98 protein-coding genes, 4 tRNA genes, 1 rRNA gene and 2 pseudogenes (1 of these 105 running past the window's edge) are annotated in these 115343 nt (G+C 64.8%); 49 read left to right on the top strand and 56 right to left on the bottom strand.

Annotated features, from left to right (window positions below):
- The 3 genes from ACFMO3_RS08165 to ACFMO3_RS08175 all read right to left on the bottom strand — a co-directional run.
- On the bottom strand, positions 1 to 546 hold a 546-nt coding region (locus ACFMO3_RS08165), incomplete at its 3' end, for a c-type cytochrome (protein ID WP_376789925.1).
- 166 nt (positions 547 to 712) lie between these two features.
- A complete protein-coding gene (locus ACFMO3_RS08170; protein WP_376789926.1) occupies positions 713 to 3082 on the bottom strand; it encodes a glycosyltransferase family 4 protein in 2370 nt (789 codons plus the stop codon).
- 207 nt (positions 3083 to 3289) lie between these two features.
- Positions 3290 to 4228, bottom strand: coding sequence for a glycosidase (locus ACFMO3_RS08175; RefSeq protein ID WP_376789927.1), 939 nt, complete (start codon positions 4226 to 4228; stop codon positions 3290 to 3292).
- Positions 4229 to 4652: 424 nt separating this feature from the next.
- Between ACFMO3_RS08175 and ACFMO3_RS08180 the strand changes: the two genes are divergently transcribed.
- The 7 genes from ACFMO3_RS08180 to ACFMO3_RS08210 all read left to right on the top strand — a co-directional run bounded on the left by ACFMO3_RS08180 (position 4653) and on the right by ACFMO3_RS08210 (position 11919).
- The gene (locus ACFMO3_RS08180; protein WP_376790105.1) at positions 4653 to 5606 is read left to right on the top strand and encodes a GDP-mannose 4,6-dehydratase; all 954 of its coding nucleotides are present in this window, start codon (positions 4653 to 4655) and stop codon (positions 5604 to 5606) included.
- Positions 5607 to 5652: 46 nt separating this feature from the next.
- On the top strand, positions 5653 to 6639 hold the full coding sequence (gene gmd / locus ACFMO3_RS08185) for a GDP-mannose 4,6-dehydratase (protein WP_376790106.1): 987 nt from the start codon (positions 5653 to 5655) through the stop codon (positions 6637 to 6639).
- Between the two features lies 1 nt (position 6640).
- Entirely contained in the window at positions 6641 to 8065 is a 1425-nt protein-coding gene (locus ACFMO3_RS08190; RefSeq protein WP_376789928.1) for a phosphoglucomutase/phosphomannomutase family protein, read from the top strand.
- 48 nt (positions 8066 to 8113) lie between these two features.
- Positions 8114 to 8893 carry a TatD family hydrolase gene (locus ACFMO3_RS08195; RefSeq protein ID WP_376789929.1) on the top strand — a complete coding sequence of 260 codons (780 nt, stop codon included), beginning with the start codon at positions 8114 to 8116 and terminating at the stop codon, positions 8891 to 8893.
- 165 nt (positions 8894 to 9058) lie between these two features.
- Positions 9059 to 10048, top strand: a complete 990-nt coding sequence (locus tag ACFMO3_RS08200; RefSeq protein WP_376789930.1) for a polyprenyl synthetase family protein — start codon at positions 9059 to 9061, stop codon at positions 10046 to 10048.
- A gap of 81 nt (positions 10049 to 10129) precedes the next feature.
- The gene (locus ACFMO3_RS08205; protein ID WP_376789931.1) at positions 10130 to 11041 is read left to right on the top strand and encodes a glycosyltransferase family 2 protein; all 912 of its coding nucleotides are present in this window, start codon (positions 10130 to 10132) and stop codon (positions 11039 to 11041) included.
- A gap of 92 nt (positions 11042 to 11133) precedes the next feature.
- On the top strand, positions 11134 to 11919 hold the full coding sequence (locus ACFMO3_RS08210; protein ID WP_376789932.1) for a TIGR01458 family HAD-type hydrolase: 786 nt from the start codon (positions 11134 to 11136) through the stop codon (positions 11917 to 11919).
- Positions 11920 to 12588: 669 nt separating this feature from the next.
- Here the strand turns inward: ACFMO3_RS08210 and ACFMO3_RS08215 are convergent.
- The 5 genes from ACFMO3_RS08215 to ACFMO3_RS08235 form a co-directional block, all read right to left on the bottom strand.
- The gene (locus tag ACFMO3_RS08215) at positions 12589 to 14379 is read right to left on the bottom strand and encodes an amylo-alpha-1,6-glucosidase (protein WP_376789933.1); all 1791 of its coding nucleotides are present in this window, start codon (positions 14377 to 14379) and stop codon (positions 12589 to 12591) included.
- 115 nt (positions 14380 to 14494) lie between these two features.
- Entirely contained in the window at positions 14495 to 15511 is a 1017-nt protein-coding gene (locus tag ACFMO3_RS08220) for a type II secretion system F family protein (protein WP_376789934.1), read from the bottom strand.
- Positions 15508 to 16749, bottom strand: a complete 1242-nt coding sequence (locus ACFMO3_RS08225; RefSeq protein WP_376789935.1) for a pilus assembly protein TadG-related protein — start codon at positions 16747 to 16749, stop codon at positions 15508 to 15510. Before ACFMO3_RS08225 ends, ACFMO3_RS08220 begins: the two co-directional genes overlap by 4 nt.
- A 97-nt stretch (positions 16750 to 16846) precedes the next feature.
- Positions 16847 to 17590: a nicotinate-nicotinamide nucleotide adenylyltransferase gene (locus tag ACFMO3_RS08230; RefSeq protein ID WP_376789936.1), complete on the bottom strand. Its 744-nt coding sequence runs from the start codon at positions 17588 to 17590 to the stop codon at positions 16847 to 16849.
- A 72-nt stretch (positions 17591 to 17662) separates the two neighbouring features.
- A complete protein-coding gene (locus ACFMO3_RS08235; protein ID WP_376789937.1) occupies positions 17663 to 19369 on the bottom strand; it encodes an NAD(P)H-hydrate dehydratase in 1707 nt (568 codons plus the stop codon).
- 228 nt (positions 19370 to 19597) lie between these two features.
- On the opposite strand from ACFMO3_RS08235, the gene ACFMO3_RS08240 reads away from it, so the two are divergent.
- On the top strand, positions 19598 to 19978 hold the full coding sequence (locus ACFMO3_RS08240) for an ASCH domain-containing protein (protein ID WP_376789938.1): 381 nt from the start codon (positions 19598 to 19600) through the stop codon (positions 19976 to 19978).
- 46 nt (positions 19979 to 20024) lie between these two features.
- Here ACFMO3_RS08240 and ACFMO3_RS08245 read toward each other — a convergent pair whose 3' ends face one another.
- The 7 genes from ACFMO3_RS08245 to rsmA all read right to left on the bottom strand — a co-directional run bounded on the left by ACFMO3_RS08245 (position 20025) and on the right by rsmA (position 27623).
- Positions 20025 to 21944: a GNAT family N-acetyltransferase gene (locus ACFMO3_RS08245; RefSeq protein WP_376789939.1), complete on the bottom strand. Its 1920-nt coding sequence runs from the start codon at positions 21942 to 21944 to the stop codon at positions 20025 to 20027.
- 91 nt (positions 21945 to 22035) lie between these two features.
- Complete coding sequence (gene sfsA / locus ACFMO3_RS08250) at positions 22036 to 22722, bottom strand: DNA/RNA nuclease SfsA (RefSeq protein ID WP_376789940.1); 687 nt, start codon at positions 22720 to 22722, stop codon at positions 22036 to 22038.
- A gap of 25 nt (positions 22723 to 22747) precedes the next feature.
- Entirely contained in the window at positions 22748 to 23824 is a 1077-nt protein-coding gene (gene queA / locus ACFMO3_RS08255; protein WP_376789941.1) for a tRNA preQ1(34) S-adenosylmethionine ribosyltransferase-isomerase QueA, read from the bottom strand.
- On the bottom strand, positions 23787 to 24407 hold the full coding sequence (locus ACFMO3_RS08260) for a DUF3109 family protein (RefSeq protein ID WP_376789942.1): 621 nt from the start codon (positions 24405 to 24407) through the stop codon (positions 23787 to 23789). Before ACFMO3_RS08260 ends, queA begins: the two co-directional genes overlap by 38 nt.
- 136 nt (positions 24408 to 24543) lie before the next feature.
- Positions 24544 to 25647, bottom strand: a complete 1104-nt coding sequence (locus tag ACFMO3_RS08265; RefSeq protein ID WP_376789943.1) for an aminopeptidase — start codon at positions 25645 to 25647, stop codon at positions 24544 to 24546.
- A 246-nt stretch (positions 25648 to 25893) separates the two neighbouring features.
- Positions 25894 to 26652 (bottom strand): class I SAM-dependent methyltransferase, encoded by a 759-nt coding sequence (locus ACFMO3_RS08270; RefSeq protein ID WP_376789944.1) that lies wholly within the window; start codon positions 26650 to 26652, stop codon positions 25894 to 25896.
- A 35-nt stretch (positions 26653 to 26687) separates the two neighbouring features.
- The gene (gene rsmA / locus ACFMO3_RS08275; RefSeq protein WP_376789945.1) at positions 26688 to 27623 is read right to left on the bottom strand and encodes a 16S rRNA (adenine(1518)-N(6)/adenine(1519)-N(6))-dimethyltransferase RsmA; all 936 of its coding nucleotides are present in this window, start codon (positions 27621 to 27623) and stop codon (positions 26688 to 26690) included.
- Positions 27624 to 28214: 591 nt separating this feature from the next.
- Here rsmA and ACFMO3_RS08280 point away from each other — a divergent pair.
- The 3 genes from ACFMO3_RS08280 to ACFMO3_RS08290 all read left to right on the top strand — a co-directional run bounded on the left by ACFMO3_RS08280 (position 28215) and on the right by ACFMO3_RS08290 (position 32324).
- Positions 28215 to 28288, top strand: a tRNA-Ile gene (locus ACFMO3_RS08280).
- An 8-nt stretch (positions 28289 to 28296) separates the two neighbouring features.
- Positions 28297 to 28372, top strand: a tRNA-Ala gene (locus tag ACFMO3_RS08285).
- A 228-nt stretch (positions 28373 to 28600) separates the two neighbouring features.
- A 23S ribosomal RNA gene (locus ACFMO3_RS08290) occupies positions 28601 to 32324 on the top strand.
- Positions 32325 to 32436: 112 nt separating this feature from the next.
- Here the strand turns inward: ACFMO3_RS08290 and ACFMO3_RS08295 are convergent.
- Complete coding sequence (locus ACFMO3_RS08295) at positions 32437 to 33183, bottom strand: ABC transporter permease (RefSeq protein ID WP_376789946.1); 747 nt, start codon at positions 33181 to 33183, stop codon at positions 32437 to 32439.
- A 45-nt stretch (positions 33184 to 33228) separates the two neighbouring features.
- Between ACFMO3_RS08295 and ACFMO3_RS08300 the strand changes: the two genes are divergently transcribed.
- Positions 33229 to 33387 carry a hypothetical protein gene (locus ACFMO3_RS08300; protein ID WP_376789947.1) on the top strand — a complete coding sequence of 53 codons (159 nt, stop codon included), beginning with the start codon at positions 33229 to 33231 and terminating at the stop codon, positions 33385 to 33387.
- A gap of 98 nt (positions 33388 to 33485) precedes the next feature.
- On the top strand, positions 33486 to 34112 hold the full coding sequence (locus ACFMO3_RS08305; RefSeq protein ID WP_376789948.1) for a hypothetical protein: 627 nt from the start codon (positions 33486 to 33488) through the stop codon (positions 34110 to 34112).
- On the opposite strand, the gene ACFMO3_RS08310 is transcribed toward ACFMO3_RS08305, so the two are convergent.
- Positions 34058 to 35209: a glycosyltransferase gene (locus ACFMO3_RS08310; protein ID WP_376789949.1), complete on the bottom strand. Its 1152-nt coding sequence runs from the start codon at positions 35207 to 35209 to the stop codon at positions 34058 to 34060. The genes ACFMO3_RS08305 and ACFMO3_RS08310 overlap by 55 nt on opposite strands.
- A gap of 56 nt (positions 35210 to 35265) precedes the next feature.
- Positions 35266 to 36975 carry a helicase-associated domain-containing protein gene (locus ACFMO3_RS08315; protein WP_376789950.1) on the bottom strand — a complete coding sequence of 570 codons (1710 nt, stop codon included), beginning with the start codon at positions 36973 to 36975 and terminating at the stop codon, positions 35266 to 35268.
- Between the two features lie 200 nt (positions 36976 to 37175).
- On the opposite strand from ACFMO3_RS08315, the gene ACFMO3_RS08320 reads away from it, so the two are divergent.
- Entirely contained in the window at positions 37176 to 37862 is a 687-nt protein-coding gene (locus ACFMO3_RS08320) for a DedA family protein (protein WP_376789951.1), read from the top strand.
- Between the two features lie 326 nt (positions 37863 to 38188).
- On the opposite strand, the gene ACFMO3_RS08325 is transcribed toward ACFMO3_RS08320, so the two are convergent.
- The 6 genes from ACFMO3_RS08325 to ACFMO3_RS08350 form a co-directional block, all read right to left on the bottom strand.
- A complete protein-coding gene (locus tag ACFMO3_RS08325; RefSeq protein ID WP_376789952.1) occupies positions 38189 to 38635 on the bottom strand; it encodes a Zn-ribbon domain-containing OB-fold protein in 447 nt (148 codons plus the stop codon).
- 68 nt (positions 38636 to 38703) lie between these two features.
- Positions 38704 to 39861 (bottom strand): thiolase domain-containing protein, encoded by a 1158-nt coding sequence (locus tag ACFMO3_RS08330; RefSeq protein ID WP_376789953.1) that lies wholly within the window; start codon positions 39859 to 39861, stop codon positions 38704 to 38706.
- A 9-nt stretch (positions 39862 to 39870) separates the two neighbouring features.
- Entirely contained in the window at positions 39871 to 40950 is a 1080-nt protein-coding gene (locus ACFMO3_RS08335) for a hydroxymethylglutaryl-CoA synthase (RefSeq protein ID WP_376789954.1), read from the bottom strand.
- 171 nt (positions 40951 to 41121) lie between these two features.
- Positions 41122 to 41823, bottom strand: a complete 702-nt coding sequence (locus ACFMO3_RS08340; protein WP_376789955.1) for a type II toxin-antitoxin system HicB family antitoxin — start codon at positions 41821 to 41823, stop codon at positions 41122 to 41124.
- Positions 41820 to 43139, bottom strand: coding sequence for a hydroxymethylglutaryl-CoA reductase, degradative (locus ACFMO3_RS08345; RefSeq protein ID WP_376789956.1), 1320 nt, complete (start codon positions 43137 to 43139; stop codon positions 41820 to 41822). Before ACFMO3_RS08345 ends, ACFMO3_RS08340 begins: the two co-directional genes overlap by 4 nt.
- Positions 43140 to 43372: 233 nt before the next feature.
- Positions 43373 to 45067, bottom strand: a complete 1695-nt coding sequence (locus ACFMO3_RS08350; protein ID WP_376790107.1) for a hypothetical protein — start codon at positions 45065 to 45067, stop codon at positions 43373 to 43375.
- 221 nt (positions 45068 to 45288) lie between these two features.
- Between ACFMO3_RS08350 and ACFMO3_RS08355 the strand changes: the two genes are divergently transcribed.
- The gene (locus ACFMO3_RS08355) at positions 45289 to 46530 is read left to right on the top strand and encodes a glycosyltransferase family 4 protein (RefSeq protein ID WP_376789957.1); all 1242 of its coding nucleotides are present in this window, start codon (positions 45289 to 45291) and stop codon (positions 46528 to 46530) included.
- A 26-nt stretch (positions 46531 to 46556) separates the two neighbouring features.
- On the opposite strand, the gene ACFMO3_RS08360 is transcribed toward ACFMO3_RS08355, so the two are convergent.
- The 7 genes from ACFMO3_RS08360 to ACFMO3_RS08390 all read right to left on the bottom strand — a co-directional run bounded on the left by ACFMO3_RS08360 (position 46557) and on the right by ACFMO3_RS08390 (position 53385).
- Positions 46557 to 47336, bottom strand: coding sequence for a 3-hydroxyacyl-CoA dehydrogenase family protein (locus tag ACFMO3_RS08360; RefSeq protein WP_376789958.1), 780 nt, complete (start codon positions 47334 to 47336; stop codon positions 46557 to 46559).
- Positions 47337 to 47378: 42 nt separating this feature from the next.
- Positions 47379 to 48224: a 3-hydroxyacyl-CoA dehydrogenase NAD-binding domain-containing protein gene (locus ACFMO3_RS08365; RefSeq protein WP_376789959.1), complete on the bottom strand. Its 846-nt coding sequence runs from the start codon at positions 48222 to 48224 to the stop codon at positions 47379 to 47381.
- A 45-nt stretch (positions 48225 to 48269) separates the two neighbouring features.
- Positions 48270 to 49055, bottom strand: coding sequence for an enoyl-CoA hydratase-related protein (locus ACFMO3_RS08370; protein ID WP_376789960.1), 786 nt, complete (start codon positions 49053 to 49055; stop codon positions 48270 to 48272).
- A 124-nt stretch (positions 49056 to 49179) separates the two neighbouring features.
- Positions 49180 to 51864, bottom strand: a complete 2685-nt coding sequence (locus tag ACFMO3_RS08375) for a glycoside hydrolase family 3 N-terminal domain-containing protein (RefSeq protein WP_376789961.1) — start codon at positions 51862 to 51864, stop codon at positions 49180 to 49182.
- Between the two features lie 86 nt (positions 51865 to 51950).
- Positions 51951 to 52718 (bottom strand): CoA-binding protein, encoded by a 768-nt coding sequence (locus ACFMO3_RS08380; protein ID WP_376789962.1) that lies wholly within the window; start codon positions 52716 to 52718, stop codon positions 51951 to 51953.
- A gap of 69 nt (positions 52719 to 52787) precedes the next feature.
- Positions 52788 to 52861: transfer RNA gene (locus ACFMO3_RS08385), tRNA-Arg, on the bottom strand.
- A 95-nt stretch (positions 52862 to 52956) separates the two neighbouring features.
- Positions 52957 to 53385 (bottom strand): DUF4870 domain-containing protein, encoded by a 429-nt coding sequence (locus tag ACFMO3_RS08390; protein WP_376789963.1) that lies wholly within the window; start codon positions 53383 to 53385, stop codon positions 52957 to 52959.
- A 357-nt stretch (positions 53386 to 53742) separates the two neighbouring features.
- On the opposite strand from ACFMO3_RS08390, the gene recJ reads away from it, so the two are divergent.
- The 5 genes from recJ (at position 53743) to alaS (ending at position 61742) form a co-directional block, all read left to right on the top strand.
- The gene (gene recJ, locus ACFMO3_RS08395) at positions 53743 to 55410 is read left to right on the top strand and encodes a single-stranded-DNA-specific exonuclease RecJ (RefSeq protein WP_376789964.1); all 1668 of its coding nucleotides are present in this window, start codon (positions 53743 to 53745) and stop codon (positions 55408 to 55410) included.
- Entirely contained in the window at positions 55407 to 56393 is a 987-nt protein-coding gene (locus ACFMO3_RS08400) for a lysylphosphatidylglycerol synthase transmembrane domain-containing protein (RefSeq protein ID WP_376789965.1), read from the top strand. The genes recJ and ACFMO3_RS08400 overlap by 4 nt, the downstream gene beginning before the upstream one ends.
- A 198-nt stretch (positions 56394 to 56591) precedes the next feature.
- Complete coding sequence (locus ACFMO3_RS08405; RefSeq protein ID WP_376789966.1) at positions 56592 to 57668, top strand: ABC transporter permease; 1077 nt, start codon at positions 56592 to 56594, stop codon at positions 57666 to 57668.
- 60 nt (positions 57669 to 57728) lie between these two features.
- Positions 57729 to 58670, top strand: coding sequence for an ABC transporter permease (locus tag ACFMO3_RS08410; protein WP_376789967.1), 942 nt, complete (start codon positions 57729 to 57731; stop codon positions 58668 to 58670).
- A 315-nt stretch (positions 58671 to 58985) separates the two neighbouring features.
- Positions 58986 to 61742: an alanine--tRNA ligase gene (gene alaS / locus ACFMO3_RS08415; RefSeq protein WP_376789968.1), complete on the top strand. Its 2757-nt coding sequence runs from the start codon at positions 58986 to 58988 to the stop codon at positions 61740 to 61742.
- A gap of 67 nt (positions 61743 to 61809) precedes the next feature.
- On the opposite strand, the gene ACFMO3_RS08420 is transcribed toward alaS, so the two are convergent.
- The 5 genes from ACFMO3_RS08420 to ACFMO3_RS08440 form a co-directional block, all read right to left on the bottom strand.
- Positions 61810 to 62001, bottom strand: coding sequence for a hypothetical protein (locus ACFMO3_RS08420; RefSeq protein WP_376789969.1), 192 nt, complete (start codon positions 61999 to 62001; stop codon positions 61810 to 61812).
- Between the two features lie 13 nt (positions 62002 to 62014).
- Positions 62015 to 62842, bottom strand: coding sequence for a hypothetical protein (locus tag ACFMO3_RS08425; RefSeq protein WP_376789970.1), 828 nt, complete (start codon positions 62840 to 62842; stop codon positions 62015 to 62017).
- 85 nt (positions 62843 to 62927) lie between these two features.
- On the bottom strand, positions 62928 to 63857 hold the full coding sequence (locus tag ACFMO3_RS08430) for a CAP domain-containing protein (protein WP_376789971.1): 930 nt from the start codon (positions 63855 to 63857) through the stop codon (positions 62928 to 62930).
- Positions 63858 to 64248: 391 nt separating this feature from the next.
- Positions 64249 to 64340: transfer RNA gene (locus tag ACFMO3_RS08435), tRNA-Ser, on the bottom strand.
- A 52-nt stretch (positions 64341 to 64392) separates the two neighbouring features.
- Positions 64393 to 65784: a tetratricopeptide repeat protein gene (locus ACFMO3_RS08440; RefSeq protein ID WP_376789972.1), complete on the bottom strand. Its 1392-nt coding sequence runs from the start codon at positions 65782 to 65784 to the stop codon at positions 64393 to 64395.
- A gap of 94 nt (positions 65785 to 65878) precedes the next feature.
- On the opposite strand from ACFMO3_RS08440, the gene ACFMO3_RS08445 reads away from it, so the two are divergent.
- The 6 genes from ACFMO3_RS08445 to ACFMO3_RS08470 all read left to right on the top strand — a co-directional run bounded on the left by ACFMO3_RS08445 (position 65879) and on the right by ACFMO3_RS08470 (position 72381).
- Positions 65879 to 67303 carry an NAD(P)/FAD-dependent oxidoreductase gene (locus tag ACFMO3_RS08445; RefSeq protein WP_376789973.1) on the top strand — a complete coding sequence of 475 codons (1425 nt, stop codon included), beginning with the start codon at positions 65879 to 65881 and terminating at the stop codon, positions 67301 to 67303.
- Positions 67293 to 69017 (top strand): cyclic nucleotide-binding domain-containing protein, encoded by a 1725-nt coding sequence (locus tag ACFMO3_RS08450; protein ID WP_376789974.1) that lies wholly within the window; start codon positions 67293 to 67295, stop codon positions 69015 to 69017. The genes ACFMO3_RS08445 and ACFMO3_RS08450 overlap by 11 nt, the downstream gene beginning before the upstream one ends.
- Positions 69018 to 69159: 142 nt before the next feature.
- Positions 69160 to 69999, top strand: coding sequence for a hypothetical protein (locus ACFMO3_RS08455; RefSeq protein ID WP_376789975.1), 840 nt, complete (start codon positions 69160 to 69162; stop codon positions 69997 to 69999).
- Positions 70000 to 70192: 193 nt separating this feature from the next.
- Positions 70193 to 70891: an MSMEG_4193 family putative phosphomutase gene (locus tag ACFMO3_RS08460; protein WP_376789976.1), complete on the top strand. Its 699-nt coding sequence runs from the start codon at positions 70193 to 70195 to the stop codon at positions 70889 to 70891.
- A gap of 60 nt (positions 70892 to 70951) precedes the next feature.
- The gene (locus ACFMO3_RS08465) at positions 70952 to 71479 is read left to right on the top strand and encodes a DUF3090 domain-containing protein (RefSeq protein ID WP_376789977.1); all 528 of its coding nucleotides are present in this window, start codon (positions 70952 to 70954) and stop codon (positions 71477 to 71479) included.
- A 110-nt stretch (positions 71480 to 71589) separates the two neighbouring features.
- Positions 71590 to 72381, top strand: coding sequence for an SCO1664 family protein (locus tag ACFMO3_RS08470; RefSeq protein ID WP_376789978.1), 792 nt, complete (start codon positions 71590 to 71592; stop codon positions 72379 to 72381).
- A gap of 198 nt (positions 72382 to 72579) precedes the next feature.
- Here ACFMO3_RS08470 and ACFMO3_RS08475 read toward each other — a convergent pair whose 3' ends face one another.
- The 6 genes from ACFMO3_RS08475 to proC form a co-directional block, all read right to left on the bottom strand.
- Positions 72580 to 73641, bottom strand: coding sequence for a molybdopterin-dependent oxidoreductase (locus tag ACFMO3_RS08475; protein WP_376789979.1), 1062 nt, complete (start codon positions 73639 to 73641; stop codon positions 72580 to 72582).
- A 36-nt stretch (positions 73642 to 73677) separates the two neighbouring features.
- The gene (locus ACFMO3_RS08480; protein WP_376790108.1) at positions 73678 to 73908 is read right to left on the bottom strand and encodes a DoxX family protein; all 231 of its coding nucleotides are present in this window, start codon (positions 73906 to 73908) and stop codon (positions 73678 to 73680) included.
- Positions 73909 to 73981: 73 nt separating this feature from the next.
- Positions 73982 to 75781, bottom strand: coding sequence for a thioredoxin domain-containing protein (locus ACFMO3_RS08485; RefSeq protein WP_376789980.1), 1800 nt, complete (start codon positions 75779 to 75781; stop codon positions 73982 to 73984).
- Positions 75782 to 76091: 310 nt separating this feature from the next.
- Positions 76092 to 77099 (bottom strand): carbohydrate kinase family protein, encoded by a 1008-nt coding sequence (locus ACFMO3_RS08490; protein WP_376789981.1) that lies wholly within the window; start codon positions 77097 to 77099, stop codon positions 76092 to 76094.
- 32 nt (positions 77100 to 77131) lie between these two features.
- Positions 77132 to 77641 carry a TIGR00725 family protein gene (locus ACFMO3_RS08495; RefSeq protein WP_376789982.1) on the bottom strand — a complete coding sequence of 170 codons (510 nt, stop codon included), beginning with the start codon at positions 77639 to 77641 and terminating at the stop codon, positions 77132 to 77134.
- Positions 77616 to 78470, bottom strand: a complete 855-nt coding sequence (gene proC / locus ACFMO3_RS08500; protein WP_376789983.1) for a pyrroline-5-carboxylate reductase — start codon at positions 78468 to 78470, stop codon at positions 77616 to 77618. Before proC ends, ACFMO3_RS08495 begins: the two co-directional genes overlap by 26 nt.
- A 197-nt stretch (positions 78471 to 78667) precedes the next feature.
- On the opposite strand from proC, the pseudogene rpmH reads away from it, so the two are divergent.
- The 13 genes and pseudogenes from rpmH to ACFMO3_RS08565 form a co-directional block, all read left to right on the top strand.
- Positions 78668 to 78799 (top strand): annotated as a pseudogene (rpmH, locus tag ACFMO3_RS08505) (50S ribosomal protein L34); the annotation flags it as partial.
- Between the two features lie 86 nt (positions 78800 to 78885).
- Positions 78886 to 79227 (top strand): ribonuclease P protein component, encoded by a 342-nt coding sequence (rnpA, locus tag ACFMO3_RS08510; RefSeq protein ID WP_376789984.1) that lies wholly within the window; start codon positions 78886 to 78888, stop codon positions 79225 to 79227.
- A gap of 54 nt (positions 79228 to 79281) precedes the next feature.
- Positions 79282 to 79527 (top strand): membrane protein insertion efficiency factor YidD, encoded by a 246-nt coding sequence (yidD, locus tag ACFMO3_RS08515; RefSeq protein WP_376789985.1) that lies wholly within the window; start codon positions 79282 to 79284, stop codon positions 79525 to 79527.
- 126 nt (positions 79528 to 79653) lie between these two features.
- A complete protein-coding gene (locus tag ACFMO3_RS08520) occupies positions 79654 to 80766 on the top strand; it encodes a PQQ-binding-like beta-propeller repeat protein (RefSeq protein WP_376789986.1) in 1113 nt (370 codons plus the stop codon).
- A gap of 66 nt (positions 80767 to 80832) precedes the next feature.
- Positions 80833 to 81714: a YidC/Oxa1 family membrane protein insertase gene (locus ACFMO3_RS08525; protein WP_376789987.1), complete on the top strand. Its 882-nt coding sequence runs from the start codon at positions 80833 to 80835 to the stop codon at positions 81712 to 81714.
- A 155-nt stretch (positions 81715 to 81869) separates the two neighbouring features.
- Positions 81870 to 82571, top strand: a complete 702-nt coding sequence (gene jag / locus ACFMO3_RS08530) for an RNA-binding cell elongation regulator Jag/EloR (RefSeq protein WP_376789988.1) — start codon at positions 81870 to 81872, stop codon at positions 82569 to 82571.
- A gap of 89 nt (positions 82572 to 82660) precedes the next feature.
- On the top strand, positions 82661 to 83494 hold the full coding sequence (locus ACFMO3_RS08535) for a PfkB family carbohydrate kinase (protein WP_376789989.1): 834 nt from the start codon (positions 82661 to 82663) through the stop codon (positions 83492 to 83494).
- 90 nt (positions 83495 to 83584) lie between these two features.
- A complete protein-coding gene (locus tag ACFMO3_RS08540) occupies positions 83585 to 84385 on the top strand; it encodes a ParA family protein (protein WP_376789990.1) in 801 nt (266 codons plus the stop codon).
- Positions 84375 to 85226, top strand: a complete 852-nt coding sequence (locus tag ACFMO3_RS08545; RefSeq protein ID WP_376789991.1) for a ParB/RepB/Spo0J family partition protein — start codon at positions 84375 to 84377, stop codon at positions 85224 to 85226. Before ACFMO3_RS08540 ends, ACFMO3_RS08545 begins: the two co-directional genes overlap by 11 nt.
- Positions 85227 to 85276: 50 nt before the next feature.
- Positions 85277 to 86473, top strand: a complete 1197-nt coding sequence (locus ACFMO3_RS08550) for a M24 family metallopeptidase (RefSeq protein ID WP_376789992.1) — start codon at positions 85277 to 85279, stop codon at positions 86471 to 86473.
- Entirely contained in the window at positions 86470 to 87051 is a 582-nt protein-coding gene (locus ACFMO3_RS08555) for a sigma-70 family RNA polymerase sigma factor (RefSeq protein WP_376789993.1), read from the top strand. Before ACFMO3_RS08550 ends, ACFMO3_RS08555 begins: the two co-directional genes overlap by 4 nt.
- Positions 87052 to 87165: 114 nt before the next feature.
- Entirely contained in the window at positions 87166 to 87846 is a 681-nt protein-coding gene (locus ACFMO3_RS08560; protein ID WP_376789994.1) for an anti-sigma factor domain-containing protein, read from the top strand.
- Between the two features lie 91 nt (positions 87847 to 87937).
- Complete coding sequence (locus ACFMO3_RS08565) at positions 87938 to 89512, top strand: amidohydrolase (RefSeq protein ID WP_376789995.1); 1575 nt, start codon at positions 87938 to 87940, stop codon at positions 89510 to 89512.
- Between the two features lie 227 nt (positions 89513 to 89739).
- On the opposite strand, the gene ACFMO3_RS08570 is transcribed toward ACFMO3_RS08565, so the two are convergent.
- Positions 89740 to 90906, bottom strand: coding sequence for an MFS transporter (locus tag ACFMO3_RS08570; protein ID WP_376789996.1), 1167 nt, complete (start codon positions 90904 to 90906; stop codon positions 89740 to 89742).
- 466 nt (positions 90907 to 91372) lie between these two features.
- On the opposite strand from ACFMO3_RS08570, the gene ACFMO3_RS08575 reads away from it, so the two are divergent.
- From ACFMO3_RS08575 to ACFMO3_RS08595, 5 genes are all read left to right on the top strand, one after another.
- Positions 91373 to 92641 (top strand): Glu/Leu/Phe/Val dehydrogenase, encoded by a 1269-nt coding sequence (locus ACFMO3_RS08575; RefSeq protein ID WP_376789997.1) that lies wholly within the window; start codon positions 91373 to 91375, stop codon positions 92639 to 92641.
- Between the two features lie 166 nt (positions 92642 to 92807).
- Positions 92808 to 94154, top strand: a complete 1347-nt coding sequence (locus ACFMO3_RS08580) for a Glu/Leu/Phe/Val dehydrogenase (protein WP_376789998.1) — start codon at positions 92808 to 92810, stop codon at positions 94152 to 94154.
- 340 nt (positions 94155 to 94494) lie between these two features.
- Positions 94495 to 94917: a DUF123 domain-containing protein gene (locus tag ACFMO3_RS08585; RefSeq protein ID WP_376789999.1), complete on the top strand. Its 423-nt coding sequence runs from the start codon at positions 94495 to 94497 to the stop codon at positions 94915 to 94917.
- Positions 94918 to 95122: 205 nt separating this feature from the next.
- Positions 95123 to 96247, top strand: a complete 1125-nt coding sequence (locus tag ACFMO3_RS08590; RefSeq protein ID WP_376790000.1) for a hypothetical protein — start codon at positions 95123 to 95125, stop codon at positions 96245 to 96247.
- Between the two features lie 80 nt (positions 96248 to 96327).
- On the top strand, positions 96328 to 97374 hold the full coding sequence (locus tag ACFMO3_RS08595; protein ID WP_376790001.1) for a homoserine dehydrogenase: 1047 nt from the start codon (positions 96328 to 96330) through the stop codon (positions 97372 to 97374).
- A gap of 46 nt (positions 97375 to 97420) precedes the next feature.
- On the opposite strand, the gene ACFMO3_RS08600 is transcribed toward ACFMO3_RS08595, so the two are convergent.
- From ACFMO3_RS08600 to ACFMO3_RS08660, 13 genes are all read right to left on the bottom strand, one after another.
- Positions 97421 to 97564 (bottom strand): Uma2 family endonuclease, encoded by a 144-nt coding sequence (locus ACFMO3_RS08600; RefSeq protein WP_376790002.1) that lies wholly within the window; start codon positions 97562 to 97564, stop codon positions 97421 to 97423.
- 226 nt (positions 97565 to 97790) lie between these two features.
- Positions 97791 to 99281 (bottom strand): hypothetical protein, encoded by a 1491-nt coding sequence (locus ACFMO3_RS08605; RefSeq protein WP_376790003.1) that lies wholly within the window; start codon positions 99279 to 99281, stop codon positions 97791 to 97793.
- Positions 99282 to 99559: 278 nt separating this feature from the next.
- A complete protein-coding gene (locus ACFMO3_RS08610; protein ID WP_376790004.1) occupies positions 99560 to 100759 on the bottom strand; it encodes a glycosyltransferase 87 family protein in 1200 nt (399 codons plus the stop codon).
- A complete protein-coding gene (locus ACFMO3_RS08615; RefSeq protein ID WP_376790005.1) occupies positions 100759 to 101955 on the bottom strand; it encodes a glycosyltransferase family 87 protein in 1197 nt (398 codons plus the stop codon). The genes ACFMO3_RS08610 and ACFMO3_RS08615 overlap by 1 nt, the downstream gene beginning before the upstream one ends.
- On the bottom strand, positions 101952 to 103172 hold the full coding sequence (locus tag ACFMO3_RS08620; protein WP_376790006.1) for a glycosyltransferase family 87 protein: 1221 nt from the start codon (positions 103170 to 103172) through the stop codon (positions 101952 to 101954). Before ACFMO3_RS08620 ends, ACFMO3_RS08615 begins: the two co-directional genes overlap by 4 nt.
- Before the next feature lie 466 nt (positions 103173 to 103638).
- The gene (locus ACFMO3_RS08625) at positions 103639 to 104895 is read right to left on the bottom strand and encodes a glycosyltransferase family 87 protein (RefSeq protein WP_376790007.1); all 1257 of its coding nucleotides are present in this window, start codon (positions 104893 to 104895) and stop codon (positions 103639 to 103641) included.
- Positions 104892 to 106136, bottom strand: coding sequence for a glycosyltransferase 87 family protein (locus ACFMO3_RS08630; protein WP_376790008.1), 1245 nt, complete (start codon positions 106134 to 106136; stop codon positions 104892 to 104894). Before ACFMO3_RS08630 ends, ACFMO3_RS08625 begins: the two co-directional genes overlap by 4 nt.
- Before the next feature lie 116 nt (positions 106137 to 106252).
- On the bottom strand, positions 106253 to 107488 hold the full coding sequence (locus ACFMO3_RS08635; RefSeq protein ID WP_376790009.1) for a glycosyltransferase family 87 protein: 1236 nt from the start codon (positions 107486 to 107488) through the stop codon (positions 106253 to 106255).
- Complete coding sequence (locus tag ACFMO3_RS08640; protein ID WP_376790010.1) at positions 107476 to 108615, bottom strand: mannosyltransferase family protein; 1140 nt, start codon at positions 108613 to 108615, stop codon at positions 107476 to 107478. Before ACFMO3_RS08640 ends, ACFMO3_RS08635 begins: the two co-directional genes overlap by 13 nt.
- 38 nt (positions 108616 to 108653) lie before the next feature.
- On the bottom strand, positions 108654 to 109670 hold the full coding sequence (locus tag ACFMO3_RS08645; protein WP_376790011.1) for a DUF362 domain-containing protein: 1017 nt from the start codon (positions 109668 to 109670) through the stop codon (positions 108654 to 108656).
- On the bottom strand, positions 109652 to 110533 hold the full coding sequence (locus tag ACFMO3_RS08650; RefSeq protein ID WP_376790012.1) for a prenyltransferase/squalene oxidase repeat-containing protein: 882 nt from the start codon (positions 110531 to 110533) through the stop codon (positions 109652 to 109654). Before ACFMO3_RS08650 ends, ACFMO3_RS08645 begins: the two co-directional genes overlap by 19 nt.
- Positions 110534 to 110791: 258 nt before the next feature.
- Complete coding sequence (locus ACFMO3_RS08655; RefSeq protein WP_376790013.1) at positions 110792 to 110965, bottom strand: Flp family type IVb pilin; 174 nt, start codon at positions 110963 to 110965, stop codon at positions 110792 to 110794.
- 151 nt (positions 110966 to 111116) lie between these two features.
- Positions 111117 to 111290 carry a Flp family type IVb pilin gene (locus ACFMO3_RS08660; RefSeq protein WP_376790014.1) on the bottom strand — a complete coding sequence of 58 codons (174 nt, stop codon included), beginning with the start codon at positions 111288 to 111290 and terminating at the stop codon, positions 111117 to 111119.
- A gap of 382 nt (positions 111291 to 111672) precedes the next feature.
- On the opposite strand from ACFMO3_RS08660, the pseudogene udk reads away from it, so the two are divergent.
- From udk to ACFMO3_RS08685, 5 genes and pseudogenes are all read left to right on the top strand, one after another.
- Positions 111673 to 112310, top strand: a pseudogene (gene udk, locus ACFMO3_RS08665) (uridine kinase).
- Positions 112307 to 113506, top strand: a complete 1200-nt coding sequence (locus ACFMO3_RS08670; protein ID WP_376790015.1) for a glycosyltransferase family 4 protein — start codon at positions 112307 to 112309, stop codon at positions 113504 to 113506. Before udk ends, ACFMO3_RS08670 begins: the two are co-directional and overlap by 4 nt.
- Positions 113503 to 114327, top strand: coding sequence for an undecaprenyl-diphosphate phosphatase (locus ACFMO3_RS08675; RefSeq protein WP_376790016.1), 825 nt, complete (start codon positions 113503 to 113505; stop codon positions 114325 to 114327). Before ACFMO3_RS08670 ends, ACFMO3_RS08675 begins: the two co-directional genes overlap by 4 nt.
- A 179-nt stretch (positions 114328 to 114506) precedes the next feature.
- A complete protein-coding gene (locus tag ACFMO3_RS08680) occupies positions 114507 to 114884 on the top strand; it encodes a roadblock/LC7 domain-containing protein (protein ID WP_322800542.1) in 378 nt (125 codons plus the stop codon).
- A 101-nt stretch (positions 114885 to 114985) separates the two neighbouring features.
- Positions 114986 to 115343: the 5' portion of a V4R domain-containing protein gene (locus ACFMO3_RS08685; RefSeq protein WP_376790017.1), read on the top strand. The gene runs 272 nt beyond the window's last position; the window shows 358 of its 630 coding nt (coding positions 1–358); it begins with the start codon at positions 114986 to 114988; its stop codon lies off the right edge, out of view.

Raw genomic sequence — 115343 nt, forward strand, 5'->3', positions numbered from 1 at the left:
ATCCGTCGCCGGCCGTCCCCTCTTGATGAACTCCAGCAGCTGAGCGTCGGTCTGCTGCCGCACGAAGGCACTTGTGGTCAGATCCTTCCCCAGGCCGGGCAATCCTTTGGCGTCCGGCCCGTGGCACGAGGCGCACGTGCCTAAGAACAGCTGCTTGCCATTCTCCGGGTTCCCCTGAAGTGCAGCCACCGCCGGCGGGGAGGCCGGAGTCGATGATGCCGTGCTTCCCCCGGAGGCTGTTCCCGGCGAAGCGGTCTGAGGTTGAGGCATGGGATAGAAGATGACCGCCAGGACAACCAGCAGGGCCAGGCCGCTGATCACGAACGGCCAAGGGCCGATCCGCTCAGCAGAGACCGCGGGGACAGCAGCCGCCTCGGTCGCCGGCGCGGGCGCTTTCGCCGTCGCCGCCGGGGCTTGCCCGTAGGCCGCCTGGACCTCTCGGGTCAGCCAGGCCATGAGAATCGCCAGGAGGCCTCCCAGGATCAGTGTGGCCAGAAGAACGCCGACGGTCAGAAGGGCGATCTGCACGGGTGAAAGCGTGGGCATGAACATTCACCTCTGGAAGAGAATCGGCGTCGAGCATTCAGCTCTTCACGCTGGAAGCGCCATGCTGCTCCCCTGGGTGGGGACAGACGGGTTGGACGCTTTCAGCCCCAGCCATCCCACCAGCGATTCATTGAGGTTTGGCATCCGGATGAAACCTGATCGAATTCTATGGGAGGGAAGAGGAAACGTCAACCGGGCTCCTGGCGTTTTTTGGGGAACAAGATCCAGATTCCGCCTCATGAAAGAGCGCAAGAGGATCGCGAGCGGTGCGCTCGGGCCGGGTCCGCTCCTGGGCAGAGGGAAGCAGCCGATGGGCCAGCTGGAGCGTGAACAGCCAGGCCAAGGTGGATTCCGCCCCCTGGTGGGTGCTGGGGCCGAGCGGCTCCAGGCCATCCCGGCATCCGCCGGTCTTTGGATCCGCCAGGGCACATCCCCGGTCGTTCCACCCGAGGAACCAGCCAACGCACCGCTCCAGAACTTCCAGCCAGCGGGCATCCCGAGTGGCCTCCCAGGCCCGCGCGGCCGCCTCCGCCATGGCGGCTCCCTCCAGAGGCTGCTGGGCGAACCGGGCCCTGGATCCGCCTCGGGGGAACCATCCCCGGTTTCCGATCCAGGAGAAATGCCCACTCTGAGGATCGGTCTGGATTTCCACCAGCCATTGCAGGGCGTCCAGGCCCCATGCGACCCATCGGGGCTCACCCAGGCGATGCCCGGCGGCGATGAGGGCCGCCGGCAGAATTCCGTTATCGTAAGTGACCACCTCATCGCACCATCGCCAGCCGGGCCGGGCGTGAACCTGGAAGCGATCCGCCAGACGCTGGGCCAGTTCTTTTACTTCCTCCTGCAATCGGAGATCGCCCGGAAACCGCTCGAAACCGGCCAGGCCCCCCAGAATGGCATACGCCCAGGGCCGCGGATGCTGAAACGCCTGACTGGCCGGCCAGGCCTCCCGGAACAACGCGGCAGCGATGGCCTGGATCTCCTCCGGCCCGAAGGCCATGGCCTCCCCCAGTGCCCAGAGGGCGCGGCCATGGGCATCCTCCGATCCGGCTTCCTCGAGCCATCGCCGGTCATAGCCCATGAAGTTGCGGAACCGCCCGCGCTCGGGATTCCAGGCATGGATCAGAAACGCCATATAGGTCTTCATCAATGGAAGGAGGGAAGGATCCCGGCTTCGGGCCCATTCCCGCACCATCACCAGCAGCCCGCGGGCGTTGTCATCGGTGCAGTATCCAAACTGTCGGTGCGGGATCGTCCCCCAGGCATGCTGGAGAAGTCCGGTCTCATCGGTGAGCTGGCGCAGGTGCTCCAGGCGCACCGCCGGCAACTTCGATGGACGAAGGGGAAGCCAGGCCGGGCGATGAACGGCCTGAGGGTGTTCCAGGATCTTCCGGAACAGATCCAGATAGCGGCGGCCGATGATCGGCCAGGCCATCTCCCGTCCCCGCTCATAGGCGGCCCGGCGCAACTGCTCCCGCTCCTCCGGATGGGAGAGGAGGTGGTCCAGCGCGCGGGCCATGGCCTCCGGATCCTGGAAAGGAACCAGGAGGCCCCGTCCATCTCCGAGGATCTCTTGGGCATACCACGAGGGTGTGGAGATGATGGCCTTCCCGCAAGCGAGGGCATAGGTGAGGGTGCCGGAGACGATCTGCTCCCGCGCCAGATAGGGCGCGACATAGATGTCTGCCGCCATCAGGAATGTCAGCAGCTCCTCTCGATCCAGATAGCGATCCACGAAATGGATGTGATCCTGGAGTCCGGCCTGCGCGATGGCCTCCTCCAGGGATCGGCGGTAGGACTCGCCGAACCGGCGGCGGACCTCCGGATGGGTGGCTCCCACGATCAGATACAGGAGATCGGGATGCCGGGGGACAAGCGCCTTCATCGCCTCGATCACGGTCTCGATCCCCTTATTCGGGCTGAGCAACCCGAAGGTCATCAGCACCTGCCGCCCCTCCAGCCCCATGCGCGCCTTGTAAGGGGCGGGGTCCTCGAACGGCATGGCGGGGGCCCCATGGTCGATCCGAAGGATTCGCTCCGCAGGCACCCCATAACGTTCTATCAGAAATTGACGCGCTCGCTCCGACATTACCACTACACGATCTGCCCGTCGGGCGAGAGCGATTAAGATCCGCCGCTGGTTCTCAGACGGCTCATAGAGGACAGTATGCATGGTGACCACGAGGGGTTTGCGCAAAGCGTTCACCAGATCCAGCACGTATTCACCATCTGTCCCCCCAAAGATCCCATACTCATGCTGCAGGCAGACCAGATCCACAGAGGTCTGGTTCAGGTAATCCGCCGCGGCCCGGTAGTCTTGCGGGATCCCATCTCGGATCTCGAAGGTTACCTCAGGGCCGTAGGCGTAGCGCTGAGGCGGATTGGTGAGGGCTACAATATGGACGATCCCAGAGCCGTCCAGCGGCTCGCCCTGGGCTTCTGCGATCGCTTTTGCCAGATCGTGCGTGAACGTGGCGATCCCACACCGTCGGGGCACATAAGTCCCCACCAGGGCGACCCGGATGCGATCCTTCATGATCTCTCACCTCCGTTTTCTGGGATGGGAGAGACAGATCGCCTCAGGATCGGACCCGAAGAGGGGCGGGATGACACGGTTGGGCTGGATTTCAGGAAGGCCGGGCGACCTGCTTCCAAAAGCCCCGGAGAAGATCCATCGCGTAACGGCAGGCATCTGCCTTTACGGGTGGCTTCCACGCTTGCCGAGAGGAGGCCCCTTCCACCCCTATACGGGGGCATAGCGTAAATAATCCAGCAGCGCGCGCAGATCAGCCGTCGCCATGGCGACGCAGGTGTCCGCCGCCCCGTAATACATCAACAGCTCCCCGGAGTGGGGATCCACCACCGCGCCGCATGGAAAGGTCACGTTGGGTACGTCGCCGATCCGTTCGTAAGGGGCGCGGGGGCCAAACACCCACTCGGCGCTGCGCCGGATCACCTTCCGGGGATCCTCCAGATCCAGCAGGGCCATGCCGACGCGGTAAATCCGCCCCGATGCCGTCTGGCGCACGCCGTGATAAAGGAGCAACCAGCCCTCGGGCGTCTCAATCGGCTGAGGCCCCAGGCCCACCCGATCGGAATCCCACCAGCCCCCGGGGCGGGCTTCGATGATCACCGTGTGGTCGCCCCAGTGGCGCAGATCCGGAGAAAAGGAAATCCAGATGTTGGGGCGAGCTCCTGGCGCCGTGGGCATCGGGCGATGGATCATCGCCCATCGGCCCTTGAACCGGCGGGGGAACAGGCTGGCGTCCTTATCCTCCGGAGGGAGGATCGGGCCCAGCCGATGGAAGACTTTGAAGTCCGCGGTCGTCGCCAGGGCGACCAGTGGCCCGCCCCGGGAGTAAGCGACGTAGGTCACCGCATACAGGCCTTCTTCTTCCAGAAAGACGATCCGCGGGTCTTCGATCCCCCAGAATTCCTCGGGATGATGCAGGGGGTCTGGGAGCAGGGTGGGTTCGGAGTCCACCCGCCAGCCGCTTCGCCCATCGGGGCTACGGGCGGCCGTGAGATGAGAAAGGCCCTGGAAATCCTCCACGCGAACCAGGAGGAGAACCTCGCCGTTGAAACGGATGGCCCCTGGATTGAACACGGCGTTCGCTGGATACGGCCAGTCGGCCGCTGTCAGGATGGGATTTCCCGGATACCGATGAAAGAGCTCGGGCATGGGAGCTCGACTCCTGATCCAAAAGGATCGATCCTTGAAGAGGAGTACGCCGTCGCTTCCCCCGCAAGATCTGGAGATCGAGCGGGTTGCCTTCGGTTTGTCTCAGTGTCTTCCGACGATAGCCCTCCCCTTCCTCCATGGCAATGGCCTCGCGGGACGGGAAGGGGAAAGAGCCTCCATGCCGCAGAATCCTTCCTTGTTCATAAAATATCCGCTATCTATCAGAAGAAGATTAGAGGATCGGATCTCCGCCGCAAGGCCTGGCGAATGGACCGATCGTCGCTTCCTAAATGGAAATCCGACCCGATGCGAGGCGCTCATTCTGCTCCCCGCTCGGGAGGCGGAGTTCGTGCCGAGACCTCACAGTATAATTCAGGGCGGCACGCCGGATTTGATCCCGGAAAAGGAGCCATCGCCTTTGCGGGTGCTCATTACCGGTGTCAGCGGCTTCGTCGGCCGTCATCTCGTCTCCATCTTGGCTCAGGAAACCGACTGGGAGCTCTGGGGATGGGCCCGGCGGTCGTGGGCCGGGATTCCGAACCGTCTTCAGCTGGCCCGGGTAGACCTCCGGGATCCGGAGGCGGTGCGCCAGGGGCTTGCCCTTGTGCGACCGGAAGGCATCATCCATCTGGCTGCCCAGTCCGATGTGGCGGAATCCTGGAAGGATCCTTGGGGAACCTTCGAGACCAACGTGCGGGGCACCCTGAATCTGCTGGAGGGAATTCGGACGCTGGGATTGCAGCCCCGCGTTCTGATTGTGACTTCGAACGAGGTCTACGGCTTAATCCGCCCGGAGGAGGTGCCGGTTCGAGAGGATCATCCCTTCCGCCCAGCCAATCCATATGGGATCAGCAAGGCGGCCCAGGACTGGCTGGCCGCCCTCTACGCCACGGCTTACGCCATGCCGATCATCCGGGCCCGTCCCTTTAATCATATCGGTCCTGGTCAAGATCCCCGTTTTGTGGTCCCGTCTTTCGCCCGTCAGATCGCCTGGATCGAGGCGGGATTACAGGATCCGGTGTTGTGGGTGGGGAATCTAGAAGCCCGACGGGATTTCACCGATGTCCGGGATGTGGCGCGCGCGTATCGCCTGCTGCTGGAGCGGGGAGAGCCCGGCGAGGTCTATAACATTGGGTCCGGTCGACCCCGTTCGATCCGGGAGGTGCTGGAGCTCCTCCTCGCTATGGCGCGGGTGAATGTCCGGGTGGAGGTGGATCCCCAGCGCATCCGCCCGGTGGAGATCCCTATCAGCGCGGCCGACACCGCCCGGATCCGGGAGCGCCTGGGATGGGAGCCCCGCATCCCCCTGGAGCAATCCCTGCGGGATGTGCTGGAGGAATGGCGGGCCCGTGCGGAGCAACAGCGAGCGGGGAGGTAGAGCGCCCCATCTCTCAAAAACCCAGAGGAGGTGCGAGGGGATGGCAATGGAGAAGAAGCGGGCTCTGATTACCGGTATCACCGGCCAGGATGGCTCTTACCTGGCGGAGTTCCTCCTGGAGAAAGGCTATGAAGTGATCGGGATGGTCCGACGCACCAGCACCATCAACTTCGAACGGATCCGCCATATCCAGGATCGCGTCCTCCTGGTGCAGGGGGATCTGCTGGATCAGTCCTCCCTCATCGATATCCTGCGGGAATACCGGCCCCACGAAGTCTACAATCTGGCTGCTCAATCCTTCGTTCCCACTTCCTTCAAGCAGCCGGTCCTCACCGGGGAATTCACGGCCCTCGGCGTCACCCGCCTGCTGGAGGCCATTCGCCTGGTGGATCCCACCATCCGCTTCTACCAGGCCTCGAGCAGCGAGATGTTCGGGAAAGTCAAGGAGGTTCCCCAGAATGAGAACACCCCCTTCCATCCCCGCAGCCCGTATGGTGTGGCGAAGGTGTATGCCCACTGGATTACGGTGAATTACCGGGAGAGCTATGGGATGTTTGCGGTCTCGGGGATCTGCTTCAACCACGAGAGCCCACGTCGGGGGTTGGAGTTCGTCACCCGCAAGATCACCCACACGGCGGCGAAGATCAAACTGGGCCTGGCCCATGAGCTCCGCCTGGGCAACCTGGAGGCTCGCCGGGACTGGGGTTACGCGCCGGATTACGTGCGGGCGATGTGGCTGATGCTGCAGCAGGACGAGCCGGAGGACTACGTGATCGCCACAGGGGAAACCCACTCGGTGCGGGAGTTCGTGGAGCTGGCGTTCGACTATCTGGGGCTGGACTGGAAGAAATACGTGGTGGTGGATCCCGCCCTCTACCGCCCCGCCGATGTAGATCTCCTGGTCGGCGATGCCACCAAGGCGCGGACCAAACTGGGGTGGGCGCCCTCGGTAACCTTCGAGCAGCTGGTGAAAATCATGGTGGACGCTGATCTGGAGCTAGTGAAGCAGGAATATGGGATCCGGGAGGGCTGAGATGACGGTCATCCGCTTCGGCACCGACGGATGGCGCGGCCGCATCGCCGACGATTACACGTTTGCGAACGTCCGGCGATGCGCGCAGGGCTTCGCCCGGTGGTTGCTGGATACCGGCCAGGCGGAGGAGGGGGTGGTGATCGGCTACGATCACCGGTTCGCCTCTGAGCACTTCGCGGCGACCTGCGCCGAGGTCCTGGCTGGCAACGGCATCCGGGTCTATCTGTGCGAGCGGGCCGTGCCGACGCCGGTGATCAGCTACGGCGTGGTCGCTCGCGGCGCGGCTGGAGCCATCAACATCACCGCCAGCCACAATCCCCCCACGGATAACGGCTTCAAGGTCCGCAACCGTTTCGGGGGCGCCGTGGATCCTCAAGGCCTCCTGGAGATCGAAGCCCGCATCCCCCCGGATGAGAGCGGAGTGAAATGGATGCCGCTGGCGGAGGCGCGGGCGCAAGGGCTGGTGGAGATCTTCGACCCAACCACCCCCTACATCGAGCACCTCCAGACCCTGGTGGATCTGGAGGCCCTCCGACAGGCGGATCTCACCATCGTGGTGGATCCCATGTGGGGGAGCGGGGCAGGCTGGCTGCGGCGGCTGCTTTCCCCTGGGCGCATCCGTATCGTGGAGATCCACGGCGAGCGCAACCCGATCTTCCCCCGCATGAAGCGTCCGGAGCCCATTCCCCCCAACCTGGAGGACCTGCAGGAGCAGGTGCGGGCCTTGAAGGCCGACGCCGGGATCGCGACGGATGGCGATGCCGATCGGGTGGGTCTGGTGGATGAGCAAGGGGAATTTGTGGATCAGCTGCGCGTCTACGGCCTGCTGGCCCTTTACCTCCTGGAGGTCCGGGGACAGCGGGGACCGATGGTCAAAACGCTCTCCACCACCTCCATGCTTGAGAAACTGGGGGAGCGATATGGGGTCCCGGTTTATGAGACGGGCGTCGGCTTCAAGTATGTGGCCCCGAAGATGATGGAGACCGATGCCCTCATCGGGGGTGAGGAGAGCGGGGGTTTTGCCTTCCGGGGGCATCTGCCGGAGCGGGATGGCATCCTGGCGGGCCTGTACCTGCTGGACTTCATGGTTCGGACGGGGAAACGGCCCTCTGAGCTCATCGAGTGGCTCTTCCGCTTGGTCGGCCCCCATTATTATTCGCGCATCGATGTGGAATTCCCACCGGAGCGCCGGGGGGAAACCCAGGCCCGGCTGGATCAGGCGCAACCGGAGCGGCTGGCCGGGCTCCGGGTCGTCCGGATCGACCGCCGCGATGGCTACAAGTTCTACCTGGAGGATGGGGGCTGGCTGCTGATCCGGTTCTCGGGCACGGAGCCCCTGTTGCGGATCTATACAGAGACCACCGCGCCGGAGCGGGTGCCGCAGCTGCTCGCGGCGGGCCGCGCCCTAGCCGGTCTCGAGGGGTAGAAATTCCTAAGCTGCCTGGGCCTGACAAGATCGGAACTCATGGCCGCGATGACGCTGATAGATACCCATTGTCACTTGGACGATCCCGCCTTCGATGAGGACCGGGAGGAGGCGCTGGCCCGGGCGCGGGAGGCCGGGGTGGAGGCCTTGGTGATCCCCTCGGTGACCCTGGAGCGAATCCCGGCCGCGCTGCAGTTAGCAGAGCGTTATCCCGGGATCTATGTGGCGGTGGGGATTCACCCCCATGCGGCCTCGACCTTCTCGCCGGCGGCGCTAACGCAGCTGCGGGAATGGGCCCGGCATCCTCGGGTTGTAGCGATCGGGGAGATCGGCCTGGATTTCTATCGGGACTTTTCCCCCCGGGAGGCACAGCGCGAAGCTTTCCGGGCGCAGCTGGATCTGGCCGGCGAGCTGGGACTGCCCGTGATCATCCATCAGCGGGAGGCTCAGGATGCCGTGATGGAGGAGCTGGAGCAATGGGTGGCTGCCCGTCCAGGCGCTCGGGGGATCCTGCACGCGTTCTCCGGGGACGCGGCGATGGCCCGGGCAGCCGCCGCTTGGGGATTGGCCCTGGGCATCGGAGGACCCATCACCTATCCTCGCGCGGAGGCGCTTCGGGAGGCTGTGCAGGCCGTGGGAGTCTCTCCGCTAGTCCTGGAGACCGATTCCCCCTATCTGCCCCCTCAGCCCTATCGAGGGCGTCGGAATGAGCCGGCCTATCTCCGGCTGATCGCCGAGGCCCTGGCGCGCGTCCTAGACCTTTCTCCCGAATATATCGCCGGGCAAACCACTGGAAACGCTCGGCGGATCTTCCGGTTCGAGGGTTGAAGGAGGCGCTGAGGGATCTCCCGCACTCCATCATCCGAAGATGGACGATGGGATTTTGTGGAAAGATTCCCTCTCCTGTGACAGAACCGAGAGGCTGCTTTAAAATGTGAGGTGGGCACAGCGCCCCCCTTTCCGGCTCGTATCCTGAACCCAGGTAAACCGGGAATGCCTCTCACGGTGCAATATGGACCCTCACTGCGAAGGATTCAGGAATGGCTCCGCGAGGATCTGGAGCGGGTGGAAGCCCGGATGCGGGAGATCCCGCTGACCTTCGAGCCCCTCAGGACCGCGGTGGATCATCTGCTCACGGCGGGAGGGAAACGGATCCGCCCCCTGCTGGTCCTCCTGACCGGCCGGCTTTACCGGCCTGCGGATGAAGCGATGGTCAGCCTCGCCGCTGCCGTTGAGATGCTGCACACCGCCACGCTCATCCACGATGATCTGATCGACGGCTCTCTTCTTCGAAGAGGGATCCCGACCCTCAACGCCCTTTGGACCCCGGCAGCGACCGTGCTCACGGGGGATTATCTCTTCGCCTATGCCGCCTCTCTGGCCGCGCGCACAGGAAACGTCCGGGTCATGGCGATCTTCGCCCGCACGCTGATGACGATCTGCGAGGGCGAATTGCATCAGCAGTTCGGCGACCGCGAGGTGATGCGGAACCGGCAGGATTACCTGCGACGGATCTACGCGAAGACTGCGGCTATGTTCGAGCTGGCCACCGAGGCCGCGGCGGTGCTGGCGCAGGCGCCAGAGCCGGAAGTCGAGGCCCTGCGGCAATACGGGGTGGATCTGGGCATGGCCTTTCAGATCATGGACGATGTCCTGGACTTCACGGGGGAGGTGCAGACCCTGGGCAAGCCGATCGGCAATGATCTGCGTCAGGGGCTGGTGACCCTCCCCGTGTTGCTTTACCTGGAGGAGCACCCGGAGGATTCGCTGATCCTTCAAATCCTGCAGGGAAACTCTGGGGATGATGGGATGATCGAAGAGGCCGTGCAGCGGATCCGGGATTCAGAGGCCATCGCGCGTGCGGTGGCGGAGGCTGAAGCGTTTGTGCGTCGAAGCCGGGCCCATCTTCAAGGCCTGCCGGACGGCCCCGCGTGGCATGCGCTGTGGTCCCTCGGAGATCATATCCTGCGCCGGGATCGCTGAGTCGTTCCCCCTGGGGACGGCATGCACTCCGCGCGTTGCTCTCCCCTCGATCAGCCAAGCGTTTCTCAGATGGATGTCTCCGTGATCATCGTGAGCTGGAACGTCTGGGGGTGGCTGGCCCCCTGTCTGGACTCGGTGCGGGGGGCCCTGGGCGCGCTGAAGGGGGAGATCATTGTGGTGGACAATGCCTCCACCGATGGGACACCGGAGCGGGTGCGGAAGGCCTTTCCAGAAGTTCGTCTCCTGGTCAATTCGGTCAATCGGGGCTTCCCCGCGGCGAACAACCAGGGGATGGCTGTTGCCCGGGGCCGTTATTTTTTCCTGTTGAACCCGGACACCCGGGTTCTGGATCGGGCCATCGAATCCCTGGTGGCCTTCGCCGAAAAGCACCCGGAGGCCGGCGTGGTCGGCCCGCAGCTGCTGAACCCCGATGGGACTGTTCAATCCTCCCGCCGCCGGTTTCCCACGTTCTGGACGGCCCTCTTTGAAAGCACCTGGTGGCAGCCTTACGCGCCCCGCAGGATCCTGCAGCACTATTACGTGCTGGACCGCTCGGACGAAGAGATCCAGGAGGTCGACTGGGTGACGGGAGCCGCCATGCTGGTTCGGCGGGAGGCGGTCGAGCGGGTCGGGCCGATGGATGAGGGATTCTTTATGTATGCGGAGGAATTGGACTGGTGCCGGCGGATGCGGGCGGCGGGCTGGCGGGTGCTTTATTATCCCCGGGCGAAGGTGATCCACTATGGGGGGCGGAGCAGCGATCAGGTGCCCGCAGTGCAGCATCTGGCCTTCCAGCGAAGCAAAGTCCGTTATTTTCGGAAGCATCATGGCCTGATGACCGCCGCCGCTCTGCGGGCGTTTCTGATCGGACAATACCTGTGGCAGATACTGGTGGAAGGATTGAAGGCGGCCCTGGGGCACAAACGGGCGATGCGCTGGAAGCGGGTTCGGATCTATGCGCAGGTTGTGCGAGGCCTACTGGTGGATCAATGAAAAAGCAAGACGACCGGCTTAGGCCTATAGGCCCCTCCCCAGAGGGGAAGGGAGGATTGTCGTTGTTGTCTCCAGAAAGGGGTGAACAGACCATGTCCTCTTCCCATCTGGAGATCCGGGCGGTCCTTCTCGATCTGGATGGCACCCTTTACACGGCGGAGGGACCGATCCCGGGCGCAGTGGAAGCCGTCCGGGCCCTCCGGACCCGTGGGATGACGGTCCGCTTTGTCACCAACACCACGACCCGCAGCCGCCGTGCCCTGGCCGAGCGGTTGACCCTCATGGGCTTCCCCGCTCTCCCGGAGGAGATCTACAGCCCTCCATGGGCTGCTGGTCGCTTCCTGAAGGCCCAGGGCGCCCGGGCTTTCCTGCTGATCCCCGAGGGTGCCCGGGAGGACTTCGCAGGCGTCCAGGAGGATGAGCAACGGCCCGATTATGTGGTGGTGGGCGACCTGGGGGATGCGTGGACCTTTGATAAGCTGAACCGGGCGTTCCGGTTGATCCTGGAGGAGGGCGCGGCGCTCATCGGGCTGGGGCGGACCCGCTATTATCGGGCGGCGGATGGGCTCCGGCTGGATGTGGGGCCCTTCATTGCCGCCCTCGAGGAGGCGACCGGCCAGAAGGCTCTGATCCTCGGGAAGCCGGATCCCGCCTTCTTCCGGTTGATCCTCGAGGATCTCCATGGGCCGCCGGAGCAGGCCGCAATGGTGGGAGACGACATCGAGATCGATGTCGGCGGGGCGCAATCGGTGGGGATGTGGGGCGTCCTGGTGCGGACCGGCAAATTCCGACCGGCAGATCTGGAGGGATCGGTCCGACCGGATGCCATCCTAAGCTCCGTGGCGGAGCTCCCCGCGTGGCTGACGGGAACAAGGTGAGGGGGGCCGCCTCGACAGTCCCCATCCCGGTTTCCTCCGTTCAGGTTACTTTCCCTTGCCCTTCCCCTGGCCAGGCGGCGTCTCCGACTTCCCACCGCCCTTCTTCGGCGGCATCGCCGGCCCAGCCTCCCCGTTCTCACAGTGTGGGACGCCCATCTTCCCCTCTATGGAAAGCCGCCCGGACCTCCGACCAGCCGATGAGGGGTCCGGCCATCCGGCGACGATGCCGGGACGCCCGTGCCGTGGCGGCCGAACCAGGCAGTCGCCTCATGGCTCATAGCCGCCATCTCCGCCGGCAGCGTCGCGCGTTGGCCTCCTTCAGCACCGCTGCGATGTATTGATGAGCCAGGATGTAGTACGCATCGCCCCGCGGCGCCGTCCAGAGAGCCTCTATCCAGGTCTTCCCACTGGAGAATCGGATTCGGTCAGGGTGGCGATGTGGTGGAGCTCTGTCATCCCGTCACAGGTGCTCTCATTGGTGATGGTTTTGTGGAAGGAGAGCGAGCCGGAATCGGAGAACGCCCACGGTCCGATCTCGCTGGGCGTGCAGGCGAAGCCAGCAGGAGGGAGGTGTTCTTCTCGGGCGACTATGCGGTGTGGGGAGGGTGAGAGGAAAGGGGCATGGCTGCCGGGCTGGGGCCACCGAAGGCGGCCCCAGCCCCCGGGATCTTATTGTTCTTCGCGGCTGGCCTCGATGGCCAGATCGATGAACACGGCGGAGGTCCACCCGAAGATCGGAGCCGCCCGGGGCGGACGGGCTCCGGTTTCGGGATGATAATACTCGTAAAGATCCGGATGGCCCATGGCCAGCTCCAGCGTTCGACGGCGTAGCTCCCGGGCTAGGTCGGCGTATCCGCATCGGAACAGCCCCTCGATGAACAGGCGGTTGATGTTCAGCCAGGTGGGGCCGCGCCACATCTGCTCCGGGTCGTAATGGGGATCGTCCATGGCCACCGTGGGGATGGGATAGCGCGGCCAGAAGGCGCGGGGATCTGTCAGATGGGCGATCAGGCGCTCTGTCATCGCGGGGGGGAGCCGGCCGGTGAGCAGTGGGTAAAGGCTCAGCGGGGTCTTGATGCGGACCGGGGTTTCTCCCCGCAGGGGCCAGAACAGCCCGGCTTCTTCATCCCACATGGCCTCTATCATCCGGCGGGTCAGCGCCTCTGCCTCCGCCTGCCATCGCGCCGCGTCTTCCCGCTCCCCGATCACCTCTGCAATGCGGGCCAGATGCTCCATCTGGATCACCAGATATGTGTTCAGATCCGGGGACTCCACTGGCACCCCTCCGTCCCACACTGGGGAGTCATCCCATCCCGAGGAATATGGATGGTTATACTGACACAGGCCGTCCCGATCGTCATCGTTCCGCTCAAACCACCAGTTGTTCCATCGCACCAGCGGTTCGTAGATCTCGTCCAGGAAATCCCGATCTCCGCCCATCTCGTAGATTTTCCAGGCGGCCCAGGCCGTAATGGGAGGCTTGGTGACATCCGCGTCTACCGGGATAGGGAGATGAGTCACCCGCCCTTCGTCGTGAACCGCATCAGGCACCATCCCATCTTCTCGCTGGTGATCCAGAACGAGGCGGATCTGGTCTTCCGCCAGCTTCAGGTCCACGTAGCGATAGGCCAGGGCGTGGAAGCATGCATCCCACTGCCAAACGCCCACATAATGGATCTTGCTGGGGGTCATCCCCTCCCGCGTCATGTAGTAGCGCGGGGAGATCAATCCGGCCCGCATCACCCACCAGGCGTAGTAATACTGGGGCGCCAGATCTTCTCGGACGGACGGGGCGGCGGCGAACCAGTCATGCCAGCGAGCCTCCGCCTCCAGAAAGACGGGGAGGGCCGGGCGGATGGACCGGTTGAATCCGAGGCGTGGGGTGATGTTGAGCAGGACCGCGGCATCGGGGGTCGGTTCGATGAGGAAGGTCACCCGGAACAGCCCGGGGCCGGCCGATTCGATCTGGTTGAGCCGCAGGCGGGCGTTGGTGGTGTAAGCCAGGTTGCGCACACCCCGCAGGACCCCTCCCCGGCGGTCGGCCCGCGCGGTCTCCGCCTGGGCGATCAACTGGATCCCGATGGCCTCGGCGGGCAGGGCGAGGTAAAGGGCCTCCGGATCGTTGAAGGTCATCCCGATGATGCCACGGGGAGTGTGAAAGAACACGGCATGGGGATAGGAAACGAAGGAGGCAGGAAGCGGCTCGCCGTCCGGGCCGAGGAACACCATGCGCTCCACGATCGGCCGGCGGTGGCGATAGTCCCCGAACTTCTCCTGTTGTTTCTCCCAGCGCTCCGCTAGCTTGATGAACAATCCCGGCACCCCGGGGCGCAGGTCCTCGACGAACACCATCATGCGCGAGGACCGCTCGCTGAACGGCACGTGGTGGAGGTCCAGCCGGCCCTTCAGCAGGCGGCAGAACGGACTCCTCGGTTCCTCCCATCCGATGGGAAAGGCCATAGAGGATCTCGCTCCGGGTCTGGATTCCCAGGACCTCAGGCCCTGTCTGTCCTCCCCCGGATTATAGAAGGCCGGAGATGGCGGTCAACTTTTCCCCGCCGGGGCATCGCCGGACTCACAGGCTCACCCGCATCATCCGTCGGACCATCAGGAGGCCCAGGAGCACCATGAGGAGGATCAGGCCGAGCATGGCATAACCCGGAAGGCCGCTGGTGAAGAAGCGCATCATATAGCGTCGGTTGAGCGGGAAGAGGACCAGCCACAGGAACAGGGGAAGCACCGTTAGGATCTGGGCGCTGAGCCGATAGGAGGCTGTCATCACCCGGATCTCGTTCTGCAGGTGGACCCGCTCCTGGATCCGGGAGGCCACCCTTTCCACGAACTCCGAAAGGTTTCCCCCCACCTGCTGGTGGATCTGGATCGCTGTGATGGCCAGAGAGAGGTCCTCGCTGGGCACTCGTGCCCGCATGTGCTCCAGCGCCTCGGCGAGGGAGAAGCCCAGCCGGACCTCGATCAGGACCCGCCGGAACTCGTCGGCGATGGGGGAGGGGAGCCTCACGGCGACCTCCTCGATCGCTCGAACCATGCTTCCGCCTGCCCGCAGGACGCCGGCAATCAGAAAGAGGGCGTCGGCCAGCTGAACCTCTAAACGGCGACGGCGGACATCGCGGCGGTGATGGAGGAGCAGAAAAGGAAGCGCGCCCCCCGCTAGTGCCCCCAGCAGGACAAAGCCGGGAAGGCGGTAGATCTGAAGCCCGGCCCAGGCGCCCAGCGCTGCCAGCCCCATCGTCAACCCCATCCACTCCAGGGGATGCCAGGGGAGATCGGCCTCGGCCAGCCGGCGACGAAGCCCGCGCGTGATCCTGCGCTCCAGGTCCCGGAGCCCCGCCAGTCGTTCCCGGAGCCACCTTTGGACACCCTGCAAGCGTTCCTCGATCGGGTCTGGCCCGGTCTCCAGTCCCCATGCCTGCGAGGCGAAGGCGAGGAATGTTTCCTCCGGGTTTCCCTCAAGAGCCGGTGAAATCCGGCCGGGCGTCTCCTCCGGCTCTTCCTCCGGATCGAGCAGGATCCAGGCCAGCAGGAGGCCGATCAGGCTGAACCCGATCCCCACAATTAGCATGACGCTCATCATCGCAGGAGCTCCACCTGTGCGGTGCCCGCCGGGCATACGGTGGGATCAAAAGTGAGTTGAAGAAATCCACCCCTCCCATCCAGCGCCTTCCCGTAAACTGCGCCGCGATCGGACCGTGCCTGGATGGTTGCGGAAAGCCTCACCGGCCCCTCGCGGGCCAGGATCAAGCCGCTCCACTGGAAATCGCCGGTGGTGATGGTGATCGCCTGGCCGGCGACCAGCAAGGGGGCGCCTCGCTGAGGGTCGTTCAGAGCGGGGTGGAGGACATATGGATTATTGGAATCATCCAGGATCAGCGATCGGGTGGCCGCCAGGGTAACCGTTGCCCAGATTTGGCCTCCTCCCTGGCTGCGAAGCAGGCGCGCGTCCCCCTCCAGGTAATACAGGCCGTCCTGCAGGCGGACCCGCTGGGCGGTAATGCACTGACCAGGAACGGGGCGCACGGCTCCTCCTGGATGCGCATCGAGCTGGATCGGCTGGGTCGGATCCTGGGGCCGGATACAGTAGCGATCTCCTCCATAGGCGTTCCACAGGGAGCCGCCGGGGGCGAAGTCTTCCGGGGCATAGAGGGGAGGCAGGGGCTGGAAGGGAACCTGCACCTGCCCGTTCCGACATTGAACGGCGGGCCCGATGTTCGCCGTCGTTCCATACTCGCATGCCCCACTGATGACGCCTGCCCCCTGGAGGGTGAGGCTTGTCCCAGCGTGGACGCTGCCGTTGATGTTCAGGAGGAACTGGGCGCGCAGATCGTTTTCTGCGAAGAGGGCATGAGCGCAGGCGGGAGCGGATCGATAGAGGGCCATCGCCATCGCGCGGACCTCCATCGGATCGAAGCCGAAGACGCCAGCGAAGAAGGCGTCGAACCGGTTGATCACGGTGACCTGAACGCCCCGGGCTGCAGGCGGGATACTCCCCAAGCCCACTGGTCCCAGGACCTGGCCGTTCTCGTCCACATAGAAAGCCTCGAAGGCATTGGGGGCGCCGTCCACGTTGAAAACGCCATGGGCGTCAATCGCCTCCCGCAGGGCGATCAGGAGATCCATCTCACTCCCGCCCTGACGCCGGATCTCCCACAGCCGTCGCGCGCCGGCGAGGGCCGCGGCGTCGGCGGCGTTCTGGGCTCGCCGCCGCTGCCCGTAGGCGTTGCCCCCATCGATGGCCAGCGCCAGCAGCGCCAGGAGCGCCGCGAACGCCAGCGCGATCAGCACCAGGGCCTGTCCCCTATCTTTCAATTTCATCTTGCTCCTTGAGGCTGAATGGTCAGAATGTTCGGTCCTATCGATCCTATCCCGCCCAGTGGCTCGCCCCGATAGGACAAAGGTCCAGGGATTCGGATTATTCGGTGAAGCGCTCCAGCCCCGGTTGCTTGCCTGGCCCGGTCAGCCAGGGGAGGATCTCGGGGGGGACCAGGGTGTCCACTGGCTCTCCCCGCGCCAGCCGCTGGCGGACCTCAGAGGAGGAAAGGGTCGCGAAAGCCGGGTCGAGGGTCAGGAAAGCGATCCGGGCTCGATATGGAGCCCGTGATGGCGCCCGCAGAAAGGCTTCCAGGGAGGGACGATCCCAGGGCGGGCGGGGGGCGACCAGCAGGTGAGCGGTCTGGAAGAACGGCTCCAGGGCGGATTCCATCGGGATGTCCGGGTAATAGCGAGGATCGAACAGGCGGACCATCGTGTCGCCGCCCATGACAAAGAAGAGCTCTGGCCCTTCTCCCACGTCCTCCCGCAGGGCCCGTGCTTTCTCGAAGAACCGGGCGCGGTTGCAGAGGGCCACACTCCATCCTGGGCGCTCTCGGGCGATCGCCTGTAACATCGCCAGGCGCTCCGGTAACGGGAACCCGGAGAGGGGCTTTTCGACATGGGTGATGGCGAGCAGGAGCACGTTTTCTTCCAGCCGGAAAGCTTCCCGGGCGGCCTCCAGCAGGGCGAGATGGGCTCGCGTAGGCGGATTGAACGATGCGGATAAAATCCCCATGCGCCGCGCCCCGGGACCCGCGCGATGGACCCAGCGCCATTGGGGCGGAGCCTGGGGGTCCAAGCCCTCCAGCTCCGGCGTTCGAGGGTGAGCCCTATCCTTTTGCACGAGGGAGCGCCTCCCCATCGGCTCAGAGAACCGGTTCGGGCGACCCAGTGGCCGCCCGAAAAGCCCTCTTCATCAAAAGGAACGCGATTCCGCTCCGCCCAGCGCGCGGAGGGCGCTGGGGAGCCGGGGGATCAGATCCCCGGCGGTCACGCCGGCCGCCCCGATCTCCTGGCGCGCCCGTTCCCCCGCGAGGCCGTGGAGATAGGCGCCCAGCGCGGCGGCCTCAAATGGCGCCATTCCTTGGGCCCGTAATCCCGCGATGGCCCCTGCCAGCACATCCCCTGTTCCCGCGGTGGCCATAGCGGGATTCGCAAAGGGCATCACCAGCGCCCGCCCATCGGGGGCGGCCACCACGGTGAACGCCCCTTTGAGCACCACCACGTGGCCCCAGGTCTGGGCGAACTGTCGCGCGATTCCCAGGCGGTCCTGCTCGATGGCTGCTTTCTCCAGCCCGGTCAGCCGGGCCATCTCGCCGGGATGGGGGGTGAGGATCGCTGGGCCGGGCAGGCGGGCCGCCCAGTCTTTCGCCTGGGCGAGGGCGTTCAATCCATCCGCGTCCACGATCAGCGGGGGCCAGGCGGAGGAAGGCGCCGCCGGCTTTATCGTTTCCTCTTCGTCAATGTGAAAACCGATGCGCCCTCGCCGGACGGCCCGCTCCAATCCGAACATCCCGTGCACGAAGGCAATGGCCTCTTTCTCCTGGGTCAGCCCTGGGCCCAGGACCATCGCGGCGTAGCCTTCAACTGCTCGGGCCAGGACCTCCACGGCGTCGGGGATCAGGACCCCCAGCTCATCTGGCAGCAGGATGTAGGTGATCTCGATGGTTTTCGCCGCCAGGACGGGATAAATCGCGCGGGGGATGGCCAGAGTCACCCACCCCGCGCCGACCCGCGCCGCCGCCTGAGCGGCCAGCCAGGGCGCGCCGGGGTAGAGGGTGGAGCCGGCGACCACCGCCACTTTCCCGAACGTGTTTTTATGGGCGTCCGAGGGGCGGGGTGGACACCACGCCCGGGCTGTGGCCGCGTCCATCACTTCGAAAGCGCCTTCCGGCACCCACTTCGCCTCGATCCCGATATCGGCCACCACCAGCTCGCCGACGGCATGGGCGGCCGGGAACCGGAAATGCCCGACCTTCGGATGAGCGAACGTCACCGTGAGATCCGCATGGAACGCATGGGGATCGAGCTCCCCTGTGTCATAGTTCATCCCGGTCGGCCCGTCCACCGCCACCAGCCATGGCTCCGGCGGCGTCCGCGGAGGCCATGCGTCCGGAATGAGGGGGGAACCCGGGGCGAAGAACGAAGCCGGCCACGGCCGTCGTTCGCTCACTTCCGCCCGCACGATCTGCAGCATGCGAAGGAGATCCCCTTCCAGGGGCCGCGTGGTCCCTGTCCCTAGCAGGGCGTCTATGATCACCGTGGCGCTTCGGACCCAGAGGCGCAGCACCCGCCATGTCCGGTCGTCCGCTGCCTGGGCGATAAAGCAGCCCGCTGCCTTCGCCGCCTGGAAGACCGGATCGGTTTCCTCACGGGGCTTCAGTAGATAGCAGGCCACCTCCGCCCCAGCCTCCTTTAGGAAGCGGGCAGCGGTCAGGCCATCGCCGCCGTTGTTTCCAGGGCCTACCAGCACCAGGATGCGTCGGCCCTGAACGGACATCCGTCGCATGATCTCAGAGGCCACGGCACGGCCGGCCCGCTCCATCATCCGCGCATAGGTGTGGCCGGCCGCATCCGCGGCCGCTTCGGCCTGACGCATTTGAGCCACCGTCAGCACGTGCATCGCTCCAGCTCCTAAACGGTCAAATGCTTTCCCCGTTATCTCCGGGAGGAATCCCCCTGAGGATTTTCGGGCGCCCGCGGCGATCCCCTTGCCCTGGGAGGGGCTTTCCCTCCTCCCTTCGATCCAGGGGGCTATCCGAAGGGCGATGCATGGCCTCCCAGATCCGAATCATTTCTTATATCGTAAAATATACCCGAAACCTGCGGGAAGGGATGGGAGGGGATCGAGATGCGCCCGGAGCTGGGCTTGATCGTGCAGGAGCCCTATGCGACCTACATCGTCTCCGGCGAGAAGACCTGGGAGATCCGTCGGTATCCTACCCATATCCGGGGGCGCATTGGGATCGTCAGCCATCGGGGATGGATCGGGACCGCCGTGCTCACCGAGGTTCGGGGCCCCGTTTCGGTGGAAGCGCTCCGGCGGAAGTTCGCCCAGCACCGGGCGGATCCGGAGTTTCTAGAGACCTATGCGCAAGGCCGGCCTCTTTACATCTGGGTGCTCACGGATCCGCAGCGTTTCCCGGAGCCGATCCCGATTCACCGCCCCCGCGGGCCAGTGGTCTGGATCCGGCTGGAGGAAGCGCTGGCGGAGAGAACGCGGAAGCGGTAGGGGAAGCGCGGAGGGCCGTTTCCTTGGACCGCGGGCGGATCGCCGTTCATTTCCCCTGGGCGGATACCCGGAACAGACCGTAACCGGTGATCAGGATGAGATCGGGCGCCAGGCCCTGGATGACCTCCGGGCGATGGGTGGCGGCGATGAGGGTGATGCCGTGCTGGCGGCAGAGGGCGGCGACCTTGCGGGCCACTCGCAACGCCATCTGGGGATCCAGGTGGGCGGCGAACTCATCGATCAGCAGGAGATTCGGCCGCCGGGCCAAGAGATAGGCGATGCGAACGCGCTCCTTCTGCCCGGTGGAGAGCTCGGAGAAGCGCGCGCGATAAAGCACCGCGTCGGCGATCCCGGCGACGTTCAGGACCTCGATTGCCAGCACTTCATCCTCGGTGAGGCGGTAAAGTGCCTCCAGGATCGTCTCCTCGTTGAACTCGGGCTCGACCTCGCCCGGCAGATAGGCCGCGGCCTGCACGTTCTCCGGCATCTCGATGCGGCCGAACGGCACCCGATACAGCGGATCCCGCCGCCCGGTCGCGGCGCCGTAAAGCAGGCGCAACAGCGTGGTTTTCCCCGCCCCGGAAGCGCCGATCAGCGCCACGATCTGCCGTGGGTGGATGGTTAGCGAGACGTCCTTCAAGACGATCTTTTGAATAGTCCGCTCATGGACCCCGAAGGCCTCGAGGATCGCCTGGAGCGGGGGGGCCATCCTGCTCAGGCTCAACGTGTTTTCGTAACGGTAGGTGACATGGTGCAGGCGGATAGGCCCTGCCAGCGGCTCGACGGATCGGAAAGCCGGGCGATATAGCTTCCCCTGATGGACGCGCGCGACCGGATCGGTTTCATAAAATCGTTCCAGGTAAGGGATCGCCTCCTCCGCCAGCGGATACACCAGCACCGGACGGCCGGAGGCGGTATCCCCGAGGTAGCGGAATCCAGCCCGTTCCATGAACGGGTTGTAGCGGGCCATCTGGGCGATGGTCTCCAGAACGACCTTGGGCCGACGCATCTCCGGGATGCGTCGCTCCCGGATCCAGGCGATGGCTGCTCGCAAGGCCAGTTGCCCCAGGCCCTCTGCCCGGTAATCCGGATGGACCACCACGCGGGCCAGGCGGGCCCCCCGGGTGTTACAGGTTCGCAGGGCGATCTCCTGGGATTCCCACCACAGGTCAAAAGGGGAAAGATCCGGCCGCTCCCGTTTCAGCTCTTCCTCCAGCCGCTCCGGCCAGAACGAGGGTTCGAACCAATCGGCTGGGAAAACTGCCTGCCGCAAGTTGGGTTGAATCGTGCCATCCGGAAGGCGGCGGTGCATCATCGGAATCGGCGGGTCGATCCGCACATACCCGATATAGAGCGGCTCGTAGGGGGCGCGATCCTCCAGGAGCAGCACCAGGAAACGGGAGGCGCGGGTGGCGTCTTTTAGATCGCCGAAACGCATGGGGCGGCGGCAGCGCGGGCAGAGCGGCCGGGCGTTGGCTTCCGCCCATGTCCGATCCTCCGGGCACCACCAGCGGGCTAGGATCTCCGCCTCGGAAGCGTAGTGATGCTGCTCCAGATCGACGATCGCCTCGAAATCGGATTCCAGCCCGGCCTCCCGGGCGAGCACGGTGTAGCGATAAAGGGGTGTCGGAGCGAGCGGGGAGGAGCGCTCCAGGGTAAACCGTTCCTGGTAGAAGGGCCAGACCCGCACAGCTTCTCCCTCCACGATGCGCCATAGCATGTAGGCATCAAATGAGAGCGCCCGCGGATCTGCCCGCTCCCCCAGGGCTACCCGGACCTCCTCGCCGGGTTGAAACCACTGGGCCACCGTCCCGGTCATCGGCAGGCGAAGCCGTCCGGCCTCCCCCTCAACTTCCAGCATCCCGAACCAGCGATACCGGAAGCGATCCATCCAGACATGGAGGACCCGATAAGGCTTCGCTTCTTTCCACGGATCGGCAGGCACGGATGCGCGCGGATCGGTCACGGGGATCTTCCTCCAGGATGGAAGAATGGGCCTGGGTGTCCCATCTCAAGCCACCGGGTGGCATGGGAAAGACGGAATCGTTGCCCGGTGGCTACAGAATCACTGGGATGGGATCGGTCAGGCGGATCTCCTCCAGGGAAACGGCGCAACGATAAGCCAGGACTTGAACACCGTGGGCCGCAGCCGCTCGCAGGATCCGCCCGAAATCCGGATCCGCGGGATCGTGCGGCCGAAATGCCTGCGCGTCCGGCCGCTGCACGACGAAGAGCACAAAGGCTGGAACGCCGTTCGCCCGCGCCCCCATCAGCGCGGACACATGCCGGCGCCCTCGCACCGTTGGCGCGTCCGGAAACAGGCCGACGCCGTCTTCCACTAAGGTCACGCTTTTGACTTCCAGATAGGCGATGCCGCCGGGGCCCAAGAGACGGAAATCCACCCGGACCTCCCCCAAGGGAACCTCCGCCTCCAGGGCGGTGTAGGACCCAAAGGGTGGAAGCTCCCCCCGCTCCCAGGCCTCTCGGAACAGGCGATTGGGCACCCGGGCATCTGCGGACACCAGCGTCCCATCCGGCAGGCCCACCACCTGGAGGTCATAACCGGTTCGTCGCTGGCCTTTCCGTCGAGCCACCCATATGGGATAGCCGGGGACCAAGAGTTCGTGGAGGCGCCCGGAATTCGGGAGATGGGCCTCCACCCGTCGCCGCCCCAGGCGGACTTCCACCGCAAATCGGTTCAAACGACGCAGGAAAACCCCCGGAATCAGCGGCGGCCAGCGCATAGTGCCAGGTTTTGCCGGGCGGGGATCAGAGGATCAACATGGCGTCCCCGAACGAATAGAAGCGATAGCCTTCCGCGATCGCCACCCGATAGGCCTCCCGCATCCGTTCATAGCCCATGAAGGCGGCTACCAGCAGCAGCAGCGTGGAACGCGGCAGGTGGAAGTTGGTGATCATGGCATCCACCGCCCGGAATTCAAAGCCGGGGTAGATGAAAAGATCCGTTTCCCCCTCGAAAGGTCCCACCATCTGCCACGGACAAACCGCCTCCGGGGAACATCCCAGCCCGTAGCGGGCGGCGGTCTCCAGAACGCGCACCACGGTGGTGCCCACCGCGATGATCCGACCCCCTTCCAGCCGCGTCCGGTTGATGAGCGCGGCGGTGTCCGCCGACAGGGAGCACCATTCCCGGTGCAGCTTGTGTTCCCGCACATCGGAAGCCTCAATCGGGCGGAAGGTGTCCAGGCTGATGTGGAGCGTGACGAAGGCAAAGCGGACACCGTGATCTCGCAAGCGGGCAAGGAGCTCCGGGGTGAAATGCAGCCCCGCCGTGGGCGCAGCGACCGAGCCGGGAACCCGGGCGTAGACGGTCTGATAGCGCTCGGGATCATGGAGCGGCCGCCGGATGTAGGGGGGGAGAGGGATCACCCCCAGCCGCTCCAGCCATCCCTCCGGCGGAGCGGAAAAGCGGAGCAGGCGGAGCGGCCCCTCGCCCTCGGCCTCCACTTCCGCATAGAGATCCATAGGCGAAGAGCCGGAGAGCAGCTGGAGGCGCGTTCCGGGGCGGATATGGCGTCCCCGCACCATCGCCCACCATCGCTCCGGATCCACTCGTCGTACCAGCAGCAGTTCCACCCGTCCCCCGGTCGGCTTGGCCGCGAATAGACGAGCCGGGATCACTCGCGTGTCGTTGAACACCAGCAGATCCCCGGGGCCCAGGTAGTCGATGATCTCCCGGAAGATCCGGTGCTCGATTTTCCCCGTCGCCCGGTGCACCACCATCAACCGCGCGGCGTCCCGCGGCTCCACCGGGGACTGGGCGATCCGCTCCGGAGGCAGTTCGTAATCATAGGCTTCCAGGCTCAGGAGATCCTTCAGTTCCATAGCGGATCCGATACAGCTCCAGGAGGGTCTGAAAGCCCTCTTCCCCCAGCGCCCATTTCACTTCCTGGTCGAAGACCATAAACAGAGGCCGCGCCTCATCCGCAGGCTGCTGGCAGGAGGCTTCCGCATAAAGCTCGTTCTCGTCGTCCAGGATCAGCTGGCCTTCCCATAGCGTGAGCGGATAGAGGGCGCAGTGAAAGGGCTTCAGGGCCCAGGGATGCAGTCCGGCCTCCATGGCAGCCGCCTGCAGGCCACAACGTCCATCGTCCAGCAGGAAAACACAGGACTGGCCGGCCGGATGAATTGGGTTCTCGATGACCGTGGTGCCCACCCAGTAACCCGCCGGCGGCGTGTCATCCCACTCCGGCTCGCCATCGAACCATCGGGTCTCGTCATGCCGATCCGGCGGCAACACCTTTCGGATCAGCTCCGCATGGCGGAGAATCTCATCGCGTTGCTCCACCCGCACCCATACACCGTAGGCGCAACAGCGGCCCCGGCAGTAAGCAGGGCCACATCGCTGGACTGGCCGTGGTTCCAGCAAACGGGGATCCACCCGAATCCCACGGATCTCGATCTCCATGGATCCCCTCCGATCGACGAAGCGTTGCCGAACAGGGGATTCAGGGAAGACAAAGGCTTACCGACGAATTCCTGGCATGGCGGCCCTGCCCTCGCGCGGGAAGGCCGGAGGGCTCTCCGCGCCGGAGCCCCCAGGGCTATCGGACGAGGAACTGTCCATCCCGGTAGAGCACCTCCCCGTCGACCACGATCTCCCCCTCCTTCAGGTCGCAGATCATATCCCAGTGGATCGCGGATGGATTGGTCCCGCCGGTCTCGGGATAGGCAGCTCCCAGGGCCAGGTGGAAAGTCCCTCCCAGCTTCTCATCGAAGAGAATGTTGCGGGTGAACCGGCGGATGGCGAAGTTCGTGCCGATGCCCAGCTCGCCCAGCCGCCGGGCGCCCTCATCGGTCTCCAGCATCCGATGCAGAAACGCCTCGTTCTTCTTCGCCGTGGCTTTCACCACCTTCCCGCCTTCAAAGACCAGCTCCACCCCATCGACCTCCCGGCCGCCGTAAAGGGCGGGGTAGGTGAAGCGTACCCAGCCCTCGGTGACGCTCTCCTCCGGTCCGGTGAAGATTTCCCCATCCGGGAAGTTGTGGCGACCGTCGGCGCTGATGAAAACCCGGCCCTCGATTCCCAACACCAGATCCGCGTGCGGGCCGCGGATATGGATCCGCCGGCGCCCTTTCAACCATTCCACCAGTCGCTCCTGAAAAGCCGCCTGCTCCCGCCAGCGGGCCACCGGGTCTTCGTCGTTCAACCATCCCGCCTCATACACGAATTCCTCGAACTCCTGGAGGCCCATCTCGGCCTCCTGGGCATACGCCTCGGTGGGATACAGAGTCACAACCCAACGCAATTCCCCACGGGCGGCCCGCTCCAGATATGTGCGCGTGAGGTCCCGCCGCGCCGCGGAGACCTTGGCCTGCTTGGCGGGATCCACATTGCTCAGAGAGCGGGTGTTGGTTTCACTGAGCACGTTGATCAGCACGTCGAAGGTCTCAATGACGAGGCGGTCGATCGGTGAAACGAACGTGAGTTGGGGTTCCTCCGCCACCCGGTAGAAGATCTCCGTTGCCCCGGGCAGGGAGACCAGCAGCTGGGGATGCCCGCCCTTCTCGAGCACCCGGCGGTAGATGGTGAGCAGGAGGGGAGCAGCGGCCGGGGTGCCCCGGATGGCCACCTGATCTCCGGGCTTCACCTCTGTCGCATAGTCCACCAGCACCTGAGCCCACTTCTCCAGACGGGGATCGCTCATTGCGCACCTCGAGGGCGGAAATTTGGCCGACGGAGCTGGGCTCACCAGGCCAGTGCTGCCTGGCCCCATCCTGGCGGCCCAACTTCCCGAATGGTTTGTCAGAGGAATTATAGCGCGGGGGAGGGGATGGAATGGGAAGATCGCCCTCCACTCAAGACCGGTGGGAAACCGGATGGGCAGGATGCTTCCCGTGCCTTTCTGTCCGCTCCGGGCCTGGGAAGAGTGGATCCGGTATCCGGGTGGGACTCACAGAACCCGGCGAGCAACGACCAGCATCTGAGGGCTATCCTCCTGATAGGGGGCCAGATCGTAGGTGCCGAACATCTCCTCCAAGGCGAAGCCACAGCTTTCCAGTAACAGTCGGAGCTCCCCCGGCCACAGGAAGCGCATCCGGCTCGGGAAAGCCCAGCGGCGCCATGTTCCATCCGCTCGGTGTTCCTCCATGAGAATGAGGAGTTCCAGGCGCTGGGTGGCGGCATCCACCCGCCGCGCCTCCAGCCAGACCAGAACGGTTCCGGTCTCCGCATCCTCGTGCCAGCTGCGCGCGTAAAGCTGACCGTTCTCCCCCAGCAGGGCGGCGTCGGGATTCAGACAATCCAGCAAGAGGAGCCCTCCTGGTTCCAGCGCGCGATGCAGATGTCGGAGAACCGCTTGTTGGGCCTCCAGGGAATCGAAATGGAGAAACGTGTTCAGAGGGATGAAAGCCATTGAGTAAGGTCCCGGTGGGATCTCCCGGGTCGCGTCCCCTTGGATCCAGAGGATGCGATCGGCCACCCCCACGCGTTCCGCACGAGCCCGGGCCCGGGCCAGCATCGCGGCCGAGGCGTCCAGGCCGACCACCCGGAACCCCGCCGCCGCCAGAGGGATGGTTAACCGGCCGGTGCCGCATCCCACCTCCAGCAGCGGCGATCCGGCGCGCTCCGCATAGCCCTGATAAAAGGGCAGATCCTCCAGGAAATCCCCAAAGAAGCGATCGTAGAATTCCGCAAACGCCTCGTAGTTCATGGCCCGCCCCCCAGGCATCCTTCCCCGCTATGCTGTTATGCGTTACCGATATCCACCTGGTGGTTTTCAGGGGCTGAGAGCGGCAAGGTGATGCCCCTATCGGTCGGTGGCGGAGCTCTGAGCGTGTGAAGCGCTGCGCTGAGCCTCGCCCATTCCTCCAGCGATAGGGTCTCCGCTCGTCGAGCGGGATCGATCCCCGCTTCCGCCAGTGCCCTCCGGACGAGATCGTTGGGGATCCCCAGGCTGTGGCTCAGGGCGTTGTGCAGCTGCTTGCGCCGTTGGCTGAACCCCGCCCGCACCACCTCGAAGAACCAGTCGGGATCCCCCAGATCCACGGCGGGCTGCTCATAGGGCTCGATGACCACCACCGCGGAATCGACCTCCGGCCGGGGCCAGAAGGCGCCCGCTTTAATCTCATCCACTACCTGAGGACGACCGTAGGCCTGCACGCTCACCGCCAGCAGGCTCATCGCCCCCGGCTTGGCCGTGATTCGCCGGGCCACTTCCAGCTGAACCGTGAGGACGATCCGGCGGGGCTTGAGGGGAGCCTCCATGAGATGGCGGAGGATGGGCGAAGTGATGAAGTAGGGGATGTTGCCGATCGCGCGATACGGATGGCCCTGAACCAGGGCGGCGGGATCGAGCCTCAGGATATCCCCGCGAATGATCGTGACATGGGGGAAAGGGGCCAGAACCTCGCGAAGCAACGGCATGAACTGTTCATCGATCTCCACTGCCACCACATGGTCGGCCCGCAGGGCCAGGTGGCGGGTGAGGGTGCCCGGGCCCGCCCCGATCTCCAGTGCCCATTCCCCGGGCTCCAACCCGGCCGCCTCCGCGATCCGGGCCAGGACCCGCTCATCGATCAGGAAATGCTGCCCCAACCCCTTGCGAGGCCGGATGCCGCGGGCTTTCAGGTATTGAGGCCAGGGAATGGGAGGCAGCCCCGGAAGGCGCGACCGATCGCTCAACGGCAACCCTGTCCTTATTCCAGATTCCAGGCGATTGGCGGAAACGGCGCAGCGGGCATCCCCTGGAGGGCTTGTGAGCGGGCCCAGGTCAGCCGCGCGCGCCTTATCTGAATCTACGCCCGGATCCGCCCGGATCACAAATCCACGCCGGGGATTCAACGCCGCCCTTCGGGATGGACAGTGGGAAGCCGCTTATGCCCGGTGCACGCTGTCGTCCCAGAGCGAGGGGGGCGGGCCTGGGGAGCTGGCCTGCCAGGGATGGAGGCGAGCGCCGGCCTCATGCTTCTCCTGCTGGAGCGCGAAGACCGAGAACGGGATCCAACGTGCGGAGCTGGGAGGCGCCCTGACAGGGACAAGCGGCAGGAGGCTGGAATTCTCCATCGAGCTTCGCATGCGATCCGCTGGATCCGATGAGATCGAGGAGATCCACGCGTTCACACTTCACCATTGAGCCTGCCCGGTCCGAAACGGCATGCACCGGGCTTCATGAAAGGCGGATCCTGCAAGGCATGGCAGCCAGCCTGAGGCCCGAGCGGGCATCTTGACAGAGACAGCTCCCGGTGTATAAAATCATAGAGGCCGTGGGGATGTGGGCCTGTAGCTCAGGCGGTCAGAGCACTCCCCTGATAAGGGAGGGGTCCCTGGTTCGAGTCCAGGCAGGCCCACCTGAGGTGGGGATGTAGCTCAGATGGGAGAGCGCCTCCTTTGCACGGAGGAGGTCACGGGTTCGAGTCCCGTCATCTCCACCATTCCTTGACAGAGGGGAAGGGCTCCGTTATAATGAAAAGCCCGCGGGATGGAGGCTGACGCCCGAAGCCGGGCGGGGAGTCCGGAGGCGGGGGCCAGCGGCCATCCGCTGGCGGGCCGGAGCGCCAAGAAGGGCTCGTCAAGGGGACGGGGGTGCACCTTAACAACCGAACAGAGCGTGGAAGAGACAAGCGACGCGGGCAGCTCGGGAAACGGGTTCTCCGCGTCACGTGTAAGCGAGTAAGGGCATGCGGTGGATGCCTTGGCGCCAGGGGCCGATGAAGGGCGCGGCACACTGCGAAAAGCCTCGGGGAGCCGTGTGCGGGCGTTATGACCCGGGGGTGCCCGAATGGGGAAACCCGCCTGGGGAGAACCCCAGGCATCCGTGGCTGAATCCATAGGCCGCGGAGGGGCACGGGGGGAACTGAAACATCTTAGTACCCCCAGGAAAAGAAATCAACCGAGATTCCCCTAGTAGTGGCGAGCGAACGGGGAAGAGCCTAAACCCACAGGGTGTTCAAGCCCGAGGGCGTTGCCCTGTGGGGGTCGTGGGACCCATCCGGGGGCGGCCTCGGACGCCTCAGGGAGTGATCAAGCCTTGGCCTAGCCGAAGCGGTCTGGAAAGGCCCGCCATAGAGGGTGATAGCCCCGTAGGCGAAAGGTCGAAGGCCTCCCGGGGATGGGATCCCGAGTACCACGGCCCACGGGGAAGGTCGTGGGAAGCAGGGGGGACCACCCTCCAAGGCTAAATACCCCTGGCGACCGATAGCGCACCAGTACCGTGAGGGAAAGGTGAAAAGAACCCCGGTGAGGGGAGTGAAATAGAACCTGAAACCGCATGCCTACAAGCGGTCCGAGGGCTATGGCCCCTTCGGGGGCAATGCCTGAGGGCGTGCCTTTTGGAGAATGAGCCGGCGAGTTACTCTCGGTGGCGAAGGCTAAGGGGGTCACACCCGGAGCCGGAGCGAAAGCGAGTCCGAACAGGGCGTCCCGTCGCCGGGAGTAGACGCGAAACCGGGTGAGCTACCCATGGCCAGGGTGAAGCGGGGCTAATCCCCCGTGGAGGCCCGAACCCATCACCAGTGCAAAGGTGTGGGATGAGCTGTGGGTAGGGGTGATATGCCAATCGAACCCGGAGATAGCTCGTTCTCCCCGAAATAGCTTTAGGGCTAGCCTCACGCGGTCCGTGGCGGAGGTAGAGCACTGGTAGGGCTAGGGGCGTTATGCTGCCGAACCCTGTCAAACTCCGAATGCCGTCACGTGCAGCGTGGGAGTCGGACCGTGGGGGATAACCTCCATGGTCGAGAGGGGAACAACCCAGACCGCCTGCTAAGGCCCCCAAGTCCGGGCTTAGTGGGAAAGGATGTGGGGCTGCTATGACAGCCAGGAGGTTGGCTTAGAAGCAGCCATCCTTTAAAGAGTGCGTAACAGCTCACTGGTCGAGCGGCCCTGCGCCGAAAATGTAGCGGGGCTCAAGCCCGGCGCCGAAGCAGCGGGTTTCCGTGCCGATGAGGCGCGGGAGCGGTAGGGGAGCGTTCCGCACGCGTGGAAGCGCGACCGTGAGGACGCGTGGAGCGTGCGGAAGTGAGAATGCCGGCACGAGTAGCGGAAGACGCGTGAGAACCGCGTCCGCCGAAGGCCTAAGGTTTCCGACGCAAGGTCGATCCGCGTCGGGTTAGGCGGGACCTAAGGCGAGGCCGAAAGGCGTAGCCGATGGACAGCCGGTTAATATTCCGGCCCCACCCGGGTGGAGCGAAGGGGGGACGCAGGAGGGTAGGCCAGCCGGCCGCTGGCTGTGCCGGTGCCAAGTCCTTAGGGCGATGAGGGCGGTAGGCAAATCCGCCGCCGGAGCCTGAGGGATGATGGCGAGCCGGGGAAACCCGGCGGAAGTGGTCGAGCCCACACTGCCGAGAAAAGCCTCTAAGCGTGGAAGCCCGGGTGCCCGTACCGCAAACCGACACCGGTAGGCTGGCGTAAGCGCGCCAAGGCGGACGGGAGAACCCTCCTCAGGGAACTCGGCAAACTGACCCCGTAACTTCGGGAGAAGGGGTGCCTCGCGTAGGGTGAGGCCTTCGGGCCAAGCCCGAGGAGGCCGCAGTGAACAGGCCCTGGCGACTGGTTACCTAAACCACAGGTCTCTGCTAACCCGTAAGGGGATGTATAGGGGCCGACGCCTGCCCAGTGCCGGAAGGTTAAGGGGAGGGGTGACCCGGCTTCGGCCGGTGTAGCCCTGAACTGAAGCCCCGGTGAACGGCGGCCGTAACTATAACGGTCCTAAGGTATCGCCAGAAAGGCGCTGCCTGCCTGTCGGGTAACCGACAGGGCAATACCCGGCTGTATGCGGGAAAGCCCTGAGAGCCCTCCCTACGTCTCCGGCGAAAGGCCGGCGTCAAAATGGTGGGGGATTGGGCAACCCGCAGGAAACCCCCGGGCTCAACCCCGGCGGGGATCCTCAGAGACCATACGCCGGGCATCCGGCGGGGAGGCCATCCGTGGAGCTGTCTCCAGACTGGGTGGTGGGGTTTGTGGACGGCAGAGGCTGCTTCCACATCTCTATCACCCGTTATCCCGCGGCGACGATGGGCTATCGGGTGCTGCCGGAGTTTGTGATCGTCCAGCACCGCCGAGATATCCAGGTGCTCTATGCCTTAAAGCGGTTCTTCCGGTGCGGTGTGGTCCGACCTGCCTCTGAAGACCGCTGGGCCTACCGGATCCAACGGCTGGAGTGCCTAGAGCGCCTCTGCGAGTTCTTCCTGCAGCATCCCCTGAAGACCCATAAGAACGTGGAGATGCGCCGGTTCCGGCAGATCCTCCTCTTGATGAGGGAGGGACAACACCAGACGCGAGAGGGGTTGTTGGAAATCATCCGGATCGCCTCGCGCATGAGCTCCGCCGATCGCGCCGCGCTGGAGCGGATCCGCCAAGAACTCCTGGCCGGATGAAGAGATGGTCCACCCCGTGGTGAAAGCCGCGGAACACGGTGAGCGAAATTCCTTGTCGGGTAAGTTCCGACCCGCACGAAAGGCGTAACGACCGGGGCGCTGTCCCGAGGAGGGTCCCGGCGAAACTGCGAACTGCGTGAAGACGCGCAGTGCCCGCAGCGGGACAAAAAGACCCCGTGGAGCTTTACTGGAGCCTGGTATTGGGTTAGGGTTTGGCCTGTGTAGGATAGGTGGGAGGCTGAGAAGCCCGGGCGCCAGCTCGGGTGGAGCCGCCGGTGAAATACCACCCTGGCCAAATCTTGGCCCTAACGTCGGCCCGTGAACCCGGGCGGCGGACAGTGCCTGGTTGCCAGTTTTGCTGGGGCGGCAGCCTCCTAAAAGGTAACGGAGGCGCCCAAAGGTCCCCTCAGGCGGAATGGAAACCCGCCGTTGAGTGCAAGGGCATAAGGGGGCTTGACTGCGAGGCTGACAAGCCGAGCAGGGGCGAAAGCCGGGCCTAGTGACCCCACGGTTCCGTGTGGAAGGGCCGTGGATCAACGGATAAAAGCTACCCCGGGGATAACAGGCTGGTGAGGCCCAAGAGTTCACATCGACGGCCTCGCTCGGCACCTCGATGTCGGCTCATCGCATCCTGGGGCTGGACAAGGTCCCAAGGGTCGGGCTGTTCGCCCGTTAAAGCGGTACGTGAGCTGGGTTCAGACCGTCGTGAGACAGGTCGGTCTCTATCCGCTGTGGGCGTTGGGGGCTTGAGGGGTGCTGCCCCTAGTACGAGAGGACCGGGGTGGACGGACCTCTGGTGTGCCGGTTGTCGCGCCAGCGGCATCGCCGGGTAGCCAATGTCCGGACGGGATAACCGCTGAAAGCATCTAAGCGGGAAGCCCACCCCAAGATCAGGCCCCCCACCGGCTTGGACCGGGTAAGGCCGCCGGGAGACTACCGGTTTGATAGGCCGCAGGTGGAAGCCCGGTAACGGGTGAAGCTGAGCGGTACTAACGGCCGAGGGCTTACACGTGGCGCGGAGAACTCGTCGCCCGAGCCCACGCTCTGTTCGGTTGGAAAAGTAGCGGGGGTGGGTCTCCATGGAGACCCACCCCCGCTTTCTTTATCCCCCAAATAAAGAAGGATCACGTCGCGAACATCCAGCGGCACCAGCGCCGCTCCAGCGTATCCACGATGAGATAAAGCGCGAGGCCCAGAGCGCTCATCAGGACGATCCCCGCATACATCGCCGGATAGTTAAAGAAAGTGCTGGCTTGAAGGTAGATATAATAGCCCAGGCCGTATCGCGTGGCCAGCAGCTCGCTCAGATACAGCACTGCAACCGCCGTACCAATGCTCTGCCGCACAGCGGTCAGGATGGCAGGCAGGGAGGCAGGGATATAAACGAACCGGAAGAGGGCTCGCCGCCCCGCCCCCAGGCTCCGCACCGACAGCAGCAGCTCCGGTCGCAGGCTCGCCGCCGCATCCCGCACCAGCACTAAGATCTGAAAGAACAAAATCAGGAAGATGAGCAGGATCTTGGCCAGATCCCCCACGCCGAAAAACAAGATCAGGATGGGCACCAGCACCACTTTGGGGATCGGATAGAGAATATAGAGAAAAGGGGAAATCAGCCGGTGGAGACGTGGGCTGAGGCCCAGGACCAACCCCAGGGGAGCCGCGGTGGCAATGGAGAGGACAAGGCTCACCATCACCCGTCCAGCGCTGGCTAGAAGATGCAGAACCAGGTCTCCCTGGAGCTCCTGCACCAGCGCGGCTCCGACCACGAGCGGTGTGGGGAGTATCGGGCGTCGGACGAGTTCCGCAAGCAGATGCCAGAGGAGAAGCAAAATCCCGATAGCGAATAGCACCTCGCTGCTGCGTCGCGACATGGCCCCTGTCCCCTTGCATGACTTCAATGGAGGAGGTCTTGCGAAATGCCACGCCGTCCATCCGGGTATCGGTGGCAGCAGACGGTGTTTATTATTTTAGCTATCCTGGCGGTGCTCAGCTTGATCCTGACCAGCATTCTCACGATGGTGCCACCGCCTCCGCCCACACCAACACCCATGGGTCTCTTCCTGCCTGGACCATGAATCCGGGACGGGCTGCACCAGTCCCAGGAACATCCGGAAAACCTGGGTGGGGTCGCCCCCAGCTATGGCCCTCCTAAAACCTATGGAGGAGACCGAGGATGGGAATCCCGTTCCAATCGCCTCGCGCCATGGGGTCTGGAAAGTCGCTGGCCTGGCTGGCCTGGGGGGGGATGCTGGTCGGATACTGGGCGCCCTGGATCGATGGCCACAGCGCAGGGTTGACCTTCTCCGGCTTCGATTTGGTTCCCTTCCTGGTCTTTTTCCAGCGCGCGGGTTATGGACCGCTTTTGCGGGAGCGCCTGTGGATCCCCTTGTGGGGCCTTGCCCTGGCGTTGGCCCTCCTGGCGCTGGAGCAAGCGGGGAGATCCTTTCGCCCCGGGAGATATCTATTGTGGATCCTTGCCGGATTATGGCCCCTTGCCACATGGCCCCCTTATCCAGATCTTCTGAACCCCCTCTCGATCGAGGGACGGGGTGGATTCCTGGGCGGGATGTTGACCATGCTGCTGATCGGATCCCTGCCTCTCTGGCCCATACCATGGCGACGGCGGCTGGCACTGGCCTTGCCTTGGGCGATGCTGGGCGGGGTGGGACCCGAGCTGGTTCAAGTGTGGAACCTCTGGATTCGCCATCTGGGGCTGGTTCCATCGATCGGATGGGGACTTCCCCTTTACGGATGGGGGCTGGCGCTCTGGGAGGCAGCCTGGTGGCGAACCTCCTCGTAGATCTCCAGCACGCGTTGCGCCATTTTCTCGAGGGTGAATTCCCGACGCACACGCTCCTGGCCCTGACGCCCCCGCTCCCGGGCTGCTTCCGGGTGGTCCAGGATTTCCTGAATCGCCTCCGCCAGCGCTTCAGGATCCCGGGGGGGGACGATCCATCCCGTTCCTCCAACAACCCACGTCGTCCCGGTTCCGATCTCGGTGGTGACGACCGGAAGGCCCGCGGCCATCGCTTCCAGCAACACGGTCCCGAACGCCTCTGCCCGGGCGCTGGCGGGCAAGACGAAGAGATCCGCCGCGTGGTAAATCAGCGGCAGCTTCGGATCCGGCACTTCACCAAGGAAATGGACTCGATCGCTCACTCGAAGATCCCGGGCCAGTGTCCGCCAGGCGCGCTCCATCGGGCCGGTTCCCACGATGGTGGCATGGAGATCCGGCAGGCGGGTGAGCGCCTGGAGGAGAGTATCCAGCCCCTTGTAGTATCGAAGGCGTCCCACGAAGAGCGCATGGGGGCGATGTGGAGCGGAGCACCAGGAGGACCGGAGAGCCCGGGGAGCTTCGGGGGGCACCGTCAGGAAGCGGGCCACATCGATCCCCAGGGGGACCACGCGGCATTTGTCCCGGAAGGCCTGTAGGTGAGGCGAGGTTTCCAGGTAAACCGGGCTGGTCACCAGGATCTGTGCGACCCGTCCCAAGACCCGATAGAGCCATGGACGATAAAGCCGGCCGCTCAGGCGCTGGCGCACGATGTCGCTATGGTAAGTCAGGACGGCGGGCCTGTTCCCTCCGTTCATGAGGTAGGCGATCTCCGCGGGAGGATAGGGATGATGAAGGTGGATTACATCCGATTGAGGAAGGAAGCGGCGGGCATAGAGGAAGAAAGCCAGGCTCAAGGGCGTGGAGGCCACGGTGAACCAGCGGGAGGCCTTCAGAACCCGCACCGATCCGTCCATGAGCTCGATCGTTTTGCGGGTCGGCGAGGTCACCAGGACGATCACTTCGAGCCCCATGCGGGCCTGGGCCTCGGCCAGGGCGCGGATATGGTTCTCGATCCCCCCGAGGATCGGGAAGTAGTCTTTGTATAAATGGATCACCCGCATGGAGGCTTTGTTTCCTCTGTGTGGGATTCTTGAGGCGATGGGTCTTTCCATTCAGGTCAGGTTTGTGAGCCTGTCTCAGGGAACAGCCGTTCATGTTCGGTTCCGAGAGATTCCTCGGGCACCACGCCGAGCTGCAGGAGCGCAGCGCGCACCTGGGCCCAGCCGGATGGATGGATGATGGCGGCCATGGGGGAGAGCACGTCCCGCACGTATCGGCGGGCCTCAGTGGCCAGCAACTGACGTAACAGCTCGGGATCGCTCACACGCAGCACCAACACCTGCTCCACTGTGGCCTCGGTTCCCCGGCTGGCCCAGCGGGTCAGGGCGCGGCTGAGGGCTTCCGGCATGGTCAGATCATAGCGCCGGAAGAAATCCAGGATCCGCTCCGGGCCGATGTTCTGCCCCCGTGCCCGGGTCAGGGAGCGGGCAGTGATGCGGTAGCGATAGACCTCGCCCGAAGCGATCCAGTCGGCGATCCGGGCGATCTGAAAGCGTTCATATCGGCGGGCAGCTCCGATCTCGATGGTGCCATCCTCCAGCAGGACGAAACGCGTATCTCCATCCGGAGGTGGATCTCCCTTCGCCAGGTAAGCAGCCCCGAAGGGCGAAAGCCGGATCCGATCCGGCTCCCCCAGATCCACCACTCCCAGCCAATGAAGAGGGCCGGTCAGCAGATAGCGCAGAAGAGCTCCTTCCACCCGATCCCAGTTTTCAAATCCATGCAGGTAATCTCCCGTTTCTGCATCCCGGATATACCAGGTAGAGAACTCCGCCTCCGTCCGCTGGAAGGTTGGGTTCTTCGCTTTGATCTCGCGGATGAGATCGGGGATCGCATACCAGCATCCTGGATCTAATCGGGTTAGGAGCTGCAGCAGGGTCTGGCGAGGCAGCCGGGGATCGTTCTGCCAGGAGCCCGTGGGCTCGGGCCGCAAGGTAGGCACGTGAAAGAGATCATTCCACTGCCCATTGTCCCGCCATGCCTCGAGGAGAGCACGCAATTGCTCCATCAGCGGGGCCTGGAGCCAGCGCGTGGTGACTTCGGGATCCAAGCGCAGGAAGTCCCGTCGGACCTGAATCATCCGGAGCGTTCCGGCCAGATGCCAGAGCAGCGACCAGCGTTCCCGGTGAGGCCAGCGCAGCTGCCGACGCAGGGTCGGAAATCGCGCCCATAGCTCTTCCGGGGTCATGACCGCCGGAGGCGCTTCGTTATGTATAAAGCTGAGCAGCGTGCAGAAATCGTCCGCCGGCGTCGTCCCCGCCCGCCGGATCCGGACCGGGGCAGGGGCGGTAGGGAGCGTCTCCGGTATCTGGGGGCGGGGCGCCTCCACCATAGGGGGCAAGCCCAGCAACAGCTCATCCGGAATGAAAACCACCTCCTCAAATCCGGCTGGCTGCTCCACGAATCCCAGGAAAATCCATCCCCGAAACCAGAGGGCCTCCGCTGGACCGGTCGGTCGTTCCCAGAGGTGTTCGCCCTCCAGACGAGCCGCGCCTACCCGGCGGATCTCCCCAAAGCGACGCTGAAATGTGGCCGCAGGCATCACCCCTCCGGCCATCACCAGGGTCCGGAGGGCCTCTTGCTCCTCTGACCCCAACCGAGCCCAATGCGCGCTCTGGCGTTCCGGATCCATCATCCATGGCAATAACCGAGCGATCAGCGCCTCGCGAGAGAGATGCTGGGGATCCACATCCCAGAAGCGCGCGATCACCCGTAGATGCGCAAGATCCAGTTCGCTCAAGCTCTGCCGAAGCGAGCGGACAGGCATATGAGAACCTCCTCCATTGTTAATATAACGCAGCCTGTCGCGCCAGACCGGGATAGTTTCCTTGCTCTTGAGCCTATGGGGGATCCATTAGAATAGGAGTCGCCATCGCCGAGCTGAAATCCGGTGACAGGATGCCCCCTACCCATCCGTTTGGGAGGTGAGGGGACATCTTCAGCAACCGTTTCCTTGAAGGGGGGATCATGGAAACTCTGGAGCATCAGCTGGTGCTGTTCCTTCAGGATCTGTTCCAGTGGATGGGATGGGGAGGTGTGATCCTCATTATGGCGCTCGAGAGCGCCAACATTCCGATTCCCAGCGAGGTCACCATGCCCCTGGCCGGCTGGATGCTGGTTCAGGCCCGCGGGGGGACGCTTCTTCAGGCGGCTCTAGAGGGCGGATTCTACGGAGGGCTGGGTTGCACGCTAGGCTCCTTGCTTTCCTACGGACTGGGCTATTACGGCGGCAGACCTTTCCTCTTCCGGTATGGACGTTACCTCCTGATCAGTCCCCGTGACCTAAAAGCCGCGGATCAGTGGTTCGCCCGCTGGGGGCTGTGGGCCACCTTTCTCTCCCGCCTGCTGCCGATTGTGCGCACGTTCATTTCGTTCCCGTCAGGGGTTACGCGCATCCCATTTTTCCCTTTCCTTTCGTTGAGCTTTATCGGCTCCTTCATCTGGTGCGCAGGTCTGGCGGTGGGCGGTTATCTGTTCGGCCAGCACTGGGAGGAGCTGCGTCGGATCATGCGTCCTTTCGATATCCCGATCGCCCTCGCCCTGCTAAGTGGGTTCGCTTATTATCTCTACCGACATATCCGCCACGCCCGGGAAGGATATGAGGCGTTTCTCCCATCCATGGGGGAAGCCGATCCCCCAGAAAAGAGCTCATAGCCAGCAGAGGCCCCCCAACGCATCGCTGCCCCCTTTCTTGCTGGAAAGGGTCCTGCCCGGCCCCCATCTTAAATTTGATCCTTTCGCCCGCTGCAAGGAAGGCCAAGCGGATCCTGATCGCTGATGGCCAGCCGTTGCTGGGGCATCCGAGGAGATCCTCTCCGGGGACGACTCTGGCGGTGGGCCTGCAGAGAGCTGTGGCCTCGAGGAAAACTCCCGTCCTCTCGAAGCTTTTCGGCCCGGAGCAGGAATATTCCCCGGGGCGGTGCGGATGGCCAGAGACGACCGACACCGCCCCAGGGGGCCTCTGGGAGAATCCGTGCCCTTTATTCTGCTCCCGCTGTCACGGTGGCCGTGGGCGAAGGGATCGTCACCATACGGCGGAGGATGGGCCGGAATTTATAGCCATACGCGATCACCCCGTGCTCACCCTGACGGTGCAGGACACGGGTCACCATCTCCACAGGCATCCCGATGTAGACTTCCTCCGGTTCCACATCGGTGAGCATTGCCGAGACCAGCGGGCCTTCCTCCAGTTTGATCAACGCCACGATGTAAGGGGCTTGCTCTTCATAGCCCGCCGGCGGCTCGTAGACCACCGTGTAGGAATAGACTTCCCCGCGGCCTGAGAAGGGATACGGCGCGCGCGCGGGCCGCTGGCACTCCGGGCAGACATCCCGAGGCGGGAACAGGCGAGCGCCGCACCCCTCACAGATTTCCCCTTCCAAGCGATATCGCTGGGATCGTCCACGCCATGCGCGTGCAGGATGCATAGCCACCTCCTTCCGGCAAATGTGACACGATGGATGGGGAGGGCCACTGCCGGTCTCCCATCCTCCTGTTAATCCATGGCCTCCAGAATATGGGTGATCACCGTGGCCCCCGTCCCTCCGATGTTCTGGGTCATCCCCAGGCGGGCGTGCGGGACCTGGTTGGGCCCGGCCTGGCCCTGCAACTGCATGACGGCTTCCACCACCTGATAGATCCCGGTGGCCCCGACCGGGTGCCCCCGGGCCTTCAATCCGCCCATCGTCGCGATGGGAAGCCGGCCATCCCGGAAGATCGCCCCCTCCAGGGCCATGGCCACCCCGCGCCCTCGGGGCGCAAAACCGCAAGCCTCCAGGGAGAGGGCCGCCATGATCGTGAAGGCATCGTGCAGCTCGAAGAAATCAATGTCCTCCGGGCGAACCCCAGCCTGCTGGAAAGCCCGGTAGGCCGAGAGGGCGGCCGCCTCCAGCCAGAGGGGATCCCGACGATCGTGCAGGGCCACCGTGTCCGTTGCCACAGCGGATGCCCGGATGCGGACCGGGCGCTCCTGGAATGCCCGGGCCTGATCCGCCGGGCACAAGATCACCGCCGCTGCCCCATCGCAGACCGGTGAGGCGTCCAGTAGGGTGATCGGGTCGGCGATCATGCGGGCAGAAGCGAACGCTTCCGCCGTGATGGGAAACCGCAACATCGCATAGGGGTTGTGGACAGCATTGTGGTGCGCGTTGATGGAGAAGGGCGCGAAATCCTCTCGCCGGTATCCGTATTCATGCATATAGCGGCGCATCAACAGGGCGTTGAGGGCAGTGAAGGTCATCCCGTGCACGGCTTCATATTCTGCATCGGCTGCCGTCGCCAGGGCGGCGGTGATCGTTTCCCCGGAGGCGTCCGTCATTTTCTCCACCCCCACCACGGCCACGAAGTCCGCCAGACCGCCCGCGACCATGGCGTAGCCGATTCGCAACGCGGCGGCGCCGGAGGCGCATGCTGCCTCGACTTTGACCGCCTCCACGCCGTGCATCCCGGCGAAATCGGCCACCAGCGCCCCCAGATGCTCCTGGGCTTCCACCTGCCCCGAGAGCATATTCCCGATGTATAGAGCGTCCAGCCGCTCCACCCCGGCATCCTGCATGGCGGCTTCTAACGCCTCCAGTGCCAGCTCTCGCAGCCCTTTATTCCAATGCTCCCCCACCGGGGTCTGGCCGATGCCGATAATGGCGACCTCGCGCATCGCGCCTCCTTACGCCTCGGTGTCCATCACGATCTTTCGGCGATAACGAGCATAGGTGGCGTAATCGATCACCACGCGGCGAGCGATGTAATCCCGGGTTCGAGGTGCTCGATCCCGCCGCTCCAGGATGGCTTCCGTCACCACCAGGGAGAAGGCGTCGGATCCGGCGCCGGAGCCGAAGGACACGGCCAGGATCCGATCGCCCGGCCGAGCCTCGTCCAGGATAGCAGTCAGCCCGATCAGACAAGAGCCTGCATAGGTATTGCCGATCTCATCCACCAGGAGCCCGATCTGGATCTGCTCCGGCCGGAACCCCAGCATCTTCGCGGCCTTCTGCGGGAACTTCACGTTCGGCTGGTGAAACACCGCATACGTGTAATCCTCCGGCCGGGCTCCCAGCGCTTCCATCAGCTGTCGAGTGGCTTCTACAATATGGTGGAAATAAGCGGGCTCCCCCGTGAAACGACCGCCGTGCTCCGGATACCGGGCGTGGGCCCGGCGCCAGAAATCCGGCGTATCGGTAACATAGGAGAGCGATCCCTCCAGGATCGCTAGGCTTTCCTCCGCTGGGCCGATGATGAAAGCAGCCCCGCCAGCTCCCGCTGTGTATTCCAGGGCATCGCCCGGCCGGCCCTGGGCCGTGTCAGTCCCAATAGCCATCGCGTAATCGGCCATCCCCGAGCCCACAAAGCCGATGGCGGCCTGCATGGCCTCGGTGCCGGCTTTGCATGCGAATTCCCAATCTCCGGCCTGGACGTAGGGGGTGGCTCCAAGGGCCTCAGCGACGAGAGTACCGCTGGGTTTGACCGCGTAGGGATGGGATTCGCTGCCCACCCAGACTGCCCGCAGGCGATGCGCCGCAATCCCTGCCCGGGCCAGGGCGTTCCGGGCTGCCTCAATGGACATTGTCACCACATCCTCATCGGGTCCCGGCACAGCCTTCTCCCGCACTGGTGGGGGCTCTGCCCCGCCGGTCCACAAGCGGGAGATCTCAATGCCCGGCAGGCGGTAGCGAGGGACGTAAGCCCCATAGCCCACGATGCCAACGGAACGGAATGACTTCAGGATCCGATGACCGTTCTCATACATTCGAACCCTCCGATGATTCATCAAGATATCTGTATCGGGCTTGCGCCGTTGAGCGGGAATCTGGTAGGCCAGGTGGCTTCTTCCTGCTCTTCCTCCCTCACTTCAGAGGCCCCGGAGGGCCGCTCGCGAATGGGCGCCTTCCAGGCGGGCCTGGGGTCTGCCATGCCAGGCTTACGACCACCCCATCGCCCGACGCAGTTGGTGAAGATGAAGCACGTGGTCCCGCTCATGCCATGCGGCCCGACGCAACACTTTGCGTGGAGACCAGAACTCTCCATCCACGCCCACGACGATCGATTGCCCGATCCAATCTTGAAGGGCCTGTTCCAGGGCGTAGCGAACCTGTTCCAGATGCGCCCAGATCTCCGCGGGTGGAGCTTTGAGATCCCGACCCAGTCGACTGAGATACCCGTTCTCCTCGTAAGCCACGTGGCGCAGCACCCCGCGCATAGACCACCGCTGGCCTGGCAGCACCGCGTCCAGAACCGGGTCCGGCAGGCCCTCCACCGCCGCCTGGAGATCCGCCCGAGAGGCGGCGAGGACCTGAAGGCCGAACTCCACCTCTTCCTCCGTCAGGGGCCGCCAGTCGTCCAGAAACCACGCATTCACCTCTCGGGAGCCGCCTCGCTCGAAGCGTTCGTTGATCGTGTAGACCTCGAAGATCTCCACCACCCGGAAATCCTCTGGAACCCCAGGCCCCGCGGCGGGGATCCCATGAGCGCCCAGCCAGGCGAAATAATCCCGAATCGCCTCCGGGATCCGTTCCAGAACCTCCCGCTCGGTGTGGGCAAAGACAAAGCATCCCGGATAGTCCAGAATCCAGGCGATGTGTCCTCCTTCTGCACCGCGTTCCAGTCCCACCCGGTAGGTCATCCATGCTCCCTCCATTGAGGCTCTCCGGTTGTGGATCCCCGAAGCTCTTGCAGGAGCTCCCGGGCGCGGGCCAGTCGGATGTTGCGCTCCGTGACGAGCTGTTGAGCGATCCGATCGATCTCCTCGCCAGCGGCCCCCGCGGCCATGGCGATCTGACGGGCGTGCAATTCCATGTGCCCGCGCTGAATCCCCTCGGTGGCCAGGGCCCGCAGGGCGGCCAGGTTCTGGGCCAGGCCCACGGCGGCCATGATCTCTGCCAGCTCCCGCGCGGACGAAACGCCCAGGATTTTAAGGGCCACTCGGGCCAGGGGATGGGCCTGGGTGGCTCCCCCTACGATCCCCACCGCCAGAGGCAGCTCAATCCGTCCATGCAGAGCCCCCCCTTCATCCCGCCACCATTGGGTGAGCGGCCGATACGGGCCATTCCGTGCGGCATAGGCGTGGGCACCCGCCTCAATCGCCCGCCAGTCGTTGCCGGTGGCCAGGGCCACCGCATCGATGCCGTTCATGATCCCCTTGTTATGAGTGGCCGCCCGATAGGGGTCCACTTCGGCCAGCGCCTGCGCTTCCAGAATTCCCTGGATGACGAGATCCCCCGGGAAGTCCGGTGTCTCCAGGGCTTCCGAAGGGATCCGAACTTCCGCCCAGGCCCGCCGACGGTCCGCTAAATTCGAAAGGATCCGCAGAACCACCCGCCCTCCTGTGATCCGGGCGATCAGAGGGGCCACCGCCTCGCAGACGGTGTTCACCGCGTTGGCCCCCATCGCGTCTCGGACATCATAGAATATGTAAACAACGAGCATCGGCCCGACAGGGGTGTCTGGGAACGAAACGACCTCCAGCCCCCGAAACCCCCCACCCCGGGCGACGATCGAGGGCGTAGCCGCCTCGGCCGCTGTTCGGATCGCCTCGACCTGTTCCTCGATCACCCGGGCTGCTGTGGAAAGATCCGGGAGGTTCACGATCTGGATTTGCCCGCGCATAATGGGCTCCTCGCTGCCGGCGAGGAATCCCCCACCGACCCGAGCCAGGCGGGCGGCGTGGGAGAGCGCTGCCACCACCGACGGCTCCTCAATCACCATCGGGATCAGGACCTCCCGGCCGTTGATTAGGAAATTCACCGCCACCGCAAAGGGCAGTGCGAACCGGCCGATCACATTTTCCACCAGGTGGTCCGCCTGTTCTAATGTTAGACCGCCGTTGAGCAACAAAGCCTGCTCCTCGGGGGTCAGACCGGCCTGTTCGGCGACCCATCGGGCACGCGCTTCCAGCGGCAATCGATAGAAGCCCGGGTAACGAGAAGTGCGGCGGGACATTGCATAAAGAAAGATTATGGGGGATGGGCTGTCAAAATCTATCAACCAGCTATCCCTGGTTACAACATTGAGCATATGGGGTGGCGCCGCCTTCTTCACTGCCTTCGAAGGGCCGATCTCGGAGATCCGGTGGGCGGCTCCTCCCGAGCCGTAGGAGGAATCCAAAAAGAGCTAACGAATCGCTAACAAAGTTGGGAAGGCCTTAGAGGTCCCGTTGTGATCGGGTGAGATCCTTAAGGTCCCTCTACCAGGAAGAGAGGGAGCCCGCCCACGGCGGCTTCCCCTTGCTTTTGCCGGGCCGGATTACAAAGGGTGGGCGTGTTGTAATGGGTAGCAGGTGGTAAGGAGAAGGTATAAATGCCGTTCGTGGGACGCACCTCGGTGGCCATTCCCGTGCGGACGTCATACAGGATCCCCTGGGGCGCGATGGCGGTCACCGTGATCGTCGCCGGGACATTCAGGCGGGTCCAGGCCAGCAGCACCCGTGCCCCGTCCGGCCGCCGGAAGGCGAACCACTCCACCTGCCCGGTGCATGCGTTCCAGTCGGTCTGGCCATGGGTGGTGCGCAGACGCCAGAGAGGCATCGCCCCACGCAGATGGGTAGTCACCAGCCGATAGGCGGCCGCCGCCGGGCGCGCTCCCGCATCCGAGGGATAGCAGGGGGCCGGATCCGGGTTCCGGTAAAGGCCGAAGGCGTCATGAGCATCCGGACCGTTCCCGCAATCATCGTGAAGCATGAAGTGGAAGATCAACCGGGCCCCCAGCCAGATGGCGTAAGCTGCGCTCTGCACCACATAGGCAGCCTGCTCTTCACGGGTCCCCCGGTAGCCGCTGTTCGGATCCCATGTCGGCCCGGGGTAATCATCCCACACCGGCAGGCCGCTCTCGTTCACCCAGAGCTCCTTTGTGAGCCCAAAGGATTGCAGGGTTCCTTTCGCCTGATTCAGGTAACGGAACGTCTGCCAGGCGTAGCTGTAGCTGTGGATAGGGAGGACATCGAAATACCAGCCGAAGGCATCCCGCAGATCGGGGGCGGGATCGTTTTGGAGCGTGCTCAGAACTTCCTGCAACCACCCGGGTTTCTCGAAGATGGCCAGCCCGCCGAACAGGATGCGGGCCTGAGGATCCGCCTGGCGCGCGGCGATGGCAGCGACCTTCAGCAGGCGGGCGTAATCCGCCGCGCTCCCGCTCCAGAAGAACGAAAGATCGGGTTCGTTCCAGATCTCCCAGGCGCGGACCCCGCGTCCGATTGGCCATCCGGGCACCTCGCGGCTGGCTGCTCCGCCCGGTCGGTAGCGGGCGACCGCCTGATCGACGAAGACGGCCCATCGGTTCGCCGGGTTGATGGTTTTGCCCGGGCCGGGGCGATCGGTCCCATCGGTGAAGATGGGCGCGTAGAGGCCGACCGGGGGATTTGCCGCGGCGATGCGGATCGGCGCATTCGGGGTGATCTCCCCAGACGGCTGGCGGAGGATCGATCCGCCGATAGGTGGTTGGGCGGAGAAGCCTCCGGCCGCGTAGAAGCCCGGGGTGCCCATCAGGATCAGGGAGACCTCAAAGCCCTGGGCGAGGGCGTCCCGAAGGGTCCGATCCACACTGGCCCATTGATAGACTCCAGGGGACGTCTCCACTCCGCTCCAGTAGAGGGGCCAACGGTCCCAGCGGGCGCCCAGCCGCTGCGCCCGATCAAAGCGAGCCGGGTCGGCCGGATGCTCCACCGACGTGATGAAGACCAGCCCGAAATCCACCCCGGGAGGGGCCTGTGGCTCTTGACGGGCGACGAGGGGCAGATAAACACGGAGCGGATAGGATGAGGCATTTTCCTCCCGGCCTCGAGCCAGCAGCGGGGGAAGGGCTTCCGGGATCGAACCGGTCCGGGCGCTGCTTCCCAGCAGCACGATGATCATAGCCCATACGCCGCGGCGCATCCCCACGGCTTTCCCTCCACGGTCGGGCGGGAACCGGCCCGCGCTTTGCCCCGAGGCTTTCAGGCTAATATACTCAGAAAACACCGGCCCGCCAAATTGGACCCCTAAGCCTCCGACGGGGCCGGTTCGTCGGAAAAGGTTTGTAAAAGATCTCTGGAGGGTGGGGGATCGGACAGGCCGCATCGGTTCGGGATCCGACCCAATGCACCGGGAGGCTCGGGATGTGCTCCGATGAGCGGGCGAAGCCCCGTGTGGCGTTGATCCACTATACGGCCCCTCCTGTGATCGGAGGGGTAGAGGCGGTGCTTGCTCGCCAGGCCCGCATCCTGACAGCGGCCGGCTACCCGGTTCGGATCATTGCCGGCGTGGTCGATCCGAGCATACCCGGGGTCGAGACGGTGACGATCCCGCCGATGTATGGCGGATCGCCGGAAATCGCCCCGCTCCAGACAGCGTTATGGGAGGGTTGTCTTCCTGAAGAGTTCTCTCAGTGGCGGGAGCGATTGCGCCGTGCTCTGGAAGAGGCCCTGCATGGAGTGAAGGTCGTCATCCTCCACAACGTTTGCACTATGGACAAAAACCTCACCCTCTCCGCCGCTCTCTACGATCTGGTGACGGCGGAGCCCCGGCTCTGGATCGGATGGCACCACGATGCAGTGATCCTCCGATCGGCGACGCCTCGCTTCCCGGGGGAGCCGTGGGATCTGGTCTTCCGGCCATGGCCAGTGATCCACGTAACGGTTTCCGAGTCCCGTCGCCGGGCCCTGGCTGCTGCCTGGAGGATCCCGACTACGGATATCCACGTGATCCCGAACGGGGTGGATCCCGGGGAATTCTTCCGCTGGGGTGATCTCACGCGCTCCATCGTGGAGGCCCTGGGCCTGATGGATGCGGACGCCATCCTTCTGATGCCGGTCCGCATCACCCGTCGCAAGCGGCTGGAGGATGCCTTGGCCGTTCTTCACCATCTGCGGGAGCGAACCGGATGGGATATTCGGCTCCTCGTGACGGGCCCTCCGGGCGCCCACACGCCGGCCAACCAGGCCTATCTGGAGGAGCTGCGCGCCTGGCGGGCTGCATGGGGGCTGGAGGGAGCAGCGCATTTTCTGCATGAACATCTAGGGGAAGGCCTGCCGGAGGAAGCCGTGGCGGATCTCTATATGCTGGCGGACGCGGTGTTGCTCACCAGCGAGGAGGAAGGGTTCGGGCTGCCCGTGCTGGAGGCCGGGCTGGCCCGCCTGCCTGTGTTCGCCCGTGAGCTGCCATCCCTGCGGGAGCTGGGCGAAGGGGATATATTTCTCTTGCCTGAGGGAAGCGGCCCGGAGGCGTTTGCGGCCGCCATCGTCCGCTTTCTGGAAACGGACCCGGTGGCCCGGCTGCGCCGCCGTGTTCGCCAGCGGTTCAACGCTGCCCGCCTGATCCAGGAGCGCCTGATCCCCTTGCTGGAAGGCGCGCCGTTTTAGCGTTTCCAGCGGCCGCTCATTGAAGGCTATCCGGTTCGCCAGTTGTAGAACCCCTTCCCGGTCTTGCGGCCCAGGAAGCCGGCCCGGACCATCTGACGGAGCAAGGGAGCGGCCCGATAGGCTCCGTTCCGGTGCTCTGCTTCCAAGGCATCCAGAATGGCTACCACCAAGTCTAGGCCGATGAGGTCTCCCCACTCCAGTGGCCCGCGCGGATAGTTTGTCCCCAGTTTCATCGCTGTGTCGATGTCCTCCGGCGAAGCGACTCCTTCCATCACCGCGAAGGCGGCCTCGTTGATGAGGGCGCAGAGGATCCGCGGGAGCACCATCCCCACGGTATCACGGACGATCTCGATTCGGAACCCGATGTGCTCCAGATAGGCCCGGGCGGATTTCAGTACAGCGGAATCTCCCGCGAGCGGGGCCGCCAGCTCCACCGGAGCTTCGCGAGTCAGGGGCGGCAACGTTGCGAACCCTACTACACGGCCCGATCGCCGGGCCCAACCGGCCACCTGAGTCGCCGAGACCGTAAGACACAGGGAGAGGAGGGGCGCTTCAGGGGCAAGCGCCTCGTCGAGGATGGTGATCAGCATCCGTTTCGATTCGAGGGGGAAAGGGAGGACCTCCAGGGCAAGAGCAGCGCTTCGGGCCTCGGCCTGTAGGTTGGGGGAAAGGGCAATCGGAGACTCTCCCTCACCAATCAGGACGGCTGTTGGATAACCCTGATCCAGGAACATCCTGCCGAGGTCCTCGGCAAACGCCGAAGCGCCCACGATCAGGATGCGCTCCTTTAGGGGCTGGGTTCCCATAGGATCCTCCTCGGGGATCCAGTTGCCCACACGATCAGTGGGTTATTCGTAGTCATACCATCCCTTCCCGGTTTTCCGCCCCAGACGGCCGGCCTGGACCATCTGACGCTGGATGGGGTGAGGGCGAAAACGGGGTTCCTCGAAAAACGCGTGATAGATGCTCTCGCTGACAGCCAGGTTGACATCCAGGCCGATCAGGTCCATCAGCTCGAAGGGGCCCATTCGAAATCCCAGGGCGCGAACCAGCCGATCCACCGTGGGGGGATCCGCGATACCTTCCCCGATCAGGCGCAGGGCCTCCAGATAGAAGGGACGGGCGACGCGGTTCACGATAAACCCCGGCGTGTCCTTAACCACCACGGGGGTCTTCCCCCAGCGCCGGGCCAGATCAACCAGTGCCCGCACCGTTTCTTCGGAGGTTGCCAGCCCTCGCACCACCTCTACCAGGCGCATGATCGGCGCCGGATTAAAGAAATGCATGCCGGCCACCCGCTCCGGGCGCCGGGTGACTGCTCCCAGGGCAGTGATGGAGAGGGAGGAAGTATTGGAGGCCAGGATGGTGCCGGGGGGGCAGATCGCATCCAGCTGACGGAAGATCTCCTGCTTGAGCGCCATGTCCTCCGGCGCGGCCTCAATGATCACCTCAGTCCCAACCAGATCTTCCAAGGTGGTGCTGGGCTGAAGCCGCTCCCGAGCACGACGGGCTTCCGTCTCATCCAGTCGACCCCTGGCGGTAGCCTCCTGGAGCCATGCCTCGATCTGGGCTACGGCGTTCTCCAGGGCACCGGATGCTACATCATAGAGGGTAGCCTGTGCGCCATGGGTGATCGCCACATAGGCGATCCCCCGTCCCATCGTTCCTGCCCCTACAATTCCCACGCGCTCCACGGTTCTCCCCTCCTTTTCAGGCCGATTGGAACCGGGCCTCTGACCTCATCCGCGGCGCCGCTGGAGGAAAGCCTCCACTCGCTCCCGATGCTCCGGGGTGCGGGCGGCCGCGTCCTGGAGATGGGCCTCATATTCCAGAGACTGCTCCAGGGTGAACGTCAGCGCCCGATTCAAAGCGCGCTTCAGCCAGCCCACCGCCCGCGGTGGCAGATCCCGTAGCTGGGCCGCCCATTCCCGGGCCGTCGGCAGCACCTGATCCGGCGGCACCACCGCGTTGACCAGCCCCCAGGCCAGGGCTCGGGAGGCATCCAGTCGATCGATGAGGGTAGCCGCCTCAAAGGCCCGGGCATAACCCACCAGGTGAGGGAGGAACCAGGTGGAGCCGGAATCCGGGATCAGGGCGATCTTCGCAAAGGCGTTGAACACGAAGGAGGCGTTCTCCGCCATCACCCGGAGGTCACATGCCAGGGCCAGGCTGCAGCCCGCTCCTGCCGCCACCCCGTTGATCGCGGCGATGAAAGGTTTTTCGGTGTTGCGAATGCGGACGATCAAGGGATTATATCGGGTTCGCAGGTGCTCGCCAATCGAAAGGGCCTCCTCCGGGCGCTCGTAGCGCTGCCGCATCTCCGCCAGATCCTGTCCGGCGCAGAATCCCCGCCCGGCCCCGGTAAGGATCACCCCACGGACCGCTTCATCGCGCTCGACAGCGCGTAGGGCAAGTTGCAGCTCCTCGAACATCCGCTCGTTGAAAGCATTCAGAACATCGGGGCGGTTCAGGGTGATGAGGGCGATCCCATCCTGGACTTCGTAGATCAACGTTTCGTAGGTCATCGCTCTCCTCCTGTTTTAGATTCCCGATCGAACTTGCGCCGTTGGGCTGGGATCCCGGAGAAGGGTGTCCCCTTTCCCCGTGGCGCCAAGATCCGCATGCTCGGGTGGGTTTTCCTGGCAACGCTCAATCCCCTTTCGTGGGCATCCCCATGGCCAGCCCTCCGATGAGGAGGACAGCGGCCCCCGAGGCGATGGGAGAGAGCGCTCGAGCCTCGGGGACCGACAAGATCTGTCCTCCTACGATCAGCAGTGTATAGGTGATCCATCCGGCGATCCAACCCAGCAGGGTCGACCGCCAGGCCCAATCCGGGCCCCGACGCCATCCCAGGGCGAAGATGAGGACACTGAAGCCCAGGATGAGCATGTGGCTCCATCCGAAGGCCTGCCACCCGGTTAGGGAAAGCCGCAGGGTAGCGAACCCCGGAGCGCGGGGAGTGAGGGTAGGCCACGGCTTAGGCGTCGGGAGGACCGTGGGCTCCGGAGAACGGGTTGGCGTAGGCGGCACAATGGTGGCGATCCGGCCCGGACGGTTTTTCTCGATCTGAATCTGGAGCCGGTAGGAGAGGCGCGCCGGCTCGCTCACCGCGCGGATTTCCAGCGATCCCTCCCGATCCAGCGGGATGTCCACCTCTGCAAATCCATCCCGGGTGCGGGCGATGAACGGTCCGATGCTTCCCTGGTCGGTGTAGATGCCGGTGAACCACACCGGGATGCCATCGGGGACGAGAAATCCATCTCGATCGCGGATGGGGCCGGCCCAGACCCGCAGGGTCTGCCCCACCTGGACCGCAACCGGCGTGGGCGTGCCCGGAGAGGTCCCTTCCCGAGGTCCGACCCCCAGGGGGATCACTTGGGCAGGATCCGGTCGCACGCGGTCTGCCAGATGATAGCCGAGAGTGGGAATGGAGAGAGGAGGGCGGCTTCGAGGGGTGAGCGTGCCAAACAGAACGCGGGCCATGATCTCCACTGCGGGAGGAATATGGGTCCAGATCGCCTCATAACGGCTCAGACGCGCGATCTCCCGGGCGGTCAGAGGATAGAGGGCTCCGAATCCCCAGAAGACCACCTTCTTCCCGCCCAGGAGCTCTGCTCGCTCCCCCAGGAGGAGATGAGGGAGGCTGGAGGCTGGATCGGCCGGATGCTCATCCAGGGCCGCGATCACAATCCAGGCGGCCCGCTCGAAATCCGGCCGCAGGTCCGGTGCTTCTGGAGCTCGGGAGAAGAAGGCCATCGCCTCTGCGAAGGAACGCACCGAGATCTGGGCGGGATCCAGCGCGCCGCCGCTAGCGGTTTGCAGGGCCTGGGTCAGGGTCTCCGCAGGCAGCAGCGGTTGCTCCGGGCATGCTGCGCAAGCCCGAACCCTCCGCCCATCCACCAAGATCAGGATGGGCTCTCCTGGCTGCGGGATAGGCGGAGGGTTCGATCCCGCCGAGTAGAGGCGGACCACCGCGCTTTCCAGGGCTTGGCGGACCACCTGGAGATGCGCCGGGGTTCCCACAGCCTGGCGGAGCTGTTGGGGGTTGGGGAATACCACTCCGGCGGCGAAGCCGGGGTAAAGCGCATATTTCAGACGCAGGATCCGTGCGACGGCGCTGTTCACCAGATTCTGAAAGGCCAGATCGGTGGAATACTTTTCGCTGAAAAACCGGATGACCTCCGTGGCGCGGCGGGCTGCTTCCAGAGCATTCGCATGGAGATCCCCTAGCCAAATCAGATCATTGCCCGCCATAAAGGCATCCAAGGCGGCGCGACGGAAATCGATTTCCCCTTGCTCATCGGCATACTCTGCGCGAAGAACGGGATGCCCGAGAGGAGGAGAGAGCAAGACCCCGCCGCGATCTCGCCAGGTTTTGATCTCCGGTAATGTCAGCAATGTCCCCAGGGCGTTTCCATCCACCGCTAAGGGGCGTGTCCATTCCTGGGCACTTCCTCCAAAGCCTCGGATTCGCATGAGGGAAACCTGCACCGCTCGAACCAGGGGGCGGCCTGTCTCCGTCGGTGTTCGCATCAGCTCCAGGAAGGGAACCAGGTCGAAAGCGACCAGATCTTCCTTGGTGAGGACCGCCGTCCGTTCTGACCAGCCGTAGGCGCGGCCTTCGCCTGGGAAAGACCCCGGGGCGATCAGCAATCGTCCTTCACTGCCGGCCATCAGGCCGCTCAAATAGGCCCGGGCGATGCGGCTGACCCATTGGGGATCTCCCCCGAAAGTTTGTACGCCGGCATCCCCGATCTCCGGTCGGGGTTCCAGCAGGACATCCAGAGGAGGGCCCAGGAGCAGGTTCACTCCCACTGCCTGGAGTTCTTCCCCCAGGGCTTGTCCAACTGCCTGAACGCGCTCTGGATCCCAGGTGGCGCCCAGGGCCAGAGGCGATGGCAGCGGCATCGCCCCACGGGTCCATGCGGAAAAAGGGGGACCGTCGCCCTGTTGCCGCACCCCAATGAACAGAGGGATAAAGGGGTTGAGCGTGGCCGCCTGCTGCTGAAGGGAGAGGGTGATCGAAAGCAATTCGGAGGGGGTGTCGCCCAGGTTGGTGAAATTCCCCTGATCCGGGCTCAGGACCACTCCTCCAATCCGCTGCTCAGTGAGCAGGGAACGGAGCGGATGGTCCGAACGGGCGATGGGCCCGGGCAGGGTCACCAGGAACAGCTGCCCCACCTTGGCCTCGGGGGGCATCTGAGCCAACAGGCGGGCGATGAACTCATCTTCACCCCCCTGAGCCGCCGCCGGAGCAATAGGAGCAAGCCCCAAGGCCAGCGCAAGCACCAACCCCCAGCGGATCCAGCGCCTTACCGTTCGAACCCCTCGCATCGGACGCCTTCCTGATGGCGTATGGCCTGGTTGTCAACCGGAGACTTGGAGCGATGGGAGAGGGTGGAAAGCCCCCTCTCCACCTCTTAGAGATCCTCCGGGGAATCTGGAATCGCAAACCCCGAGCGCATTAGCCGCTGGTGCTCCAGCTTCATGCAGCGATCCATTACCACCAGCAGTCCGGCCTCCTGGGCGCGTTGAGCGGCCTCAAAGTGGATCACCCCAAGCTGCATCCAGATCACCTTCGCGCCTTTCGCGATCGCCTGTTCCACGATCTCCGGGACGTAACGAGCGGGCCGGAAGATGTCGACCACATCCACCGGTTCGGGGACCGAGAGGAGATCCGGGTAGGAAGGCTCCCCCAGGACCTCCTGAATCGTTGGGTTTACCGGGATAATGCGGTAGCCCTGACGCTGAAGGTAAGAGGCCACCTGATGGCTGGGCCGTGTGGGGTCCGCCGATAAGCCAACCACTGCAATCACGCGGGACTCGGCCAGAATGCGGCGCAGCGTGACATCGTCCTGAACGGTGATGGGCTCCGGGAGGATCACCTCCACCTGTCGCTGATCGAGGAGGACATCCCTTCCCAGAAGCCGGGCCTCCACCCGATAGCGCGCGCCGGGATCCGGACGCCGGAGATGGAGGACGTAGGTCGGTCGGAGCTCCATCACCCCCATCACGGCCATCGAATGGATTTCCTCCCCCTGTTCATTATAGAGGATGAGCTCCAGCTCAGGGGGATGGGAGGAGAGGGAGAGTTCCAGCTCCACCACCACCCGTCGTCCATCGGGCATGGGGGTTGCCCGAAGGGCGTGGATCCGGGGGGATTCGGCCTGACCCGGATTGCGCTCCATCACGACCTCCTGGTGGGACTGCCGAAATGAAAAAGCCGGGCGCATCCAGAGCCCGGCTGATGAGTTCAGCGCCCCCGGCGGGATTCGAACCCGCAACACAGGACTTAGGACGCCCTTGCTCTATCCGGTTGAGCTACGGGGGCATGGTCCTACTCTGGTTTCTATTATAACTCAACTCCTCGCGCAGGTGGTTCTCCAAGCTGACTGGGCGAGGCGATCCGGTGGGATGCCCGGATCGCTAGAAGGAAGTGGCCACCCAGTCCCCGATCAGCCAGTAGCGGAAATCCTCCCCCCGGCTGCAGGCGATGGCCCCCACGACGCCATAGGCTAGAGCGCCCAGCGGGATCAGGCTCAGCAGGCAGGCGACCGGCATGAGGCAGATCCCGATGATGAGGGCGGTTAGGGCCAGGCTGAGGAGCCACGCTCCCATCGCGGTCACCCCGGCGACCACCCAGGCGAGCAGCTGAAAGATCAGGGCCTGCAAGGCATGGAAAGCCACATATCGCGATCGCTCCCGATAGAACAGATAGATCAGGAAAGCGGCGATGGGGCCGCCGAGGGCGGTGGCCAGGTTCAGCAGGACGCTCAGATGGGCCAACATCGCCCATTGTCGCTCCTCGGCGGAGAGGGCGGCTTCCGGAGCAGGAAGGGTCGGATGCTCTTCCATGGTGACCTCCGTAGAAATCAGCGCTTGGCGCTCTCTACGCGGTGCCAGTGCGGGGGAGGAGGACGAAAGCTTCCCCCTCGAAAGATCGGAGGAGAACCCTACGGCCTCCATCCCCGGATCGCCCAGCGAGGCGCGATCACCGACTATTATGGAGCTGGTCGGGGGAGATTGCACACCCGCCTTCGCGCTTATTGACGGTGCCTCCGTTGTTTTCTACAATGAGGATCCAGATCTCCCCGGGACGGCCATCCCATGCGATATTCCGATCACCAGAGGGCAGGACAAGGACGCCGGGTTTGGTGGCTGGCCCCTCCGGCCCCGGAGGTGGTTCGGGCGGCTCTTAGGCGGTGGCCGGCCTTGCTGCAGGATCTTCTTTACCATCGGGGGATCATGTCCGAGGAGGCGGCGGCGCAGTTTCTGGCCCGCGAGGGGCCTGCGGGGGATCCCTTCCGGCTGAAGGGGATGGAGCCGGCGCTGGAACGCCTGGAGCGGGCGATCGTCCGGCAGGAGCCGATCGCGGTCTACGGCGACTATGATGTGGATGGCGTCACAGCCACTGCCATGCTCGTCCAGGCCCTCCAGGCCCTCGGCGCCCGGGCCCGCCCTTATATTCCCCATCGGGAAACTGAAGGATACGGCCTCAACGGCGAGGCGCTGAGAAGCCTGGTGGAAGAAGGGATTCAGGTGGTGATTACCGTCGATTGTGGAGCGCGATCGATCATGGAGGCCGCGCTGGCCCGCGCCCTCGGCCTCGATCTGATCGTAACGGATCATCACTTGCCCGGTGACGTCCTCCCGGAGGCCATCCACATTAATCCCAAGCAGCCGGATTGTCCGTATCCGTTCAAAGAGCTGGCAGGGGTGGGGGTGGCCTATAAGCTGGTGCAGGCCCTGAAGGCCCGCTACCCCCACGCTTCTTTTGAGCCGGAGGATTTCCTGGATCTGGTGGCCCTGGGGACCGTCGCGGATATCGTGCCGTTGCTGGGGGAAAACCGGGCGCTGGTGACGCGCGGGCTGGAGCGGCTGCGAGCGCCGGCCCGCGTCGGTTTACAAGCCCTCTATCAGGTTGCCGGTCTGGAGGCCTCGCAGGTGGACCCGTGGGCGATCTCTTTCATTCTGGCTCCGCGTCTGAACGCGGCGGGGCGCTTGGAACATGCCCTGGCGGCTTACCGCCTGCTGACGACCCGGGACCCTACGGAGGCCGTGGCCCTGGCGGAGGAGCTGGACCGTCAGAATCGGGAACGCCAGATTCTGACCCAGGCGACGGAGGAAGCTGCTCGTGCGATGGCGGTTCCGGAAGATCAGGTTCCCTGGTTGATCTTCGCGGCCTCCGAGGATTTTCGCCCCGGGGTGGTGGGATTGGCCGCTGGGCGGCTGGCGGAGTCGTTCTATCGCCCAGCGGTGGTGATCAGTCTGATGGGCGAGGAGGGGCGGGGATCCGCCCGCAGCATCCCAGAGTTTCATATCACCCGGGCGCTGGATGCCTGCGCCGATCTGCTGGTGCGCCACGGCGGGCACGCCGCGGCCGCCGGGTTCGTGGTGCGGCGGGAGAACTTGGAAAGGCTCCGGGAGCGCTTGCAGGAGCTGGCGGCCCAGGCGCTCAGTGCGCGCGAGCTCCAACCGGCCACCATCGTGGAGGCCATGTTGCCCCTTCGGGAAGTCACCTGGCGCCTTCACGAGTGGCTCACGTGGTTGGAGCCCTACGGCTACGGCAATCCGGCCCCCCGCTTTCTCAGCCGCGGTGTGGTGGTCCGCTCCGTCCGGACCGTGGGGAACGATGGTCAGCATCTGCGAATGGTGCTGACCGTTCCCGGGGGCGGTCCGGTTTGGGATGCCATTGCCTTCCGTCAGGGGAATCGGGCGGCGGAGGTGCGCCCGGGGATGTCGCTGGATGTGGTCTTTGAGGTGCGGGCAGAGCGATGGAACGGCGAGCCCCGCCTCACGCTCCTGGTGGAGGATTTCGCTCCCTCCTCTGAGTCTGCGATGGTTCCTCTCCCATGGTCCGGCCTGGAGCATCGGGAATGAACCGACACGGGTTTTTGCTGGTGGGGGTGGTGCTCAGCGCGGTCCTGCTGGCCTGGACGCTGCATGGTCTGCATCTGGAGGAATGGACCGGGGCGCTCTCGGGGCTGAAGATCCCCTGGCTCCTGATCGGGGCCCTGTTTTATTTCGTTGCTGTTATCCTGCGGACCTGGCGATGGGGGATTCTGCTCCATAGCCTGCCATCCACCAGCTTCCGGGATCGCTTCATCGCGTTGACGATTGGATATATGGGGAACAATCTCTATCCAGCCCGCGCCGGGGAGCTGTTGCGGGCTTATGTGCTCCAGCGTCGGTGCGGCATCCAGGTGAGCACGGCCCTGGGAACCATTGTGGTCGAGCGCGTGCTGGATGGGCTGATGGTGGTGTTCCTGGCCCTGGTGGCGCTGCTCTTCTTCCCTCTTCCGGCCTCGTTGCGGTCGGCGGTGATGGCGGGAGGGGTGGTGTTCGGCGGAGCGCTCCTGATGTTGTTGGGAATGGCCCGGAACGCGGCGAAGCTCCACGATCTGCTGGAGCGGATCTCACAACGCCGGCTGGGCCCCCGCATGGAACGGGCGATGGCCTTCCTTTTCCGGTTCCTGGATGGCCTGACCGTTCTGCAGCGTCCTGCCCATGCGCTGGCGGTCGGAGGGCTCACGGCTCTGATCTGGCTGGCGGAGGCAGGGACCTACAGCCTGGTGATGCAGGCGTTTCCTTTCCAAGCCTCGTTCTTCGCCCTTCTGGTGATGACCGCGACGGTCAACCTGGCCACGGCGCTCCCATCGGCCCCGGGTTATGTGGGCACCTTCGAGGCGCCGGGGGTCGTCGTGCTCCGGGCGTTGGGGATCCCGCCCGGTGCCGCTTTGACATACACCCTGCTCCTCCACTTGGTTCTCTGGCTGCCTATCACGCTCCTCGGCCTTTTCCTGTTCCTGCGGGAAGGGCTCCGCGGGCTTCTCCATCCTGCCGATGTTTCCCCTTCCTCCTGAACCGGAGGCCCTGGGATACCGGTGCCATGTTCCGTTCCAGGATTTCGAGGATGGAGCCGCGGAGACGGCTTCCACCTCGAACGATGAAGAAGGATCGTCCGTGAGGGGAGGAAGTATACGGCCTCCCGGATTTCAGGAACGGTATCCGTTCGATATCCAGGTAAGGCTCTATCTTCGACCTGGAGTGGGAGCGCTACGATGTCCCGTTATGTTCTCCGCCGTATAGCGGCGATGATCCCGGTGCTCTTCGGGATCCTGCTGGTGGTGTTCGTGATGGTCCGCCTCATCCCAGGGGACCCCTGTCTGGTGATGCTGGGGGAGCGGGCCACCAAAGCTCAGTGCGAGGCCTTCAAGGAGCGCTTCGGCCTCCATGATCCCCTCCCGGTTCAATTCGTTCGCTACATCATCCAGATCCTCCAAGGGGATCTGGGGACCTCCATCAGCACCGGGAGGCCGGTGGCGGTGATCCTGGCGGAGCGGCTTCCCATGACCATCGAGCTCACCATCGGGGCGATCCTGTTCGCCACCACCATGGGGATCACCTTGGGGATTCTCTCCGCCATCCATCAGAATTCCCCAGTGGACGTGATGACGATGGTCCTGGCCAACATCGGGGTCTCCATGCCGGTGTTCTGGCTGGGCCTGATGCTGGCCTATGTGTTCGCCCTGGCCCTCAAAGATACCCCCCTCTTCCTCCCACCCTCGGGGCGCCTCTCGCCCGGGATCACCCTGCCGCCGCTGGCCCGGGCATGGGGCCTGGAGGGGGTGGAAGGATTTGCGCAGGTGGCGCTGATCTTCCTTTCGAATTCCGCGCTCTTCAACAGCCTGATCACCGGGAATATCGCCGCCTTCTGGGATGCCGTGCGCCATCTGATCCTCCCCTCCGTGGCGGTGGGGACGATCCCGCTATCCATCATCGCCCGCATGACCCGCTCCAGCCTGCTGGAGGTCCTGGGGGAGGATTATATCCGAACGGCGCGGGCGAAGGGGTTGCGGGAACGGATTGTGCTGGCCCGTCACGCCATGCGGAACGCCATGATTCCCATCGTCACCGTGGTCGGCCTCCAGACCGGGAGCCTCCTCTCCGGGGCAGTGCTCACCGAGACGGTGTTCGCCCTGCCCGGGGTGGGAACCCAGCTGGTCTCCGCCATCCTGGCCCGAGACTATCCGGTCGTTCAGGGGTTCACCCTGGCGGTGGCGATCATGTTCGCTCTGGTGAACCTGATTGTGGACCTTTCCTATGCTTACTTGGATCCCCGGATCCGGCTGGAATAGCCGACTGTTCCCTGACGTGTAGGGGCCCGTATTCAATGCTCAGGAAACAGGTGGAAAGCGATGAGCGCGATTGCGCCTCCTCTGACGAGGGAGCTTTCTGTGCCCCGGCGCTCGCCGACCATGGAGGCTATGCGCCGCCTGATCCGCCATCGATCCGCCCAGGTGGGCTTTTTCCTCCTGGGCCTGATGGTCTTCGTGGCGATCTTCGCGGATATCATCGCGCCCTATGATCCGATCAAGCCCCTGAAGGATGTGCAGCGCCGGGCGCCGCCGTGCATCCATCTGTTGGGTTGCCCGCGGGATCAACCTCAACATCTTTTCGGGATCGACGGCAATAACCGAGATCTGTTCTCCCGGGTGATCTATGGCTCCCGGCTTTCTCTGCAGATCGGCTTTTCCACCATTACCTTTGCCATCATCGTGGGCGGGCTGTTGGGCGCTGTCGCGGGATATGCGGGGGGCTGGGTGGACAACGTCATCATGCGGGTGATGGATGTGATTCTGGCCTTCCCCAGTCTGCTGCTGGCCATTGCCATCGTCAGCGTGCTGGGGCCGGGGCTGATCAATGCCCTGCTGGCCATCGGCTTCGTCTCCATCCCGGTCTACGCCCGCATCGTCCGGGCGGCCGTCCTGGCCGTGAAGGAGCTGGATTACGTGATGGCCGCCCGAGCGGTGGGCGCTTCCCCGCTGCGGGTGCTGTTCGTCCATATCCTGCCGAATGCCCTGACTCCCCTGATCGTCCAGGGCACCCTGGGGATCGCCACCGCTATCCTGGATGCAGCGGCCCTTTCCTTCCTGGGGCTCGGCGCGGAGGTGCCGAAGCCGGAATGGGGGTTGATGCTGGGGGAAGAGCGAAACAGCGTCTTCAACGCCCCCCATCTGGTGTTTTTCCCGGGCCTGGCCATCATGCTGACAGTGCTGGCCTTCAACCTGCTGGGGGATGGCCTGCGCGATGCGCTGGATCCCCGGCTGAGCTATCGAGGGTATGAGAGGCGGGTATAGGGTTATAGGAATTCCAGCCCTCCGGACGGGCGGGCCTCGAGGGCACCTGGGGGACGCGGGGGATGGCTCTGGTTTATCGCCGCGGGGCTCCTCCTGTCCGTGGAGGAGCATCCGACAGGGCCCGGAAAGGCTTGGCGGATTTCTCTAAATAGACATATAACTTCTTTTAAGGACTTTCGGTCGTCGACCGTTTCCGGGAGGCTTTGATGGGGAGGGGGCCTTCCCGCTTCCCGGGGCGGGAGCCCAACGGCGTAAGTCCTGCTTCTTAGAGGATCCTGGGGTTGTGGATGATCCTGATGAGGGAGCAGTGAGGATATGGAGAAGCGGAATCCGGTTCGGATGAGCGCGGCGCAGATCCGACAAGCCTTCCTGGACTTTTTCGCGGCCCGGGGCCACACCATCGTTCCCAGCTCTTCCTTGGTGCCCGTGGGGGATCCCACCCTGCTTTTCACTAACGCGGGGATGAACCAGTTCAAGAACGTCTTCCTGGGCCTGGAGACCCGCCCCTACAAGCGGGCGGCCTCGGTCCAGAAGTGCATGCGGGTCTCGGGGAAGCACAACGACCTGGAGAACGTCGGCCCCAGCCCGCGCCATCATACTTTCTTTGAGATGCTAGGGAATTTCTCCTTCGGCGACTATTTCAAACGCGAAGCCATCCATTACGCTTTTGAGTGCCTGACGCAGGTCTACGGTCTGGATCCTGAGCGGCTGGTCTTCACGGTTCACCAGGACGACGATGAGGCTTACCGGGTCTGGGTGGAGGAAATCGGGGCCCCACGGGAGCGTGTCTTCCGCATGGGGGATAAGACCAACTTCTGGATGATGGGGGACACCGGCCCCTGTGGGCCAACCTCCGAGATCCACTACGATTGGGGGCCGGAGCATTGCACCTGCGGCGATCCGAATTGCAGCGTGGCCCTGGATAACGGCTGCGATCGCTGGCTGGAGCTCTGGAACCTGGTGTTCATGCAATTCGATCAGAAGGCCGATGGGACCCGGGTGCCCCTGCCCCGACCGGGGGTGGATACGGGGATGGGGCTGGAGCGCCTAGCGGCGGTGCTTCAAGGGGTGTTCTCCAACTACGAGACGGATCTATTCGTCCCCATCATCGAGCGGACCCGGGAGATCCGCGGGCACACCCGCGCGGAGATGGAAGCCCACATCGTGGCCTACCGGGTGATCGCCGATCACACCCGCGCGGCCTCCTTCCTCATCGCCGATGGGGTCCTGCCGGGGAACGTCGGCCGCGGTTACGTGCTGCGGATGATCATCCGCCGTGCCGCCCGCTTCGGCCGCAAGATCGGCTTCGAGGAGCCTTTCATGGCCCGGGTGGCCGAGGCGGTGATCGAGATCATGAGTGGCCATTACCGGGAGCTGGTGGACCGCCGGGAGCATATCTTCCGCACCCTCACCCAGGAGGAGGAACGTTTCCTGCGCACCCTGGACTTGGGGCTCTCCCGCCTGGAGGAGGTGCTGGAAGCGGTGGCCGCCCGCGGCGAGCGGGTGGTGTCCGGGGAGGAGGTCTTTCGGCTTTACGACTCCTACGGGTTGCCCCTGGAGATCACCCGGGATGTGGCCCGGGAGCGGGGGTTCATCGTGGACGAGGTGGGCTTTCAGCGGGCGATGGCCCAGCAGCGGGAGCGGGCCCGGGCCACCGAGCGCTTTGAGTGGGATACCGAGCAGCTGGCCCGCTACCGCCGGCTGCTGGCAATGCTCCAGGATAGGGGCCTGGTGGGCGATCAGGGGGTGGAATACGATCCTTACAGCGGGACGGAGCGTGAAACCACGGTGGCGGCCCTCCTGGTGAACGGAGAGCCCGTCCAGGTGGCCCGTCCCGGGGATCGGGTCGAGGTGGTTCTACCGGCCACCTGCTTCTATGTGGAAAGCGGCGGCCAGGTGAGCGACATCGGCCATATCGCTCGTTATCCCGAGGGCGGCGGCGACCCGCTGTGGGAGATCGAGGTGGAGGATACTCGTCAGCCCATTCCCGGCCTCATTGTCCACGTCGGCCGGGTGAAGTCCGGCCATCCCCGGGTGGGGGATCCGGCGTGGGCGGTGGTGGATTTCGAACGCCGCTGGGATATCATGCGCAACCATACGGCCACCCACCTGCTCCACGCCGAGCTGCGCTCCCTGCTGGGCACCCATGTAGTTCAGGCCGGCTCCCTGGTGGCGCCGGATCGCCTGCGCTTCGACTTCACCCACGGAGCGCTCCTCAGCCAGGACGAGCTGGACGCGATCGTCTACGACATTAATACGGCCATCCTGATGGATTACCCGGTGAACGTCAGCTATGAGCCGTATTCGCAGGCAATCGCCAGCGGCGCGATGGCCCTGTTCGGCGAGAAATATGGGGAGATCGTCCGGGTGGTCCGCATCGGATGGCCCGACGAGCCGCCCATTAGCGCCGAGCTCTGCGGCGGAACCCATGTCTACAACACCTCCCAGATCGGCGCCTTCGTGGTGACCTATGAGGGCGGCGTGGGCTCCGGCGTTCGACGCCTGGAGGCGGTCACCGGCCGGGAGGCGGTGCGCCTTATCCAGGACCGTATGCGCCGCCTCACCCATGCGGCCACTTACTTGGAGGTGCGGCCGGAGGAGGTGGACCGTAAGGTCCTGGACCTCCTGGACCGGATCCAGTTCCTGGAGAAGGAGCTCGCCCGGCTGCGCCGGGAGGTCGCTCGTCAGGAGTTCGAGGCAATGTTCCGCCAGGCCGAGCGGGTCGGAGAGATCACTGTGCTGGCGGCCCAGAGTCGGGTGGGGGATATCGAGCAGCTGCGGGAGATGACGGATTGGTTCCGCGAGCGGGTGCGGGCCAATGGGGTGATCGTGCTGGCCTCGGTGATCGGCGGGCGGCCGAGCTTTGTGGCGGCCGTCACCCCCGATCTTGCCGAGCGGGGGCTGGATGCTGTGCGGGTAGTGCGGGCGGTGGCCCAGGTGGTGGGCGGCAGCGGCGGCGGTCGGCCTACCCTGGCCCAGGCCGGCGGCCGCGACGTGAGCAAGATCGGCGAGGCCCTCCACCAGGCCCCTCGTCTGGTCTCCGAATGGCTGAAGCGCTCGGCCGCTTCATGAGCTCCCTTCCTTACAAACCGGGGAGGCTGCGGTGGCCTCCCCGGTTTTCCCCTGGAGACCCCGCTGATCACCGCGGAATCCACGGCAGGTCGTCCCGATACACCTTCGGCACCACGCGGAGGATCACCGTCAGGTCTTGCTCCGCTCCCTCGATGGAGAGCGCCATCAGCGCCCATGGTGTCGCCCGCACCCGGATCGTCGGGGTATACCCTCCGATCGGCTTCCCTGTCGGATCGGCCTCGAACCCGGATCCATTCACGGCATGGGATAGGCTACCGTTGCCACCAGTCCTTGCGGGAACGGGGATCCATGAAGACATTGTTGTCCCGGACCCCCACATCGATCTGGGTCCCCCGCGCGCGGCCGAAGGGCTGGCCACCCCGCAATGCCGGCAGCTGGCTCCGCCCCCATGCGTTCCACTGTCGGTAAAGCTGGAGCAGGGAGGGCTCCACACAGATGTTTGTGATGTATACGGTGTATCCCTGCGCCGTGCTGTCCTCCGCCGTATATTTCAGCGTGATCTGGTTCTCATCGGCATACAGGACGTGGGCATCGAATCCGCCCCCAATATCGTAGCCGCTGTCCGGAACGTAAAGAACCTCTCCGGGATGGACGGCAAGGCCTGCCACGCTGACCGGCGGCCATCCCGGCGGGGGCGGCAATGGCTGGTGGTTCTGCCAGTCCCACCCATTGTTTTTATATACATTCAGGAAAACCGGGATCCGATGGTCTCCGAAAAGGAAACGAAACTGCGGCGCGCGGTTGTCGAACTCCCCTACATCATCCACGAGCCCCTTATGCTCGTTGACCGCCTGATAGCCCAGGAGAAGCAGGTTGTAATCCGGGTTATCGGCGACATTGAATGAAACGGGTGAGATAACGGGGAAGACCTCGTAGGAGGCGCCAGGGATAGGCTCACAAACACTGCGGGAGATCAGCGGAAGATAGACCCGATAGGTCGCTTGGGGACTGGAGGAGGTCCGAATAGCCGGAGAGCGGGGAGGGGTGGGATTCCCCTTAGAAGCCCCGACGAAGATCTGCGCCAGTCCAAGGACTACCGTCCCGACGGTTCCTGCGATCCACGGGTGTTTCCCGGGCATTCAAACCTCCCGCTTTGAGATCGGACAGCTCGGCGAGCGTTTCAGAGGGGGGGCGCCTTCGGCGCTTTGTTCTGCGTTCAAGGCGTCAACGAACTTCCGCTTCCCCAGCAGCTATGGCCTGGGTGTTGCTCGAAGCCACGAAGAACGACCATGTGTAAGCCTGCCCGTTTACCGTGAGGGAGACGGTGTAGCGCGAGCCCGGGTGAAGGGGATCCCGCGGGATCAGAACCACTGCATCCCGGCCATCCAGGATGGCCCGGCCCAGGGACTGCTGCGCGGGATCCGGGTTCCGGTAGGTGGTTTCATCGAATACGCAGTGCTCCACAGGCGCTCCATCCCGCCACAGCGCATGGCCGTTCACACTGGGGGTCAGGGAGCCCGTTCCCAGGAGCAACAGGATGGGCAGGCCGGTGGGGGCGCTGTAGCCACATGAGGCCAGGGGATCCGGATATTCTCCGACCTGGAAGGCGCGCAAAGGCGTAACCCTTCCATCGCCAGGCCAGCGGATGGGGAAAGAGACGCCCACGGCGCTGGATCCCCGGCCGCGGAGGATATCCAGGGCAGCTCCCATCTGCCATCCCCCATCCGCCTCCCGATATGATCCATAGCCGACCCGGGTCAGCCGAGGATCCAGCATGCCCACCGCATGGAAGGGGGCCTGCATCCATACGTCGATGGCATAGCTGTCCGGAGCGTTGGCGTTGGCGCTGACCATGACATTCGCATTCTGCCCGCACTCATCTCCTTCCCGGGTATACCACGGGTTCTGGGGATCTTCCCCATGCGTGATGAGATCGGTTTTCACCATATATCGGGCGTGCTTCCAGCATCCATCGTTCCAGGTAGGCTCTTCGATCACCGGTGGCAGCCCGGCCATGGCGCGATAGGCATTCAGGCGGGAAAGCCACTCGGCGGGAAGAGTCGTCGGCGCACGGAGCACGAAGGGGAGGAAAACCCGATAGGTAAGCGCACTCTCCGCGGCCTCCACGCGCGCGGCTGTCTCGACCGGAGCCATGGCGTTCCCTCTATGAAGCAATAGCCCCAGCCACACCAGCCCCGCAATCCCCCATCCGATTCCCCACCGCCGGATCATTGCCTTCGACTTTGGGTTTGAAAAATGTTGGTTATAGCCATTCTACGAAGGGGAATGCAGGTTGTCAATTCGGGGGAGGGGTAGACCCGGACGTTTTGGAGGTAGGGGGTACACACCGGGCCTCCCGGGGAGGGCTTGACTTGGGGAGAGGTCATTCGGCCTCCTGGATCTCGAGGCCCGGCAGGGCCCGTCCGGGTCAGTGGGCTGGGGGGAGGCGCACCACTGGTTTTCCGAGGGAACATCCCCGGACCGGCTTGTGGGACCGGGTAAAAGCATACGGGCCCCTCCGCTGCTCATCAGGGGCCCGGGATGCTGGCGGAGGGGGTGGGATTCGAACCCACGAGGGGCAGAAGCACCCCTACGCGCTCTCCAGGCGCGCGCCTTCGTCCACTCGGCCACCCCTCCGGACACTCTAATTATACCAGAGTCAGCGTTCGGAGAGGCAGGCGGGCACGCTCTATTTGCCCGGCAGATGGAGAAGTTGCTGGAGCGCCCGGCGCCCGAAATCCCCGCGGGGATCCAGGAGGATCGTCTGCTCCAGCAGGCGGTGGGCTTCTTCACGCTGGCCCATGGCGGCCAGCACCATGCCCAGGCGGTAACGGACCGATGGCCGGTTCGGGTCCATCCGAAGGGCCTGGCGGAGGAGCGGCTCTGCTTCTTCCCACTCTCCTCGAAGGTAATGGGCCCATCCCATCCACTCGTAGCCTTCCACCCGCTGCGGGGCCCGTTGCAGGATCTCCCAAGCGGCCTCGATGCCTTTCCCGATCCATACCTGATGGCCCAGATAAAGCGTCGCCAGCATGATCCAGATCTCCACATTCTCCCGATCGACCTCCAGGGCTTGGCGGAGCCAGCGCTCGGCGGCCAAGACATCCCCAGCCAGCATAGCCGCGCGCCCTCGCTCCAGCGCATAAAGGGGATCCGGATCCAGCTGATAGGCGGCGGCGAACTGCCGCTGGGCTTCATGATATTGTCCGTGCTCCAGAAGATAAAGGCCCCGGAAATAGTACACTTCAGGGGGCATCACGAAGCCCTGACTGGCTCGCTGGAGCCATACGGTTCCATCCAACCCCAGGCGCCCCATGGCGTAACCGAGGGCGGCCATCGCCACGGGATCCTCCGGGTGCATCCGGACCCAACGGTCCAGGGCCAGTCGGGCTTCCCCCCAGTATCGCGCCCCCAGCAGCGCAAAGCCCCATCGACGCAGGGTTTGATCCAGAGCGCTCTCCACGCATGAGCGGTGTAGGGCGCATGGCGCGGGCAGGAGATCGGCCCAGTCTTTCCACGGAGAGGGAAGGAGGATCAGGAGGATCCGAGCTGCTTCCGGATCGTGGATCCCCTCCAGGAGGCCCCATCGGAAGCGGATCTGTTGGTCATCGGGGTGATAGCGGGCTCCGGTTCCCCAGGCCCTCCGGGCGTCCTCTTCATCGCCGAGGGCCATGGCCGCCTCCGCCCAGCGCTGGAAGGCCTCTGGATCGGCGGGCGTGCGCAGCGCCCAATCCCGCCAGCGGGCGCGTGCCGATTCCCATTCCCCGCGCAGTGTGGCGATCTCCGCCAGACCCCGCCACGCCCATGGATCCCCCAGTTCCAGGGCGCGCCGCCAGGCTGCCTCCGCCTCGTCCAGCTCCCCCAGGGCCGTGTGCGCGCGGGCCACCCGATGCCAGACGGCTGGGTCCATCGGGCGCAGGGCCCGGGCGGCCTGATAGGCCTGCTGCGCCGAAAGACCTTGCCCCTCCACCCAGAGCGCATCCCCCTCGCGGATCCAGCGCGCCGCTGGGATCCCGGTGGGGTCCAGGGCGAGCAGCATGGAGAGCGCGATCAGACAGCCGATCCCCAGGCCTCGCCGCATGGAAGATCCCGGCAGTCGCTGACGAAACCATGTCCAGGGAATGCGGGTGGAATTAAAATTGAAGCAATCGCGAAGGGCGACCCGGAGGCCGCCCATGCGGTCTGAACGTTTCTCCAGGCTGGCATCTTCTCCGGGGAATGGAACCATGGCGCTACGGGTAGCCATTGTAGGGGCCGGTGCGGCCGGCCTGGCGGCTGCTTATGATCTGACGCGCGCCGGAGCCCGGGTGGTCGTCTATGAGGCGGCATCCCAGGCCGGCGGGCTGGCCTCCGGCTTCAAAGCGGAAGGCTGGTCCTGGTCTCTGGAGCGATTCTACCATCATTGGTTCGCCTCCGATACGGAGATCCTTCGTCTGATCCGGGAGCTAGGCCTGAGCCATCGGGTGCGGTTCCCCCGCCCGATCACAGCGGTCTGGTATCATGAGCGACCCTATCCCTTTGACAGTCCCCTGGCGGTCCTTCGTTTCCCCGGCCTTTCCCTGATCGAGAAACTCCGGATGGGCCTGGTGATCGCCTATCTCCGCCTGACCCCGCGCTGGGAGCCGCTGGAGCGAGTGACCGCTCACGAGTGGCTTCCCCGCTATATGGGGCGGCGGGCTTATGAGCGGATCTGGCAGCCGCTCTTGGAGGGGAAGTTCGGGGAAGCCTACCCGGAGATCAACATGGCCTGGTTCTGGGCGCGTATCCATAAGCGCAGCCCGCGCCTGGGGACCTTCGAAGGGGGCTTCCAGGCGTTTTTCGATCTCCTGGTGGAACAGATCCGCCGCCAGGGCGGCGAGGTCCGTCTATCGACCCCGGTGTTCCGGCTGGAACCGGCGGAGGGAGGGTGGAACGTGGAGGCGGCGGACGGCTCCGCGCTTTATGATGCCGTGATGGTCACCACCTCCCCGCGCCTGCTGGCCCGGATGGTTCCGGCGCTGCCGACTTCTTATGTGGGCCAGCTGCTGGCCCTGCGGTCCCTGGGAGCGGTGGTCCTGATCCTGGCCCTGGATCGTCCTCTCACCCGCGGGGTTTACTGGATCAATCTGCCGAAGCGGTCCGGATTCCCCTTCCTGGCCCTGGTGGAGCATACGAACTATGTTCCGGCGGCGCATTATGGCGGGGAGCATCTGGTCTATTGCGGGGATTACCTTCCGCCGGATCATCCGTATTTTTCCATGTCGCCGGAGGAGCTCCTGGGGATATTCCTGCCGGCGCTCCCGCGCTTTAACCCATCCTTTCGGCCGGAGTGGGTCCGTCGTTACTGGGTCTTCCGGGAGCCCTACGCCCAGCCGGTGGTTCCGGTGAACTACTCCCGGATGATCCCGGATCTCCGCACGCCCCTGGTCGGTCTGTATTTCGCCAGCATGAGCCAAGTGTATCCGTGGGATCGGGGGACGAACTATGCAGTGGAGCTGGGCCGGCGCACGGCCCGTCTGATCGTGGAAGATTGGGCCCGGGGCCGCCTACCGGTGCGGATGTCGGTAGGGGGCGTGCCGGTCGGGGCTTCGATCGATGCGGAGGGGTTCCATGGCGGATGAGGAGCTTCTGTCCATCCTGGCCGCCCAGCCATTGTTCCGTCGGCTGGATCCCGAAGAGCTGGCCTGGGTAGCGGCGCGGGTGAAGGTGAGAACCCTTGCCCCGGGCGAGGAGCTGTTCCTGGAAGGCGAGATCTTCCCCGCCTATTTCATCCTCCGCTCCGGCCGCCTGGCCCTGCTACGCATCGATGCGGATGGCGTCGAGCGTTTAATCCGTCACCTTCAGCCCGGGGAAGGGATCGGGGTTCACGCCCTTTTCTTAAACGATCCGCGGGATGTGACCGCCATGGCCATCACGCGAGTGGAGGGCTGGCTGCTGGAGAAATCTGAATTCGACGCCCTGCTGGCCGAGCATCCGGATTTGATCCAGCGCCTGGAATTGCCGCCGGATGTGGAGGCGCGCCTGCGAGCGCCCCGTTTTCCGTGGCTGGAGCCAGAGGAGCAGGTGCTTGCGGCCATCCATCGGCACTGGTTCAGCGTGATCCCGGTCCTCCTTCCGCCTCTGGTGCTCCTTCTGGTGTTCATCGTGCTGACCACCTTCCTGGTGGCGGAGCTGGGCTGGTGGCCGGCGCTTTTCCTCAATGCGGTTCCCCTCATCCTTCTGGGCGCGCAGGTCTGGAACTGGTGGGACGATCAATATATCCTCACCACGCGGCGGATCGTTCACATCGAGCGGGAGCGCTGGCTGTATGTATTTCCCGGGCCGGAAACCCGGCAGGATATGCCGCTGGACCAGATCCAGGAGGTCCAGATCCTGCGGCGCACCCCGCTGGCCAGCCCGTATCTGTTCGATTTCGGGGATATCGAGGTGGAAGCGTTCAGCGGGCGGGTTGCCTTCTCGAACCTGCCCCAACCGGATGGGATCCGCCGCATGATCTATGAGCAGATCGACCGTCTACGGGCGCTGCAACAGGCGCGCCAGCGCTATCGTCTGCAACAGGAATTGCGCCATCGCCTGGGGCTGGCCCCGACTCCTCCAGAGGACACCCCTGCTTTGTCGAGTCCTGCTTCCCCGGGTTGGGTGGAGCGGATCGGGCTCATCCTCCGAGCAGTGGCCCACTATCTGTTCCCGCCCCTTCGGGAGACGGTGGGCGATCGGGTGATTTATCGGAAGCACTGGGTGGCCCTATTTCGTTCCATCGGGCTGGGGCCGCCGATGGCGCTGGGGCTGTGGATCCTGGGATGGGTGTTGCATGCCCACCATGTCTGGCCGATCGATCGGATCGAGCCGGGGATCCGATGGGGGGGGTTGATTCTCAGCGGGATGCTGTTGGGGCTCTGGTGGTGGTGGCGCTATGAGGACTGGCGGAATGACGAATACATCCTGACCCCCACTCAGCTGATCCTGTCCCAGCGTTTGCCGATGTTGATGCGGGAGGAAACCCAAACGGCCAACCTGGCGCGTATTCAGAGCGTGGAGTATACGATCCCATCGATCCTGGCCCGTCTGCTCCATTATGGCCATGTCGTGGTGCGCGTCCCAGGCGGGGATTTCTACCTGCAGTATGTCGGGAGCCCCCGACAGGTGCAGCAGGAGATCACCCGGCGGATGGAGGCTTACCGCCGTCGTCTGCAGGAGGAAGAAGCCGCGCGGCAGCGCCGAAACGTCGTGGATACCATCGCCGCTTACGATCGCCTCCGTTTCGGCCCGCCCGGGATGGGAGGAGGTCCTGGGGCTTGGCCCGGCGCCCAAGGCGGGCCACGCTTCGGATCATGAAGCGGTTGGAGGCGGCAAGAAGGGGCTTCCGCCCCGACTTTTCGGGCGATCCCCATGCCTCAGACCGGATGGGATGGCAAAGAAGGGGGGAGGATGGCCCATCCCGCAACATCTCGGTCGACCCTCCTCAGGAGGAGAACCGATGAGCATTTTCGACTTGTTCTGGATCTTCCTGATTTTCAGCACGATGTTCCCCGCTCTGCAACGCCGGCTTCTGGAGGAAGCCCGCGCGCGGCTGATCCGCCAGATCGAGCGCCGCCGCGGCACGCGCCTGATCACGATGATCCATCGTCAGGAGACTATTGGGTTCTTCGGGCTCCCCCTCTCCCGTTACATCGATATTGAGGATTCCGAGCAGATCCTCCGGGCGATCCGGCTGACCCCGCCGGATATGCCCATCGATCTGATCCTCCATACCCCGGGCGGCCTGGTTCTGGCCGCCGAGCAGATCGCCCAGGCGCTGGTCCGTCATCCGTCGAAGGTGACGGTGTTCATCCCCCACTATGCGATGTCCGGTGGAACATTGATCGCGCTGGCTGCCGATGAGATTGTGATGGATGAGAATGCGGTGCTGGGTCCGGTGGATCCCCAGCTGGGTCAGTATCCGGCGGCTTCGATCCTGAAGGTGGTAGAGAGCAAGCCGCTGGCGAACATTGAGGATCATACTCTCATCCTGGCGGACATCGCCCGCAAGGCGATGGAGCAGGTGCGTTCGACGGTGGTCGAGCTGCTCACTGCCAATGGGATGGATGCGGAGCGGGCCGCGGTAATTGCGGAAGCCCTGAGCAGCGGACGCTGGACGCATGATTATCCGATCTCGGTTCGGGAAGCTCAGGCCATGGGATTGCCGATTCGGGTTGGATTGCCCGAGGAGATCTACCATCTGATGGAGATGTTCCCGCAAGCCACCCCGCGGCGCCCTTCGGTGGAATACATCCCGGTGCCCTATCGCCACGAGGGCCCTGCTCCTCGATCGCGTTAAGCGGACGTTGGAAGCCCATTGGGTCCTGGTCAGGGGAAGGGTGGCGTCCCACAGGGCATTCACGGCCCGGGGAGGCTGCCGGCGTTATCCCTTCGCCCCGCCTATTCGTTCGCAACCGAAGGGACAGGACGGTGTTCGGAGGGGCCGGTGTTATACTGGATAGAGTGGAGGGAGCGATGGCGGAGGGCCGCCGTTGCTCCAGCGTCCTCCGGGCGCGCCAGGCATCCGCTCGATCGAGGCGATCTGGATGACCCTGGTCCTGCTGATCCGACACGCGGCGAACGATTCGATGGGCCGGTGGCTAGCGGGGTGGACGCCGGGGGTGCACCTGAACGAGGAGGGACGACGTCAGGCGGAGGCGCTGGCGGAGCGTTTGGGTTCCCTTCCTATCCGGGCGATTTACAGCAGCCCCCTCGAGCGCGCAGTGGAGACGGCCGAGCCGCTGGCCCGCCGGAAAGGGCTGCAGATCCAGATCATGCCGGAACTGGGGGAAGTGCGCTACGGCCGGTGGACCGGGAAGTCGTTGAAGCGGTTGCGGCGTCAGAAGGCCTGGCAGCGCCTGGTGAACGTGATCAGTCGAGCCCGTTTTCAAGACGGCGAGGCGATGGTCGATCTGGTGGCCCGGGCGATCAACGCGGTGGAGACCATCGTCAGCCGCCACCCGCGGGATGTGGTGGCCCTCTTCACCCATGCGGATCTGATCCGCGCGGTGACCGCCTATTACCTGGGGATGCCCTTGGATCTTTATCATCGGCTGATGATCGCGCCCGCCTCTGTGACGGTTTTCTGGCTGGCGGAGGGGCCACCGCTGCTCCTGCGGCTGAACGATACGGGCCCGCTGCGCTGGCCTCTGGAGGATCTGGCGCATCTCTCCAAGCAACGAAAGCGCTGAGGCCGTATCCGGTTTTCCCGGCAAGGGTTTCCGGCCATCCCCTGTGAGAACAGGACGGAGATGCCTCAATTGATTTATGATCTGCGGCCAGTCGATCGGATCACGGCGGACGCGGTGGGCGAGCCGGGGCGGCGGACGTTTTATATCCAGGCCCGTCAGGAGGATGTCCTGGTCACCATCCTCTGCGAGAAGGAGCAGGTGCGGGCCCTGGCCCATTCCCTGGAGGAGTTCCTGGAGGAGATCAATGAGAAATACCCGCGTCCCCTGGGGCGGGAGCCCGACGAATCCGAGCTCCAGCTGGAAGAGCCCCTGGAGCCCCTGTTCCGGGCCGGGCGCATGGGGCTGGGCTATGAGCCCCAGGAGGACTGGGTGGTCCTGGTGATCCAGGAGCTGGCGGAAGAGGATCAGGACCCAGATCGGCTTCGGGTGGTCCGTTTCTGGGCGACCCGGGAGCAGATGCATGCCCTCAGCCGCCACAGCGCGGATGTGGTCGCCCGGGGCCGGCCCCTCTGCCCGCTGTGCGGCCGCCCCATGGATCCCGAAGGGCATATCTGTCCTCGCCGAAACGGCAAAGCGGTCGTATTTTAACAGGGGTTGCGCCGCTGGTCTGTTTCGGAGGGCCTTGGAGGCTGGGCGGGGCGGTAAACCGGACCGCCTCGCTCTCCGAACTGGATGGACGAGCAGCGGAATCATCCACGATGGGAACAGGTTCCCGCCGACCTCATGTCAGCGTTGCGCGGAGGATCCCCAATCCCCTACCCCCGGAAACGCCGAAGGAAACGGTCCTCCGCTGGCTTCAGGAAGGGGAGATCCAGCTCCTGGGTCTGGTCCCCTGGGGATCCAATGCGACCTTTCTCGTGGCCGTTGTCCATGAGGGGGTGACGGGACTGGCGATCTATAAACCCCAGCGGGGCGAAGAGCCCCTGTGGGATTTCCCGCATGGCACGCTGGGATATCGGGAAGTCGCCGCCTATGTGGTCAGCGAGGCCCTGGGATGGGGGCTGGTGCCCCCCACCGTGCTGCGACGCTCCGGCCCTTATGGTCCGGGGGCGCTCCAGCTTTACATCCAGGCCAATCCAGAGGAGAACTATTTTACCTTTCGGGACGATCCAGCGTTACAGCCGGTTTTGATGCGGCTGGCGGTCTTCGACCTGATCACCAACAACGCAGATCGCAAGGCAGGCCATTGCCTGCGGGATCGCAACGGGCGGATCTGGGCGATCGACCACGGGATCTGTTTCCATGTGGAGCCCAAGCTGCGGACAGTGATCTGGGATTACCGGGGGCAGCCGATCCCCCAGGACATCCTTCAGGAGGTCCAGGCGTTCTATCAGCGCCTGCGGGAGGATGAGGGGCTGCGCCGGGAGCTGGCCCGTCTGCTAAGCCCGGAGGAGATCACCGCCCTGGAGGAGCGAACCGCCGCCCTCCTGGAGCACCCTGTTTTCCCTCACCCCGGGCCATGGCGCTCTGTGCCATGGCCGATGATTTAAGGGGGGCTGAAAAGCAATTTCCAGCCATTGTTGCTGTGGGAATCGAAGCTCCACGCTCTCGATCTCCTGCAGCCGATCGATCAGCTGCTCCACATGTCGAAGCCTATAAGGAAGTTGGGGGACGGGCGCGGACCTCTCGCGCCCTGCTTCGAGGGCCTCCATGGGAAAACCCGCGCTGGCAATCCTGCGGATCAGGGCTCAGGACCCTGGGTGGACGATCACGCGCACGGCGTGTTGCTCATCTGTCCCATCCGGGAAGGTGCCGCCGAGCAGCCGGCCCTGCCCCCGGGGCTGGACGTAGCCATCGTTCTGGACGACCCGCGCCCGGAGCACGTGTTCCCCCACCTCGGGGTGCTCCCATCGATAGTGCCAGACCGTCCAGACATAGGGTGTGGGTCCCCGGATGAGCTCGGCCTCCTGCCAGCTCTGGCCGTCGTCCACGCTGACCTCCACCCGGGCGATCCCGACCGGGCCGGAGAAGGCGATGCCTCGGATCTCCACCGGCTGCGCTGGGATCATCCCAGAGCCCGGGTGATCGATCCGGGAGTTCGGTTTGATGATGGCTTCCTTCGACCAGCCCTGGGCCTCCCAGTAACCGGTGTGCTCTCCTCGGATCAGCTCGATGCGGGTGATCCATTTCGGCTGCTTCATGCCGTAACGGCCTGGCCACAGGGCCCGCAGCGGAAACCCGTGCGCCGGGGGCAGGACCTCGCCGTTCATCATGTAAGCGAGAAGGGAGTGGGGATCGCGGGCCAGGCTCACCGGGATGCTGGTGTGGTAGCCGTCAGCAGCATAGAAGACCACCTCCGTGGCTGTGGACCGCGCTCCGGCCATCTCGAGGAGATCGGCCATGCGCACTCCCTTCCATACGGCGTTGCCGATCAGATCGCCGCCCACCGGATTGCTGATGCATTCCAGGGTGCGCATCTCGATGATTGCGGGCATGGAGAGGAGATCCGGGTAGGTCAGGCGGAGCGGGCGCTCCACTTCCCCGGTGATCTCCAGCGTCCAGGTCCCCACATCCACCCGGGGAATGGTGCTGTATTTCACCTCGTAGAACGCGTGGGTAGGGGTGATGGGAACCAGGGATTCGATTTCCCAGCGCTCGGGGCCGGGGAGCGGAACCGGCACCCGGGTGGAAGGGAGGGATTCGTCCGGCGAGGATTCAAGCAGGGGGATCCGACGGGCGCAGGCCGCTGCGGCGGCCCCCAGGGCCCCGCCGATTAAAAATCGCAACACTTCCCGCCGTCGCCAGGGCATTGGATGCCTCCTTCCGCCGTTTGGGAGGGCTCGGGGTCATCCATGGGATCGATCCCTCAAGGGGGCGATCTTCCAGCGCCCGTAAGCGATGAGGCCGGACAATCCGGCCAGCACCGCGTTCATCACAATGTTCTGAAACTCACCCCGGGCGAGATGCCATATGGCCGCGCCGATCATGATGAAAACCAGCCCCAGCGCGGCCAGGGGTGTCAGCCGGGTCTGAATCCGAACCACGCCGGGCAGGATCAGGCCGATCCCTGCCAGGATCTCGGCGGTGCCGCTCCGTCATCTATGAGATCCGTCCTGCCTTCTTCGTGCCCATCCTTTCACGGATCCTTCGCTATTGGCCGGACGCGCGCAACCGTTCTACCAGCTCCTCCGGCGTGCGGGCGGGGGGCAGGCAGCGGGTGCCCACGCACACATAAGCCACGGGCCATCCGTCCACCGGGAACCCCTGGGCCTGGATCGCGGGCGCATCCTGGCGGGGATCCATCGGCACCACCACCCGGTGGAAGGGATCCCCACGCCAGGCCGCCCGAAGCAGCCGCCGGGTCTCCGGGTCCTCGTGGGGGCCGATCACGTGGACTCGCACTGGCTCGGTGATGGCTCGATACACCGCCAGCCCGTAGGGGGCCGCCGCGAAATCGTATTTCACGTATTCCTGTTCGAAGGCCAGGAGCGTCCGCTCCGCGATCTCCCGAGCTCGGGGATCTCCCATGAGATCATACAGGGTCAGATAGAACTCAGCGGCTGCCGCGTTTTCCTCCAGGGGCTTCTGTCGGATCCGCAACGCGCCGATGGCGTGGGGGTCCTCCGGCCGATCGAAAAAGCCACCTCCCTCCGGATCGGCCAGCGCCGACTCCAGATAGGGGCGCAGCCGGAGCGCCCGCTCCATAAAGCGCCGCTCGCCGGTCCGCTGGAAGGCGGCCAGGGCGGCCCGGGCGTAGTGGATCTGATCGCCCAGGAGCGGAGGAACGCCCTTCGCGTCCGCCCGTTCCCCGTGGATGTCCACGTAATGCACGAGGGCGCCGGTGGAGGCGTCAATGGTCCATTCCCATACGGTGTCGAGGTTCCGGAGGGCCATCTCCTGCAGCCGGTCTTCCTCCAGGATATCCGCGGCGATGAGCAGGGCCATGGCCATCTGGCTATTCCAGTTTGTGTAGACCGTGCGATCCACCGCCGGCGGGGGGCGCATTGCCCGCTCCCGCCGAGAGAGCGCATAGTATTCTTCATCTGCGTCCTGGCTTCCCCAGAAGACACCGCACTCTGGATCATAGAGGGTCCGCTGGATGTATTCCAGCGCCCGCATGGCTGCCTCCCGGAACTTTTCCTCCTCGAGAACTTCCGCCGCGTAGAGGTAGAGGGGGATCAGGCGGGCGTGATCCTCCAGCATTTTCTCGAAGTGGGGAAGGCTCCAGTCGCGGGTGGTGGAGTATCGAAACCATCCCCCTTCCACATGGTCATACATCCCCCCCTCGGCCATCCCATGGAGGGTGTGGCGAACCATCTCGGCGAGCCGCTCGTCGCGCTGGCCACCGCGGACGTATTCCACCAAGAGAAGGAGGCACGCCTCGGGGTGGGGGAACTTGGGGGCCTCACCGAAGCCGCCGTAGACCGGGTCGTAGGCCCGGGCGATCAATCCGATCAGGTGCATGGGGATCGTCCATGAGAGCTGGGCGCCGGGCCGGGCGACCGGACGGCTCGCCTCCTGCCGGCGTCGGGCGATCTCCTGGGCCCGGCGCTGGATCTCGGAACGGTTGCTCCGGTAATACTGGAGCACCTGGAGGAGGACCTGGCGCATCTGCATCGGGGGGATATAGGTGGCTCCGGTGAGGATCTCACCGTCTGGGGTGAGAAAAACGGTGGTCGGCCATCCACCCATATTGTAGCGCGCGTTGATGTCCGGACGGCGGTCTGTATCCACCCGGATCGGGATGAAATAGGTGTTGATGAGCTCCGCGATCTCCGGGTCTGAGTAGGTGCCCGTGTGCACAGGATCGCCGGGGATACCGCGATCCATCACGTGGCACCAGTGACACCAGGTGGCGGAGATGCTCAAGAGGATGAGCTTGTCCTGCTCCTGGGCCTCCCGGAATGCGGCCTCGCCCCACTCCCGCCAGCGCACGTGGGTCGCGCCCATCCATGGCCTCCTTTACGGAAACGCTCGTTGAGTTCATCATAAAAGCGAGGGGTTAGGGGTGCAACTTTCCGGGCTTGAGGCGCGTCGAATGCCTTCATCCCTGCAGGCTTTTGAGCTGGTGGCTGGCGGGGGCATCGAAGGAATTCGACCGGGATAGGCCTTCGGCCGGGGGACTCTCGCGTCGGCGCAGGCCAGCGCGTGGCGCGGAAGCGCCTTCGGAGGCCGCTTTCCAATCCGCGTAAGAGGCTGCACGGGGCGCATTGCGGGTCGAAGGAATTCGATCTCCGAGGCCTTCGGCCGGTTGGAGCAGCTACGCCTTGCCCAGCATGGGGGATCTCCGCAGGCTGTCCTGAGCTTCTGCGAGGAGCGCGCGCCAGGAAGACCAGTCCGGATCCCTGGAGGCCTCCTGGAGCAATCGCTCCATTGCCATACGGTTGGGGAAGGATCCGACGACACCCCAGACGGTGCAGGCCAGGGCGCCGGCGGCGTTGCCCAGAAGGGCGGCCGCCTCGGGGCGGGCTCCGCATGCCATGCCGAACAGGAATCCGGCATTGAAGGCATCACCCGCACCGGTCGTGTCGCTCACCGGAACCCGGAAGGCGGGGACGGCGATGTCCTCGCCTTCGCGCCCCAGCAGCCGGCACCCATGTTCCCCGCGCTTTAGGGCGATCCAGCGCAAGCTCGGGGCTTCTTCGAACCCCCGCTGCGGATCAGGTCCGAAGAGGATCCAGGCCTCCTTTTCGGTGAGCAGGAGGATGGACGTCCGAAGCAGGGCTTCCCGCACGGCCTCCGGGGCCATCCGGCAGGCCGGCAGCCCGGGGTCCATGGCGCATGGCAGGCCGTGGGCGGCTGCTTCCTCCAGCAGCGTCATGGCCGTGCAGCGCAGGGGGCTTTCTTCCAGGAGAGCATAGCCGGAGAGATGGAGAACGGCAGCGCGGCGGAGGCGGGCGCGGTCCTCCTCTCGAAGCGTGGCGAAGCAACTGGCTCCGCGGTAGGAGAGCATCGTCCGCTCACCGTCGGGGGTGACGAGAATCGTGATGATCGAAGTGGGGGCCTCATGGCGCCGCTGCACGTTGCGGACATCCACGCCGCTGGCGGCGAGCTGGGCCCGCGCCCATTCCCCCATGGGATCGGTGCCGACAGCGCCGATCAGAGCGGTGGGAAGCCCCAGGGCGGCGGCCACGGCAGCCGTATTCGCCGCCGACCCTCCGGCCCGGAGGATCATGCGCTGGATGTGGGCATCTCCGCCGGGCTCGGGGAGCCCGGGAAGCGCCAGATAGAGGTCCACCGTCACATCGCCGATGGCCAGCAGCTCCAAGGGCGAGCCCGATCCTTAGAGAGAGAAAGGTGTCACAGGCTTGTGGCCTTCCGCACCCGGGCCAGGGCGCGGCGCACCGCTTCCTCCGGGGTGGAGACCCGCTCGATCGGCACGGTCATGCCGGGGCGATGGAGGGCCCATGTCTCCAGGCCGATCACGGGGATGCCCCATTTGAGGGCCAAGGCGATCTCCGAGAGGGTGCCGAACTCTCCGCCGATGGCAATCACCGCCTCGGCGGCGCGCACGACGAGGGCGTTCCGCGCCTCTCCCAGACCGGTGGGCAGGGGAAGACGTACATAGGGATTGGCCTCTTCGGGATCACTGCCTGGAAGGATGCCGACGGTGAGTCCGCCGGCCTCCACGGCGCCCCGGCAGACGGCCTCCATCACCCCGCCGCGGCCCCCGCAGATCACCACCGCGCCGGCTGCCGCCAGCAGCCGTCCGACCTGTTCAGCCCAAGCCTCCTCCTGAGGAGTGGCCTCGCTGCTCCCCACCACCGCGATCCGGAACGGCCGGTCAACGTTCGAGGCGTTCCACCTCATCGGCAGCTCCCCGGCCCAGCTGTCGGGAACGCACGTAGGCAGCCCAGATGGCGCGGGAGATCACCGTGCGGAAGCCGCCCTTCTCCAGGTGATACAGGGCTTCCGCCGTCGTGCCCCCTGGCGAGGTGACCTGGTTGCGCAGCGCCGCCAGGTGTAGGCCGGATTGGCGGGCGTAGAGGGCGGAGCCGATGACGGTCTGGTAGACCAGCTGCTCGGCCACCCGTCGGGAGAACCCCAGGTGCACTCCCGCGTCCACCATGGCTTCCATAAACAGGAACACATACGCCGGCCCCGTCCCGGTCAGGGCCGTGGCCATATCCAGGTAGCGCTCATCATCAACGTAGACCTCCTCGCCCATCGCCTGCATGAGAAGGACGGCCTGTTCCCGCTGGCGCGGGGTTACCTCTTCGGTGGCCGTCCACACGGTGATCCCCTGACCGATCTGGGCGGGGGTGTTGGGCATGGCACGGATGATGGCAGGGACCCCCAGGCCCTCCCGCAGGGTGGCGATGCGGACGCCGGCGGCGATGGAGAAGATGAGGGCTTCCGGGCGGATGTGGCCCCGCAGCTCCGGGAGCACGCGGGGGATCACCTGGGGCTTGACCGAGAGGACCACGATCTCGGCCTCGGCCGCCGCCTCCGAGTTCTGCGTGGTCGTTCGCACGCCGTAGCGACCCCGGAGCTCCAGCCCGCGTTCCGGCCGTGGCCCGCTGGCGATGATGTCTTGAGGATCGATCAGGTTATCCCGCAGGAGACCGCGGATCATCGCCTCGGCCATCACTCCGCTGCCAATGAAGGCAATCCGCGGCAGACGTGCATCCTCCGCCATCCGATCCCTCCTCCCTCTCGAATTCCCCCACGGCGAGTTGCGTTAAAGTATAGGAAGGGAGGCGGAGGGAAGCAAGAAGCAGGCGAGGAACGCCAGGCGGCGCGAGCCCCCTTCAGCTGAAAAGCCCGATCCCGTTCGCCGTTGAACGCTATGTTATAATTACCCACTGCGCAGCTTCATGGGGAGGTTGATCCAAAATGCCCAAGCGGACTTACCAGCCTAAGCGGCGCAAGCGGTTGAAGGTGCATGGCTTCCTGGCTCGCATGCGCACCAAAGGCGGGCGGCGCGTGCTGAAGGCACGGCGATTGAAGGGCCGCTGGCGGCTGACGCCGCAATACGAAGGAGCCAAGCGGATCAACTGGAAAGGGAAGTATCGGGGGCCCTCCGGTCGTAAAGACTGAACGCTCCTTGAGCCGTGGCTTCGCTGATTCGCCTGCGTCACCGGAAGGCGATCGAGCGGGTCCTGCAGGAAGGGCGCTCTTGGTCCAACGCGCTTCTGAAGTTGAAGGCGGCCCCGAATGATCTCGGAGTCACACGAGTGGCCGTGATCGCCGGGCGCCGTGCCATCGGCAAGGCGGTTCGCCGGAATCGAGCCAAACGCCTGCTTCGGGAAGCCGCTCGTCTGCATCTCCATGAGATTCAACCAGGCTGGGATCTGGTCCTCATCGCCCGCCCGGGTTTAATCGGGCGTAAGCGACAGGACGCGGAAGCCGCGCTGCTGGAAGCGCTCGCCCAATTGGGCTTGTTGCGAGAATAAGGCGCCGTCTCATGGGATTCCCAGTTATCCTGCTTGACAAGCTGGGAGATCCGGATGGGGAAGAAATCGGGGTGGCGATGGACTCGTCTGCTGGCTTGGATCGCCCTGGGGCTGATTCGCCTTTATCAGCGGCTGATCTCTCCGCTGCTGCCGCCCAGCTGCCGCTTCTACCCGAGCTGTTCCCAGTATACCTATGAGGCCATCGCCCGCTATGGGCTGCTCCGGGGAGGATGGCTGGGGATCCAGAGGATCGCCCGCTGTCATCCTTTCCACCCCGGGGGATACGATCCGGTGCCCTGAGGAGGGCCTCTCCGAACGGTTTGTGCCCGGCGAAATATCCAGGAGCTTCACGGTTGCCCTCCTTCTGGGGATGGAAGTCCGGTTTCCATAACGGCTCTGGAGGACAGGTCATTGAAGGCGACAACGATGTCGTGGAAGACTCTGGGATGGATGGGAGTTCTCCTCACGTTGTTGCTTGCCGGTTGTAGCGGCGCAGGATCCAGCTGGCCCGGGATCCAGGTGGCGGGGGATATCCTCTATGTGGCGGATCTCGACCACGTGCTGGCGATCCAGGCTTCCTCCGGCCAGGAACAATGGCGTTTCCCCCCGAAGGGAGGAAATGCCGGGGCTTGTGGAGGCGCTTATCACGCTGCTCCCGCTGTGCTGGAAGGGTGGGTGATCATCGCGGCGGAGAATCCAGGAACCGGGGAAAGCCGCCTGTGCGGGCTGGCGCGGGGGAACGGAGCACTCCAGTGGGTGTATCCCCCGTTGGATCAGCCCCCTCTCGGCCCCATCTTTGCGGGCCTGATCACCGATGGGACGCGGGTCTTTGTGGGGACCGGGGATGGATGGGTGTTGGCCCTGGAAGGGGCAAGCGGCCGGGTCCTCTGGCGGACCCGTCTTCCGGAGGCCGGTCGGGGCGCGGCCCGGATCTGGGCCACCCCGGTTCTTTCAGGGACCATGGTCATCGTGGGCACAATGGATCATCGCCTGCTGGCCCTGGATGGGGAGAGCGGCGCGCTGCGCTGGCCGGCTCCCTTCCAGGCCCGCGGGGCGATCGCCGGCGCGCTGACGCTGGATGGGGACACGCTGTATGTCGGGGCCTTCGACGATCATCTCTATGCCGTGGATCCGGCCACCGGTCAGGAGCGATGGCGGTTTCGGGCCAACCACTGGGTCTGGGATGGGCCGGCGGTGGCCGGGGACCGGTTGATCGTAGGCGATATGAGCGGTCAAGTGGTCGCGCTGGACCGCCAGGGGCGTCCGCTCTGGCCCCGGCCGTTCCAGGCGAACGGGCCGGTTCGCGCCCGACCTCTGGTGGTGGGGAACAGGATTTACGTCGTCGATGAGGCCGGTTGGATCCATCTGGTGAATCTGGAGGACGGGGCGAGGATCAAATCGGTCAACCTGGCTCCCGGGCGCCTCCTGGCCGCTCCTGTGGCGGTTGCGGACCGGATCGTGGTGGCGCCGACCGGTGGGCCGTTCCGCCTGGTGGCGTTCTACCCGGATCTGAGGGAGGCCTGGAAGATGAGCCGCTAAAGGGGGAAATGGCCCTGAAGGAGTTTTCCTTCCCACGAAGGACCGGTTGAACCGTAAGGAGGTTTGATGAATCCCATCACGTTGGTGACGAACCTGCTGTTCTTCCAGCCGCTGGTGAATCTCCTCCTGGTACTCTATGCTGCGCTGGGCCGGAATTTCGTGCTGGCGATCGTGGCGCTGACGGTGCTGATCCGGCTGTTGCTCTATCCGCTGATGGCCCAGCAGCAACGGGCGGCGAAGAAGATGCAGGAGCTGCAGCCCCGGCTCCAGGAGCTTCAGAAGAAATACGCCAAGGATCGAGAGAAGCTGGCCCAGGAGCAGATGAAGCTCTACAAAGAGGCGGGGGTCAACCCCCTCGGCGGCTGCCTTCCTCTGCTCATCCAATTCCCTATCCTGATCGCCGTTTACCAGGCCATTATCCACGTCCTGGCCCTCAACCCCATGGCCGTCATCGACCTGGCCAAGCTGCTCTACCGCTTCAACGGGTTCCCGGCCCTGGCCACATTGCTCCCGATCCAGAGCCAGTTCCTGCTCTGGGACCTGGGGCGCCCGGAGCGGATTTTCATCCCGGTGGGAGGAATCCTCATCCCCTTGCCGATGATGACCCTGTTGGTGATCCTCACCACCTGGTGGTCCCAGAAGGTCATGACGCCTCCGAGCACGGATCCCCAGGCTCGCATGACCACCCAGTTGATGAACCTGTATATGCCCCTTTTCTTTGGGTGGATCAGCTATAACCTGGCGGTCGGGTTGAGTATTTACTTTATCGTCACGAACCTGATCTCGGTGATCCAGTTTGCCCTCGTCACCCAGGATTGGCGGGGCTTCCTGGCTCGTCGCTTCCCCCGAGCCCGGCAGGCGCCAGCTGCCTCTCCTTCCTCATCCTCGGGCTCTGCCCCTTCTGTGGAGTCCTCCCGGCCGCGCCGGAAGACTCGGGGAGGCCGATGAGGGAATGGAAGCGGAAACCGTGCTTTCCCTCCTTCTTTCTTTCCATGCCGCGCGGCGGCATCGGGGGGAAGGGAAAGGATGGGGAAAGCCCATCATGCGGCGGGGCTCTTTCGCTCTCTGGAGCTCACGGAACAAACCTAGGCGGGAAGGATGAAATGGATATGGAGCTGGTGGTAAGCGGACCCACCATTGAGGCAGCAATCCAGACGGGTCTGGCCCAGCTGGGTGTTCCCCGGGAGGCGGTAGAGATCGAAGTGCTGGATCCTGGGAGCCCGGGTTTTCTGGGCATCGGCGCCCGGGAGGCGCGGGTTCGTCTGGTGGTGCGGGAGACCACCGCCCCGCTTCCAGGTCCAGCACCGGAGCAGATTGAGGAGGCGGTCGCTCATGCGATCAGCGGCCTTCTCGCCTCCCTGGGGATCCAGGCGACCCTCTCGGTCGCCCCGGAGACGGTTGAGGGGCCAGAGGAGCGGGGGAATTATTCCATCTGGATGGTGCGGATTGAAGGCCCAACCGCGGGTCGTCTGATCGGCCGTCACGGCCGCACCCTGTATGCCTTCCAGACCCTGGCGCGGGCGATTGTCGCCCGGCGTCTGGGAGCCTTCATTCCTCTGGTCGTGGACATCAATGGTTATCGGGCCAAACGCGCGGAGGCCTTGCGCCGCCTGGCTTTGAAGAAAGCAGAGCAGGTGATGGCCACCGGGCGACCCGTGGAGCTGGAGCCCATGCCAGCCGCCGAGCGGCGGGTGATCCATATGGCCCTGAAGGATCATCCGAAGGTGACCACTTACAGCATCGGCGAGGGGGAGGACCGACGGGTGGTGATTGCGATGCGCTGGACCTCGGAGGGAAATGCGTAATTCGCGAAGGTTGTTAGGAAGGAGTGCCGGATTTAGGGAGGCAGGCAGTCGGATTCCCCACCCGATCCTTCTCCTGAATCGGAGCGCCCATGGCTTCGGTGGATTATCTGATCATTGGACATGTCTGTCGGGATCGAACGCCGTTCGGACCGATGTTCGGAGGGACGGCGGCGTATGCCGGTCGGACGGCGCTGGCCCACGGATGGCGGGTGGGGGTCCTGACCAGCACCGGGCCGGATTGGGATCCCCGGCAGGCCCTGGATGGGGCGATGGTGATGAATCTCCCGGCGGAGCAGACCACCGAGTTCGAAAATTGCTATACTCCCCAGGGTCGGCGGCAGCGCCTTCACGGGGTGGCGGAACGGCTGCTCCCAGCAGCCGTGCCCCTCGAATGGCGTCATCCCCGCGTGGTTCATCTGGCCCCCGTGGCCGGGGAGGTGGATCCTTCCCTGTTGTTTCTGTTCGAAAACGCTCTCCGGGGGGTCACACCCCAGGGCTGGATGCGGGCCTGGGATCGGGAGGGTCATGTCTATCCCCGGCCATGGATGGAGGCTGAGCAAATCCTCCCCTATGCGGATGCGGTGGTCTTCAGCGAGGAGGACATCCAGGGGGATTGGGCCCTCGCCCGTCGCTGGGCCCGCCAGACCTCCATCCTGGTGGTCACCCAGGCTGCCCGCGGGGCCACCTTGTTCCAGGATGGGATTCCCTACTCGATCCCCGCTTATCCGGTGGAGGAGGTCGATCCCACAGGAGCGGGCGATGTGTTTGCGGCGGCCTTTTTCATCCGGCTTTGGGAAACCCGGGATCCCCTCACGGCGGCCCATTATGCGGCCCGAGTAGCGGCGCTCTCCGTCACCCGTCCGGGCCTGGAAGGAACCCCCCGCCCGGAGGAGATCGAGGCCATCCGGCGGGAGCATGGATGATCCGGCACGAAACTCATGAAGTCTGTGGCGGGATTCCGGCATGCATCTTCGGATGAAGCCGTGTTTTAGGAAGGATCCCTGGGGAGAGCCATGCCCGTTTACGCCTTTGCGAACCAGAAGGGAGGAGTCGGGAAGACAACTTCTGCAGTGAACCTGGCCGCCTGCCTGGCAGCGTCCGGGCGTTCGGTGTTGCTCGTCGATCTGGATCCCCAGGCCAATGCGACGGCCAGTCTGGGGGTTGATCGGAAGAGCCTGGGGGGCTCGGTCTATGAGGCGCTGATCGAGGGCTTGCCCATGGCGGAACGGGTTTACCCTACCCGATGGGCGAATCTCCAGCTGGCCCCTGCGAGCGCGGATTTGGCCGGGGCCGAGGTGGAGCTGGTGCAGATCCCCCGACGGGAGTTCCGCCTCCGCGATGCGCTGGAGGGCGTTCGATCCGCTTATGATTACATTCTGATCGACTGTCCCCCCAGCTTGGGGTTGCTCACGCTGAACGCGATGGTCGCTGCGGATGCGCTGATCGTGCCGGTGCAGTGTGAATATCTGGCTCTGGAAGGCCTCTCCCGGCTTCTTCAAACGATGACGCGGGTGCGCCAGGGGTTCAACCCGCGGCTGCATGTGCGGGGCTTCCTGCTCACAATGTTTGACGCCCGCTCCCGTCTCGCCCAGCAGGTGGTGGAAGAAGTCCGTCAGCACTTCCCCGGCCGGGTCTTCCAGACGATCATCCCCCGGAGCGTCCGCCTGGCGGAGGCTCCAAGCTATGGCCTGCCCATCATCGTTTACGCTCCGCACTCTCCCGGTGCCATCGCCTATACCGCCCTCGCCCACGAGCTGATGCAGGGCGATGGCCTCCCCGTTCCCCTTCGGGAAGGAGGTGTCCATGGCGCGTAAATTCGGGCTCGGGAAGGGGCTGGAAGCCCTGCTTCCGGCGGGTGAGACGGCGGGTCTGCTGGAAGTTCCCATCGAGGCGATCGAGCCCAATCCCCATCAGCCCCGTCGGCAGTTCGACGAGGCGGAGCTGGAGGAGCTGGCTCAATCCATCCGGGAGCATGGGCTGTTGCAGCCGCTCATTGTGACCCAGACCCAGCTGGAGCCACCGCGATACACACTGGTCGCCGGGGAGCGCCGATGGCGGGCAGCCCGGCGCGCGGGCTTAACCACGGTCCCCGTCGTGGTGCGGGAGGTGGCCCCCCAGCAGATGCTGGAGCTGGCTCTGGTCGAGAACCTACAGCGAGCTGATTTGAATCCCATTGAGGAGGCCCAGGCGTATCGGTATCTGATCGAGACCTTCGGTCTGACCCATGAGGAGGTGGCCCGACGGGTGGGGCGGAGCCGGGCGGCGATCACCAACGCCCTGCGCCTGCTTCAGCTTCCCCCTGCGATCCAGGCCCATCTGATCGAAGGGCGCATCACGGAAGGCCATGCGCGAGCGCTGCTGATGCTGAGCAACCCATCCCAGCAGGAGCTGGTCCTCCGTCGGATTCTGGAGGAAGGATTGAGCGTCCGCGCGACCGAGGAATTGGCCCGACGCCTGCAGGGCCAGCGCCCCCGAGGGCGGAAGGCTCTCCCGCGGCCCCCCGGTCTCGTGGAGATCGAGAGCCGCCTGCGCCACGCCCTCGGCACCAAGGTTCGTCTCTCCGCTGGCCGTCGGGGCGGACGCCTCGTCATCTATTACTACTCCGAAGAGGAGCTGGAGGCGGTGGTCCAGCGCCTGTTGGGTTCCGCGTCATAGCGCACCCCTCTGGAAGACGATCGGAAAGCCAGGAGGAGAGGAGATCAGCGATGCCCAACCCCGCCCTCATCCGCGAGAAGGTCCGGCAGGCCATCGGCATCCTGAACGAAAAAGGGATGGATGCCTGGTTGACGTTTGTTCGGGAGACCGAGCAGACGCGGGATCCGGTGCTGGATCTGATCCTCGACCTGAACGTGACCTGGGTCTCCGCCTTTCTCCTCACCGCGAAAGGAGATCGGATCGCCATTGTGGGGCGGTTCGATCGGGAGAACGTGGCGGCGCTAGGGGTCTGGGATCCGGTGATCGGGTATGATGAGAGCATCCGGGAACCCCTGGTGGAGGCGCTTCAGCGCCTGAACCCCCGGGAGATCGCCATTAACTATTCGGAAAACGACCCCGCCGCCGATGGGCTCACCCACGGCATGTGGTGCCTCCTCCACCGGATGCTGAGCGGCACGCCGTTCGTGGGCCGTCTCATCTCCGCCGAGGATCTCATCGGGGCACTGCGGGGCCGCAAGACCCCTCTGGAGGTGGAGGCCATCCGCCGGGCGGTGGAGACCACCGAGGCCCTGTTTGCAGAGATCGGATCCTTCCTGCGCCCCGGTCGCTCGGAGCGGGAAATCCAGGCCTTCGTCCACGAGCGGATGCGGGCGAGGGGCGTGGAGCCTGCATGGGATCCGGATTACTGCCCCATTGTGGCCATCGGACCGGAGGCCCCCGTTGGGCATGCGATGCCCGGGGAACGTTCGGTGACCCCCGGGGTGCTGGTCCACATCGATGTGGGGGTCCGGCAGGATGGTTTCTGCTCGGATATGCAGCGGGTCTGGTATGTGTTGCAAGAAGGGGAAGAGGAGCCCCCAGCGGAAGTCCAGCGGGCCTTCCAGGCTGTTCGTGCGGCGATCCAGGCGGGCTTCCAGGCGCTGCGCCCGGGCATCCAGGGGTGGGAGGTGGACGCAGCCGCGCGCCGTGCCCTCACCCAGCGGGGGTATCCGGAGTATCTGCACGCCCTGGGCCATCATATCGGGCGGACCGTCCATGACGGCTCGACCGTCCTGGGGCCCCGGTGGGAGCGCTACGGGCAGACGCCCTATGGGATCGTCGAAGCTGGGAATGTCTTCACGCTGGAGCTGGGCGTGAAGGTGCCCGGATATGGTTACATCGGGCTGGAGGAGGATGTGCTGGTCACCCCGCGAGGCGCGGAGTGGATTAGCCATCCCCAGGCCGAACTCTGGGTGATCCGACCGTGAAGGAATGGGGTTACGCAGATCTGGAGGATGCGGCCCTTTTAGCGCGGATCGCTGGCGGTGATGAGCAGGCGCTGGCCGCTCTCTACGACCGGCATGGGGCCCGGGCCTTCTCCCTCGCCCTTCGCATCCTGGGCGACCCGGAGACGGCGGAGGAGGTGGTCCTGGATGTGTTCTGGAGCATCTGGCAGCACGCGGGCGCTTTCATGCCGGAGCGGAGCCGTTTTACCACATGGCTTTACGCCATGGTTCGCAACCGGGCCATCGATCAGCTCCGCCGTCGGCGCGCCCGGCCGTCCCGGGCGCATGAGATCGAGCCGGAATCCCTGGAGGCGGCGGCTGCGGATCCGGCGGTGGAATCCCTGGTGGAGGCGGAAGAGCTGGCCCAGGCGGTTCGCGAGGCGATGGCGGCCCTTCCGGAGGCACAACGCCGGGTGCTGGAGCTGGCCTATTTCCGGGGATGGTCCCATCGGGAGATCGCGGAGTATCTGGGGGAGCCACTGGGCACGGTGAAAAGCCGCCTGCACTTGGCCCTTCGGAAACTCCACGACTGGCTGGCCGAACGCGGGCTGCTGCCCTGATGGAGAAAGAACAGGAGGCACAGGGGCTCCGAAATCTCTCTTTCCCCTCGCGCCACTTGGGAAATCCGGGCGATCCCTATTGAAGCGGCCTGCGTACGATGGGGGTGACCGACGATGAACGTCGATCACGAAGTCTTCCAGGAGGAGCTCGCTGCTTACGCGCTGGGGGCGCTGCCGCCGGAAGAGGCGGCGGCGGTCGCCGCCCATATGGCGGGATGCCCGGCCTGTCGGGAGGCGGCCTCCCGATATCGGGAGGCCGCCACCGCGCTGGCCTACACTGCCCCGTTGCAGTCCCCGCCTCCCCGCCTCAAGGCCCGCTTGATGGCCCGGGTGCGACAGCCCCAACGGGAAAACTGGCGGTGGCTGGGGATGGGCGTCGCGCTGGTGGTCGCCACCCTATTGCTGATCCTGGCGGCCCCTCGGATCTTCGCTCCTTCCCTTTCGGTCACCCCCCGCGTGATTCCCTTGCAGGGCGCCGAGGCGGCCCCCGAAGCAGAAGGGTATCTCATCTTGGAGGATAGCCAGGGTCTGCTGGTCACCAGGGGGCTGGCCGTTCCCCCCGAAGGCCAGGTGTATCAGGTGTGGTTTGTGGATGCGGCGGGGCGGCGGGTCAGCGGCGGCACGTTCCGCACCCGTCCCCATCTCTACGGGGTTTACACGGTGACCGTTCCCCTCAACCTCCCGGCCTACGTCCGCATAGGGGTGACGCTGGAGCCGGAAGGGGGAAGCCCCCAGCCTACCGGCCCCCAGGCGCTCCGGGGTTCCCTTCGTTCAGGCAGCACCTGGAGTCCCTGAGGGAGGGGCGAAGGATGCCTGGTGCAGCCCTTGGGGGCGCTCTGCCCCGTTGAGGCCTTCCTTAGTCTGAGCCTGATGAATAGGAGATCTCATGCGAGCCGCCGATTGGATCCTGGAGAACGCCCGGATCTACACGCTAGATCCTGGGCAACCGATGGCCGAAGCCCTCGCCGTTGCGGGAGAAGAGATCGAAGCGCTGGGCTCCACCGATGCGGTGCGCTCCTTGAAAGGCCCGCGCACCCGAGTTCTGGACCTCAAGGGCGCGGTCGTGCTCCCGGGTCTGATCGATGCCCATTTGCATCTAGAAGGCTATGCCCGTCGCCCGATGGGCGTGGATGTGGAGACGCCCACCCTAGAGGAGGCGCTGGAGCGCGTGGCCCGTCGAGCCGCTTATGCCCCGCCGGGGAGCTGGATCATCGGCCGGGGGTGGCTGCAAGAGCAATGGGGGCGGTTCCCTTCCGCCGATGACCTGGACCGAGTGGCGCCTGCGCATCCGGTGGCCCTCTGGGCTCGCAGCGGGCACGCCCTGTGGGCCAACCGGGAGGCCATGCGCCGGGCCGGCATCACCCGGGAAACCCCTGATCCCCCTGGCGGGCGGATTGCCCGGGATCCAGCGGGGGAGCCGGTGGGCCTCTTCTTCGAACGGGCGATCGATCTGATCGCCCGGGCGATCCCGGAACCCTCCGTGGAGGAGCTCGCCGAGGCCCTCTATGAGGCGCTCCACGAGCTGGCCGCCATGGGGCTAACGGCGGTTCACAACTTCGATGGCCCTCGGTCCTTTGCGGCCCTGCAGATCCTTCGCGAGCGAGGGGATCTCCCCCTGCGGGTGGTTCAGCATCTCCCCCTGGCGATGCTGGACCAGGCCCTGGCCCTTGGCCTGCGAACCGGTTTTGGAGATCCCTGGCTGCGCATTGGGGCGGTGAAAATCTTCGCCGACGGCGCGTTGGGGCCGCGGACCGCCTGGATGTTAACGCCGTATGAAGGAGAGCCGGGAAACCTGGGTGTGGCCTTCACGCCCCCGGAGGCCATGCGGGAAGCGGCCCGGCGGGCCACGGCCGGCGGCCTGTGGCTGGCCATTCATGCCATCGGGGATCGGGCCAATCGAGAGGTCCTGGATCTCTATACAGAGCTGCGGGAGCTGGAGAGGCAGCTGGGGATCCCGCCGGAGGCCCGACGCCATCGCATCGAGCATGCGCAGCTTGTGCACCCGGATGATCTCCCACGCCTGGGCCAGCTAGGGATCATCGCCTCGATGCAGCCCATCCACGCGATCTCCGATCGCCCCATGGCGGAGCGCTACTGGGGGAAGCGATGCGCCACTGCCTATGCCTGGCGCAGCTTGAAGGACCATGGGGCCCGGCTGGCCTTCGGCTCCGATGCCCCGGTGGAGCCGCCGAATCCATTCTGGGGACTGCACGCCGCCGTAGTCCGTGGCGGCTGGTATCCCGAGCAGGCCCTCTCCCGAACGGAGGCGCTGGAAGCGTATACCCTGGGCCCGGCCTGGGCCGCCGGGCTGGAGCGCTGGCAGGGCCGCCTGCGGCCCGGGATGTGGGCGGACCTCATCGTGCTCCCGGAGGATCCTTTCCAGATCCCCGCGGAACGGCTTCGCGCGCTGGAAGTCCTGGGCACCATGGTGGGCGGGCGCTGGGTTTATCAGCGAATGTGACCGTTCGTTATTGGCCCGGTAGGTCTGTCTCTTTTCATCTGGCGGCGGAACGGCGGAGAGCCGGTCTACGAGCCACGGGTCGAGGAAGCCGGAAGGGGCCGGTCATTCGTTTCACCTCGCAGGGCGAAATGGATGACTATGAGCTACCTGGAAGGAAGAATAAAACAGCGCTGGCGAACTCGATAGATCGGCAAGCGAAGAGCGCTCCGGGGGCTGCCGATCACCCCTCAGCGAGGCATGCGAAGGAAGATGCGGAGGGCGATCAGTTCCATCCCAATGGCGAAGGCGATGATACCTCCCCGGGAGAGATCGTAGAGTGCCCCCATGGCCGTGCTGCCCAGGAACCAGGCCAGCCCATAGATCCCGTTAAACAAGCCATATGCGGTGCCCCGTTCCTCCCGGGGCACCAGGGCGGGGATGGCCGCCCGCATGATGGTTTCCTGGGCCCCGATCACCGCTCCCCAGAGCATCACACCGGTGAACCACAGGATCGGGAAGCTCGAGAAGACCATAGGGGCCACGACGGCGCTGAAAGCCGGGATCGCTATCAGAACCCGGAGGCCGAAGCGATCATAGAGGATCCCGAAAAGCAAGCCGGCGGCCGCATCCACCAGCATGGCCGCAGCGAACAGCACCGGGATCGCCGCATCCGGCAAGAGCCTGGCCTGTTTCAGATGAAACGAGAGCAGCTGGAAGTGGACCAGCCCGGCGACGCTTAGGGCGACAAAGGCCAGATACTGCCGGAAGCGCGGATCGGTGGTCCCCTTCGGAAGGGTCTTCCCCGGATCCCCGGGGGAGGCCTCCAGTTGATGCGGGGTCGGATACAGCAGGCGAGCGGCCGTCAGGAGGCCCAGGGTGAGCAGCGCGGGGATCAGCAGCATCCCGAAGGCCAGATCATATCGCCCGGATAGCTGAAGGATCAGCGCCACCCATAGGGGGCCTCCGATGGCTCCGAGTTGATCCAGGGCTTCATGGAGGCCAAACCCTTTCCCCGGGCCGATCTCGCTAGCTGCATAGGAGAGTATGGTATCCCGGGCCGGAGTGCGGACGGCCTTTCCCAGCCGCTCGAGGAGGATCAGGAAGGCAGCGGCTGGCCAGGTGCGGGCCAGGGCCAGGAGGGGAACCGCGAGCACGCTCATCGCATATCCCGGGATGGTGAACATCCACGGCCGGCGCAGGCGATCCGCCAGGTAACCATAGAGCGGGCGCAGTCCATAGCTGATGAGCTCTCCGATGCCACTGACCATGCCGACCGCGATCCCGCTGGCTCCCAGCAAGGCCAGGTATGGTCCGAGGATGCTGCGGGCGCCCTCATAGGTCACATCGGCCATCAGGCTAACCAGCCCGAAGAACACGATCAGCCGCAGAGCATACGGACGGGTCGGAACGGACATCGGCCACACCTCCAGAGCGTTTGGGGAACACCTCTCCATATAACGGCCCATATCCGGGATGGGCCCATGGATATCCGGCGGCTCCTCCCCGCCATTATGCGGCCGCTCCCGGAACGGCGGTAGTATTTTTTCTCCGAAGGGCAGCATAAGAGGGAGCGGACCCATGGCCCGGGCCGGGAATTGACGGGCGCCCGTATTCTCAGTAAAATGAAAATGGCTTATCTCATGATCCCTTCTTGAGCCGATGAAGCGGCGGAAAATTGTTCCCATAGTGGATCCGGATGCCATCAAACGGGGCCACCTTGCCCGAGGTGGCCCCGTTTTATTTTCTGGCGGACCCCAGGGGTGGGTCGCCCTTTCCGCAACCCGCATCCTATGGAAGCGATATCCAAAGCGATCTCCTCGTGGAATCGAAGGCCCACCAGCGAACGGTTGGTTTGGTTATCCTTTTTGAGGAGCGATTGCCATGGCGGTGGAACAGATCCGACAGGAGACCTTGAATCCCTTTGAGATCGTCCAGAAGCAGCTGGACGAGGTGGCCCAGGTGATCGGCCTGGAGCCTCACATCCACGAGATGCTTCGCTGGCCCAAGCGGGAGATTCAGGTGACCTTCCCCGTGCGCATGGACGACGGGTCGATCCGGATCTTCCGGGGCTTTCGCGTGCAATATAACGACGCTCGGGGGCCCGCGAAAGGTGGCATCCGGTATCACCCCCAGGAAACCATCGATACGGTGCGGGCCCTGGCGGCGTGGATGACCTGGAAGACCGCAGTGATGGATCTGCCGCTAGGCGGGGGGAAGGGCGGCGTGGTGTGTGATCCCAAGCATCTCTCCCAGGGCGAGCTGGAGCGCATCAGCCGGGCCTACATCCGGGCCATCGCCCCCTTCATTGGGCCGGAGCGGGATGTGCCTGCGCCGGATGTCTACACCAACCCGCAGATCATGGCCTGGATGATGGACGAATACAGTGCCATCGTGGGCCACAATGCGCCCGGCGTGATCACGGGCAAGCCTCTCCCCCTGGGCGGGAGCAAAGGCCGAGAGGACGCCACCGCCCGTGGCGGCCTCTACGCCACCCGGGAGGCGGCGAAGGTGCTCGGCCTCGATTTGAACGGGGCCACTGCAGCCATCCAGGGCTATGGGAATGCCGGCCAACACGCCCACCGCTTGGGATCCGAGCTCCTGGGCCTGAAGGTGGTGGCCGTCAGCGACTCCCAGGGTGGGGTTTACAATCCGAAGGGCTTGGATTTCAACGCGTTGTCGGCCTGGAAGCGGGAGCATGGTACGGTGGTGGGCTTCCCCGGGGCGGACACCCTTACCAACGAGGAGCTGCTGGAGCTGCCGGTGACGGTGCTCATCCCCGCCGCCCTGGAGAACCAGATCACCGCGGAGAACGCGCCCCGCATCCGGGCTCGCATTGTGGCGGAGCTGGCGAACGGCCCCACCACTCCGGAGGCCGATCACATCCTCTATGAGAATGGAGTTTATGTCATCCCTGACTTCCTGTGCAACGCCGGCGGGGTGACCGTCTCCTATTTCGAAATGGTGCAGAACGCCTACGGCTACTACTGGAGCGAGACGGAGGTCCATCAGCGGCTGGATGAGAAGATGACGGCGGCTTTCCGCGCGGTACACGAGACCGCGCAGCGCTATCGGGTGCATAACCGATTGGGCGCTTACATCGTAGCGATCGAGCGGGTGGTCGAGGCGATGCGGTTGCGGGGCTGGGTGTGAGAACCCTGGAAGAGCAGCCCCGCGGTCCTATTCGAACGGCCGGCAAAGGCGGCGAGCGGAAAGCCGCTGCCGCCTTTGCTTTTGTTTGGATTTCCCATGAGGGCTTTGGGAGAGGATTCGCTCACCAGCCGCAAGATTTCATCCCCATTCGTTCAAAGGGGGGACTATGGCGGTGGAACGCTCGGTGGAGGTTTCCTACAGCGCTTTCTACTCGCCCTCGCCGGAGGCAATTCGAAAAGGCCTCCAAGCCTGGCATGCGGCGCTGGCCCAGTTTGATAAGGCCGCCCACATCCTGGAGGCCTCGGGTCATCCCCTCAAGAGGGGGCTGATCGAGTTCCTCCGCCGCCCCAAGCGGGAGCTGATCGTCAATTTCCCCGTTCAGATGGATGACGGTTCGATTCGGATGTTCACCGGCTACCGGGTACACCACAACGCGGTGCGGGGTCCAACGAAGGGTGGCATCCGTTATCATCCGGACGTCACGCTGGAGGAGGTGCGGGCGCTGGCCATGTGGATGACCTGGAAATGCGCGCTGGTGAACATCCCCTATGGGGGGGCCAAGGGCGGCGTGGCCGTGGACCCCGCCCAGCTCTCCCCCCGGGAGCTGGAGCGCCTCACCCGGCGGTATGCCACGGAGATCAGCCTGCTGATGCATCCCGGCGGGGATGTGCCCGCCCCGGATGTGGGGACCAACCCTCAGATCATGGCCTGGATCATGGACACGTATTCCATGCACACCGGCTTCACCCAGCCGGCTGTGGTCACTGGGAAACCCCTGGAGATCGGGGGGACAATGGGCCGGGTGGAGGCCACCGGGCGTGGCGTGATGATGGTGGTGGCCGAGGCCCTGAAGGTAAACCGGATTCCCATCGAGCAGGCCACCATTGCCATCCAGGGCTTCGGGAACGTGGGCTCCTATGCCGCCCTCACGGCTCACCAGATGGGGGCCCGGGTGGTGGCCGTCAGCGACGTCCAAGGCGGCCTCTACAATCCCAAGGGGCTGGACATCCCCAAATTGATGGATCACGTCCGCCAGCGCCGGACCGTGGTGGGGTTCCCCGAGGGGGAGCCCATCTCCAATGCGGAGCTCCTGACGCTGAAGGTGGATGTGCTCATCCCTGCCGCCCTGGAGAACCAGATCACGGCGGAGAACGCTCCTTTCATCCAGGCGCGCATCCTGGCGGAGGGGGCCAACGGGCCCACCACGCCGGAGGCCGACGAGATCCTGATCGAGAAGGGCGTGTTCCTCATCCCAGACATTTTGTGCAATGCGGGCGGGGTGATCGTCTCGTATTTCGAGTGGGTGCAGGATCTACAGTCGTTTTTCTGGACGGAGGAGGAGATCAACAGCCGTATGGAGCGGATCCTGAAGCGTGCCTTCTATGAGGTGCTGGCGAAGGAGGAGGAGCTGCGCCGCCATGGCCTGAAGGCGGGGGACTATCGCACGGCTGCCCAGGCGCTGGCGATCTGGCGCGTCGCTCAGGCGACGCTGATTCGGGGCATTTACCCGTAGGGGGGCCTCTTCCCTGGGGGTCTGAGGGGCTTGGCGGCTCCCTGGAGGCAACCCCTCGGGCCCTCCCCCATGGGGGTGACAGCAGTTAGCGATTTTGTTATCGTACATTACGGGCGGGCCCACCTGACGGGCCCTACCGGGGGTTCCCCGGGAAGGGACGCCTGTGGAGATCCCTCCGGCGGCGGAACGGCGGAGAGCCGGTCTACGAGCCACGGGTCGAGGAAGCCGGAAGGGGCCGGGCATTCGGTTCCCCCTGTTGGGGGAAATAAATGACGATGAGCCATGGAACGGTTCCTCACGGATAGGGCAACCCGGAGCCCACCAGGAGGAAAGGTTCAAGATGTCCGGAGAGCCGGCCGGGGTTTACGTGTTGTGGCTGGAAGTATTGGGGGAGGTCCAAATCCGCCATCGCTTGGGGTGCTGGCGTCTGAACGGCAGCTATGCCTATGTGGGCTCGGCGCAGGGCCCGGGCGGGCTCCGGCGGCTGCAGCGCCATCGGGAGGTGGCCGAGGGCCGGAACGCCACCCGTCGCTGGCATATCGATTTCCTACTGGCCGCCGGCATATGGCGCGGGGCGTTCGTGATGGAGACCGAAGATCCCCACCTGGAATGCCGGCTGGCCCGCGCGCTGGCGCAGCGGTTGCCCCCCGCGATCCCCCGGTTCGGCAGCAGCGATTGCCGCTGCCCTACTCACCTCTTCGCGATCCCCGATGTCCCTGGGTTCCACTCATTGATGTTCGAGCTGGGACTGCATCCGGTTTAATCCGAAGTTCCGCCGCCCGCCTTTTCCAGAAAGTTTCCAGGACCGAGGGGCCGAAAAGGCACCCTGGCCCCAAATGCGTTTTCCCCTTTCCCCGGAACCCGGAGGGCCCGGGATGGGTGGTCCGGGAAGATCGCTGGCCATGGGGTTCGCCGATAATTATGGGAGCGAGTGGGGATCCTCACCCTCGGGAAGGAGAGCTGTGCTTGTGCTCACCGCGAAAGGCCCCGGGAGCGCCAGGCTCCAAGCCGCCGGCCGGATCCTAGCCCTCATGCTCTTGATCGTCCCATCTTCGGCCAGGGGGCCGCTCCCCCTGACGCTGGCCCCCCCTCGGGCGCCCGAGACCCTAAACCCCAAGGTGGGTGTGCACACCCGGGTGACCGACGAGACGGATCCTTCGCGGATTTACCGGACGTTTGAGATGGCTCGGGCCATGGGGGCCGCGTGGGTGGTGGAGTTTTTCCCATGGCCGTATCTGGAACCGGAGCCGGACCACTACGCATGGGAGCACAGCGACCTGCGGATCTTCTTGGCCCGACGGGAGGGCCTGAAGATCATCGCCCGCATGGGGATGGTCCCAGCCTGGGCCCGTCCCTGGCGCGCCCCGGCCACCTACCTGGGGGCCGAGGCGGTTTTCCCCTTCGCCCGTTTCGTCGCTGCCTTTGCAGCCCGCTATCGGAGTCAGATCGCCGCCCTGGTGATCTGGAACGAGCCCAATTTGTATATCGAGTGGGGGGCGCGGCCGCCAGACCCGGGGGCCTTCGTGGCGCTGATGAAGGCCGTGTATCCAGCGGTCAAGCTGGTGGCGCCCGATCTGCCGGTGCTGGCCGGCGGGCCGGCCCCCACTTTGGAGGATTCGCCCCACGCGATGAACGACCTGCGGTTCTTGAGGGAGGTCTATGAGCGGGGGATCGCTGCTTACATCGATGGGTGGGCGATGCATCCATATGGGTTTGGGAACCCGCCGGAGGAGCCGCCGGATCCCCGACGCCTGAACTTCCGACGGGTGGAGCTGATGCGGGCGATCATGCAGGCCTACGGAGACGATCGGCCGATCTATATCACCGAGACCGGCTGGAACGAATCCCCCGAATACGATCACGGCCTTCCGCCGGAGGTGCGGGCGGATTACACGGTGCGGGCCTATGAATACGCGCGGCGGAACTGGCCGTGGTGCCCGGTGGTGGCGATGTGGGCCCTGCGCTACCCATGGCGGGAGGATCCGGTCCTCGAAGGATATGCCTTCCTCGATCTGGATTTCCGGCCCCGGCCCGTCTACGAAACCGTTCGGCGTTACACCCACGGGGAGCGATCCATCGATACGGATCAATGAATGATTCGGAGGGGATGGCCGGCCGTGGATGTGGTAAACTGTCCTCCACATCGCTCAGCATCGATGACAGGGAGGGGAAAATGACCCGTTCTCGGCAACGTGTAGCCCTTATCGGGTTCGGGGCGGTGGGGCGCGCCTTCGCCCGGCTGCTCCTGAGAAAACATGAGGAGCTCTGCCATCGTTACGACCTCGACATCCGAGTCACCGGGATCATCACCAATCGCCGGGGGGCGGCATGGGATGCGGAGGGACTGGACCTGGCCGCTGCCCTGGAGGCGGTGGAGCGGGGCGGAGATCTGAGCGCCCTCAGCCAGAGCCCGGCTCCCCAGGAGACCCTGGCCTTCATCGAGCGGTGCCCGGCGGATGTGGTCGTGGAGATCACCGTTCTGGATCCGCGCACCGGACAGCCGGCCACGGACCACGTCCGGGCGGCCTTGCGCTCGGGGCGGCATGTGGTGACGGCCAACAAAGGCCCTCTGGCCTTCGCCTATCGGGAGCTGCGGGAGCTCGCCCGCTCCCGCGGCCGCGCCTTTCTCTTCGAGTCCACGGTCATGGACGGCGCCCCCCTCTTCAGCCTGGTCCGCGAGGGGCTGCCGGCCACCCGCATCCTGGGCTTCCGCGCCATTCTCAACAGCACCACCAATTTCATCCTCACCCGGATGGAGGAGGGAATCCCCTTCGAGGAAGCCGTGCGCCAGGCCCAGGCCATCGGCATCGCTGAGGCGGATCCATCGAATGATATCGATGGATGGGACGCGGCGGTCAAGACATGCGTGCTGGCCAACGTGTGGATGGAGGCGGATCTGCGGCCGGACCAGGTGGAGCGGACCGGCATCCGGGGGATCCGACCGGAGGATCTGGCGGCCGCGTGGCGGGAGGGACGGCGGATCCGGCTGGTGTGCACGGCGGAGCGGGATGAGGACGGGGCGGTGCGGGCCCGAGTGGCTCCGGAGGCGGTCCCGCTGGAGGATCTCCTGGCCCATGTGCGTGGGACCTCTTCGGTGATCACCATGCGCACGGATACCTTAAAACAGCTCACGCTGATCGAACATGAGCCCGAGCCTGCCCAGACGGCCTTCGGGATCCTGGCCGATCTCATCAACGTCGCGCGGGGCCATTGGGAATAGAGACCGCTGAGGTTGAATTCCTGGAAGGGAGGGGATCCGGCCATCGTCATTCCACTCGCAGAACGAAGTCCGGCACCGCGACGCTGAACATCCATCCGGCAGTCACCCGCTCCGCCGGATAGGTCTCTCCGGACTGCCGATACACCCAGAGCTCTCGATGCTCGGGATCCACCACCCAGTATTCCGGCACCCCTGCCCGGGCGTCATCCGATGAACACGGGGCGCACCCGGCAGGATCTGAGGGCCGCCGGGCCGGTCAGGGCTTCATCCCACGGGGTTCGCTCGCAGAACTCCGGGAGCGGCCGATATCAGGAAGCCGACCCGATGCTGGTGTTCGGCAGTGGCGGGTGGCGGAGGCCGGCCACGGGCTGAACGCTCTTTGAGGTCGAATTCCTTCGAAGCCCCCTTGCCTCCCGTTACTGCCTCTTCCGCCACACCTGGGCCCGCACTCCCTCAAACTCTTTCTCCCAGCGCGGGTCCTTCTCCAGGGCGCGAGCCAGCTCCTCTTGGAGGATCCGGTCGATCAGCAGGCGATCCGCCCCATATCGTTCCAGCAGCTCATGGTAGCGGGCCGCCCGGGAGATCCGGATGTAGTCCAGCCAAAGCTCGTAGGGATAGAGCTCCACTCGGGGATCGACGAAAACCTTCTGCTCCGGCAGGGCCCAGATCAGGTAGCTCCCGTAGCCCATCTCGTTGAACAGGCGCCCGCCGGGATGCGCCCGCAGGTATTCCACCGCATCCACCGGCGTCTCGATCCCGACCAGGGGGCCGATGGCCTGTCCTCGCCACACCTGCTGCCAGTAGGTTTCCGGCAGGGGAATCCGTTCCACCCACCAGGGTTGGACAGCGAGGACGGGCAGGAAGAGGATGGCGGCGAGGAGGGTGTTCAGCCGGCGGGGCGGCGGGCTCGGCCAGGGCCATGGCGGCAGCGCCCCGGCCAGCAGCTGGGCCAGGATGGGGGCGGCCACCATTCCGAACCAGATCACATACCGCTGGCCGTTCCAGGCCATCCAGAGGAAAGCCGCGATCAGCAGTGCCTCGGTGGGCCTCAGGCGGTGACGGGAGTAAGCGAGGGCAAGGAGCAGGATCAGGATGCTCCCGTAGAACGTGAGGTTGGCGATCCCGTGGGGGGTGGGGGAAGCCCACTCCACCACCAGGGTCTGGCTGGGCCGGTCGGTGAGCAGGCGGTGGACGTAACCCAAGATCCCGATCCCTTGGGGGTTGAGCAGCATGGCGGGCAGCGTGAGGATGGCAATGGCCGCGAGCGGACGCAGCGTCGAGGGAGCGCGCTGCCCGAGGAGGGCCTCCAGAGTCCCGCCGGCCAGGAAGAGGAGGAGCAGCGTCGGGCCCAGGACGAAGGCCCCGTGGGCGTTGACCCAAAAGGCCATCAGCGGGGGGAGGGCGAGGAGGGCTATTGGGCGCAGGACGCCCTCTTGGAAGCGGGCGAGGAGAAGGTAGAACACTGTAAAGGGAACCCATGACCAGATCTGGGGACGTAGCACCAGGTTGTTGAGGGACATGCCGGCGGCCAAGGCCAGGGCGAGGGCGGCCAGGCGGCCGGAGCCGCTGCGGCGTCGGGCCTCCCATCCGATCATAGCGAAGGCCAGCAGGGCCAGGAGGTTGCGCGCGAAGACCGGGAGGGGGAGGCCACCCGCCCGGTAAAGCAGGGCCAGGAGGGTCTCCCCCAGCCAAGCTCCATAGGTAAAGGGGGCCTCCAGCGGTAGGGTCCAGCCGAACATGTTCGTGCGAGGGATGCGCCCCTCGTCGAGGATCAGTGTTCCGATCCTCAGATGCCACCAGAAATCGTTGGGCGGCAGCGGGATCAGCGAGACCAGCACCCCGAAGGCGGCCAGGACCACCGCGAGCCAGAGAAGGTCAATGGGGATGCTCATCGCGTAGGATCGCATGGCCTCGCGGGACCGAAGAGGGAATGGCACGTCGCGGCACCACTCTCAATCTTATAGCCCTGGGAGATCAGCGGGCAAATGAGATCCTTTCTCGCACAGGTTATACAGAACTTGCTGATTGAACGAGAAATCCCGGAGGAACAATTGCCATCTATATCCAAGGGTGGCGTAGGAAAGCCACCCTTTCTCGGACCCTATGGTTCCAACCCCTTAGGATGGGAAGTGTAGGTTGCTCGGGATCGATGGGATATATGCCCTGCGGAACATCCCGCGTTCTCCTATGTGTTCGGATGGCCTGGCGTAGCATGCGGAGCCAGCAAAAGGTAGCCCAGAAACAGGATCCAAGGCATCCAGATCTGGGCGAAGTCCCCGAGCGCATATGGGACAAAAATATAGGTTAAGAACCCGAGAAGATCGATTAACACATAACCCAGGACAAACACGATCAGAAGCTTCGTGCGGGCTTGAGCGAGTTTGGCAGAGATTTGAAGGAGGGGCCAGATCAGCAGGACCCAATCGAAACTCCAGCCGTAGGGCGCGGTGAGGATGGAGATCAGCGTGAGACGTGGCAGCTCCTCGATCCAGCTCCAGCGTTCCCGGTGGGTCAGCCATCGCCGGGTTGCCCAGATGGCTCCGGGGATTGCGGGAAGGAAGCTCAGGATGGCCTGATCCGAGCGGAGCAGGATGAGGAGCAGGATGCGGAGCAGGGATCCGGTGGTTGGCGTTGCCCAGCCCAGAGGCGCGTAGTGACGAAGGGCGTCCAGATAGTTTGCAAGGATGTGCGGGTTGAGGAGCCAGGCGAAGGCAGTAGCCGCGCCGAGTCCCAGTGCGAAGATGGCCAGAGACAACCAGAGGTGTGATCGCCACGCCCAGAACAGGAAAATCAGGAGCACCAGATAAACCAGGTGGGGTTTCAGAAGCAACGGCAGCAGGGCAAGGCCTGCCCCGATGGGGGATCTCCTTTCCAGAGCAGCTGCCAGCCCGACCAACCCCAGCAGAATCAACCATCCGATCTGTCCTTTGGCCAGCATCATCATGGTCGGGAAGAAGAAAAACCCCAATCCCCATGCGATCCAGGGCTTGGAAAGCGCTCCCATGTAGCTCTTCCAGATCCATGTGAAGCTTGCGGTGAGGCTGATCATGCTGAGCCAGAACCAAAGGGCGCGAGCGTTTGAATAGGAAAGAAGGGTGAAGGGCAACAAGCCAGCCAACGCATACGGCGCATACCACATGAGCGCGGCGGCGTCCTCGGCGACTGGCGCATGACCGATCGCCTGCAGGATGTGATTCAGCGCGAGGGGAGAATACGGATTCCCCCCGCTTCGGTGAAGATAGGCGGACCCCCACAGGATGCCGAAATCGTCGTATCTCCGAAGGGCGGGCGCAGCGAACAGTGGGGCCGTTATGCTGGCCAGGGCAAGGAGGCCGATCGCCAGCCCGAGCAGCCAGCCGGTCAGCGCGCAAAGGCGTCGTCCCATCACTTGTTGGCTTCCCTGTGAAACAGATGCATCATCCGGTATCCCGCCGCGGCGAGGGCCGGCAGCGTCCATTGTATCCCCCCGCCGAGGTGGCGGGCCATCAGGGCGGTGAGGGGCGCCCCGGGGAAGAAGGCCAGCCAGACCAGGGCGAAGGCGGTCCGCAGGGTCGGGCGGGCGGCAGGAGCATGCTCCCAGAGCAGAAGGGCCGGGAGCAGGAGGATAGCCCAGTCGTAGATCATGGCGTGGGGCGTCAGATACAGGGTGAGGGCCACGGCGGCAGCGAAGCGCAGGACATCTTCCCGATGGTGGCGCCAGAATCGGAGAACGACCCCGGTTGCGAGGAGGGCGGCGAGGAGGGTGAGGGCGTCAGCCAGGCGGGGATGCCCGGGCAACAGCAGCCGCCAGAACCCCCGCGGGCTGTGCAGATGCCACAGGGGGAACTCCTTCCAGGAGGGAAGGTCTGGGTAGATGTTCAGGGCGAAACGCACATAGGCAGCTGTCGCTTCCGGCAACAGCCCCCCGGAGAGGAGGAGCAGCGCGGCCCCGGTCAGGCCCAGCCCCAATAAGGCGCGCCATCCGCGAGGGCCTTCCATCCCCCACAGAAGGAGAAGCCCCAGGAGCAGGTGGGGCTTATACAGCAGCAGGCCCGAGAGGACCCCAGCGGCCAGCGATCGCTTCCGTTGCCACATGATCCAGACCCCGGTGAGGAGGGCCAGGCTGAGGAGCCCGTTCTGCCCGAAGCTGACGGAGGCAAACACCGGGAGGAAGGTGAGGGACCATCCCATGGTCTTCCCAAAGGCGCCGGGGGGGCTGAGGGCGCGGAGGCTGAGGGCGAGCAGCAGGAGCTGCAGGGCACTCCAGAGGGCGAAGCTGACCGGATAAGGGAGAAGGGAAAGGGGCACAAAGAGAAAGGCAAGGAAGGGCGGGTTCAGGAAGGCATGGTAGGCGGGAAGGGTAGGCCCGAGGATCGCCCGCTCGGCAGCGAGCTGGGCCTCCGGATCGTAGAGGCGGGTTGCTTGCCCATGGCGGATCATCCATCCAGCGGCGTAGAATTGCAGGTAATCTGTCCCGATCACCTGGCCCGCGAGGTCCCGCCCCCCCGAGCCCCCGAGTAGGCTCAGAAGCCATCCCCCCCACAGGGCGGCCCCGGCGATCCACGCGTATCGCATGCGGGCAGGGGTCAGAAGTCGGGTCATTGAAGACGATCCTCCTGCGGGCGGAGCGACAGAACGCCCTCCTGGGCCATTGCGATCCCTACCCCGAGGGGAAGCAGTGCGGGGAGGGCCAGGCGGGTGAGGGCGCCGAGGAAGGAAAAGACGAGCGCGCCCAGGTAGACCCCGATGGCCGTCCGGAGCAGCCAGCGAGAGGGATATCCGGCTGCCCAGAGCGTCAGGACGGGCGCAAGCAGCATCAGATCATGCAGCAGCGCATAGGGGAAGGCGAGAAGCGGGTAAAGGATAGCCAGCACCCAGGCGGGAGCCTGTCGTTCCCAGGGCTGGTTTCGCAGAGAAGCGGCGATCCGGGCGAGCCCCAACCCCAACAGCAGGAGCCCGAGGGCGGAAACCGTTTGCAGGGCCAGGCGGGCGCTGGGCGGCAGAAGTGTGGCGAGCAGGCCATACGGTGTGATGAGGGCGAAAGCCGGGAAGCCCTTCACCCACGGAAGCGAGAGCACCAGGGCACTTTGGGCCAGATATTTCCCATAAAGCGGACCTCCTCCGGTCAGGAGGCTGAGCCCGAGCCACAGGAGGGCCGTTGCTCCGAAAGCGGCCAGAGCCCGCCATTCTTTCCAGGCGAGCCACAGGATGAGAAATCCGAGGACGAACTGGGGCTTGTAAAGCATCAGCCCGGCGATCAGGCCAGCCCGGCCGGGCTGCCGGGCCCGGCTGCTGATCAACAGCCAGGTGACCAGCCAGAGGGTGAGACCATGGTTTTGTCCCACCCGCCAGCCGGCCATAAAAGGGAAAAAAGAGAGCAGAAGGACGGGGATGGGCGGGAAAGAGCGAGCGGCCCGACGGATATCCTCCGGGAGGAGTCTGCGGAGCCCCGTGGCCGCGTGCAGCGTCCACGCCAGGGTGAGCCCGTTCCACAGGGCAAAAGCGATGGGTAGGGGCAGGAGCGTGAGCAGACTGTAGGCCATGGCGACATAAGGCGGGCTGAGGAACGGGTTCAGGCCCGGATACGGGGTGGGCGCGATGAGGGCGGCCTGGATCCCGGCTTGGGCCTCTGGATCATACAGGCGTGCCGGGTGGTGACGATAAAGGAGTCCTGCCCCATAGAGGGTGATGAAATCGCTGCCCAGGATCGGGCCCAGCCCTCCCTGCCAGCCCCGGCGCGTGAGGATCTCTCCTATCCACACCCCCCACAGGGCGGCGCCCATCAGCCACGGATACACGCGCAGGCGCCTTCGGTTCACCAGGTCATCTCCCCGGTGGCGTTCCGGATTTTTATGCCGGTCAGGCCCAGGATCTCCACGTCCTCATCGGTATAACCGGGCGGTCACAGCCAGGGGCGAAACGGATTCGAAGGAAGTCCTCCCTCCGCCGCACCCAGCCCTCCGGGTCGTGGCCCAATTGCCATTTTATGATGCCATGACGGATCCAGAGAGGAGTGATCCCCAGGGCCTTCAGGCGACGGGCTACTGCCTCGGGATCGAAACCCGCAGCCCCCATGATGCGCGCCCAGGTGAAGTGATCGGCCTCCGGGAAGCAGGCGTCTGGACAGTAGCAGTATGAAAGCCGTGTCGGCCGGCGCGGGGAGGCCGGTAAGGGTGGATGAGGTCGGGGGAAGAGGTTGGTGAAGGCCCCACACGACCAGGGGGATCCCTAAGAGCATGGACAATGGAGGAGACTGAAGGCGGAGCTTGGGAATGAGCTTCCTCGCTATCCTCCCGATCGGTTACGCGGTTGAAGCTCCTGAGCAGCTCGGAAGAACAGCCCGAGGAGCAGCAGTCGTGTGGAGCCCAGGAGGAAGGATACGGTCATGTAAGGTGCGCTGATCGCGGTGATGGCGCCGTAGCTGAGGGCGATGGTGAGCGGGATGATCATCATCCTCAGCATCCATCGAGTCAACGGTCGAAGTCGATTCCGGTAGAGGGCAAGAGCCGTGAGAGGGGTGAACAAATAGATGTGATAGTTGATCCATGAGACCGGCCAGATGAGCAACCCCAGGCTGAGCCACAGGCCGCCCTCGACTAGCGACGGCTCCCCGCGTTGTTGCCGGGTCCATACTCCAGCGAGGCTCAGCAGGAACGCAGCTCCCAGGATGGAAAGCGGACGTGGAGGGAGAACGAGCCTCGGATATAGAAGGCCGTAGAACCGGATGCCCTTTTCATCCTGTATGGGAGGCCCTGCGAACGCCCATAGCCATGCCAACAGCGAGTTGTTCGCCGGCATGAACATCTCCAGAGCCATCTGGTAATCCGTGAGATGTCGGAGCAGGAAACCCCCACCCGTCGGCCCGACCCACAGGGTTCCCCAGAGTATGCTCGTGAGCATCCCGATGGCGAGGCCCTCTACAAGAGGCCGTCCTGAGTTCCTCAACCACGGTACCGTTACGAATATCGGGAAGCCTTTCAAGGCCGTCGCCCATCCAATCCAGAAGCCTCCCCAGCGCGGTCGGTCTCGTAGCAACGCCATCCACCCGGCGTTCATCAGTGCCCATGCCAGGACATCGATGTTCCCTAAAAGCAGCACATGCCACATCGCCGGCCACATCCCGAGGGCAAATAGCACTGGAGCCGGCGAAACGCCCAGCGTCCGCGCGATCCGCCATCCGGTCCACCCGATGAGCATGAGGCTGATGGCGAGCCATATGGCATATGCGACATGCATTGGGAAAAGGGCCAGAACCCAGAAGAGCGGCAAGACGATGGGCTGATATAGCAGCAGGGGGGCCGTGCGCTCCAGGCTGGGCGGCAATCGGAGCCCCAAGGTCGATCCGATCCGGATCGGCCATGATGGATCCGTGAAGGATCCTCCTTGCTGAAGAAAGCGGGCCAGGAAGTCGTGCTGAAAAAAATCCACCGCTTGATAGGGGAACTGGCTGAGTTTGTATCCCGCCAGGATGGCCTCCCAGCCGATGATGAGGCAGAGCAGGAACAGGAACGCCCATCGTCCCCATGGAATGCTTGTCTTCATGGATGTCTCCCGCTTGAAAGGAACGGTCGAATTGCCCATCCATACATGACGAGATGAAGGATCATGTAGATCCGCCCGGCCAGGAAGCTGACTACCCCGCCCTCTGGCAGTGGAACCCGAAGGGCGTCCAGGAGGATCACCAGAAAGGGCAGGGTGGCGGGGATCAAGCCCCACGAGAGCCAGAGACCCCGGGGAACAATCCCCTTATGAATCGCGCGCAGAAGAGAGGGCATCAGGATCATGGCCGTATGCGGATGGACATGCCAGGAAGTCGTGAGGGTGGCCGTCCAGGTCGCCAGCATGAGCCGATCATCCTCTCGGGCCTCTTCCTTCCCTGCCTTCCGCCAGGCGATCAGCACGGGGATTGCGGTCAGGATCGTCGCTGCGCCGATCCCGGGCCAGAGGATCCAGGCCGGCAGGGTTCCCTGGAGCCATACGCCAACAGCCCGCCAGTTCATCATGGTTTCCGCCCCTACCACGGCGGGGGCGAGAGGGCGATCAGGCCGGGCGAACCCGCTGATCCATCCCCACCATTCCCACAACCCCTGGGGGCCGCTTAACGCGAGGGAGAGGGCCAGGATGAGGCATACGGAAACCCCAAAGCCCGCGAGGGCAGCCCACTGGCCCGCCAGGGCGAGGCCAGGCAGCAGCAAGATCAGCGTCTGCGGCTTGAGGAGGAGCCATCCCAGCCAGAGACCGCTTCGCAGATCGGCACGAGCTTCCCGGTGGATCTGAAACCGGGCGAGGCCGAGCAGCAGCCAGGCATTGACCTGACCCCATAGCAGGTTCATCAGAATCGGATAGGAGAGGAGCATCACGGCCAGGAGCCTGCCACGTTCAGGCGCGGGGAAGGCCCGCAGCAAGGGACGCAGGGCCAGGAGAACGAGGAGCAGGCTGATCCCCGACCATGTGGCGAAGGCCAGGGCTGGGGGCAGGGCGGTGAGGGGAAGGGCCAAAAGGACAAAGGCCGGCAGGAACACCATGGGGATGAATACGCACGAAGTCTCCGAACTGGCCGTTCGACAGAGGGCCTCCTGGTAGGGAAGCGTGCGATCCGGGTCATAGATCGCGGCGAATCCGTTCTCCCGCGCCGCCTGAGCGGCGGCGTAAAGGGCCCGGAAATCGGCTCCGATGACCGGGAAAAGGCCGGCCAGGCGAAAGGCCCCAAAGAGATAGAGCGCCTCCAGGAGAGCCATGGCGAAAATCAGCCGGTTGAGCGCTCTGTCCTTCCGACTGGTCACGGAGATCCTCCGCCGTTCAGCCCGTGCCCCAGAATCCCATGCGGAGCAATGGGTCCGAAGTTCCCCAGCAGAGGGGGCAGTCGTTCCTGCCCGGTGACAATCGGATGGCATATAGGCTACTCCATGTTGCCTCTTGATCCCAGCCAGAAACCGGTGACGATCAATGCAATGGTCCCGAAGGGAACGCTCATGTTCGACCCTATGATGAATCGCTCCGCCAGCCACAGACCGGGGAAGGCGATCGCGATCCATTCAAAGGCCTGCCTCATCATGGGCCGCGCCCTCGATGGGATCTGCAGGAAGCGATAAACGAGAACCCCCGGCAGGGCGATCAGCAGGCCATCCTGAGGATTCGCATGGGGGGAAAGGAAAAGGCCCATGGCGAAGGTGACGCCGAACCGGAGGTCGAAATCCGGCTTCCCTGGGCGCCATGGCCTTCGCCAGAGCATAACCGTGGCGAAGGCCCCGATGGCCAGACCGAGGGCCGAAAGCCCGTTGATCCACATCCCCCTATCTCCCCCAATGGGAGGGTAAATCCGGGCGAGCATGCCTTTCAGGTTAATCATGACTTCGGGATTGATCCCATGTCGCCCGAAGGTTATGGCCACCTCTCTCAGCACTCGCAGGTAATCCATCCAGATCCCGACGCCCAGGATCGCAGCTGAGGCTATGGCGAGCCACAGGCCCGAAGCCAGGAAGACCGCCAGAGCTTTCCAGCGCCGCGCCGCAACCAGCAGCAGGGCCGGGAACAGCGCCGCCTGAGGATGCGCGCTCGCCAGAGCCAGGAAGAAGCCCGCCCATTCCTCCCGACCCCTACGCAGGGCCCGGTAGAAGGCCCAGAGGGTCGCCAGGCTCCAGATGGTGAAGGTCCCCAGCAGCAGCGTGAAGAGAACGCCGGGTAGGGCCGCCACGGCGCTCACGGTGAAAGCGCGGGCCGCCGCGCCCCACGGCCGGGCCCACCGGCTCAGATCCCACAGGAAACCGGCCCAGAGCAGCAGATTGAAAAGGGTCCAGATGGCAAAAGCTTCTTCCAGCGACAGGGTGGCCAGTGGGCTCAGGGCAATGGCGACGAAAGGAGGACGAATATAGGGGAGAAGGCCATCATAGAGATAACGACCGCCTAACAGTTCCTGCTGACGTTGGGCCTGGGCTTCTCGGTTATACAGTGCGGCTCCCTGACCTTCCCACACCATACGGGCACCGGTGTAATGCGCGGTGAAATCCGCCCGCCATGTCTCCCCCCGTGCAAAAGCCATGAGGGCCAGCCCGATGTATCCCAGGGCGAGGCCCAGGTGCACGGCCAGAACCAGCCGGGATATGGGTGGGATCCGTAGACGCGTTATGGAACCCATGCTTCGAGCACGTAAGGAATGATGATGAAAAAGAATGCCGGCATCTGCAGAGCTGGGAGGAGGCTCAGCCAGCGGGAGCGGATGCGTCCCAGAGCCAGGAAGGTCGGGAAGGCGATCCAGAGGTGGCGGGGCAATCCCATATAGGGATGGACGGGCCCGGTATGGTAACTGAAGGCTGTGAGGGTGACCGCCAGGGTGTAAAGGCGTTCCCCCCTATCCATCCACCGCCAGGCCCGGAGGGTGAGAGCCACGAACCCCGCAGCCAGGATCAGGTTGAGGACCAGATCGACATCAGGCTCCCGAACGAGTTTCCCCAGCGCCCGTCCCATGGCCTCCCACGGCCACAGGAAGGCCTGGCGGGTGACCACCTGATTCGCATGAGGCGAGAGGAGCAGGGCATAGAGATACGAGTTGAACCCGTGTTCTGTCAGGGAAAGGCCATCGATCGCGGTGATCCGCGCCAGGGACCATCCCCCCAGGGCCAGCAGGGGGAGGAGCAGAAACCCTGTATCTCGGAGGCGGCCCCCGGCCTCCCGGAGGGACCACGCGAGGGGGAGGAGGAGGAAGATCCCCGGAGGGCGCGTGAGGGCCGCCAGGGCAGCCAGAAGGCCGGCGAGTCCCCAGCGCCGCTCCCGGGCCGCGCCGATGCTCCCGATGGCGAAAAACAGAAAGAGGGCCTCGGAATAGGGGGCGAAGAGCACGAAGCCGGTCGGGAACAGCATGAAGGTCAGCGTCGCCCGTCGCGCCTGGGCTGGTTCCATCTCCCGACGGGCCATGCCCTCGAAGAGCAGGACCGCTCCCAGGCCGGCGGCGAGGCTGATCAGCGTGAGGGCCACCATCGGGGGGAGGCCGAGTCGGACCAGCGGCATGGCCAGCAGCGGGTAAAGGGGGTAGAACTGCGTGGTGCCGTCTCCCGCGCGATAACCCTCCGTCGCGATCCGGGCATACCAGTGGGCGTCCCACCGAGCCCATGGCGCGATCAGGACCCGCTCCAACCAGAGGGGAAAGGGGGCAATGGGCGGCCAGGCCGGCAGCGCGTGCTCCAGGGAAGTAAGCGGACGGAGTGGGGAGAGCCACGCGGCCTCCATGCGGGTCAGGATCAGCAGCAGCGCCCAGATGCCGATCATAGGAATGTCCCCTCGGCCGCTGCAACGTCTCGGCGCCTCTATTTCGGCGGTCGCCGATACCGACGGCGCAAGCTCTCGATGGAGGCGCCTCGCACCTCGATGTGAACCCCCTGGCCGATCCCGGCCCAGATCCCCAGGGCGAGATGCTCGATCTCCTCCGGGTCGAAGCCCATCAGCCGGGTGCCTACCACATCCACAGCCAGCGGGTCCTTCCCCACGGCCAGCACGCCGTGGGGCACCGGCGTCCCGAACAGCGGGCCATCGCCTTCCATCCCGATGATGCCGTCGATCACGCTCACCACCGGCGGCAGCGTTTGCTTTAACCCCAGGATGCTGGGGGTGATGCCGTTGACGTGCAGCATGTTCTTCGGCCAGCCGTAGCGGATCCCCGGAACGACCCCGAACAGGTTCTTCAGGCTCAGGGTGACGCCGGCCCAGTGATGGGTCTTGAGTTTGGCGACAGAGACGATCAGATCGGCCTCGACGACATGGCGGGGGAGCCATAACCGCGATTGGCCCGGGAACCAGCCGTCCCGCGGAAGGACCGGCTGCGGGTCGTCATAGTTGAGATCGATAAAGGGGACATCCCGTCGGGCCAGGACATCCGCCAGGCCGCTCTGGGTCACTACTGGCCCAGCGTCCCGCCGGAACCCTGGTCCCTCGCCCACTACGATCTCCGCCGCCCCGCGGGCGCGCAGTCCATCAATCACCGCTCCGACCACCTCCGGGGCGGTGACCAGGGGCCGCCCCTCGATCCACTCGATGAGGTTCGGCTTCACCAGCACCCGCTTCCCGGTCACATCGGGCATGCCCGCCTCGTCCCACAGCACCATCAGGGCATCCCGCAGCAGCGCCTCATCGTAAGAGAGGGAAGCCCCCAGGGCCACCGTCGTCGGCGGCTCCATCCGCCGCCGCCAGCCCCGCAGCAGCCAGGTTAGGAACTGCCGCAGGCCCACCGGCTGGGTCCGGTGCTCGGCGAAGGCCAGCCCGCCCCCGATGCCGGCGATGAGCATCAGACGCAGGAAGGCCCGTCGGGTCAGTCGCGGCGCAGCCATGGCCAGCCTCCCTGTAGCGCCAACACGCTTAGCGCGGTCACATAGGGGTTTCCCTCCCAGCTCCCGTCCGGATCCTGCCGAGCGAGGAGGCCTTGCAGGACCTCATGATCCTCGACCCCCAGCGCCGTGAGCGCCATGTGCCCAAGGGCTAGCGCCATGGTTCCCCCATCCTGGCGCATTCCGGCGCGAAGCGCTTCTACGTCCTCCGATCGAATGGCGTCCGGGGCGATGGCCTTCAAAGCGAGAAGGACCCATGCCGTGGGGTGGGGACGAGGTGGGAGGTAAGACCCGAGCATGAACGGATTGCCGAAATTCCATCCCCCTCCCTGACAGCGTCGATCAATTAGGTAACGGATCGCCTCCTCCACGCGATCTCGGTGCGCCTCGATGATTGAAGCCGCATGCATGGCCAGCAGGGCCAGCGCTGTGGGTTCCACCCAGGCGGCCTCGCCAGGCCGCCAGGGCCACCCACGTAACGCGGGATCGATCCGCAGCATGCGGCGCACCTCGGTGGTCAGCTCATCCACGTGGATCCGGATGCTCGGAATGTCTCGCAGCCATTGGATCCCCCGGGCAATCATGGGGATGTGGGGATCCAGGCGGGCCAGCGCGAGGACCGCCCAGGCGGTACCCCAGTCGCTTTCAGAATCGTCGGGAACCATTCCCCATCCTCCATCCGGCCGCTGGGCCCGTTCCAGCCATGCCCGCGCCGGTGAGCGCGAAGGGCTTTCTGGAACATCTGCCAGGGCGAGGAGGACAGCCGCAGTGGGTTCGACCAGAGAACGACCGCGCGGGCGGTAGCCCCATCCCCCATCGACGTTCTGGGTGCCTTCCAGGAATCGATAGGCTGTTGCGAGGCGCATGGGATGTCCCGTGCCCTCCCGCCTTGTGGAGCGGAAAAGAGGATCTTTAGACCCATAGGCCTTCTTGTCCACAATAATTCAGGCGGTCTTCTCCAAGCAAGATGAGGAAGAGGATGGGAGAGCAGGATGCAAAGCAAGACCCAGGATGCTACGGAAGCTACAAAAAGCGCCGGGGTCCTATCGGGCGGTTCCCAATAGGACCCCGGCGAGGCTGGAGGGGGAAAGGAGCTTACGATCCACTCAAGGCGTTGAGGGCGCTCACTTTCCACCCAGGGCGCTGTAGATCCGGGAGAACACCGTGCTGACCTGAGTGCCCAGCAAGCTGAGGATGACGATGACCACGACGGCGATGAGCACCAGGATCAGGGCATACTCCACCAGCCCCTGTCCCTTCTCCCGCAGCCACAGCCACGCCTGAAGCCACCGAACCATCCCCCACCTCCGTTGAGTTAAATGTTTCTGACTTATAGACTAGCGAAGGACCCTCTCTCCGGGATAGGACTTTGGTCCTGGGGATAGGGATTCGGTGGACTGAGGATGGGCGGATCTCCCCCGAAGTGCGAATTGGAGCCAGGGCTAGGCTTTACGATCCACTCAGGGCGCTGGCGATCTGGGAGAACACCGTGCTAACCTGAGTGCCCAGCAAGCTGAGGATGACGATGACCACGACGGCGATGAGCACCAGGATCAGGGCATACTCCACCAGCCCCTGTCCCTTCTCCCGCAGCCACAGCCACGCCTGAAGCCACCGAACCATCCCCCACCTCCTGTGCTCCGGAATCCCGGGGATGGGGGTCCATGGGGGCGGCTTGTGATCCGGCCGTTTCCGGTGGGCGGATAGGGTTGGGGAGGGATCGGCTGGGTGATGAGCGCGTCGGTCTGCCCCTTCGACATCGGGGTCCGGGGATTAGGGGCCACCCATGGCGCCTCCCAACCCCGAACCGTTTTCCTCCCTTTCATAGTCCGGGTTGCGGGAGGAAAAGGCCATCCACTCGGGTTTACAATTACGCACTGGGTCTCCGGGTGGGACCCTAAGGGTTGGGTTGGCCCCGGAGCATCTTGGGCTCCCCAGGAGGGACCCTTTTGTCCTCCTGAAGGAGCGTCCCAGCGGTCTCCGTCCTGTGGATAGGGCCATGGCGATGGCAAAGTTCAAGCGACCGGTCGTGATTGGAATCGCGGGAGGAACAGGCTCCGGCAAAACCACCGTGGCCGAGGCCATTGTGCGGCGCATCGGCCCGGAGCACATCGCCCTGATCCAACAGGATAGCTACTATAAGGATCAGAGCCACCTTCCCTGGAAGAGCGGGCCCGGATGAACTATGATCACCCAGACAGCCTGGATACAGATCTTCTGATCCAGCACCTGAAGGAGCTGCTAAATGGGCGTCCCGCAGAGGTCCCGATTTACGATTTCACGACCGACACGCCAGCGCCCCACACCCGGCGGGTGGAGCCCGGCCCTGTGACCCGGGTGGAGGGGATTCTGGTGTTCGGGGAGAAGGCGCTGCGGGCCATGTTTGATATCAAGATCTACGTGGATGGCGACCCGGATATCCGGTTCATCCGGCGCCTGCAACGGGATATCGCCGAGCGCGGGCGCACCATGGAATCGGTGATCCAACAGTATCTTTCCACGGTCTGCCTCATGCATCTGGAGTTCGTCGAGCCCAGCAAGTGCTATGCGGATATCATCATTCCGGAGGAGGGCTTCAATACGGTGGCCCTCGATATGATCGAAGCCCGCATCCGGGCGATGCTCCAGGAGGCGGGGGGATGACTCCCATCGTCGTGGATGTCTCCCCCGCGGTCCACCATCGGGCCGGGCTGGGCCGTTATGCCGCCGAGCTGGTGAAGGCGCTGGCCCCCCTGCTGCCCGGCGATCTCGCCATCTTCTACCACGACGCAGGTCGTGCGGATCTCTTCCCGCCCCTGGACACCCTCCCGGCCCGCCCCTGCCCGCTGCCGGCGAAGCCATGGCGTCTCCGGGTGATGCTGGCCGATCTCTTCCGTCTCCCGATGGACGCCCTCATTGGTCCGGCGCGTCTGTTCCACGCAACGGATCATCTCCTCCCTCCCTTCCGTGCGCTCCCCGCTGTGTTCACCTTGCACGACCTGATTTTCCGGCTGTATCCGGAAACCCACATGCCGTTGAACCGGTGGTTCCTCACCCTGATGATGCCCCGCTTCCTGCGGCGCGCCGACGCCATCATTGCCGTCTCCGAGTGTACCCGATGGGATGCCATCCGCTGGTATCGCGTTCCGGAGGATCGGATCATAGTAATCTATGAAGGGGTGGATCCCCGTTTCCGCCCGGCGCCGCCGGAGGCCATCGCGGCCATCCGTGCCCGGTATCGTTTGCCGGATCGCTTTATCCTCTATGTGGGGACGATCGAGCCCCGGAAGAATCTCCCGACGCTGTTCGCGGCTTATCGAATCATGCTGGAACGCTGGCCGGATCTGGGCTTAGTGGTGGCGGGGAGGCGTGGGTGGCTCACGAGGGGCACCTTCCGGGCCCTGCGGAATCTGGGGTTGGAGGGACGGGTTCGCTTCCTGGGTTATGTGCCGGATGACGACCTTCCGGCTCTGTATTCCGCGGCCGTGGTTTTCGCCTTTCCCTCCCTATATGAGGGCTTCGGCCTTCCACCGCTGGAGGCGATGGCCTGCGGGACGCCCGTGGTGGTCTCGGACACCTCATCGCTTCCGGAGATCGTGGGGGAAGCAGGCCTCCAGGTGCCCCCGGATCGCCCGGAGGCCTGGGCCGCTGCCCTGGCCGCTGTGCTTTCCGATGCGACGCTTCGGGCGCGTCTTCGGGAAAGGGGCCTTCGACAGGCGGCCCGGTTCCGCTGGGCGGAGGCGGCGGAACGAACGGTGGAGGTCTATGAAAGAGTGCTCCGATCTCGGCGGACGGTGGAGGCTCTCCACGGAGGAGGGGCACCAGTCCGCGGACAACGGGCGCAAGGAGGATCTCGATGACCGGGTTTCAAGCGCTGGTACTGGGGATCATTCAGGGGTTAACCGAATATCTTCCTGTCAGCAGCTCTGCCCATCTGGTCCTGGTGCCATGGCTGCTGGGCTGGCGGAGCGACGAGCGGCTGGTCTTCTCCTTCGACGTGCTCGTGCATTGGGGCACCCTGGTCCCGGTCCTGATCTATTTCCGCCATGATCTGTGGGCGATCCTGGCAGGCGGATGGGCGGGCCTTCGCAAAGGTGTCCCGTTTGCTACCCCGGAGGGCCGCCTGGGCGGATGGATCCTCCTGGCCACGGTCCCGGCCGGGATCCTGGGGAGGCTCCTCCAACGATCGATCGAGGCGGTTTTCCTTCAGCCGGTCCTGGTTGGGGCTCTGTTGTTCGGCACGGCCGGTCTGTTGTGGCTGGGGGAGCATTGGGGGCGGAAGGAACGGGATCTGGGGCAGATGACGGCGGGAGATGCGCTGGTGATTGGGTTTGCCCAGGCTCTTGCCCTGCTGCCGGGGATCTCTCGATCGGGGGCCACCATGGCCGCCGGGTTGGGGCGGGGGTTCCTTCGCCCGGAGGCTGCGCGGTTCAGTTTCCTGCTCAGCATACCCGCCCTCTTGGGAGCCGGTCTGGTGGCGCTGGGGGATCTTTACCGGATCGGGCTTTCCCCCGAGGCGATGACCCCTATCCTGATCGGTTTTCTCAGCGCGGCGCTTTCCGGTTACCTGGCGATCTGGAGCCTGATGAAAATGGTCCGACGGCGATCGCTCCGACCCTTTGCCGTCTACTGCGCGGGCATAGGAGCTCTAACCCTGATGCTCTCGCTCTTTCGCAGCTAATCCGGCTGCCGGACTGTCTGGAAGGGAAGCAAGACGCTTGGAATCACCGTCTTCCATCGCCCATGGTGGAGCTTCGAAGGATTTTTTTCTTCCCGCTCTCAGGGTTTGACAAACCTGCCCACCTGTGATAGGTTGGGAAACCACTTGCCATTCATTCTGCTCACCTCCTGGGGTCCGCGATGGCCCGGACGCGCACCGAGCGAATGATCGAGCGCCTGAAGGAGCTCCAGGCCAGCACGCCGGATATCGAGGCCTCTGCGGTGGTCAGCCTCGATGGATTGATTATGGCCTCTGCGCTTCCTGCCGATGTGGAAGAAGACCGCGTGTCGGCCATGTCGGCCGCCATGCTTTCCCTGGGCGAGCGGATCGCCAGCGAGCTGGGCCGCGGGGCGCTGGATCAGGTTTACATCCGCGGGGAGCGCGGCTATGTTGTGCTGATGGCGGTGGGCGAGGAAGCCGTGCTCACCGTGCTGGCCCGACCCCAGGCCAAGCTGGGGTTGCTATTCCTGGATATGCGTCGGGCTGCGGAGGATCTGGCCCGGATCCTGGCTTCCTGACCCCTGGACGTCCGGAAGGCCCATGGGAAGGATCTACGGCCCGAGGGCGTTTTCCTTACATCCCGTCGTGAATCTCATTTTTCCGATGGGGAGGCAATGCCTTGAGCCAGCGGAAAAGCGGCCTGTATTATCCCAACAAGATCGCGCGGATTTTCCTGGAGGCTCTGGAGGAGGTGATGGGGAAGAACGGCCTCAATGCGGTTTTGAACCTGGCCCGTCTTCCTCATCTCATTGATAACTACCCGCCGGACAATCTGGAGCGGGGATTCGATTTTGCGGATTTCGCGGCCATCAATCAGGCGCTGGAAGAGATGTATGGTCCCCGTGGGGGCAGAGGGCTGGCCCTGCGGGGCGGGCGCGCCTCCTTCGCCCGGGGCCTTCAGGGCTTCGGGGCCCTGGCGGGCGTCAGCGACCTGGCCTTCCGTGTGCTGCCCCTCCAGGCCAAGTTGAAAATCGGTC

Origin of the sequence: Thermoflexus sp. (assembly GCF_042408815.1) — a bacterium.
Classification (GTDB): domain Bacteria; phylum Chloroflexota; class Anaerolineae; order Thermoflexales; family Thermoflexaceae; genus Thermoflexus.

Bases quoted from the DNA above. Each gene is read 5' to 3' on its own strand.
- ACFMO3_RS08170 (WP_376789926.1), bottom strand. From the start codon at position 3,082: ATGAAGGATCGCATCCGGGTCGCCCTGGTGGGGACTTATGTGCCCCGA.
- ACFMO3_RS08175 (WP_376789927.1), bottom strand. From the start codon at position 4,228: ATGCCCGAGCTCTTTCATCGGTATCCGGGAAATCCCATCCTGACAGCG.
- gmd (WP_376790106.1), top strand. From the start codon at position 5,653: ATGGAGAAGAAGCGGGCTCTGATTACCGGTATCACCGGCCAGGATGGC.
- ACFMO3_RS08190 (WP_376789928.1), top strand. From the start codon at position 6,641: ATGACGGTCATCCGCTTCGGCACCGACGGATGGCGCGGCCGCATCGCC.
- ACFMO3_RS08195 (WP_376789929.1), top strand. From the start codon at position 8,114: ATGACGCTGATAGATACCCATTGTCACTTGGACGATCCCGCCTTCGAT.
- ACFMO3_RS08200 (WP_376789930.1), top strand. From the start codon at position 9,059: ATGCCTCTCACGGTGCAATATGGACCCTCACTGCGAAGGATTCAGGAA.
- ACFMO3_RS08210 (WP_376789932.1), top strand. From the start codon at position 11,134: ATGTCCTCTTCCCATCTGGAGATCCGGGCGGTCCTTCTCGATCTGGAT.
- ACFMO3_RS08215 (WP_376789933.1), bottom strand. From the start codon at position 14,379: ATGGCCTTTCCCATCGGATGGGAGGAACCGAGGAGTCCGTTCTGCCGC.
- ACFMO3_RS08220 (WP_376789934.1), bottom strand. From the start codon at position 15,511: ATGATGAGCGTCATGCTAATTGTGGGGATCGGGTTCAGCCTGATCGGC.
- ACFMO3_RS08225 (WP_376789935.1), bottom strand. From the start codon at position 16,749: ATGAAATTGAAAGATAGGGGACAGGCCCTGGTGCTGATCGCGCTGGCG.
- ACFMO3_RS08235 (WP_376789937.1), bottom strand. From the start codon at position 19,369: ATGCACGTGCTGACGGTGGCTCAAATGCGTCAGGCCGAAGCGGCCGCG.
- ACFMO3_RS08240 (WP_376789938.1), top strand. From the start codon at position 19,598: ATGCGCCCGGAGCTGGGCTTGATCGTGCAGGAGCCCTATGCGACCTAC.
- sfsA (WP_376789940.1), bottom strand. From the start codon at position 22,722: ATGCGCTGGCCGCCGCTGATTCCGGGGGTTTTCCTGCGTCGTTTGAAC.
- queA (WP_376789941.1), bottom strand. From the start codon at position 23,824: ATGGAACTGAAGGATCTCCTGAGCCTGGAAGCCTATGATTACGAACTG.
- ACFMO3_RS08260 (WP_376789942.1), bottom strand. From the start codon at position 24,407: ATGGAGATCGAGATCCGTGGGATTCGGGTGGATCCCCGTTTGCTGGAA.
- ACFMO3_RS08265 (WP_376789943.1), bottom strand. From the start codon at position 25,647: ATGAGCGATCCCCGTCTGGAGAAGTGGGCTCAGGTGCTGGTGGACTAT.
- ACFMO3_RS08270 (WP_376789944.1), bottom strand. From the start codon at position 26,652: ATGAACTACGAGGCGTTTGCGGAATTCTACGATCGCTTCTTTGGGGAT.
- ACFMO3_RS08295 (WP_376789946.1), bottom strand. From the start codon at position 33,183: ATGTCGCGACGCAGCAGCGAGGTGCTATTCGCTATCGGGATTTTGCTT.
- ACFMO3_RS08300 (WP_376789947.1), top strand. From the start codon at position 33,229: ATGCCACGCCGTCCATCCGGGTATCGGTGGCAGCAGACGGTGTTTATT.
- ACFMO3_RS08305 (WP_376789948.1), top strand. From the start codon at position 33,486: ATGGGAATCCCGTTCCAATCGCCTCGCGCCATGGGGTCTGGAAAGTCG.
- ACFMO3_RS08310 (WP_376789949.1), bottom strand. From the start codon at position 35,209: ATGCGGGTGATCCATTTATACAAAGACTACTTCCCGATCCTCGGGGGG.
- ACFMO3_RS08315 (WP_376789950.1), bottom strand. From the start codon at position 36,975: ATGCCTGTCCGCTCGCTTCGGCAGAGCTTGAGCGAACTGGATCTTGCG.
- ACFMO3_RS08320 (WP_376789951.1), top strand. From the start codon at position 37,176: ATGGAAACTCTGGAGCATCAGCTGGTGCTGTTCCTTCAGGATCTGTTC.
- ACFMO3_RS08325 (WP_376789952.1), bottom strand. From the start codon at position 38,635: ATGCATCCTGCACGCGCATGGCGTGGACGATCCCAGCGATATCGCTTG.
- ACFMO3_RS08330 (WP_376789953.1), bottom strand. From the start codon at position 39,861: ATGCGCGAGGTCGCCATTATCGGCATCGGCCAGACCCCGGTGGGGGAG.
- ACFMO3_RS08335 (WP_376789954.1), bottom strand. From the start codon at position 40,950: ATGTATGAGAACGGTCATCGGATCCTGAAGTCATTCCGTTCCGTTGGC.
- ACFMO3_RS08340 (WP_376789955.1), bottom strand. From the start codon at position 41,823: ATGACCTACCGGGTGGGACTGGAACGCGGTGCAGAAGGAGGACACATC.
- ACFMO3_RS08345 (WP_376789956.1), bottom strand. From the start codon at position 43,139: ATGTCCCGCCGCACTTCTCGTTACCCGGGCTTCTATCGATTGCCGCTG.
- ACFMO3_RS08350 (WP_376790107.1), bottom strand. From the start codon at position 45,067: ATGCGCCGCGGCGTATGGGCTATGATCATCGTGCTGCTGGGAAGCAGC.
- ACFMO3_RS08355 (WP_376789957.1), top strand. From the start codon at position 45,289: ATGTGCTCCGATGAGCGGGCGAAGCCCCGTGTGGCGTTGATCCACTAT.
- ACFMO3_RS08360 (WP_376789958.1), bottom strand. From the start codon at position 47,336: ATGGGAACCCAGCCCCTAAAGGAGCGCATCCTGATCGTGGGCGCTTCG.
- ACFMO3_RS08370 (WP_376789960.1), bottom strand. From the start codon at position 49,055: ATGACCTACGAAACGTTGATCTACGAAGTCCAGGATGGGATCGCCCTC.
- ACFMO3_RS08375 (WP_376789961.1), bottom strand. From the start codon at position 51,864: ATGCGAGGGGTTCGAACGGTAAGGCGCTGGATCCGCTGGGGGTTGGTG.
- ACFMO3_RS08380 (WP_376789962.1), bottom strand. From the start codon at position 52,718: ATGGAGCGCAATCCGGGTCAGGCCGAATCCCCCCGGATCCACGCCCTT.
- ACFMO3_RS08390 (WP_376789963.1), bottom strand. From the start codon at position 53,385: ATGGAAGAGCATCCGACCCTTCCTGCTCCGGAAGCCGCCCTCTCCGCC.
- ACFMO3_RS08400 (WP_376789965.1), top strand. From the start codon at position 55,407: ATGAACCGACACGGGTTTTTGCTGGTGGGGGTGGTGCTCAGCGCGGTC.
- ACFMO3_RS08405 (WP_376789966.1), top strand. From the start codon at position 56,592: ATGTCCCGTTATGTTCTCCGCCGTATAGCGGCGATGATCCCGGTGCTC.
- ACFMO3_RS08410 (WP_376789967.1), top strand. From the start codon at position 57,729: ATGAGCGCGATTGCGCCTCCTCTGACGAGGGAGCTTTCTGTGCCCCGG.
- alaS (WP_376789968.1), top strand. From the start codon at position 58,986: ATGGAGAAGCGGAATCCGGTTCGGATGAGCGCGGCGCAGATCCGACAA.
- ACFMO3_RS08425 (WP_376789970.1), bottom strand. From the start codon at position 62,842: ATGCCCGGGAAACACCCGTGGATCGCAGGAACCGTCGGGACGGTAGTC.
- ACFMO3_RS08430 (WP_376789971.1), bottom strand. From the start codon at position 63,857: ATGGCTCCGGTCGAGACAGCCGCGCGCGTGGAGGCCGCGGAGAGTGCG.
- ACFMO3_RS08440 (WP_376789972.1), bottom strand. From the start codon at position 65,784: ATGCGGCGAGGCCTGGGGATCGGCTGTCTGATCGCGCTCTCCATGCTG.
- ACFMO3_RS08445 (WP_376789973.1), top strand. From the start codon at position 65,879: ATGCGGTCTGAACGTTTCTCCAGGCTGGCATCTTCTCCGGGGAATGGA.
- ACFMO3_RS08450 (WP_376789974.1), top strand. From the start codon at position 67,293: ATGGCGGATGAGGAGCTTCTGTCCATCCTGGCCGCCCAGCCATTGTTC.
- ACFMO3_RS08455 (WP_376789975.1), top strand. From the start codon at position 69,160: ATGAGCATTTTCGACTTGTTCTGGATCTTCCTGATTTTCAGCACGATG.
- ACFMO3_RS08465 (WP_376789977.1), top strand. From the start codon at position 70,952: ATGCCTCAATTGATTTATGATCTGCGGCCAGTCGATCGGATCACGGCG.
- ACFMO3_RS08470 (WP_376789978.1), top strand. From the start codon at position 71,590: ATGGGAACAGGTTCCCGCCGACCTCATGTCAGCGTTGCGCGGAGGATC.
- ACFMO3_RS08475 (WP_376789979.1), bottom strand. From the start codon at position 73,641: ATGCCCTGGCGACGGCGGGAAGTGTTGCGATTTTTAATCGGCGGGGCC.
- ACFMO3_RS08485 (WP_376789980.1), bottom strand. From the start codon at position 75,781: ATGGGCGCGACCCACGTGCGCTGGCGGGAGTGGGGCGAGGCCGCATTC.
- ACFMO3_RS08495 (WP_376789982.1), bottom strand. From the start codon at position 77,641: ATGAGGTGGAACGCCTCGAACGTTGACCGGCCGTTCCGGATCGCGGTG.
- proC (WP_376789983.1), bottom strand. From the start codon at position 78,470: ATGGCGGAGGATGCACGTCTGCCGCGGATTGCCTTCATTGGCAGCGGA.
- yidD (WP_376789985.1), top strand. From the start codon at position 79,282: ATGGGGAAGAAATCGGGGTGGCGATGGACTCGTCTGCTGGCTTGGATC.
- ACFMO3_RS08520 (WP_376789986.1), top strand. From the start codon at position 79,654: ATGTCGTGGAAGACTCTGGGATGGATGGGAGTTCTCCTCACGTTGTTG.
- ACFMO3_RS08525 (WP_376789987.1), top strand. From the start codon at position 80,833: ATGAATCCCATCACGTTGGTGACGAACCTGCTGTTCTTCCAGCCGCTG.
- jag (WP_376789988.1), top strand. From the start codon at position 81,870: ATGGATATGGAGCTGGTGGTAAGCGGACCCACCATTGAGGCAGCAATC.
- ACFMO3_RS08535 (WP_376789989.1), top strand. From the start codon at position 82,661: ATGGCTTCGGTGGATTATCTGATCATTGGACATGTCTGTCGGGATCGA.
- ACFMO3_RS08540 (WP_376789990.1), top strand. From the start codon at position 83,585: ATGCCCGTTTACGCCTTTGCGAACCAGAAGGGAGGAGTCGGGAAGACA.
- ACFMO3_RS08545 (WP_376789991.1), top strand. From the start codon at position 84,375: ATGGCGCGTAAATTCGGGCTCGGGAAGGGGCTGGAAGCCCTGCTTCCG.
- ACFMO3_RS08550 (WP_376789992.1), top strand. From the start codon at position 85,277: ATGCCCAACCCCGCCCTCATCCGCGAGAAGGTCCGGCAGGCCATCGGC.
- ACFMO3_RS08560 (WP_376789994.1), top strand. From the start codon at position 87,166: ATGAACGTCGATCACGAAGTCTTCCAGGAGGAGCTCGCTGCTTACGCG.
- ACFMO3_RS08565 (WP_376789995.1), top strand. From the start codon at position 87,938: ATGCGAGCCGCCGATTGGATCCTGGAGAACGCCCGGATCTACACGCTA.
- ACFMO3_RS08570 (WP_376789996.1), bottom strand. From the start codon at position 90,906: ATGTCCGTTCCGACCCGTCCGTATGCTCTGCGGCTGATCGTGTTCTTC.
- ACFMO3_RS08575 (WP_376789997.1), top strand. From the start codon at position 91,373: ATGGCGGTGGAACAGATCCGACAGGAGACCTTGAATCCCTTTGAGATC.
- ACFMO3_RS08580 (WP_376789998.1), top strand. From the start codon at position 92,808: ATGGCGGTGGAACGCTCGGTGGAGGTTTCCTACAGCGCTTTCTACTCG.
- ACFMO3_RS08585 (WP_376789999.1), top strand. From the start codon at position 94,495: ATGTCCGGAGAGCCGGCCGGGGTTTACGTGTTGTGGCTGGAAGTATTG.
- ACFMO3_RS08595 (WP_376790001.1), top strand. From the start codon at position 96,328: ATGACCCGTTCTCGGCAACGTGTAGCCCTTATCGGGTTCGGGGCGGTG.
- ACFMO3_RS08605 (WP_376790003.1), bottom strand. From the start codon at position 99,281: ATGCGATCCTACGCGATGAGCATCCCCATTGACCTTCTCTGGCTCGCG.
- ACFMO3_RS08610 (WP_376790004.1), bottom strand. From the start codon at position 100,759: ATGGGACGACGCCTTTGCGCGCTGACCGGCTGGCTGCTCGGGCTGGCG.
- ACFMO3_RS08615 (WP_376790005.1), bottom strand. From the start codon at position 101,955: ATGACCCGACTTCTGACCCCTGCCCGCATGCGATACGCGTGGATCGCC.
- ACFMO3_RS08625 (WP_376790007.1), bottom strand. From the start codon at position 104,895: ATGAAGACAAGCATTCCATGGGGACGATGGGCGTTCCTGTTCCTGCTC.
- ACFMO3_RS08635 (WP_376790009.1), bottom strand. From the start codon at position 107,488: ATGGGTTCCATAACGCGTCTACGGATCCCACCCATATCCCGGCTGGTT.
- ACFMO3_RS08640 (WP_376790010.1), bottom strand. From the start codon at position 108,615: ATGATCGGCATCTGGGCGCTGCTGCTGATCCTGACCCGCATGGAGGCC.
- ACFMO3_RS08645 (WP_376790011.1), bottom strand. From the start codon at position 109,670: ATGGCTGCGCCGCGACTGACCCGACGGGCCTTCCTGCGTCTGATGCTC.
- ACFMO3_RS08650 (WP_376790012.1), bottom strand. From the start codon at position 110,533: ATGCGCCTCGCAACAGCCTATCGATTCCTGGAAGGCACCCAGAACGTC.
- ACFMO3_RS08655 (WP_376790013.1), bottom strand. From the start codon at position 110,965: ATGGTTCGGTGGCTTCAGGCGTGGCTGTGGCTGCGGGAGAAGGGACAG.
- ACFMO3_RS08660 (WP_376790014.1), bottom strand. From the start codon at position 111,290: ATGGTTCGGTGGCTTCAGGCGTGGCTGTGGCTGCGGGAGAAGGGACAG.
- ACFMO3_RS08670 (WP_376790015.1), top strand. From the start codon at position 112,307: ATGACTCCCATCGTCGTGGATGTCTCCCCCGCGGTCCACCATCGGGCC.
- ACFMO3_RS08675 (WP_376790016.1), top strand. From the start codon at position 113,503: ATGACCGGGTTTCAAGCGCTGGTACTGGGGATCATTCAGGGGTTAACC.
- ACFMO3_RS08680 (WP_322800542.1), top strand. From the start codon at position 114,507: ATGGCCCGGACGCGCACCGAGCGAATGATCGAGCGCCTGAAGGAGCTC.